This window comes from Paenibacillus chitinolyticus NBRC 15660, from assembly GCF_000739915.1.
Taxonomy (GTDB): Bacteria; Bacillota; Bacilli; order Paenibacillales; family NBRC-103111; genus Paenibacillus_F; species Paenibacillus_F chitinolyticus.
Genome location: NZ_BBJT01000001.1, coordinates 1 through 115,343, shown reverse-complemented (window position 1 = coordinate 115,343; position 115,343 = coordinate 1). Strand labels below are relative to the sequence as shown.

Sequence of the window (115,343 nt, the reverse complement as noted above, 5' to 3'; positions counted from 1 at the left end):
GATGAATACGGCATACGTGAAAAAAATCATCACCATAAACGCGCTGCTCAGAAAATAGGCAAAATAAGCCCGGCCGTTGCGTTTGACGTTGTTAAACGCGAATCGAGGAAAGTTCATTCGTATTCCCTCCCCAGAAAGACAGTGTGTCGATGATGTTCTGGAAAAACGTCTGCCTGTTGTCGCCCCGGTGAATTTCGGCGGCCAGCTTCCCGTCTTTGATAAAAACGATGCGCTGGCAGTAGCTCGCCGCGAGCGGATCATGCGTCACGAGCATAAGCGTTGTGCCTTCACGCTCGTTGATTTCCGCAAGAGACTCCATCACGACGCGCGAGGCGTTGGAGTCGAGAGAGCCCGTCGGTTCGTCTGCCAGGAGCAGAACCGGCGAAGTGATGACGGCTCTCGCGATGGCCGTCCGTTGGCGCTGCCCGCCGGATATCTCGTACACACGTTTGCCGAGAATATCCTTAATGCCCAGGCGCGTGGCAACTTCCTCCAGCTTGCGGTCCATCTCACTCAGCTTGCGGTTGTCCAGCGTCAGCGGAAGCACGATGTTCTCCGCTACCGTGAGTGTGTCCAGCAGGTTGAAATCTTGAAAGACGAAACCGAGCTGCCTGCGGCGGAACGCGGCTAGGTCTTTTTTCTTCATTAGGTACGGATTCTGCCCGTTGATGTTTACTTCACCCGAACTCGGCCGGTCAATGGTCGACACCATATTCAGCAGTGTCGTTTTACCGCTTCCCGAAGGGCCCATGATTCCGACAAACTCGCCTTTCCCGATCGTTAAATGTATATCCGTTAAAGCATGGGTCACGACTTTGCCCGGATACGTTTTATGAAGATCCTTCACTTGTAAAATATCCATGTTTCTCACTCCTGTCCCGGAATACTCTGTCCGGTTTCTGTTCGTGAATCAGCTAGCTTACCCCTACTGTACAAAATACCGGGCGGGCCGGCTATGGATTTACCTTAACGCATCCTTACAATCGCTGTAAGATTATGTTCGCCTTTCCGTTCGGAAGTATTCGCGGGCCGCCCCCACAGGCAAAAAAAAGAGCGCTGCAGCTTGCAGCGCCCTACTTGCACGGTGGCCTCCGGTCAGGTTCGTTGTCCCGGCTGGAAAAGGATCCGCACGGTCGTGCCGGTACCCGCCTCCGATTCCAGCTCCACGGCGTGTCCGAGTTTCCCGGCGATCTCTTTGACCAGGTACAGGCCCATTCCCGTCGACTCGTGGTACTGCCTGCCTCTCTGGCCCGTGTAATACGGGTTGAACACCCGTTTCAGGTCTTCGCGGGCAATCCCGATCCCCTGGTCCGTAATTTCGAGCACGGTGGCGTTTCCCTGCCTAAAAGCGGCAATGAAGACGCTGTCCCCTTTTCCGGCGGAATAGTTAACGGCATTGGTCAAAATCTGACCGAGCATAAAAAGCAGCCATTTCCGGTCGGTGTACACTTCCAGGCTCTCGCCGATGTGAAGCTTCGCGGCAATCCCTTTGCGGATGAAGAGCCGCCGGTTTTCCGCCACCGACTCGCCCACTACCCGCAGAAGGTTCGTCGTTTCCACGCGAAAATCTTCGCTGAACCGGTCGAGCCGCGAGGTGTAAAGCACCATCTCCAGCCCTTTCCGGATGCGATCGAGTTCTTCCTGAAGACTCCGCATCTGCTCGTCTTCCAGCTCCCGGATCGTGAGCTGCATGACCGACAGCGGGGTCTTCATTTGATGGACCCAGCGGTTCATAAACTCGATGTGCCGGTCCATTTTGCTCTGATACGCATGCAGCTGCTGCTCGTACGTCCGCTCTTTCGAGCGAAGCACTTCCCGGAACGCCTCCGCGAGCGCTGAATCCCCCGGAATCTCAAAACTGTCGTCCGCGGCGGACGAAGGATTGTCCAGACTGTTGTAGAGCGCACTTTGCTGCCAGTACCGGAAAAGGAGATACAACAGAAGCACGGCGAAGCTGATCGCCATCCCGTAAAGCACGATCCCGGGCGGACGGCCTTCCCCGCTCAGCCAGTAGAGGGCGGGCACCAGCAGCATCTGGGCCATATAAAACAGCAGCAGCGGCCTGTGGTCTTTCCAGAACAGGCTCATACTTGTCCGGGAGGCGCTGCGCCGAAGCGGTACCCGGCCCCTCTTACGGTATCCACGGCCTGCGGGCAGCCCAGTTCCTTGAGCTTTTTGCGGACCCGGGTGATATATACGTTCAGCGTGTTGTCGTCTATAAAATGCTGATCTTCCCACATCAGGTCGAGCAGCCGTTCCCGGCCGACGACGCGTCCCTGCTTCTCCATCAGCGCCTCCAGCAGCACCGATTCCTTCTGCGTCAGTTCGGCGGATCGTCCGTCCACGCTGACGACATATCGCTCCGGATACAGCACGAGTGAACCGCACTGCACGGTTCTTTCCTCCTGTGTCTGAGCATACGAGCCGTAAGCTCTCCGCAGGTGACTGCGGATTTTGGCCAGAACGATTTCCATATCGTAAGGTTTCGTTATATAATCATCCGCCCCATTCTCCAGCGCCATCACCTGGTCCATCTGGCTGTCCCGCGCGGAAATAAACAGAATCGGACAAACGGAATGGGCACGGATCTGGCGGCACCAATAAAATCCGTCATAGCTCGGCAGATTGACGTCCAGCAGGATCAGATGGGCCCCGGACGCCAAAAACGCGTCCAGAACGCGGCCGAAATCTTCCGCTTCGTCCACCTCGTATCCGTACTTGACGAGATACGAACGCAGAAGGCCGGCGATTTTCGGGTCATCTTCCACGATGAAAATTTTATACATGACAGCTTCACAACCTCTTCAGCAGTTAAATAGCGGACCAGCTTTTCTTTACCTTACCATGCCGCTAAAAGAGGTGCAAAGCGGGGAAACATCCATTGCGAATTATTGTGAGCCACGCAAAAAAACTGCCGATCCACGATGGTGATGGTATCAGCAGCCTTTGGAGTGCCTGAGCGTTAACTTCCCGTTCCCTGATAACGGTTCACACCGGCAAACCACAACTTAATCACGACCGAGAGAAAGATGGGTCCGAGTAGTGGGGTCAGGTAAACTAGAACTCCTTCCTGCTTCCCGAGCAAGAACAAGGAAGGATAATAATTTATAAAAGCCAGCGGAATGATCCAGGTCAAACAGATTTGAATAAATGGCGCATAGATCGACATAGGATAGGAGATGAATTCTTTCATTTTAAAATACAAACTGAACAAATATTGTGACTTCGTGAACAAAAAGCCCCAGCAGCTGACTAATATCAGTGCTCCCGCCTGAATCATGGCCCCGCCGATTAAGATACAGATCAGGTACAAGATTTTAAGAAACGTCCACTGCACGGGAAGCGCGGTTACGGACCATAATAGAATGGACAACGAAATCGTAATATGCGCGATATATCCGAAATTGAACATGCTCGCAATCAAATACATCAATGTATTCAATGGTTTGGTCAAATATTTGTCAAAGTCCCCTGTTCGGATCAGTTCTTCCATATTAGCCGTCGGAGTGTAGGTGAACGATGCGCCGATCGCATAGCTCAATATATTAAGGCTAACTAAAAACGCAAGTTCCGGCCAAGTCCACCCGTCTATCGTTGAAAAAGACTGTATCAACAGCCATAAAATCACGTAATCAGCGGCGTAGCCTAATATTTGGCCGAACACGCCGAGAAAGAAATCGGCTCGGTATTCCATGCGGCTTTTAAATATAATCCGAAGAAAGTGAAAAAACAAACGAACGGTCAACAGACTTCCCTCTCTTCTCTATCCACCTTGTACCTCAAGTCGATTTATAGCCTTCTTCCATAAGAAGCTCACGGCCAGTAACAGAAGAAGCGCCCACAACGCGCCTTTGCCCAGCGCCAAGTATGGTTCCGCTACTTTTCCCATATAGATGGCACTCGGAATAAAACCCAGATATTGAAACGGGAGGGCTTCCGCTATTTTGGCCCAGGCCGGCGTAAAAAACCATATCGGTAAAAATGAGCCGGAGAATATGAGCATGAGGGCGCGAAATGTCCATTCCAAAGCAAATGTCGTCAGAAACCAAAATGAGATCAGCGCCATTAAATATCCGAACAGGAATGAAATCAAAAGCGCAAGGAGAACACTGAATATGAAAGGAATAAGCTTGTCTAGTTCCGGCGGCTGGAAACCAAAGAGTAAAAAAGCTAAAGCGACGGACGGAATTGTTGTAAATAGCGTTTGAAACGCCGTGATGCCCAGCTGATAAAAAAACAAGTAGAACGGAAAAACGACCGGCTTCTGCAAATCCATACAGATATCGCCTGATTTCAACTTACTGTCAACCGACCGGAATACATGGGTCATCAGCAAGTTAGCCACCGCCGTAGTTACGATCGAATAGGCGATCATGTCCTCCAATGTGAATCCGTAGTGGGCGGCATGGCGAATAAGCGAAGACCATATGGATACCTGTATGTAGACGATTACAACATTACCTAAGATCCGCAGCCAAACCTCTGAACGGTAGCTTAAGCAGAGAAAAAAAGATTTCTGCATGTACGAAAAGTATTTTTTCATTGGCCATCTCACTTTTGATCTTTTTGACTGTAGTTTACAAAAGCGGCGCGCATGACTTCATCAATGCCGACATCCTCGATAGAAATATCCTTTATGTCGTTCACACAGGAAAGATTGTTGAGCACGGTCGTGATTGAAACGGGCTCACCGTTATCGGAAGGAATCAGCTCGAAATGCTTGCGAATCCCCTCATCCTTAAATAGGGTTGCATGTGGCAGTGTGATGGTGCCGGGATCGGCGTTGAATTCGAGAATGATTTTTTTGCTGCATTGTCCGAGGTGAAGCTTCTTGAGCTCTGCGGCTGTGCCGTCAAACACACAGCTTCCCTGATTGACGATAAGAATGCGGTTGCAAATCTCCTCAATGTCTTTTAGATCGTGTGTCGTCAAAAGAATCGTCACGTTCATTTCCACATTCACTTTGCGAAGAAACTGCCTGATGTTGTGCTTGGTCATCACATCCAGACCGATCGTCGGCTCGTCCAGAAACAAAATTTCAGGGGAATGCAGCAGCGCCAGTGCGATCTCCGCTTTCATCCGTTGTCCGAGACTGAGCTGGCGGACAGGTTTATGGAGAAATTCGGCCATATCAAACATGGAGGTGAATTGTTCAAGCCTATTTAAATAGTCCCTATCTGAAATTCCGTAAATATGTTTGTGAAGCTCAAAGGAATCTACAACCGGAAGATCCCACCACAATTGGCTTCTTTGTCCGAATACAACTCCGATTTTTTTCGAAATCTCCCTGCGGTGCTTATGCGGATTCAGTCCGAAAACCAGCAGGTTCCCCTCGGAAGGGACAAGAATACCGGTCATCATTTTGATCATCGTTGATTTACCGGCTCCGTTAGGTCCGAGATAACCGATCGACTCGCCTTTGGCGACTGTAAAGGTGATGTCATTGACAGCTTTGGTGCGTTCGTACTCTTTGGAAAATAGTGTCTTTAAAGCCCCGAACCGTCCGTGAAACCGTTTGTTCGTTTTGTATTCTTTTACAATGCGATCAACCTGGATGATGTTCATAGTCATCTCCGTTTGTACAATTATTTACAAATTATTATCATAGTTTTACACAGATTATAATTTGTTGTATATCTTTCTCATACATGATAAAACAACTATTTCTTGTAGAATTCAATGAATAAGAAGTATTTTAATATGTTTTAATGCAAAAAAAGCCGCCGGTTTCCCGGCAGCCTTCGCGTGTCTGCAAACTCTCGCTTCGTCAGAACGGCTTCATTCCCAGCGTATCCAGCTTCTCCCCGGATATATCGACGCCCATCCGGCTCGTAATATCCCGGTAATGGGCTGCACGGCGGGTTTCAGGCTGGTTTGCTTCCAGCCCGTTAAGCACCATCGTCGTAATGCCGAAACCGGCAGGCTTAAGCCCTTTCTCGGCCAGCTCTTTCGACGGTTTCCACCTGCCGATCATGACATCGTGCGCGGACGGCTTCGGCGCCTGAGGCGTCATCCAGAACAGAATCGCCGTCATGAAACCGATTTTGCCTTCGGCCGCCACGATCTCCGGATTTTTAAGCAAAATGTTCTTGTCTCCGTAAATGATCGAGCTGAACAGACCGTAGTTGAAGTTCCAGCTGAGCATGATCGGCCCGCGCCCGTAATAACGCTTTTCCCCGAAGCCCGGGTACAGTTTGGAACTGTCGGGATCGACGAAATTGGACATATTCTGTCCCGTTCGGCCAGCGATATTTTCATTCCAGAACAGTCCCCAGCGCAGCGGTCCGCCCGGAGCGGCATCCCATCCGCCGCCTGTCTCGTGGGAGAGATGGGCCAGTAGAGCGGCAAGCTCCCGCTTGCGGTTTTTCTTCGTGCCTTCTTTCAGGAAAGTGCCGTAATCCACGATTTCGGTTTCGATGATTTTGCCCCGGTTGGCTTCCGAATTGAAGTCGGCCGAACGGGAGACTAACGTTTCCGTCTTCCCTTCTTTGTCCAGCCGGAAAACCTCCTGCGAATTTTTGGACCCCTTCCGCGTACCGACCTTGTACTTGATGTTCGCCGCCTCGGTTACGGCTTGAATGAGGTTGTCGTAAGAGAAATAATCGGTCTGATTTTCCTTGTAGTACTCCTTCCCTTTGGCGGCTTCATGCCACTGGGCCGAGCCGAGCCGATACGGAAACAGTTCCTCGTAGTCCTTTCGCGGCAGTGCCGCTTTGACAGCCTCTACGGCCTTATCCGGCCCGTATTCCGGCTCGATGCCGTCCCATTCTTTACGGATTTCCTTGGAGTTGAGAACACGGCTTTCACCGACCTCCAGCTGGCTTCCCTGAGTTAGACGCTTATGCTTACCACCCTTTCTGTAAGCGTTATCATTTTCATCTTTATGAGAGGAATAAGAAGTTCCCGCCTCAACGGCATACGACGTTTCTGATGCTGCAAGCGCTTGCAAAGGTGACAACAAAATGGCGCTTCCCAAAGCAAGACAGAGGGCCCGGTACATAAACTTGGTAGAGAGCGGATATTTCCACTGAGACATAATCATTCTCCTTTAACTATAAATATTTGTTTGCATTACTAATCTATAGGAAAATGGATATTTATGTATATAGTCTTATAATCCTATCGAAATTAGGACCATTTAACTAAGTAACGCGTTGCATAAGCAGTCAATTACCGGGATAAAAGGAGCGGTATTGGCCGAAAAAAGGCTGTATTCGTATAAAAGCAGACAGCAGCCGTTGACGAACGCAAAAAAACGGCAGCGGGTGCGGCCGTTTTTCGTGTCGATCTACGGTTAGATGCGGTTGTCTCGGCGGTACTGTTCGGGCGTTTTGCCCTCGTCCTTCAAAAACGACCGGTAAAACTGGCTTGCGCTTGAGAAACCCAGTCCCGCACTAATCGCCGTGACGGTTTCGGATGTGCGGATCAAAAGCCGCCGGGCTTCCTGCATCCTCAACTTGAGAATGGTCTGGTGGGGAGTCAATCCCGTCGCCGCTTTAAAGGACCGGATAAAATGATACCGGCTTTGCAGGGCAATGGCCGATAGCGTCTCCACGGGGATCGCGGATTTGTAATGCGCCCGGATGTAGTCCCAGGCGTCCCGCAAATGGGGGTCCGCTATGGTACGGATGAGATACGTGTCCGCAGCGTGTCCGGGCGCCGGAGGCATCCCCGCTTCGAGCATCCGGCTCACCTCGTGCACGACACGGCTTTCGGCGGCCCGGAGGCTCTCGTCGTTCCGGGAATTAATCACCTCCGACGTCCAGACTCCGAATTTTTCAGCCGCTTCGGCCGGATTTACGTCGAACCGGTTTCCGCGGTTTTCCGGCACCGGCAAGAGACTCCCGTGCAGCTTGACAATCAGCACGCTCTCCCCCGGCCCCGTCCTGAAATGATGCTCCTCCTCGGGACGCTGGATCAGCGCTTCCCCTTCCGCCAGGCGGTACGTCATGCCGGACTGCGTAAACTCGCAGGCTCCGCGGACAGGGATCGTCATCTGGAACCAGTCGGGATGGCGGTGCGGTTCGTTCACGTACGATTCCTCGTATTTGTACAATTCGAGACGACCGGTGGTCATTTCCAGCTTCATGGGCCTGCACCTCCTCCGCAATAGCGAAAATTGCTTTTTTTAAGACATGGATCCGGCACAATCGGTATCGACAGCGGCCGCATCTCTCTTTATGATAAATAAAAAGCTTACGGGGCATCCCCGCAATTTTACGAAAATGGAGACGGATAGATATGGATACTGCAATCATCGAGCTTAAAGACGTTACCTGGAAAACAGGCAGCAAGGAACTGCTGAAGAGTGTCAGCTGGACGGTTCGGCCCCAAGAGCACTGGGCGCTTCTCGGGCTGAACGGGTCCGGCAAAACGACGCTGCTCAATCTCATTAACGGCTATATCTGGCCGACCCGCGGCAGCGTTACCGTGCTCGGGCACCGGTTCGGCGAAATCGATCTGAGGGAGCTGCGGCAGTCGATCGGCTGGGTAAGCTCTTCCCTGCAGGACAAGCTGTACGGGGCGGATAAAGCTCAAAGCGTCGTCATCAGCGGCAAGTACGCCACAATCGGCTTGTACGAACGTCTTACGGACGAAGATTTAAACAGAGCCGAAGTCCTTATGCGCACGATGGGCTGCCTGCATCTGTGGGACCGCGAGTTCCGGACCTGCTCCCAGGGAGAGAAGCAGAAAGTTCTCATCGCCAGAGCGCTGATGGCCGATCCGAAGCTGCTCATTCTGGATGAGCCGTGCAACGGGCTCGATCTGTTCTCGCGCGAGAAGCTGCTGGAGAGCATCCGCGAACTGACGCGGCAGGAAGAGACGCCGACCCTGATCTACGTGACCCACCACACCGAAGAAATTCTCCCGGTGTTTGGACACACGCTGCTGCTCAGGAAAGGCGAAGTCGTGCGCCAGGGCGCGACCGGCGAACTGATGAACACGGCGACGTTGAGCGAGTTTTTCGAAGCGCCGGTCCGGGTGGACAATCACGACGAGCGTTTTTACGTACGCGTGCCGTGAATTTGACCGCCCTGCCCGCAAATCAATCGGCCGCGGTTTCTCACTCTCGTTGACAAACGTCGTGCGGCACCTTGCGCTCGTCTCAGAGAAGCAGTCTCGCGCGCATGCGGGCGAACAGAGCCGGATGCCGGAGAGCATCCGCCATCGTGCGGTGAAGGACGCGGGTTAGCCGCGTCCTTCGTCCGTTCCGCGCGTGTACTGGCGTGTTCCCTCGTCCCGGACAACGACGCCGAGCCTCGCGATTTCGCGCCGCAGATCCGCCGCTTCTTCCTTCTCCTTCTTTTGCAGCGCCTGTTCGCGCGCTTTCAGGAGCGCATTGACGGGCGGGCTGACGCCGGGCATATCGGGCACCCACCTCGCGTACCGCTCTTTGTACGGGTCTCCTTCTCCCGACCAGGTATAGCCGAAGGGCTGCAAAGCGGCGGGCAGGCTCTCCGCGGGAGCTTCGTACGTTTCCCGGGCCAATTCCCGGCCGCCGTCTCCCAGAATCACCATTTGCTTGCCGTCCATAAATACGATCCGGACCGCCTCTTTGGGAATCGACTGCACACGGCCGTTTTTTTTCAACTGAATTTCTTGCTCCGAGAGGGTAACGAACACGATTTCCTTAAACGCCTCTCCCGTAAACCACAACCCCGCAGCCGCACCCACCAAAGCTGTAACAAGACTGACCCAGGGCCCGTGAAAAGAAGTAATAGCTTCAATGGGGCCCTGATAAGGAATCCAGGGAAGTTTAAGCGCCAGTCTGGCGAGGCTTGGGATAAAGTAGCCCAGAACACCTCCCAGAAGGACCGGACCGGCAAGCAGAATAATCCTCGACGCGTTGTCGAGACCGACCGTTACCTGCTGCGGTTGTGTATGGAAGCTTGTCATAAGACATCACCTGCTTTGCTTAAAATAAACACGAGCGGTACAATTGTTCATACAGCCGCGAGTTTTCAGGGACGGATCAAAACGCCCGCGACAGCTTCCGCCCATACTTCTCTCACATCCGGGTTAAAGCCCATCAGCATGAAGTTGCTTAAATTGTCGATGACGAGGGCAAGCACGTAAGCCTTCGCCGAAATTTTGTCCAGAGCGACGACGCCGAGTTCCACGCCTTTTTCCATTAAGGCCGTGAAGCCCAGCAGAAAGTCTTCCTCGATGTCGTACAGCCGCTGCCGATAGACGTCCTGACGGCTTACAGCCAGCAGGAATTCGTTCAAAACCCGCATGACGCTGTATTCTTCTTCTTCCTGCGGAAGCATTTTCAACCCGTTCTCGACAAGCAGCGTCTGAAAATTTTCCTTAGTAAATTCGTCGAGCTTGAAGTAATGGGAAAAAGTATAGTCCCGGAACGTTTCCTCGAAAATAAACGCGATCAGCGCCTCTTTCGAAGAAAAATGATAATAGATGGCGGGCTTTGTAATCCCGACTTCGGCCGCAATCATGGCGAGACTTGTTTTATCAATGCCGTGTTCCGCAAACAGTTTGAAGGCGGCTTCGAGAATTTGCTGGTGGGTCTGATTGTTGGACATGGATTTTCCCCCTCATCGCTAGCCTGTTCCTTTTGTTTTTTACTTACCGATAGGTAAAATTATAACACAACACTTTCCACACTGAAACCCTCTTTTTGTCATGCGGCATCCTATGCAAAAAAACCGCCGGATGACCGGCGGCTTTTCCTGTTCTAATCGAGGAAGCTTTCCTTTAACGCAGCAGATCCGACAGTTCGCGGAGATAGCCTACCGCTGTTTGTTCGCGTTCTTTAATGAGTTCCAACAGGGAAATCGCTTTGGCGGAAGCATCCGGTTCGTTAGGATCGCCGCCCTGCGGAAACGGGAACAGATCTTTGAGAACGGAGAAATGCTCCAGCGCTTCCTTGTATTCCTGAGCCGCTTTGTGCGCGAGGACAGGAACATCCGCAAAACACGCTGCAGTTTCTCCGGCTAGAGGCCACTGCTCCGCCGCTTCGTTCAGAAACCGGACGGCATGAGTCCGCGCGTCTCTTACGACCGCAATGTTGTAGGCATTTCCATTGGGTTCGATTTTTCCTCCCCGGAAAGCTGCGATCCAGGCATCATACGCCGCCAGGCCTTTTACCGAGCCGGTACAGTCGTCCGGTTCTCTGCCGTCGTAATGGTCTACGATCATGTTCATCGCCCGGCCAAGCCGCTGCTTGAAGGTCGTACCGGCGGAATCGGCGAGTGCCAGCACAAAAATCTCCTCTTTCACACTGCGCCCCAAATTGTCGTATTCCAGCGTATCCTTCTTACCGCATTCATACGCATGAAGTAAATGCCGCTCGTCGTCGTATCCGTAGATAAGCCCGAATTCGGGCAGGAACAAGTCCCAGGCCAGCACGGGTATTCCCCTGTCGAGGGAACGGTGGATCAAGTCGAGAGCTTCGGGCAGCGCCTGGTTGATGCCGCGTTTGGCCATCGCTTCTTTGCCCAAAAGTGACGGGTCAAGAAGATTCGCATTCGTTCCGAGCGTTCCGCTCATCCCGTCCACATAAGACGATTGATAGCCGATGTTCTCCAATCCCTTGGAAAGGACACCCGCAAAGCTGTAGGCGGTCGGGCCCGCAATATGAACGCTGGACGGCACGATGTTAAGCCGGAACGCATGCCCGGTAAGTCCCATAACCATCGGATGGGACAGCGTCTCGCCCGCAGCTTTCAGCATCGCGTACAGGGCATCCGCCGCCGTGGTCCAGCTCTGCACCTCCGTGAAACTTTCATGATCCGGAACAATAACCGTTTTCATATCTCCCCAATCCTTTCTCGTTTCCATATAGGAGCCAACCGTTATGCGGGTTCTTTCCTGCATCACTTTTTTCCGGGAACGGCTAATAATCTGGTACACATTCGCGGAGGAGAGTTCGAACAGACCGGCGATTTCCTGCGGAGAGAGCTGGTCAAAGAAATGCGACTCGAAAATACGCCGTTCCCGCGGTTTTAAGCAGCCGACGATTCCGGTCAGGATCTCCAGCGTCTCCTTCTGCATATACGCCTCTTCCGGGGTGAGCTGCGAATCCGCTTTACCTGCGGCCGTTCGGCCCAGCCGGTCCAGAATGCGGTCCAGGTCCCCCCATTCCTGCGATTCTTCGCCCGCATCCTTCCACATTGGGGCAAGCTGTGAGAAAGCGCGTTCCCGGGCCGACGTTTTTTTCAGCCGGGTGAACGCCTGATTGCGCACAATCCGGTGTACCCAGGGCAGGAACTTATCGGCCTCGACCAGAGTGCCCAGGTGCAGAAAAGCTTTCACCAGCGCATCCTGGACAATGTCCTCCGCCAGAAAAGATTCCCGGGTAATCGCCCGCGCATACCCGTACATGCGGGACCTGTGCCGCCGGACCAGTTCCCCGAACGCCTCCCGCTCCCCTTCCTGTGCCTGCTGCACCAGACTGTTGTCATCCATCTGTTCCCAGTTTTTTAAATCCGTCGTGTAGTGATTCAAGATAAGCACCTCGCAAAAAAGTTGACCTGTCATACAGACTCGGGGAAGGCGCTTTTTCTGACAAAAATGACGGAAGACCCGATTTTTTTATCCGGACAGAACCTCGTCAATCGATGGACAAGACCGATCTGGCTTCTTCTTCCTCTAAAAAAAGCAGCCCGGAACCTGAGTTCCCGGCTGCCTTTCTGGTAAGCACAGCTTAAAACTTCCGGTTCGTAAGACGGATAACCTCGGCAAGATCCGCGGGCTGCCCCGTCTGTTCCTGATAAAAACCGTTCCGGACGACACGGTCCACGAAAAGAATGCCGTTCAGGTGGTCCATCTCGTGCTGGATACAGCGCGCCAGGTAGCCTTCCCCTTCCAGCTCAATCGTGTTCCCGCTCCGGTCGAGCGTCGTGATCTTGACATATTCCGCTCTCTTCACGATTCCCGCATAGCCCGGATAAGACAAACACGCCTCAGGGCCGGTCTGTTCTCCGCTCATGTCCACGATCTCGGGGTTAATCAGCTCGATAAGGCCCTCCCCGCAGTCCATGACAATGACACGGCGCAGGATGCCCACCTGAGGAGCGGCCAATCCCGCCCTTCCTTCCTCGGCGTACAGCGTATCCGTCATATCATCCAGCAATTTGAGCACTCTCGCGTTAACTTCCGTAACGGGCTTCGCTTCTTTCCTTAGCATCGGATCTCCGAAAGGAAGGATCGTTTTCACGGCCATTGACTTCATCTCCTTCTGAATACTGCCGGCTTATGCGCCTTTTCTGCCGGACGGCTTATGAACCCACAAATCTCCCGGCGTGCAATCGAGCGCGGTACACAAGGCGTCAAGCGTGTCCGCTTTCATCTGTTTGGGCGATTCATTCAGAAGAGCAGAGATTGAAGGAGCCGACAAGTCGTAACCGGCCTTTTCTTTCAGAAGGCGCGCAAGCGCCGCACCGGTCCACAGCCCTCTTTCCGCCATGATTTTCCTTAACATCCAGATCAGCAGAACACTCACCCCTAGCACATATTAGGCGTCGCCTTAATTATTTAGGTATTACCTAATATATCATATGCAGGTTTTGCTGAGAAGATGACGTTTTCCCTCCCGGCTTTAAACTTCTACCGATCCAAAACCCGATTTCCGAACCAACCGAGCTGAGTAATCCTGTATAATGAAGTGCAAAAGGAGAAAGTATGGAATGAGAATCTATGACGTTTTTCACCTTTGTATAAAAGGAGTCCGCCATGAACATAACCGAGCATTTTCTGCGCTTCTATCCGCTGCTGGCCGGATCGGAAAAGTCCGAAGACGGGTCGTTTCCCGTTACCATCGAGCGGCTGGCAGACCTGCTGTGCTGTTCTTCCCGCAATGTGAAATTCATCCTCAGAAAGCTGGAGGACGAGCAGTACATACGCTGGCAGCCCGGGAGGGGACGCGGCAACTCTTCCCGCCTGACGCTGCTGAAAGAACCGGAAGACGCTGTATTTCCCCTATTCCGTGAGCTGATGAACAAAGGCAAGCTGAAAGAAGCGATCGACCTACTGTCGATGGACGCGTTGCCTGTTTCTCTGAAACACCGGCTGAGAACGATGCTGGATTCGCACCTCGGCTTTCAGGTCGAGGAAAGCGGCGGAGTTCTTCTCGATGTGCTCAGGGTTACGCATAACAAGCGGTTGGAGACCCACGATCCCGCTTATATTTTCACCACGTTCGAGTCCTATCTGATCAGCCAAGTATGCAGCCGACTGATCGCGTACGAACCCGCCGAAGGCCGGTTCGTTCCCGGCCTGGCCCATGCCTGGCAGAGCAGCGACGACTGCACACGCTGGACCTTTTTCCTGCGCAAGGGAGTCCGCTTTCATCACGGCCGCAGCCTGACGGTTCAGGACGTGCTGTTCACCGTGCGGAGGCTGAAACGGCTGCCCCATTCGGCATGGCTGTGCGAAGATATCGGCGAAATCGAAACGGACGGCGAGTATACGCTGACCTTTAAGCTGTGCCGCAGCAGCCTTTTTTTTCCCCATATCCTGAGCTCCGTTCAGTTTTCGATTCTACCCGCCGATCTCGATCCCGCCTCTCATAGGCTGACGGGGACGGGACCGTTCCGGATTGCCGAACAAACTGAACGGCTGCTTGTGCTGAATGCTTTCGACGCTTACTACGGGCACCGTCCTCTTCTGGACCGTGTGGAGCTGCTGCTGCTGCCGGAAGATACGTCCAACGAGCGGCGCTATCAGATCAGCGGGAACGAGAAAGACTCCGTCACCGCCATCGGCACGGAATCCGGGCAGACTGAGCTCAAGGTCAATTTAATCAATCCGGTAGCCGGGTCCCGCTACCTGCTGTTCAATTTCCGCAAGCCCGGCATCCATCATAACGCCGATTTCCGCAAAGCGATGAGGATCATTTTCGACCGGGTCGCGATGGTGGCGGAACTGAAGGGCAACCGGATCGCTCCGGCGGACAGTTTCCTCCAAAGCGAGAGCGAGGGAGCCTCCTTCGAGGCTGCGCCACTCCAAGAAGCCGTCCGGTTGCTTCGGAAGTCCGGCTACCGGGGCGAGCCACTCAAGCTCTTTTTTATGAGCAAAAAAGAGGAAGAGGAAGAAGCCCGCTGGCTCCTGGGCCGCTGCGCGCGGGCCGGGCTCCCGCTCATCCTGCAGCCGATGAAACATTTCGAGCGCAGCCGGGTAGCCGCCGAAGCGGACCTGCTTGCGGCGGAAGAAGTGCTGGAAGACGACCTGGAGTGGGGCTTGATCAGCTACTACAAGAACCGTTCCAACTACCTCCATCACTTGCTCACCGAGGAGCAGCTCGGCCTGCTGGACCGAATCCTGGACGGTTTCGCCGGATTTCCCGAACCATCCAGGATGAAGCTGCTCCGGGAAGCCGAGCGAACCTTGAAAGACAACGACTGGCTGCTCTTCGGCTGCCATGTGATCAAAAAAGTCCATTTGCATGACTCTTTGCAAGGCAAGCAGATGGATTCGTTCGGGCTTATCGACATCTCAAGGGTGTGGATTCAATCTCCTTCCTCGCAGAAAGCTGTCTGGCCGGTATAAGGGCCAACATTGGAACAAAAAAAGAAACCCGCTGTATCGCCGGACAGGGGGTTTCTTTTTGAGGTGCAAAAGGTTGAAATGCCATTCCATTTGACATGCCAATTGGCACATCTTTTTCTATTCAAAAACAACGATTAGTTCAAATTTCGGCTTCCTTTTTAACTAGGCTCTGTTAACGCTCCGTATTGAATTAAGCAAACGGGCAGTTTAGTTATTGTTTAATCCGTTCTCAGGACTTTCTTCACTTTTACTTCATTCGAAAACAAGTTAGTGAAGGTAATGATATATTTATGGTAAGGAGGGTTATGCGGTCCTTCGAAGGTCGTTACTTTCAAGGTCGTTTCCCAATAATATTGACCTTGCTTCAAACGTTTAACCTCAACGACATCATCGACCATGAATTGACGCTCATCATTATATTGTCGAAGAACGATTCCAATCGGTTTGAATAAAGACCACACGAATGCGTCCCGAAGCACCTCACACGAAGATTGTGGTTGATTGTTTAGACGGTGAGCTGGTTCAGATGCACCTGTATGTATTGGCGCAGATACAAACAGAGAAGCGGCAAGTACGACATTTGCCAAATTTGCCAATAATGTTAGCCTCAAGATAATAACCTCCTTTTATAGAGGTATTCTTTCCTCAATCAAACAAGGATATAAATCCATGTGTCAACATGTCAGTTTCAGTGTCAAAAGATTTGTCAATTAAGTGCTTTGCACCTCAAAAAGAAACCCACTGTCTCACGGGACAGGGGGTTTTCGGCATTCGGGTGAGTCCCTGCGGGCTCATCTTTTTTTACGGCTGGGTGCCGTTCTTGTCCTCTTTGCCGCGTCCCCGGTCGGCCCGGGCATCGATTTCTTTAATCAGCCCGCACAATTTGTTCAGCGAGCTGTCCAGCTTATCCAGCTTTTCGCCCATCGTCTGCAGAACGTAACGGAGCAAAACGAAGCAGAGCGTAACCGGAAAGCCGACATTGGTCGCCAGGGAAACCAGATTCTCGATATTCGGATCCATCCTTTTCTCCCTCCTTTCGGTCTCATTTTATAGGTAAAAAACGTGTCTTTTTTACAACAAATAAGGTATAATAAAGAGAGAAAAACAAGAACATATGTTCTAAATTCGGTTGTAAAAAACCGGCTGGAATTACCCTATTAGATAAAGACGAAGGGGTGATTTTTTATGTCTCGGCAGTCTACTTTGGTGGAGAAATACAGAAAGGAAGTGTACCGGATCGGCTGGCGTATCCAATATAAAGCCCGCGTCATCAGCAACCGCGAATATGCGGTTTCGGACAACGCCTACTCGTTTACGGCCGGGAGCTTTACCGAAAGCTCCGACAGCAGGCTGGACATGCTCGCCTTGATCCAATCTCTCCCTTCCCGGGCGGGCCGAATCGTCCTCCACGAGCTTTTCATTCAGGATAAGACGGAAGCGCAGGTCGCCAAGGACCTCAATATGACCCAACAGGCGGTGAATAAATGGAAAAGGAAAATGCTCCGCTTCCTATCTCAGACGAAGAATTCCTCCATCTCGTCAGGCTAAGCAAGGACGGAGATCCCGAAGCCATGCTCCGGCTGCTGCAAGTTTTCGAAGACGATATTCTGAAAATCAGCCGTTACATCCGGATGTCGCGCGAAGATGCCGTCCAAAGCATCGTGACGGACTTTATCGCGTTGGTCAAACAAAGCGATGACGTTCCTCCTTCTTGCGGCGCAGACTCGGACAAGACCTGACGAAAGCGTCACCCCGGCGAGCGGCTAAGTTTCAGAAAAATCTCCTTTCCGAAGGAGATTTTTTTAGTTCCGGTTGTTAAAACGGCCCCCCTTTTACCTACATAGATGAGAGGGAAAACGAGGCGGCGGAAAACGGAGGAGGAGTCCTTCCTTCCCGCTGCGGCTCCATCGGGTTCTCGTCTACATTCTATTTGGAGGCTGATCGTATGAGTTACCATATTATTGCTAATTTCTCTGCCAACCGCGACAACAAAGGAACCTTGAAAATGTACGACGGAAGCGGAGCGCTTGTCTTCGGTCCGGTCGAAGCGCTGGGACGCGGATCGAACGATCCCGCCAACAACAATAATCACGCCAACTGGAAGATGACGAATGCCGATACGCCTACCGGCGAGTATGCCGCTTCCGTCATCGGCGCCGGGACGCCTACGTCCTCGTACGGCCCGTACAGCCGGGTCAATCTTGATCCGACGAGCGGCAATGCGCTTATCGCCGAGAATAACGGCCGGTCCGGGTTTATGATCCACGGCGGCGATGCTTCCACGGACTCGTCCGCTTCGTGGTACCCGCTCAGACCGACTTACGGCTGTATCCGTCTTTCCAACAGCAACCAGAATGCGCTGATCAACAAAATCAAATCCGTCGGCGGCAGCGGCAAACTGACGGTCAACAACATCTGACGGCAAAAAAAGGCGGGGAGCATTCCCCGCCTTTTTGCCTTGTTCCCGTCATGCGCCGCTGCCGGCCGCATGATCCGCCCCGACCGCTTCGGACAGGCTGGCAAACCCGTCCTGCTTCAATAAATCGAGCAGCTCGCTGCTGCACTGCCGGTTGATCCTCGGTCCTTTATAAATAAAGGACGTGTAAATTTCAACGAGCGAGGCACCCGCACGGATTTTATCGTACACATCCCGGGCCGTGAAGATGCCGCCCGATCCGATGATTTTCAGCGTGCCGCCGCTCTGTTTATAAATACTGCGGATGATTTCCGTCGATTTCAAGTGCAGCGGTTTTCCGCTGAGCCCTCCGGTTTCCTCCCTGTGGGGATGAGTGAGCCCGCCCCGCGTCACGGTCGTATTGGCCGCTATGACGCCCGGTATTCCGTGCCTCATGATTTTGCCGATCATGTTTTCGAGCTCGCCGCCGTCCATATCCGGCGCTATTTTGACAAAAACGGGCTTGTCTCCCCGGTGACGGGCATTCAGCCGCTCGGTTTCCGCCACAATGCGGATCAGCAGTTCATCGAGCTCGCTCCCGTACTGAAGCTTCCGGAGGCTAGGCGTGTTGGGCGAACTCAGATTGATGATAAAAAAATCCGCGTATGGATACAAGGAACGGAGACACCTCGTATAGTCTTCATGCGCTTTCTCATTGGGCGTCCGTTTGTTTTTGCCGATGTTGATTCCCAAAGGGATTTTAAGAGCGTTACAGCTCTCCAGCCTCTCTTTCATAGCGTGAATGCCCCCGTTGTTAAACCCCATCCGGTTAATGAGGGCTTCATCGTCGGGCAGGCGGAACAGACGCGGACGGTCGTTGCCCGCTTGACCGATGGGCGTGACGCTGCCCACCTCCATAAACCCGAATCCCATCGAAGAAAGCGCGGGCACGGCCCGGGCGTCTTTGTCCAGACCCGCAGCAAGGCCGATAGGACTGGGAAAGCGGATTCCCAGCAGTTCGCTGGCCAGACCGGGCTCCTCCCTGACTCCGTACAGCTTCTCGATCAGATACAGAAGCCCGGGCTGCCGCTGGATTCTCTGCAAATTCCGCAGGACGAAATCGTGTGCTTCCTCAGGTTCCATTCTAAAGAGCATTGGCTTCACCAAGGCTTCATAAATCAACTGACTTCCTCCCCTTTTCAGACAAAACCCGGGAAGCCGGACTTGACCATGCAAGAGGGCTTCCCATAGTATGTTCAGGCGGTGCCGCGCAGCCGCAGGTAAGTTCCGATCCTCTCGAGAAGATCTTCCCTGCTCCCCTCTGTCCGCACGTAAGCCACAATATCCCAGATGCCCGTTGCGGTATAGATGTTGACACCGTATTGAAACGAATACGATTATTTTTACATTTTTTACTATATTTAAAGTACCATGCCGCCTTTTTCATTTTCAATAGAATTTATGAAATTTTTACCAAAATAAAAAGAAGATTACTTTTTTCGGCTTGAGGTTCGCATGATTGCTTTATATAGTGTACAATGCAAGAAACACCTGTTATCAAAAGTTTGGGTACCCTTAGGAGATGTTTACATGGCAGAAGAACAAGTGATTTTAACCCCCGAAGGACTGGCTCAGCTGGAGCAGGAGCTGGAAGAGCTCAAAACCGTGAAGCGCAAAGAGCTGGCAGAGCGCCTCAAAACCGCGATCAGCTACGGGGATTTAAAAGAAAACAGCGAATACCACTCCGCAAAAGACGATCAGGCCTTTATGGAAACGCGGATTATCACGATTGAGCGGATGCTGAAGAAAGCCCGTGTTTCCGACAATACCGATACGTCTACCGTTAAAGTAGGCTCTATTGTCGTGCTGAACGATATCGAATTTTCCGAAAAAGTGGAGTACCGGATCGTCGGCCCGGCCGAAGCGGACGTAGCCGACAACAAAATTTCTTACGAAAGCCCGCTGGGAGTCTCCCTGATGGGGAAATCGGTCGGCAGTATTATCAGCGTGGATGCTCCGGTCGGAGTCATCAAATACGAACTTCTCGAAATCAGAGCGAAATAATCGCCCATTGCCGGCAAAAAGGGGCTTCCCGCCGAGTCATCTCAAATGACTTGGCGGGAAGCCCCTTTTCATTATGTTCCGTCTCAGTCCGAATGCAGCCATTGCGATTGCTTCGGACGTTGCCTGACATGAATCGTGCCGGATTTCGATGAAGCGGACGGCGCCGGACCGCTGCGGTGGACGGTCACGCAAAATCCGCTACACTTGCCGGTCAGCAGGTTCGGGACGAAGCGCGAACCGGACGGCGCGGCTGATCAGCGGCGGCAGCACGGAGACGTGCCCCTCTCCCTCGAACTCCTTAAACTCGGTCACCATGCCGTATTCGCTTAACGCCGAAAGCCGCTCGCAAAGCTCGGCCGCATTCTCTCCGCCGCCGGTATGATGCGACTTTTCCAGTTCCCCGATGGCGAGGAACAGCTTTATATCCGCAGTCTCACCCGTCGACTCTCCAGCCGAGGCTGACAGCTTGGATGCGAAAGCCCGCTCTTCTTCGAGCAGCACTTGCTTGTTCCAGTGGATGGAGGGGCTGCCGGCTACATAGCATTGGAACGCTTCCGGCTTAGCGTACAGCATATGCAGCACAAAAAGTCCGCCCAGCGAATGGCCGAAGATCGTCTGCCTCCTGCGGTCGACAGGGTACGTCTCTTCGATCCGGGGCTTCAGCTCGTCTTCGATGAACGCCATGAAGGCTTCGGCTCCCCCATGCTCGGGCCGCTCCCCAGCCCTCAGCTTGAAGGGCAGATCCTCCAGACGAATTTCACGCGTGAAATCGTAATGCCGCGCGGGATGAAACGGTCCGTCCGTCGGATAGCCGATTCCGACTACGATAGCGGGAATAACGCCGGTTCTCTCCGGTGCCCGGGACTGGACGCGGACCGCTTCCACCATCGTGCCGAAGACGGAGTTGGCGTCCAGCACGTACACCACGGGAAATCCGGATGGGGGCGCTTCCCCTTCGGGGACGGCGATGAAAATCCGGTACTCCCGGTTTTCCGCGCGCGACCGCATCGTACGCTGCTCGGACCGCGGCATCGTCACACGCTCCAGGACTCCGGCAGCCGCCCCCCCGGGTTCTGCATACTCTCGGTTGATTGTACTCAATCTATCTCACTCCTTCGCCTACCGCTTCTTTTTGCGGTTCCGTGCTGCCTGCGGCCGAAGCCGCCTTGTTGCGCAAATAGCTTTCATACCCGTAGCAGACGGGCGCCCCGTTCTCGGGGTCCAGCATAATCCGGGCATCGATATGGAATACCTGATTCAGCACTTCCCTGGTGATGATTTCATGGGGATGCCCCGTGGCGATAATTTGCCCGCTCTTCATAGCGACGATCCGATGAGAAAACCGGGCCGCATGGTTGATGTCGTGAAGCACCATTACGATCGTCTGCTTCCGCTCCATATTCATTTTCTCCACGATCTGGAGAACTTCCAACTGGTGGGCCATGTCCAGGAAGGTCGTCGGCTCGTCGAGCAGCAGCACTTCCGTATCTTGGGCGAAAGCCATCGCCAGCCATACTTTCTGCCTCTGTCCGCCCGACAAGCTTCCGATCTCCCGATCCCGGAAGGGGGCCACATTCGTGACCGTGAGCGCCCACTCGATCACTTCCTTGTCCTGGGGAGACAGCCTGTTCAGGTTTTTGCGGTGCGGATAGCGTCCGTACGAAACGAGTTCCTCCACTTTAAGCTCCGGTGGGGCGACTGGATTCTGCGGCAGGAGGGCGATATGCTGGGCAATCTTCCGCGTCGGGATCGTATTCAAATTCTGTCCGCGGAAAAAAACGTTCCCGTTCTTCTGCTTCAGAATGCGTCCGATCGTTTTAAGCAGCGTCGATTTACCGCAGCCGTTCGGCCCGATGATGGTGGTGACCTCCCCTTCCCTCACCTCAAAATTGAGATCACGGAATACGCTGTTCTTTTCATAACACGTTTCCAGATTCTCCACACGTATGATACTCAAGGACGAACACTCCCTCTATGCTTTGGCCTTAAACAGCAGGTAAATAAAATACGGAACGCCTATGATCGAGATCATGACGCCTACAGGCAGCTCGACCGGCATAAATACCGTTTTGGCGATAAAATCCGATCCGATCACGAGCAGCATTCCGATAACCGCACTGACCGGCAGAACGCGGTTATGATGAACGCCGACCAGACGTTTGGCGATATGCGGCGACATCAGCCCGATAAAGCCGATCCCCCCGGACACGGAAACGCACGCGCTGACAAGCCCGATACTGCCCAGCAGAAGAATCCCCTTCTGCCTTTCCACGTTTACCCCCAGACTTTTCACGCTGCTCTCTTCGAGCTGGAAAAGATCCAGGGTGTACGCGCTCCTGCGTATAAGCGGGATCAGAATAATCAGCCACGGCAAAATGGAAACGACATATTTCCAGTTGGCGTTGTAAATGCTGCCCGACGTCCAGACGGCGGCCATTTCGAAATCTTTGGCATCCATCTTGAGCGTCAGGAACAAAGCCAGCGCGCTGAATCCGGCTCCGATTGCGATTCCCGTCAAAATCAGGCGCTGGGAATCGATCCGTCCGTTTTTCCAGGAAAAGAGGTAGATAAGAATGGCGGACGCGAGGCCGCCGACCAGTCCGAACAGAGGCATCGTCATAATGCCCCACCAGCCCGTACCGTGCAGCTTGCCCTGGAAGAAGAACATGAAGATAACGATGGCCGCCCCGGCACCGGCGTTGATGCCGAGAATGCCCGGGTCCGCCAGCCCGTTGCGGGTAATTCCCTGAATCACGGTTCCCGCAATGGCGAGTCCCATGCCGACCAGTCCCGCGATCACAATTCGCGGCAGCCGGAATTCTAGAATGACGAGATCGTTCTCGGGACTCGGATCGATCCGGAGGAGCGTATTCACCACGTCCCCGATCATGATATCGAATGAACCGTTGGTCAAGCTTGTATAAGCGGCGATCACGATAAGGCCTATGCCCGTAAGAAGGACCAGCATATAGCGGCTGAACGATTGTTTAGGCATGCTTTTCCCCGCCTCTCGTCCTCGCCAGATACAGGAAAAACGGCACGCCGATAATAGCGGTTACGACACCGATCGGCATTTCGTACGGATAATTCAGGAAGCGGCTGAGCACATCCGCCAAAGCCAGGAAAATGCCGCCCAGCACACCCGCGCACGGAATCACCCACTTGTAGTCGATGCCGATCAGGAAGCGGGTAATATGGGGAATAATCAGCCCCACAAATCCGATTTTGCCGGCCAGAGCTACCGAGATCCCCGTCAGAATAACGACCGCGCCCATCGCGACGATCTTGACCAGCAGCGTTCTCTGCCCCAGATTGATGGCGACTTCTTCTCCCAGCGAGAGAATCGTGATCGATTTCGCAATCCGGAAGGCGGCGATAAGACCGACGATCGCAAATGGAATGCACAGCAGAATCAGCTTGGGTTCCAGTTGATGAAGTCTCGCGTTGTACCAGAAGCTTATGTTCTGCGACTTCTGAAAATACATGGAAAGAGCCGCCGAAACGCTGCTGAGAAACGTGCCGATGACGGTGCCGACGATCGCCATCCGCACAGGCGTCAATCCGTTCGGAAGCAACGAGGCAAGCCCGAATACGATGCCGACCCCGAGCGCGGAGCCGATCAAGGAATAGAAGATCATATCCAATGAAGACGAATTGGGCAGAAAGATCATGCAAAGCGTAATGACAAACGCCGAGCCGTCGGTCACCCCCATGATGGAAGGGGATGCAAGGTAATTCCTTGTCATCCCCTGCATGAGTGCGCCCGATATGGCAAGGAACGCTCCGATTAGAAGCGCCCCCACTACTCTCGGCAAACGGGAGGTCCGGATGATCTGATGATCGACATTACCCGGATCGAAATGGAACAGGGCGTCCATGACCGTTTGCAGATGAATTTGTTTGGCCCCGTACAGAACGGAAAGCACAATGGTGAATACGATGATCACCGGTGAAACCCATAAAATCCATTGAGGCTTTGCCAGACTTCTTTTCATATCGGATTACTCGCTTTGTGTTTGAAATTTAGTTGGTAAGCTTCGGAAGAGCGGCCTCAAGGAACTTGATCTTACTGTACGACGTTCCTCCCTGCGCCAGCGGATCTACGACGTTGACGAACATTTTTTTGTTTTTCACAGCGTTGATACTTTGCCAGATCGGATTCTTCTCCAGGTCTTCCAGCGCTTTCGGCTGCTCTTTATTCTCGTCTTCCGAAAATTGGACGAACATATAGTCCGGATTGATTTCGGACAATTTCTCCAGCGAGATCAACTGCTGCGCCTTGGCCTCTTTTACTTCGTTCGGAACGGCGAGCCCCAGATCGGTGTACAGCGACGGATTGAAGAACACGCCGGCCGGATAAATGGCGATGCTGCCCGCACGCACCCGAATCGCCAGCACTTTTTTATCTTTCAGTGAAGTGCCGAGTTTTTCTTTCGCGGCAGCGGCTTCTTTTTTGTATTTCTCGATCGCTTCTTTAGCCTTATCCTGTTGACCGGTCAGTTCCGCCAGCACGTTCAGATTCGCTTCCCAATCGGTCGAAACGTGGGAGATCGGGAGCGTGACTTTAACCTTGTTCATCTTTTCCATCATTTCAGGCGGAAATTTGGTGGAACCGAGAATGACGTCCGGTTTCAGTTTCAGAATCGTCTCCAGATTCGGCTGTGTTTTCTCGCCCACGGATTCCGCCTTGTCCGTAATGCTTTTGAACATCTCGGGGAACTTGCCGCCGACCGAATTCGCGCCGATCGGTTTCACGCCGAGCACGAGTGCGTCTTCCATCGATTCGAAGGAGCCGGCCACTACGATGCGTTCCGCTTTGGACGGCACGGTATATTCCTTGCCGAGATATGTAATTTTGCGCGTTTCATTCGTACCCGCAGCTGTAGCCGCCGGGCTTTTCGTCGCTTCCGCGCCGCCTGTCTTGGCCGCCTCTTTTTGCGCTCCGCATGCGGAAGATAATAGTGTTACGGCAACCAGACCGGCCGCCACCCATGTTTTTTTCATTTTTCTCTAACCCCTCTCCGTATCCGGAAAAAATGTGTTTGTATCCATACCGAAAATCCATTTCAATGCTTCGGGAAACTGTTCCACGAACACGGGAACGAGGTGATGACCGCCTTCGCCGATAACGAGGCGCAGCTTGGCGCCGTTAAAACCGGAATCCGCAAGCAGCGCGTAAGCCTGCCGGGTTCTGGCCATCATGGCACTCTGAATCGTCTTCTTCCCGACGCCTTCCTGATCCCCCACATACATGTAAAACCTTTGGCCTTCGTCGGCAATCATATGCCCCCGCATATGCTCGGTGATGCCTTCATACCAGAAGGACCCCGAGATGCTGCCGATTCTTCAGAAAACCGCAGGATGCTCGAACGCCGCAAACATCGAGATCAGACCGCCGAGCGAAGCGCCGATCATCGCCGTGCCGGCAGGTCCCGCCAACGTCTCGTACCGGCCGTCGATATAAGGCTTGAGCTCATGAACGATGAGATCCAGGTATTTTTTGCCGAATCCGCCGAAATCTTTGACGGATTCCACCAGAGCCTTCGCAGGCCAAGGCGTATATTCATCCAGCCTCTCATCCGGCTCCAAACCGACGAGAATCAGTTCCGGCAGCTTCCTCTCCCGGAAAAGCTCTTCCATACGGACAACCGCCAGGTTGGTGACATTATCCATATAATCGGACGGATCGTTGACATATACGACCGGGTAACGCTTGTCCGCCAAGCCGTAGGACGGCGGTGTATAAACGGTAAGCGTCCTGCCTTGAAAGACTTGCTGCTCCAAACTTCCTCTTTCTCTACTGCTTTCCATGCCATTCCCCCGACGTTCTCTTTGTAAAACTGAGAATCATTATCACTTAATAACAAAAAAAAGAGGGAGGTTCTTTTTTGGATATTTGTATTGATAACAATTCTCAATTGAAATTATAACCCACGTTTCTTTGCCGGGACATGGACAATACCCGGAATTCAAACTGGACTATTTCCGCAAAAAGAGCTTTTCCACTTCACCCAGAATACGCTCGTGCCCGGAAGCCGAATATTCCCGCCAAGGATCGGAGGGGATTTCGTAAACCCGGTTCTGCCGCACCGCGTGGAGATCCCGCCAAAGAGCCGTCGCCTGCAGATCTTGCCAACGCCGGAGCGTCTCCGTTTCCTGGCAGACGTTGACGAGGATATGGTCCGCGTCCAGCTCCGCCAGCTGCTCCGGTAAAATCGGCACATTGATTTGGTCCCGGCTATAGTCAAAGGCCGGCTTCATACCCAGCTCGTGAAAAAACACGTCTCCCATGCTGCGGGTTCCGCATACCCGAATCTCCTGCTTATGTAAGCTGATCAGCAAAAATGTTTCTTCTCCCATCCGCTTACGCAGTCTGCCGCGGAGCGACTCCACGCGGCGGTCGTATTTACCGAGCCATGTCTCGGCTTCGTCCGACCGGTCCAGATGAGCGGCGATAAGCAGCAGCTGCTCCCGCCAATCCGCCCGGCGATCGGGAATATACAGCACTTTTCCCGCCTGCTCCAGGCGCTCTTTTTCTCCCGGATTAAGGGTATCCATCGAAAGGATAAGGTCCGGCTTCGTTTCCCGCAGCTTCTCGATGTTATGCTCCCAGTCTTCGCTGTACCGGTAGGCGCTGAGATGAACGGGAATATCGGAACGATAGTTCTCGTAATAGTGGCCGGTCCATTTGGGATGAAGGGGCGCCGCATACGGAAGATGATGAATGGCCAACAATTGGCCGATCAGATGCGAATGATGGACCGCGATTTTTTTGCGCCGGTTCTTCATATAAACCGTGGGCGAGACGCCCACTTCCTGTTTGAACTTGCGGCTGAAGTAAAATTCATCCTGATATCCCACTACGTGAGCGATGTCCTTCAGGCGGGATTGGGATAACGCCATCAACTGCTTGGCGCGGTTAACCCGCTGCTCGGTCAAATAGTCGATTACGCTGAGGCCGTACGTTTTTTTAAACAAATCCCCATAGTATTTCGGAGATACTTCGGCCATTCGTGCGAGCTCGTCAATCGTGATGTTGGTCTGGTAGTGATTTTCAATATAGTGCCGGGTGCGTTCCAACGCGCTTCGGGCATCCAAGGGAGATTCATCCCGCATATGGGCGGAAATCGAATGGATCAGTTCAAGAAATGCCGCCTGGGCTCTCAGCCGGTCGAAAGGATCGGCACTGTGCCAGTAGGTAGAAAGCGCCTCGCTCAGCACGGAAAAATGCGAAAGAGAATGCACGGGCAGCACCTGCGGCTCGTTCCACGTTCCCTTCCGGCATCCTTCACCCGTCCCGTCCTCATAAAAAAGGTCGAATCCGACCCATGTCAGCTCCAGACCGCCTGCCTCCGTCTTCATTCCGATTACTTCGCCGGGCAAGCAGACATGTATGTTCTCTGCTTCCAGGCGGCTAAGACTGCCGTCCCGTTTCAAAGCACCTTCGCCGGCCGTAACGACGATCAGCACATGCTGATCAATGAGCCGGTAATCCATTTCCCAGCCGTCCCCGGCCTTGATTGTTTCAACTTGACGTATTTTATAGGAAGCGTCCGCAACGGCTGCCGATAAACCCGGACGTATTTTTGCGTTGTCGGTTACAGAGTCGCTCAACCGTTTCTCCTCCCATTCTGTTGGAATGTCGTTCTGTTCCCGCGTCTGGCGGGTTTAATATACCGAGATGTAATTTTGTGATAATGATTCTCAATATCATTTAATTATAGCAGATGTTCCGTTCTTTGAGAACGGGGTTTCTTTGCGACTGAACATTACATTATCCCAATGAAAAAAGACCGCACATGTCGATAAGTTTGAATCCCTCCTGATAAGTAAGCAAAAACAAAAGTAACACTCACTCTCAACTTTTCACTCAAAAAAATATGATATAATGTGATTATGAAATACCATTCGTGAGGTGTTTATTATGCAATGGCAAGAGGTTCGGAGCATTTACCCTGATCAATATGTCCTGCTTGAAATTCTTGATTCTCATACTGAAGATAACATTCAATTCGTTGATGAAGTTGCTTTGGTTCGAGCGATCCAAGACCCTGACGAAGCAACTAAGGAACTGTTAAAGTGCAAAAACAACAACATCGTCTATCATACCGGACAAGAAAAAATATCCATAGAACTCAGAAAAAAACCTCTCTACAGGAGCCGGTAAATGCAGATCGATTTGATTGATGGTTTACTTCAAACGTCCATGACAATTTGTTACGAAGGGCAATCCTTAATAATCGATAACTTAGTGATTGATACTGGCGCGGCGCATTCACTCTTATCCTCTGACGTTGTTTCCGAAATAGGCATTAAGTTCGAAAATGGTGATAAACTTTTGCGGAGCTTCGGGATCGGTGGGGACGAATATTCTTTTCAAAAACGCGTTGATCAAATTCAATTAGGCAATTTCATCATCGAAGACTTCCCTATCGATTGTGGTGTTTTTCATGAAGATATTAATTACATTAACGGACTCATTGGACTAGATATCCTTAAGACCGGAAACATGATCATCGATCTTCATCAAATGCAATTGTATCCGGCAACCTCCAAATAGCATTAAAATGGGGACGCGAATTCGCGTCCCCATTTCGTCCCCAACTACACTATACGCCTACTCAAAACCCTTATATATCAAGGAACAAACACTCTCAATATGTGTCGTATGCGTGGGCATCCCGTCGCACGTGAGAGAACTCCATGACGGACGGTCTCAAAGCCTGCTTTACTTTACTACAGGCTAGTCTCGCCTGGTGAGATTAGGCAGCTTTTCTATCCAATGCGAATACCCAGAGTGCAAGCAATATGCCGATCAGCGACAAAACCGCTCCGGCCCAAGGAAGCGTCGATAACCCGGCTTGGTTAATGACCATTCCTCCGAGAAAAGCCCCTCCGGCATTGCCGAGATTCAAGGCCGAATGATTGGACGTTGAAGCAAGGGCGGGGGCGTCTTTGGCCAGTGTCATAATCTTGACCTGAAGACCGGGCAGCACACTGAAAGCGGCGACGCCCCAAATGAAAATCGTCACCACAGCCGCAGCGGGCAAATAAACCGTGTAGGCAAAGACCGCCAAAATAAGCGCCAGTACGGCGAAACTGCCGATCATCACCGGCATCAGCTTCCAGTCCGCCAGCTTTCCGCCCAGAATATTGCCGAAAGTAACGCCGAAGCCGAATAAGACGAGAATCCACGTCACACTGTGCTCCGCATAACCGGTCACCTGCTCCAAGAGCGGAGCGATATAAGTGAACACGGTGAACAGACTGCTGCAGCCAATAGCTCCCGTAAGAAGAACAAGCAGCAGTCTCGGCTGCGCCAGCGCCCGGATCTGCCGGACCAGGCTGGATGATTCTTCCCGGGGAATGACCGGAATCAGGGCCAGGATTCCGATGAGCGAAATAACGCCCATCACGGCCACTGCCCCGAACGATGCCCGCCAGCCCAGATTCTGGCCGATAAACGTGCCGAACGGAACGCCGATGATATTGGCGATTGTGAGGCCCGCCATCATAATGGAGACAGCCGCAGCCCTGCGGTGCGGCTTCACCAGATTGGCGGCGATAACCGAGCCGACGCCGAAGAAAGTGCCGTGCGCCAGCGCGGTCAACAGCCTCGCCCCCATCAGCAGGCCGTAATTCGGGGCGATGGCCGCTACCGTGTTGCCGAGGATGAACAGCACCATCAGCAGGCAGAGCAGCATTTTCTGCGGCAGGCGGTGCGTAGCGACCGCCAGCAGCGGGGCCCCGACCGCTACTCCGAGCGCATAGCCCGTAATCAGTTGACCCGCATGCGGGATGGAGACATTTAGATCCCCTGCCACATTGGGCAGCAGCCCCATAATGACAAATTCAGTCATTCCGATAGCAAAGGCGCCGCATGTTAAGGAAATGAGCGCGAGCGGGAACCGGTCCTTGGCCGATTCCGTTTTACCCGCAAGTTGTGCATGATTCATGATGTCCGGTTGATCCCCTTTCCGCTATTCGATAAGACAATGATTTATGTTAGCACGCTTATCGAGTAAACTCCACCCTTGCAGGCCCGACTGATAACGATTATTGATCAGCAATCGGCTGGCAGCATACCGCCGGAATCCGGTCCGCCAGCCACACTTCGTTCCCGGCGTAATAGAACCGGACGCCTTTCTGTGCGGCCAAGGCTGTATCCACCTCGAGAATGACGAGTTCTCCTCTCCTCTTTCCCGCTAAAGAAGCGAAATGCAGCCCTTCGGACAGGTGCACATATTGGCGGGACATGGGCAGGAGCCCGTCGGTCATAATCAGAGGAACGGCCTTCCGGTTCGTTCCGTGATAAAGGACAGAAGGCGGTTCAGCCGCCTCGTACGTAATACGTTCATGACTGTGCCCGTATCTGGCCCGGATAGAGTCTTCCACAATCTCGAACCGCTGTTTTTCACATTCGCGGACTACTCTTTGAATGTCTTCGGGACGAACATCTTTGAAACCGGACACACGATTCAAAACGGCCAAAAAGTCTTTCAGCCGGCAGAATCCTTCCTTATCGAGGATAAGCCCGAAATCTCCGGGAGTATGCCGTAACATTTTGCTCATCAGCTTGCTTAAGCGCGTATCTTTTTTTGAAGCCGGCATCTTTCTCAAACTCCTTTTATGACCGCCATCGGCTTGCACTTGGCAACGACGGACGCGAGGCCCGCGCCGACGACGCTTTCTATAATTTGATCCACATCTTTATAGGCCTGCGGCGATTCGTCGAGAATCGTTTCGAGGGAACGCTGGTTCACGACGACCTCGTCCTCCATACCCACTCGCATACTGGCGGAAAATTCATCTACGGTTACGAGCCTTTTCGTAGCGCTTCTGGACCGGATGCGCCCCGCTCCGTGGCAGATGGAATGATAATTGGCTTTTCCTCCGTCCGCACCCACCATAATATAAGAAGAAGTTCCCATCGAGCCCGGAATTAACGCGGGGTGGCCCGTCGAGGCGTAAGGCTCGGGATTATCCGGATGATTTGCGGGAAGCGCGCGCGTAGCCCCCTTGCGGTGGACGAATACCCGGCGGCCCTCATCTTCCGTATCTTCCTCCCAAGCGTAGTTATGCATCAGATCGTAGAGGGTGGCCAATTCGAATTTGGAACCGAACACGTCTTTACCCGCTTCGCGAACCGCATATGCGATAAGATGACGGTTTACGACCGCATAGTTCAGCGCCGAATACATCAGATCCGTATACTGTACGGCCAAAGGATGATCCAAGGAGGCGAACAGCAGATTGGGATCGGCTGTCCCCATGCCTTCGGCCCGCATCATTCGTTTGATGTCGCTGCCACACAGCTGGCTGACCGATCCGCCCCACGCACGCGATCCGGAATGGATCATGACGATCACCTGACCGTCAAACAATCCCCATGCTTCCGCCGTCGCCCGGTTTTCTTCCGCGATTTCCACCGACTGGATTTCGGCGAAATGATTGCCTCCCCCCAGCGTTCCGAGCTGGCGGTGAGAACGGTGCCAGACGTTTTCCGGCAGCCGGTTCAGCGAATTCTCGTCAAAACCGAAGCGGCTCGATTCCACGTGAGTAAGCGATTTGGCTTTACGCGGCGTATAACCGTCGGGGATGTACTTTTTCGGAAGGCCGTGAAGCCCTTTTTTCACCACCGTCTCCAAACGAATATCGGAAAAATGTCCGCGGGTATGGGCATCGACCGGCAAGTACTTCTCAATCGTGCGCACCAGCTTCTTCCGCAGCTTCAAATCCTTCAATTCGTGCTTGTGCAGATTTGTCAGATGAACCCTCATGCCGCAGCCGATATCGCTCCCCACGATGGAGGGGGATACATACCCGTCCTCGCTGTTCCAGACGGCCGTAGTGCCGATGCAGGTGCCGACTCCGACGTGAACGTCCGGTGTATAACTCATATAAACCCCGTTCGGAATTTGCAAATTGTTGTTCGCCATTTCGAATACTTTATAGTCCAGCGCCTCATATAAGGACGGTCCGGCGTACACGTGTACGGTCCCCGAGGGCAGTTTAACCTGACGGTAATAGTTTTCTTTCATAGATAGACTTCCTTTCTTGATTGAAAAACTTGATTGAAAAATAAATGCAAAAAAACCATGGACCTCGCGTCCATGGCTGTCTGCAGCACTGTTATTCAGGTTCGCAAGCGTTAAAGCACGCGCCTGACCAACTTTCACATGATCCCGTCGAGACCGGTGAAATGGACTTCTCTGTTCGATTGAGTGTGCGAAATGGTAACTGTCATTGTTCCCGGCCTCCTTTCGAATAATTGTACCCATCATACGGTCTACTGCGGCAAATTGTCAATCCGTATCACTGGGAAAAAATGATTATAATGGTTTCGGCATTTATTAATACGTTAATAAAATCGAATATTAATCTAGTTCATTTCCAAAATATAGGTTGAAAGTCCTATCTAACTATGAGACGATTACGAAAGATTTTCACATAGGAAAAGGGGACACTTATTTTGAACAGGAAAGTAAAATCCGCACTTCTAGTCACTCTGCTTGCAGCCTCTGTCGCAATGCCCGGCAGCGTATTTGCCCAAGAACCCGTAAAAGTTTTCATACAAAACGAGCGGGTGCATTTCGACGTCGAACCCGCGATTGAATCGGGGGTGACTCTCGTCCAATTTCGTCCTATTTTTGAAGAACTGGGCCTAACCGTAGAGTGGGACTCCAAAACCAACACCGTTACGGGCCGAAAAGACGGACTGTCCATCGTCTTGCAAATAAACAACAAAAATGCGGCCGTCAATGGTGAAACCAAGGTTTTGGAGGTAGCTCCGGCAAATGTGGACGGCAACATAGTCGTCCCGTTGAGATTTATCGGCGAAGCTACAGGCAATCAAGTAAATTGGAACGAATCCGCACGCCAAATCGTTATCCGCAGCGGCCCGGAACGCGGATCAGGCAACAGCGCTACGGTGAGTGATCCTTATTTCAATTGGACTTGGGGAATGAGCCCGGCCGAGGTCCAGGCTACACTGAATCAAAAACCGTATATCCAATACAACGGCGACAAAGGCGGTTACGATTTCGTGCTCTATCACAATCGGTTTGTAGAGGAAAACGACAGCCAATTGGCTTTCAAATTTAACTCCTCCGGACTAACGGAAGTCGCTTATCTTCCCGTGTTGTCTTCTACCTATGACGAGATCTACGATATGTACGGGGAAATCTCCGGGACACTGTCCGCCTTTTACCGGCAAGACGACGAAGACTACTTGATATGGTCGGATGATCTTGCGGAATCCTTTTATAAACAAATCTACGGAAAGGACCGCAGAGGGATGATCGAAATGGCCATGGGATCGGAAAACTTAACGATTTTCAACCAATTCGAGGCAGATACCTACAAAGCATCTTTGCTCTTTACCAATGAGGGCACGCTGACAGAGCCGGAATATAAAATGGGCCTGATCTACTCGCGTCCCAAATAACGAAGCGCTCCTCATTGTTTTGCTTAAAACGATCAAGAAATTTATAATGGCAGGAGGACGCTAACGCTAAGCTATATATAAGAAGGAGAATACACGATGAAGATTTATGCGGTTCTTTCGTTTAACGGTGAGAGTACGGAGAATGTGTGCGTGACGCCGGACGAAGAGAAGGCCATGGCGCTTAAACCGGAAGATTTCGAAGATTGCGACGCGCTGTTCCTGGAAATTTGGGAAGACGGCGAGAAAATAGACGATTACCGTCTCGTTTAAAAAATAAGAACCGGCCGGCCCTTCTTTCCGAAGAAAGAAAGTGCTCGGCCGGTTCTTTTTATAATTGCTCCGCTAGGCGGGCCCGGGCTCCTTAAAACAGGCCGGACTCCGTTACCGTTTTGTAGAATTGCGCGAATTCCTCAAAATTAAGCTGCTGCGCTGCGTCTGAAAGAGCGGTTGCCGGGTCCGGGTGAACTTCGACCATCACGCCGTCCGCGCCTGCGGCAAGCGCCGCTTTCGCACAGGGCGCCAAAATATCTTTGCGTCCCGTGGAGTGGGTGACGTCGACAAGCACCGGGAGATGGCTCTCCTGCTTGAGGATCGGCACGGCCGAAATGTCGAGCGTGTTGCGCGTCGCCTTCTCGTAGGTGCGGATCCCCCTCTCGATCAGCATCACTTGCGTGTTGCCCCGGGATACGATGTACTCCGCGGCGTTCAGGAACTCATCGAGCGTGGCCGCTAACCCCCGCTTCAACAGGACGGGAACGCGCACGTCGCCGGCCGCTTTAAGCAGCTCAAAGTTCTGCATATTGCGCGCGCCGATCTGAATCACATCAATGTAATCGCAGGCGATTTCGATATGCGCCGGGTCGACGATTTCACTGATCGTTTTGAGACCGAATTCGGAGGCCACTTCTTTAAGAATTTTCAGCCCTTCGATGCCAAGTCCCTGGAAATCGTATGGAGATGTGCGGGGCTTGAACGCCCCTCCGCGCATGACCGTTACACCGGCTTCTTTCAGAACGGCCGCGACTTGACGGACCTGTTCGTAGCTTTCGACGGAGCAAGGACCGGCGATCATGACGGGCTTGCCGTTTCCGATCGAAATTCCGTCACCCAGCGTGACGATCGTGTCCTCTCTCTTGTTTTTACGGCTTACGAGCAGATGTTTCTTCTGGCCTTCCTCCTGCAAGTTAAGCGACGCCTTGAAAATCTGCTTGAACAGATGCCGGACCGTCTCGTGGCTGAAGGGGCCTTTATTGAGCGCCACCAGTTCATCGAGCATTTTCTTTTCGCGGACGGGATCGAATTTTGGAACTCCTTGGCGTTCTTTCTCCAGACCGATCTCCTGAACGATTTCAGCCCGCTCCGAAAGCAGCTCCAGCAATTGGCCGTTAATCGTATCCAGCCGTTCACGCAGTGTATCTAAATTTCCTTGTGCCATCGTAATCTCTCCTTTTTATGTCCAGAAAATAAAAAAAGACTTCTCCTCCGCAAGGGACGAGAAGTCGTGGTACCACCCTTATTCGAGAGAACGGGCTGCATAAAAAAGCTCGGTCCTCTCACTTTCGGCCCTGTAACGAAGGGAATACGGGCAACCCTAGAGAAAGCCGCTTACGGCTGTTCCATCAGGCACCGGCTCCGGAGTGAACTTCGGCGGGGACATTTTCTCGGACGCTCTCAGTCGGTGGCGGCCCGTTCCTGTCATAAATGTCAATCCGCTTACTCTCTCCTTCTCAGCCTGTTCAACAAGTAATTTTACTCATTCTACTCCAATGGGAAAAATAAAAGCAAGCTATCGGTTTAATGCGAGATTGCATTACCGCGATGAAGTAACCACCCCACCCGCCGTTCAGCCGTAGCGGACGAGCACGTGCCAAAGCTGCTTCAAATATTGAAGCACCTCGTCCGGGGTCCCGAAGTCCGCCCACGATTCCGGCTGACGATGCAGGCTGGCCGCGGCTCTGCCGATCGCGGCCGCATCGAACGCGTCCGGGGACGCCCCCTCCGTCCCGTAGGACGAAACGACTCGCCGCGCAAGCGGAGGCATAACGGGTCCGCGGAAATCTTCCGGCACCGATCCGGCGGCAAGCCGGAAGCCGGGATGCCAATAGAGCGGAATGCCGTAAGCCTCGCTGAGCGCGTCAAGCTGCGCGCCGGTGGCGGTGCCTTGAAAGGACGGGTCCGCGACGAGCGCGGCCACGTCGGACTCCAGGCGGATCGCCCCGTGTATCTGCGCTTCGACGTAGGCGTCGAGGGCGCGGCCTATTCCGCCGGAGGCACCGGGACCGGGCAGCCCGTCTTTGCCGTCAGGCTCCGCTGCGCTCAGACAGCGGGCTGCAAACGCTCCCGCTCCCGGCACATCCGAAGCGAGCGCCGAGCCCGTGGTCCGCACCTCTTCGAGCAGGGCCGCCAGTACCGGCATAAACACCTTGCGGGTGCCCGCATGTTCCGGCTGCGCATGACTGTCCCCGCAGGTAAACGTGCACCGGTCCAGGACGCCGGCTTTCAGCCGGAAATGGCAGGACCCAAAGCGCGGGGACGCTCCGTCCGCGTAGCGCATCACGTTCAGCGCGCCGTATTTCGGCCTGTCGCACGGCTCTGCGCCCTCCGCCTGATATGCGCCCGCGAACAGGCTTCGCTCCCAGCGGTCGCGGTCCCCGCCCGGATAAGCGCTCAGGCCGCCGCTGGAGATGCGCGTTTCGAACTGGCTCCGGTATTCGCCGTCCCGCAGCAGCCCTTCCGCAACGGTAAGGCCGCCCGCGATGAGCCGGTCCGGGTGAAAATTCAGCGTGACGCGGGAGCGGGCCAAAACTGCTGCGCACAGATCGTCCGCGGACATAACGTCGTAAGCGGCCTCCCGCAAAATCCGGGCCGCCTTCTTCCTCGCATGCGGCTCCGCCGCGGCTGCTTTAGACTCTACGGACTTCAGTGCCCGCTCCTGGCAGCGTTTAAGCTCCATCATCGCGAATCCCCCTCCGCATTTTTCTTTGATGATACCTCATTTCCGGCAAACATCCTCATGCATCCGTGATTATGTCTGACTTATTACAGATTATAGGCCGGAAACACGACAAAGGCCAAAGGATAAATCCCCCGGCCTTTGCGGTCGTTTTATAGCTGCTGCAGAAACATAAATTGTTTATCGCCCATGCCCGGAAGTCCCTCGTGAGCAAAATCGGGGTAGATTTCCAGCTGTACCGGCGCCTTCAATTTGTTAAGCACCGCATACTGCGTGGACGGCGGGCATACGGTATCCATCAGGCCGATGCCGAACAAAATATCCGCCGTAATCCGGGAAGCCAGATGCTGAATGTCGATATAGCCCAGCTTGTAGAACACTTCGTCTTCCCGCTTGTGCTGGGGATCGAAGAAACGGAAGTACGTACGCAGCTCCGCGTAAGCGTCCTTGGCCAGATCCATTTCCCAGACGCGCTTGTAGTCGCTCAGAAACGGGAAGTTGGCCGCGACCTTGCGGATACGCGGCTCCAGTGCCGCGCAAGCGAGCGCCAGCGCACCGCCCTGCGATCCGCCCATCGTGGCGACGCGGCTGCCGTCCACTTCCTCGAAATCCATCACGATCCGCGCCAGACGGACCGTATCCAGGAAAACATGGCGGAACAGCAGCTCGTCAGGATGCTCATCCAGTCCGCGGATAATGTGACCATTATGCGTATTGCCCGCAATCCCGCCGATATCCTGCGACTTCCCGCCCTGACCGCGTACGTCCAGCGCCGCTACCGAATAGCCGAGCGCGGCGTACGGAAGCCGCTCCAGCCAGTCTCCGGCATGGCCGGTATAGCCGTGAAACTGAAGAACCGCCGGATGCGGTTTGCCGTCCGATTTCGGTTTCACGTATTTGGCGTGAATCCGGGCCCCTTTTACACCGGTAAAATACAGGTCGAAGCACTCGGCGTAAGGGACCTTAAAGTCCGACGGAACCAGCTCCACCTGAGGGTCTACGGAATCCAGTTCGGCCAGTGCGCGCGCCCAGTACTCGTCAAAGTCCGTCGGACGCGGATTTCTTCCCTGGTACTCTTTCAGCTTTTCCAATGGCAGATCAATTAACGGCATTTTGAACTTTCCTTCCTTCTTGTATATGTATAATTGGAGTTTTGTTCCTAATCTACCTTGATCATATCACCCGGTTGAAACAAAAAACAACCACAATTTTAGCCGTCTAAAGCAGCACGATGTAAATGACCGCCGCCAGCACGAGCCGGTATATCGCGAACGGAACGAGCTTGATCCGGTTGATCAGCTTCAGGAAGAAGCGGATGGAAATCAGGCCAAACAGAAAGGCGCTTACAAAGCCGACGGCGAAAAAAGGGATGGCCTCCGCCGGAATCGAGTCCCAGCTTTTGAGCAGCTTCAAAAAGCTTGCGCCCGCCATGATAGGAACGGCCATAATAAACGTAAAATCGGCCGCCGCCCTGTGGCTCAGCCCCAGAAGCACTCCCCCGGATATCGTGGAACCCGAACGGGAGAAGCCCGGCCACATGGCAAGGCACTGGAACAAGCCCATGCCCAGCGCTTGTTTATACGTCAGCCGGTCCACCGTATCGGTCTTGGGGACGACCGGCCGCCGCCATTCCGCAATCAGCATCAGAACGGCTCCGAGTACAAGCCCGATGACGACCGTACGTGTGGAAAACAGATACTCGTCGATATAATCTTCGAAGAGAACGCCCAGAACGCCGAAAGGAATAAGTCCCACGATGACTTGAAGAAGGTTGAGGCGCGGGCCTCCTTCGTCCTGGCCCGGCAGTTTTTTCAGGCCGAACAGGTTCATAAAACGGTCCCGCATGAGGACGACTACGGCCAGGATGGAACCGAGCTGAATGACGACCTTGAAGGTATTGGCCGCCTGTGGAGTAAACAAATCCTTGGTCTGAAACCAGGCATCATCCACGATAATCATATGGCCGGTGGAAGAAACCGGGGCAAACTCCGTAAGCCCTTCGACCAGTCCGAGTATAAACGCCGCAAAAGCTTCCCATAGATTCATAGCCGCATGCTCCTTTTATTGAATATCCGATTTGTTAAAATAAATAATCGTTGCCGCCAATCCGGCGATAGACGCAGCCAGAATGGCAAGGACAGAGTACAGAACCGGATATTCGGGCACATACGCTTTGTTGGCGACGACGTGAACCGCCGACCACGGAAACAGTGCGCTGTACTTCTTATCTACAAGAGCTACGTTCGTCATAGTGGCAATGGCCGTGAAAATAATCGTCGGCACATAATTTTTGAACCAGAACGTAACGAAAATCGAAGGGGTCGACAGCAGAAAGAGCAGGACCGCCCCGATCAGGTACCGGCCCAGCGAATACAGGATAACGTCGATCGTAAGCCCGTCGAATCCGCCGATCAGTCCAAATACGAACGTAAATCCCCAGGATATCAGCGTCAGCAGGGCGATCCAGATCAGCAGCATAAGCAGTTTGCTGAAAAGCAGGCTCGTGCGCGAAACGGGAATGGTCAGCAGATTTTTGAGCGTATCCTCCACGTATTCCCGGTTGAACAAGTAAGCGGTTATGACGCCGTACAGCAGAGTCCCGCTGAGCAGCAGCACATACATATTCGTGTTGTAGAAGGAGATTTCGTACGTGACGGATGTGTCCGGTTTTTCGCTTTTCATGTTGAGAAATCCGATAAACATAAGGACGGGCGCGGCAGCGGCTCCAATGACGCTGACCAGGAACATTTTCGCGCGTTTTAATTTCAGCAGTTCGGTATACAGCAGATTAACCAATCGTTCCGCCTCCTATCAGCTTGATGAAATAATCCTCAAGCCTGTCTTCACTGATCGTAAGGCGGGACACATCGATGCCGTTCTCCACGAACAACCGGTTCAGAGCCGCTTGACGGCCGATATGGGAATAGACGCGGATTTTGCCTTCACCCCGGACTTCGTAATCGTGAATGTCCAGCTCTTTTTCCAGCAGCATGGCCGCCTTGTTATCGTCCGACACTTGAAACTCCAAATGTTTGCGGTTGCGTTTCCGCAGTTCTTCGAAGGAAACTTCCTCCAGAAGTCGTCCCTGGTGAACAATTCCTATCTGATCGGCCAACTGCTCGATTTCGGGCAAAATGTGGCTGGAAATGAGAATCGTCATTTTCCTTTCCTCGGCGAGCGATTTGATCAGCCTCCGGATTTCTTTGATCCCGATGGGATCGAGACCGTTCGTCGGCTCGTCCAGAATGAGAAGCTCGGGATGATGCAGGACGGCTCTCGCTATGCCGAGACGCTGCTTCATGCCCATCGAATACTGTCCGACGAGTTTTTTCGGCTCCTGGTGGAGGCTGACGATTTCAAGCGCGTCCTGAATCGCCGTCTTCTTGTGGACCCCCATCAGCCTCGCGTTGATCAGGAGATTTTCCGCTCCGGTCAAATTTTCGTAAAAGCCTGAATGTTCGACGATCGAACCGATTCTTCTTAAAAGATTTCGTTTGTGTTTGAACAAATTTTCACCGAATAATTCGATCTGTCCTTCCGTGGGTTTAATCAATCCCAGCAGCATCCGGATGGTGGTCGTTTTCCCCGCCCCGTTGCGTCCCAGGAAGCCGTAAATCTGTCCCTGCCCCACGGTCAGATCCAAGCGGTCCACCGCTTTCTGGTCTCCGTAAGTTTTGGTCAAACCCGTTGTTCGGATAATGGCGCTCATGGTTCCCTCCTGCTCCGTATGGTTCTTTTCTCTGTCCGTATTCAGGATAAGCAGCCGAATTTAAATGCCTCTTAACAAGTTCTTAATTGTTTCTTAAAATGTCGGCCGCCGGCTGAAGCCCCTTGCCCGTTTCCGGCAGTGTCAGGTAAAAAGCGGTCCGTACGCCCGGCTCGCTGTCCGCCCCCAGCGTTCCTCCATGCTTCTCGGCAAGGGCTTTCGTAATTGCCAGCCCCAGACCGCTCCCGCCGCCGGCCCGGCTTCTCGACGCATCCGTCCTGTACATCCGATCAAAAACGAGGCTGAGCTCCTCTGCGGGAATACCCGCTCCGTTGTCCCAGACCGTCAGGCAGTACTTCCCCTGGGCGAAGGACAGTTCCAGGCCGAGCTTATTCCCGTCTCCTCCGTGTTTGACGGCGTTTTGAATCAGATTATTCAGCATCCGCAGAAGACTGACCCGGTCCGCGACAACGGGACAAGCTTCCTCGGGGAGCTGCAGAACCAGCTCCAGACCCGCTTGATGCAGTTCCGGCAGGAACTCGATTACGGCTTCGCGCACGGTTTCGGCGAGATCAAGCCTGGCGGGTTGAAGCCGGATCTCGTCCGCGTCCAGCTTGGCCAGCAGAAATACTTCATCGATCAGCTTCTTCAAGACCCCCGATTTACGGGCCAGCACATCCAAATACTGCCGCTTCTGTTCCTCGCTTCCCGCCACGCCGTCTCTCAAAGCGTCGATGTAGCCGATGATGGACGTCAGCGGAGTGCGGATATCGTGCGAAATATTCGAGAGGAACCTTTTGCGGCCCGTTTCGGTTTTGATCGTATAAACCTGGAGCTTATCGAGCTGTCCGATCAATTCATTGACCGAGAAAATGACTTCGTTTAGAGCCGGATCGTCGTTCGCCAAAACCCGGGTGTTCACGTTTCCTGCAAGCGCCCTCGCCAATTGACGGTTAACGTCCCGGAGTCTGGCGGTATAACGGAATCTGGAGATGAGCAGCCCCGCCGCGGACGCAAAAAGCGCGGCAAACAGCACCCCGTTCGTCAATGCGCTCGGAGTGCCGACTGCCGTAAGCCCGGCCAGGGCCGCCAGTAAAATCAAATGGATCGCGCCCAGCAGCTTAACGGGATCTCTTTTCATAGTCTCTCACCCGCGAATTTGTAGCCGATCCCCCAGACCGTTACGATTCTTTTCGGATCGGACGGATCTTCCTCGATTTTTTTCCGCAGCTTGCGGATATGGACCATGACGGTATTATCGTCTTCCAGATAATCGCTGTTCCAGACCTGGCGGAAAATCTGGGTTTTGGTGAAAACTTGTTCGGGATGTGTCATAAAAAATTTCAGCAGTTCAAATTCTTTAGCCGTTAACGCGATTTCTTCCCCGTCTTTGGACATCGTGAATGTCTTGAGGTCCAGTTTCAAGCCGCCGGACGTCAGAGCCTTTTCCGCTGCGGGACTATTCTCGCTATTCTCGCTGTTTTCGCTGCCCAGCACTTTGTACCTCCGTAAATGCGCCTTGATTCTCGCGATCACCTCGTGGATACTGAACGGCTTGGTGATGTAATCGTCGGCTCCGATGCTCAGTCCGACTAATTTATCCACTTCCTGGTCTTTGGCCGTCAGCATGAGGATCGGCACGTTCGACGTCTGTCGAAGTCTTCTGCACACCTCGATTCCGTCCACTTTCGGCATCATCAGATCCAGCACGATTAAACTATAGGTGCGTTCCTCCGCAAGCCGGAGCGCTTCTTCCCCGTTATGAGCCGTGTCCGCCACGTAAGTTTCTCTTTCCAGATACGTCTTCAGCAGCTCCCTGATTTCTTTCTCGTCGTCTGCAATAAGAATGTGAATTCCCGTCATCCGTGCACCTGCTCCGCAACAATTTTGCCTCTTCTTGTACACTCAGTTTACCGAAATCTCCTTTAAAAGCCAATAAACCGGCCCATATACAGATCCGCAAAAAGAAACGCAAAACCCCTTTTCTCCGAAACTCGGGAAGCGGACGGCAGCGCACATTCTCAAAAAACCTCTCATCCCGCCAGGGACGGGAAAAGAGGCTCGTGCGGAAATATTCGATTACGGCTGGGAATCCAGGGCATCGCGCAGTCCGTCCCCGACAAAGTTTATGCTCAGAACGACGAGCAGAATCATCGCACCCGGCGGAATCCAAAGCCAGGGCTGCTCCGTCAGCACCGTCAGGGACTGGGCGTCCGTGAGCATATTGCCCCAACTGGCGGTCGGCGGCTGGACGCCCATGCCCAGGAAACTGAGTCCCGCCTCGCTCATAATGGCGGAAGCAACACCGAACGTAGCTTGGACGATAACGGGGCCGGCCGCGTTCGGAAGGACATGCTGCAGCAGGATACGGGGTGTGCCGTAGCCTAAGGCTATGCCTGCCCTGACATAATCGAGCCGCTTGATCGTCAGGACGCTTCCCCTGACCAGACGTGCGACGCCCGGCCACGAGAATAAAGCCAGAACGAGAATGATCGTGCGCATGTCCGAGCCCAGTACGGCCACGACGACCAAGATGACCATAAGAAACGGGAACGCCATGAACATGTCCGTTATCCGCATGATCGCCATATCCAGCCAGCCTCCGAAGTAACCCGAAACCAGACCGACCAGTGTCCCGAAAGTCACATACAGAAATACCGAAGCGAAACCGACGATCAGTGAAACGCGGGTCGCATAAACCAATCGGCTGAATACATCGCGGCCGACCTGGTCCGTACCCAGCCAATGCTCCGCGGAAGGGGCAGCCGAGAAGACGCCCGTCACTTCCTTCGGATCATACGGGACGATAGCCGGAGCAAGCAGAGCCGCGGCGATCAGCAGCAGAGTCACGACTGATCCGGCTGCGGCCAGCTTATGCCGCCTGAACTTCCGTAAAGCTTGCCGCCACGGCCGCGGCGAATCGGGCTCGGCTTCACTCTCTGCCGTGTCGCTGCGGAAATTCGTTTCGCCCAGTTTCCATTCGGTCAACGCCACAGCTTCCACCTCCTATCCATTGTAACGAATGCGCGGATCCGCTGCGGAGTACAGAAGATCGGTCAACAAATTCGTTGCCAGAACGATACAAGCCGCCGCCAGATTCAGCCCCATGAGGGTGGGATAATCTCTGGAAAGGATCGATTGAATGGTCAACTGGCCGATCCCCGGCCACTGGAAAATTTGCTCGATCAGAATGCTCCCTCCGAGCAGAAGAGGAATTTCCATCGCGATGACGGTAATCATCGGGATCAGCGCGTTCCGGAGGGCATGCTTGTTCGTGACGATAAAAGGATGCAGCCCTTTGGCCCGGGCGGTCCGCAAATAATCCTGCTTCAGCACGTCAAGCATGCTCGCCCTCACGTACCGGACCTTCTTGCCCGCGATAAAAACGCCGAGCACAAAGACCGGAAGAATCATATGGCGGATCAGATCCCAGGCACCCCCGCCGGCTCCCAGCGTGTACATGCCTCCCGTCGGCAAAATTCTTAACTGGACGGCAAAAATATAAATCAGGCTGAGTCCGAAAAAAAACTGCGGGATCGAGGTCCCGATAAAGGACAGGCCCGTCATGAAATAATCAAATTTCGTATTTTGCCGGACCGCGCTAATAATGCCGACGGGAACGGCGATCAGCAGACCGAGAGCCAGCGATGCCGCCGCAAGCCCCAGCGTAGGCCCCAGTCTTTCGGCGATCAAAGTGCTTACGGGGGCGTAAGAGCTGAACGAATACCCCAGTTCTCCGCGCAGCAGGCCGCCGAGCCACTTGGCATACTGCATCCACAGTGGATCGTTAAGGCCCAGCAGTTCTTTGCGCGCGTCGAGCAGCTCCTTGGGCATCGTCGGATCGATAAGCATATCGACCGGATTGCCCGGAGCCATGTTGATCAGGAAGAAATTAATGACCGTGATGCCGAATAAAACGGGAACCGCAATCAGAATCCGCCGGATCGCATACGGAAGCATAAGCGGGATTTCCTCCTTTCTCTTTCCGCCGACTATTTATCAGCTTATTTCAGAACAGGGAGGCCAGACGGTTCATCCAGCGGAAAATGACAGGCGGCGGCGTGAGCTTCGGCGCCCAGCGGCGGCTCGGCCGTTCTGCACAAGTCCCGGACATACGGGCAGCGTGTATGAAACCGGCATCCGGACGGGGGATGTTCCGGACTCGGCACATCGCCGCGGATCAAGATCCGGCCCGCAGAACGCGCTTCCGGGTCCGGCGGCGGATAAGCATTCAGTAAAATCCGGGTATACGGATGCTTCGGATTCCGGAACAGTTCCTCTTTGTTTCCGATTTCAACGATTTTGCCCAGATACATGACCGCGATCCGGGTGCTGATGTACTTGACCGCCCCTATCCCGTGAGCGATGAACAAATAAGTCAGCTTCAATTCCCTCTGCAAATCGCCGAGCAGGTTCAGGATCTGGGCCTGGATCGACACGTCGAGCGCGGAAACCGGTTCATCGCACACGATCAGCTCCGGTTCGAACGAAATCGCTCTGGCGATGCCGATTCTCTGCCGCTGCCCTCCCGAGAACTCATGCGGGAACCGGTTGCCCGAACCACGGGGCAGCCCTACCAGTTCCAGGAGACGGCCGACACGCGCGGGAATGTCTTTTTTATCCGCAAGCTTGTGGGCGATAAACGGCTCGGACAGCAGCTCGCTTACTCTTTTGCGGGGATTCAGGGAGGAGTACGGATCTTGGAAAATAATTTGCAGCCGCGTCCTTACCGGCTTTAATTGCCTCCGGGTCTTGGTCGTAATATCCTCGTCCCGAAAAAGAATCCGCCCCGAAGTCGGGTTTTCCAGCCGCACGATAGAACGGCCGATCGTCGATTTGCCGCAGCCGGATTCTCCCACAAGGCCCAGCGTCTCCCCTTTGCGGATAGTCAGGCTTACATCGTCCACTGCCCGGATGAAACCTGTCGTTCGCGAGAAGATGCCGCTTTTGACGGGATAGTACGTTTTAAGATGCTCGACCTGAAGGAGAGGCGCATCGTCCGCCGCAGGAACTTCAGGACGGCCGCTCATAAAGCGGCCTCCTTGCGGCCCGGCTTTTCGGGCAGCCTGCCCTCCACCTGGGACACCCAGCACCGGACCCGGCGGCCTCCCTCCAGAGCGGTCAGTTCCGGCTGCTCTTGCGTGCACACGGCGGAAGCCCACGCGCACCGGGCATGAAACCGGCAGCCTTCCGGCATGCGGTTCAGGGAAGGCACCGTCCCCGGGATCGCCTCCAGTTGTCCGCCGTCTCCGCTAATTCTGGGCATGGAGCCAAGCAGTCCTCTTGTATACGGATGCAGCGGCTCGCGGAACAGCGTAAAAACATCCGCCTCCTCCACAATTTGGCCCGCATACATCACTACGACCCGGTCCGCCATCTCGGCGACGACACCCAGATCGTGCGTGATCAGCAGAATGGCGGCCCCGCTCTCTTCGCGAAGCTGCTTCATCAGCTCCAGAATTTGAGCCTGGATGGTCACATCCAGCGCCGTAGTCGGCTCGTCAGCGATGAGCAGCTTCGGCTTGCAGGCGAGCGCCATCGCAATCATCACCCTCTGGCGCATGCCGCCGGACAATGCGTGAGGGTACGATTTCATCAGGACTTCGGCGCGGGGAAGTCCTACTTTTCCGAGCATTTCTATGGCATAAGCCCGCGCTTCTTTACGGGAGAAATCCATGTGCCGGCGGATGACCTCCAGAAGCTGTTCTCCGATCGTAAAAACCGGATTAAGCGAACTCATCGGCTCCTGGAAAATCATCGACATGTCCCGTCCCCGAAGCTGTCTCAGCTCCAGATCCGACGACAGCGCCAAGTTGCTTCCCTGGAAGAGGATGTCCCCTTGCTTGATGCGTCCGCTTCTGCCCAGCAGTCTCATGACCGAAAGGGCCGTCACGCTTTTGCCGCTGCCGGACTCGCCGACAATCCCGACCGTTTCGCCGGGCAGAAGCTGAAAACTGACTTCATCTACGGCCGTTACTTCTTCTTGTCCCGTCTTGAAAACGGTCTGAAGACGATGGATTTCCAGCACGGGCAGCATACATTCACCTCTCCTCTATTAAAATGTTGCCGGTACCGCGGCAGGAACTTCCCGCGGTACCGGCTGCGCCGCAAAACGGCGGTCAATCGCATACGGCGGAACAGCCGCACCCGTACGTCTTGCGCAGCGCCTAGCGGGCCTAAACAAGCACCGGCGCTTGAACGTCACTTGGGATCCCAGGCACATACCTGCGGCCGTTCGTGGCGCGCAGGAACTCCGCCCTGGCCTCGGCAAGCAGTACCCCGCCGTCCGTCAGCAGCTCGTAGGCCGCAAGCGCCAGGAGCTTGGAGGCAAGGTGCATGCCTTTGAGGCCGATCGGCGAGCCGAAGGACGCCGTCGCCTGCCACGTATGCACCTGCACGCCAAACGGCGCGCACGTGGTAATGATCTGCCCGACCGGCGTAATCCACGAGACGTCGCCGACGTCCGTCGAGCCTCCGCCGTAGGTTTTGGGCGCGGGCTTCACGTTCACGAACCCGGCCGGCAACAGTTCCCCGGCGGGAAGCCCCAGCTCTTCCCCCCGCTTAAGCGCCGATTCCCGGATATCGGGAGGCAGCGTATCCGCAAGGGCGGCGGCCAGACGGATATCTTCGTCCGTGAACGAAAGCGGGCCCGCCTCGTCCCTCTGCCGGTAAAGCAGATCGTTGAGCGTATGGTTGACGTTCAGATCGTAGGCGCCCGCCTTAATCTCCCACGTCACCTCGGTTTCCGTCATCAGAGCGGCTCCGCGGGCGATATTCTGAAGACGCCGGAGCAGCTCGTCGACGTGATCCCGGCCGGAGCCCCGCAGGAAATACCAGACACTCGCGTCTTCCGGCACGATATTCGGAGCCTGTCCGCCGTTCGTGATCGTGTACTGAATCCGCGAACCGTCCACCACGTGCTCCCGCAAATAATTGGCGCCGACGTTCGTCAGCTCCACCGCATCCAGTGCGCTGCGGCCCAAATGCGGGAAGCTTCCCGCATGGGACGCCCGGCCTTTGAAAGAAAACTCGACGGACGTAAGTGCCGACGTCGGCACGTTCCACGGCATGTTGGTGCTGCCGGGATGCCACGTGAGCGCCGTGTCCAGGTCATCGAACACGCCTTCCCGGGCCATGAACGTCTTGCCCGAGATGACCTCTTCGGCCGGGCAGCCGTAATACCGGATCGTACCCGGGAGCTTCTCTTCGCGGATGCGGCGGCTCAAAGCAACGGCGGCGGCCACGCCGGCTGTGCCGAGCAAGTTATGTCCGCATCCGTGTCCGGGCCCGCCCGGAACGAGGGCTTCCCGTTCGGCGCTCACCTTCTGCGACAAGCCGGGCAGCGCGTCGTATTCCCCGAGGATGCCGATGACGGGTTTTCCGCTGCCGAACTCGGCAACGAATGCCGTGGCGGCGCCCCCGATACCGGAACGGAGCGTGAATCCCGCTTCCCGCAGCACGGCGGCTTGCAGTTTCGAGGCGTACGTCTCCGTATAAGCGACTTCAGGCTGTTCCCAGATCCTCAGCGCAAGCTCTTCGAATTTTTCCGCATGGCTGTCCAGCCACTCTACCAAGTCCCGCTTTCCCATCTCCCTCACGCCTTTCTATTTTTTCAAATCCCACTCGTTCGTATTGTTGTACATCCCGATATCTCGGGGTCTTCCGACGAGAACGTCTTTGGATACGGCAAGCAGACGCTTCTCCGAGTAAACCGCGAGCGTAGGCACATCCTCATGGATGACCGCCTGCAGCTCGTTGTAGATCTGCCGCCGCTTCGCCGGATCGGATTCCGTCTCCCCTTTCGTAATCAGCTCATCTACCTTCGGATTGTTGTAGCTGTAGTAATTGCTCGCGCTGTCGCTTTTGTACAAAGTGAAATACGAGCTCGGTTCGATATAAAAGTCCCGGTTGAAAATAGTAAGGTCAAACTCTTTTTTGCGCACCTTCTGGATCAGCGTGGCAAAGTCATACTTCTGAACCTCAACCTTCAAACCGACGGCCTGCAAATTCTGGGCAAGAATATCCGCCGCCTGCTCGCGCACTTTATTGCCCACCGGAATCAGGAATCGGATAGGCTTGTTGATGTCCCATTTCGCCTCCTGGAGCAGCTTTTTCGCCTTTTCCGGATCGTAGGGGTATGTCTGGATGTCTTTGTTGAAATTGGGGTGATAGCTCGGAATGCCGCCGTCAATCACTTCGCCTTGGCCTTTCAGAAGCTGATCGACAATAAGCTTGCGGTTGATCGCATAAGCGACGGCCTGGCGCACGCGGGCATCGCCGATATTAGCCGTGTTGAAGAAGAGTTCGGGCGGAATGGAAGGATTGCTCGTCGTAAGTTCCACGTTCGGCAGCGCCTTGACTTTCTCGTATTCCGTGATCGGTATAAGACCGACAGGCAGCGAATTCATATGAATTTCGCCCGTTTGAAGCTGCGCCACCAAATTGGCAGCCGGAAGCACTTTAATAAAGATTTTGTCGAGTTTGGCCGGCGGCAAATAATAGTTCGGGTTTTTGACCACTTCCGCATACTGGCCTTTTACGAAATTGGCGAATTTGAACGCCCCGATCGTGACTTCGGGTTTCTGAAAGTAAGGGTGAGTCGCGATCTGTTCGGGGGGAACGTCTTTCAGGATGTGCTTCGGCAGGAAAAATACTTTCGTTCCGAACCGTTCTTTGAAAAGAAGCGGATCGACCGGTGTCTTCGTCCGCACTTCGAATGTGCGATCGTCTATGATTTTGAGGCCGCTGATTTCCGTTTTCCCTTCCTCCAGCTTGCCCGCATTGTTCAGCCCTTCGATAAAATTCAGCTTAAAGTACGTCTCGACTTTCGGGTGCAGAGCGGTCTGGAGCGTAAAAGCGACATCGGCCGTCGTAAAAGGTTTACCGTCATTCCATTTCGCAGATGGATTCAGCTTCACGACAAAGGTTTGATTGTCTTTCGTCTCCACGGACTCCGCGAGCTTCGGAGTAAATTCGAATTTCTCGTTCAAATTCAGCAGCGAATCGTTGAGGAGCGCGATCACGTTGTCCGAGGCGGAGTCGCCTTGATCGTTAATCTGGCTGAGTGTAATCGGTGCGTTCACAATGCCGATGTACACGGTCTTTTCGCCGGTGTTAGCTCCTTTGCCGGGTTCTCCCCCCGGATTCGGCGACGATGCCGGAGAGGCGGCAGGCGCCCCGCAGGCCGATAAACCGGTCATGAATGCGGCCAGTACAATTAGCCAAGTAATCCGATGTCTTTTTTTCACCGTAACATGCCTCCACTTCAAATTTTCTTTAAATCTCCGGGAAAAGAATACGGCTCTGCTCCCGCCTCGCCGGACGAATGGGCGGAGTCTTCACCGTTCGTGCCGGACTCGCTCCGAAGGTTTTTGATCATGAAAACGAGTTTGTCGTCGGTCCCGAGATCCCTCTCGTAGAAGGGCTGGTAGCCTTTCCGCTCGTAAAAGGGAAGAAGCCACGGATGCTTACGGGACGTTGCGAGCGTCGAAGCGGGCGACAAAAGCGTATCCCGCACGATTTTTTCCTCCACGTATCGGAGAAGACGGCTGCCCACCCCTCGGGACTGCTCCGCCGGATGAACGGCTAACATAAACAAGAACGGATACACGGATACTTCTTCCATGTATTTCACCGAGAGGGTTGCGCTTATCCGTCGGTCTCGCTCCAGAACGTAGCACGCATTCTCCACGCTGTTCGTCCGAACGAAGTCGTAATCGGCCCGGGTCGCCCTGAAGTCGATGTTCAGGTCCCGGATAGACTGATAAGCCCCCTCGATAAGCGTTAAAAGCTGTCCGGTGTCGTTTTCTCCCGCCAGCCGGAAAATTTCTCCCATTGTCGTCACCTCGCCTTAAGAACCTCTAGTAGAAGACCGCTTTACAACGGATAATGGCAGGCTGCGGCATGTCCCGGGCCGACCTCGATCCATTCGGGCTGAACTTCCCGGCACAGCGCCGTTGCCGCCGGGCAGCGCGTGTGAAACCGGCAGCCGGACGGCGGATGGGCCGGGGAGGGAATTTCGCCCGCGAGCCGGATTCTCTCCCGGGAGCCGGAGCGGTCGCGCCTCGGGACGGACGCCAGCAGAGCGGCCGTGTAAGGATGGGCCGGATGGCGGAACAGCTCGTCGCTCGGGGCTGTTTCCACAAGCTTGCCGAGGTACATCACGCCGATGCGGTCGGACATATGCCGGACTGCCTGAAGGCCGTGCCCGATAAACAGATACGTGAGATTCTCCCTCTCCCGGAGTTCCTGCAGCAGATTCAGAATCTGGGCCTGCACCGACACGTCCAGCGCCGATACGGCCTCATCGGCCAGAATAAACCGGGGCTGCAGAGCCATCGCTCTGGCAATGCCGATCCTTTGACGCTGTCCTCCCGAAAATTCGTGAGGATACCTGTTGCCCGCCGAAGGGGGCAGCCCGACCGAAGCGAGCAGCTCCGCGACTTTATCGCTGCGTTCCTTCCCCCGGTGTGTCCCGTGTACGGCGAGCGGCTCGCCTATGCACTGCCCGACCGTCCATCGCGGATTGAGCGAACCGTACGGGTCCTGGAAAATGACCTGCATCTGCTTTCTTGCCTTCCGCAGCTCTAAGGGAGACATGGCGGAAAGCTCTTTGCCGGCAAAAAGAACTTCGCCTTCCGTAGGCGGCTCCAGATGAAGCAGCGTCCGGCCGAGAGTCGACTTGCCGCTGCCGGATTCACCGACCAACCCGAACGTCTCGCCCTCCCGGATCGTGAAGGTGACGTCGTCGACGGCATAGATCGACCCTTTGGGCCGGCGGAGAAACCCGCCCCCGAGCCGGTATGTTTTCCGCAGGCCGTGTACGGAAAACAGCGGCACCCCATCGCCGGAGACCTCCCCTGCGGTGTTTTCCTCGCGCGGAGCGGAAACGGCGGCGGACCGGATCACGGCAGTCGCGGACTCCGCACGCTCCCGGACGATGTCCGGCGAGGCTTCCGCTGCCTGCGCATCCTCCTCCTGCCGGAGTTCCCCGGCAAGCCAGCACGCCGCCTCGCGTCCCGCGATCTCCTCCAGAGGCGGTGCGGACTGTGCGCACCTCTGGATGGCATGCGGGCAGCGGGGGTGAAAGCGGCAGCCGGACGGCGGCTCGGCCAGCGGGGGAATGCTTCCTTCAATGGAAGGAAGCCGGGAGCCCCGGGGAGTCTCCAAACCTGTGACGGAGCCGATGAGCCCCTTCGTGTAAGGATGCACCGGCGTCCGGAACAACGTGTCGGCCCCGCCGACTTCGACGATTCCGCCGGCGTACAGAACGGCAATCCGGTCGGCAATCTCGGCCGCCACGCCCAGATCGTGCGTGACGAATAGGATCGACATGCCGTACTCCTTCTGGATCTCCTTCAGCAGGTTCAGGATTTGCGACTGGATCGTTACGTCCAGTGCCGTTGTCGGCTCGTCGGCGATGAGCAGGTCGGGACCGCAGGACAGCGCCATTGCAATCATCGCCCTTTGGAGCATTCCCCCGGACAGCTCTCCCGGATACTGCTTCATCCGCAGGCCCGGCTCCGGGATGCCGACTTTGCCGAGCAGCCGGGCCGCGTGCTCCAGCGCCTCCTTATAGGAACTGCGGTTATGCCGCAGATACGCCTCCGCGATTTGCTTCCCGACCGGAAAAAGCGGATCGAACGCCGCCATGGGCTCCTGGAAAACCATCGCCGCCTTCCTTCCTCGAATTGCGCCCATCCCCTTCTGCGGACGCCGGGTTACGTCTTCCTGTCCCAGCCGGATGGTGCCATGCGTGATGCGTCCTCCCTCATATTCCACGAGGCGGAGGATCGCTTTGGACAAAATCGTTTTGCCGCTGCCGGACTCCCCGACCAGACAGAGCGTCTCGCCGGGCCTGATATGCAGGCTGACTTCAGACAACGCCGTCAGGCTTTCGTTTTCTTTGGTAAACTCCACCTTCAACCGCTCGATTTCCAGAACCGGCTTTGCCAAGTTCGTCCCCTCCCCTCCGTGTGTTTCTCCCATTCACTTTGCATGCTGTTTGGGGTCCAGCGCGTCTCTCCAGCGGTCTCCCACCAGATTGACGGCCAGCACCAGGACCGTAATCGCGAGTCCCGGAAAAGTCGCGTTCCACCAGGCGACGGTCAAATATCCTCTGCCCTGCGAAAGAAGCGTTCCCCAGTCCGGAATTTCCTTAAGCACCCCCAGCCCCAGGAAACTAAGCGCTGAGCCGACCAGGATGGACGATCCGATTCCTATCGTTCCCATGACGAGCAGCGGAGAAAAAACGTGAGGAAGCACATGCTTCACGAAAATATGACCTCCGCCCGCACCGATCGACCGGGATGCGGCGATATAGGGACGGCTCTTAATGCCGATCACCTGACTGCGGACAACCCTGGCAAATTTGGGCACCAGCGATACGCTGACGGCCAGCACAATGTTGAGCAGACTCGGCCCCAAGGCGGCAGCAATGGCGAGTGACAGCAGCAAGCTCGGTATCGCCATGAGCACATCAATGATCCGCATGAGCATTCCGTCCACGAAGCCTCCGATGTAACCGGCCAGACTGCCGATCAGCATGCCTGCGGCCCCGCCGATGACGACGGAGCCCGCGCCGAACAGAAGTGAATCTCTAGCCCCGTATATGAGAAGGCTGAGCATATCCCTTCCGTAGTAATCCGTCCCCAACCAGTGGGCGGCGCCCGGCTTCTGGAGGAGGGCGTCCGCATTCATTTCCACCGGCGGATAAGGCGCCAGCCATTGCGGCACGACTGCGCTGAGCGCAATCGCCGACACGATTAAGAGCGCCGCATAATACGGAAGATCCCCTTGGCGCACAAAGCCCGGTATTTTCCGGTTTTGTTTCGGTTCCCGGCTCCGCTCCCGGGTGAGCTGTTCCGGCACGTAGTTAACTTCGGCTGCGGTTTTCATACCGTTCCCCCTTTTTCACGCGTCTCTCTAACGACCACCTGCATCAGACGGCCCTTCTCACTCTGGGATCAATGAAAGCATAGGACAAGTCCACCAACACATTGACAAGGACATACACGATTGCGGTAAAAAAAACGACGCCTTGTACGACGGGAAGATCTTTGGACAGGATGGCTCCCGCAAGCAGCCGACCGATTCCCTGTCTGGAAAAGACCGTTTCAATCACGACGGCCCCGGCCATAAGTTCCCCGATCTGGATGCCGATCATGGTAAGAGCCGGAATGAGGGCGCTGCGCAGCGCATGCCGGTACATGACGACTCTTTCGCTAAGTCCTTTGGAACGAAGGGTGGTAATAAAAGGTTCGTTCATCACCTCAAGCATGGAGCTCCGCACCATCCGCACGATAAAACCCGATCCCACGAGCCCGAGCGCAGCCGCAGGCAGGACAAGCGACTCCCACCCTTCCGAGCCTACGGCCGGAAACCAGTTCAGTCGGACGGAGAAAACGAGAATCAGAAGGATGCCCGACCAGAAGGTCGGCATGGAAATTCCGAACAGCGACACGATGCGGGCCAAAAAATCAATGAAGCTGTTGCGGTGAATCGCCGAAACCACGCCGAGCCAGATTCCCGTCACTACCGCCAGAAAGGTACCCGCTGCCGTAAGCAGCGCCGTTGCGGGAAACTGCTCCAAAATTTTGGGGAGCACCGGGTCGTCGTTCACGAGAGATTTCCCGAAATCCCCCCGCAACAAATTTTCCGCATAGACGAGAAATTGCCGGATCACGGGCTGATCCAAGCCAAGCTGATGCCGCAGATTCGCTGCCGTCTCCGCAGAGGCCGACGTACCGGCCAGCATTATCAGCACCGGATCTCCCGGCAGCAGGTACAGAATAAAGAAGACGAGAACCGAAGCGCCTCCTATGACAAGCAGCGAAGAGACCAGTCTTCTTGCGATGGCGTAAATCAACCCGGCTTCCCCCCCGTCACGATTTTTTCAGGCTTACATCGTAAAACAACGGATATCCCAGCGAATCGAATTTAAGTCCGTTCACGTTTTTCCCGGCTGCGACGGTATACGGAAATACGTACACGGGGAATCCGTAAGCATTTTGGATCAGATACGCTTGAACCTGCTTGTAAATCTCCGCCCGTTTCTTGGGGTCCTGCTCTTTAAGTCCTTCTTCCAGCCAAGCGTCTACCTGCGGATCGGATTTGTGGGTATGGTTGTGCCCCCACTTCCCGTCTTTCGGAATGGCATTCGTGTGAAAAAAACTCCGCAAAATGTCCGGGTCGCCCGAAACATTACTGACGCCGACCAGATCATTCGTCCCCTTAACCATCAGAGCCGGCGTCGTATCGGCCAAAATTTCCACTTCGACGGCGATTCCGGCTTTTTTCAGCTGCTGCTGGATCATCGCCGCAATGTCGTTGCGCTTCTCCCTGTTCGGCGACGCGTCGATATAACGGATCGTCAGTTTTTTGCCGTTTTTCTCACGGATTCCGTCCGCCCCCTTGATCCAGCCCAGTCCGTCAAGCAGGCGTCCCGCTTCGTCCGGATCGGGTTTCTGGACTCCTTCCAGGGAGGCATTATAGCCAAGCACGGACGGAGTCAGCGGAGACCAGGCCCGTGTATAAGCGCCTAGATACAAAGTCTTGACGATGGCATCGAAGTCGATCGACAGTTGGACGGCCTTCCGGGCCTCCAGCTCGTTCCAAGGCGCATGATCTTGATTGAGCATCAGCGTGTAGGGAATGCCCGAAGACTCCGCCTGGAAAAGCTGCACGTTCGGGTCCTTCTTCAAAGAGACGAAATTTTGCGGAGGTACCGTCTCTGCGGCCGAAACCTGCCCGCTCTGGACGCTGCCGATCCGGGTCGCCTCTTCAGGAATAATTTTGAATACGAGCTTGTCTATGTACGGTGCGCCTTTATTGGCGGCAAGTTCCGGCGCCCATTTGTAGTCGGGATTGCGCTGCAGCGTAACGGCCGAATTCTCGGTCCAGCTCACGAATTTGAAAGGGCCGGTGCCGACGGGGTTTTTGGTGAGCTGGTCCTTGTATTTCTCGGCGGCCGCCGGTGAAACGATTCCGAGAAAGGCCTGGCTGAGCGAACTCAGAAACGCGCTGTAAGGCGACTTCAGCCGCACCTTTACGGTGTATTCGTCAACCGCTTCGGACGATTCATAGGGGCCCAGCAGGGTAACGGCGAACCGGGACTTGGTCGCCGGATTCACGATCCGGTCGAAATTCGCTTTAACGGCAGCCGCATTAAACGGTGTTCCGTCATGGAACTTCACGTCCTTGCGCAGCTTGAACGTGTACTCTTTTCCGTCGGATGAAACCGTCCACTCCTCGGCGAGCCACGGTTTGATGGACTGGTCGGGCAGTTGGACGACAAGACTGTCGTAAATGGAGCGCATCACCCGGTAATCAAGTGCGGCGGGCACCACATTAGGATCGAGTCCGGACGGCGATCCGGCGAGCGCGTACGTAAACGTGCCGCCTTGAACGGCGGACGGCTGCCCGGCTGTTCCGTTTTCAGAGGCCGGAGAAATTGCGCTGCCGGTATTCCCCGCGTTTCCCCCGCAGCCGGACACGATCGCGAGAATAAGTGCAATCAGAACTGCCTTGTGAACATGACGTATGGATGAAATCATAAGTCCTCTCCATTTCATTAAGTTTAAGTCCGACTCAGCCGCCTCTCCCGGTCCCCGGCCTCCCCTGTCCCACAAAAAAAGGAGACACAGCTTTCCCCCGGGAAAGACCGTATCTCCAGTGACCTGGTCGATATCTGATTAAACCGATAATATTAGTATGTTATGATTATAGCTATCCCTCTTATTTCTGTCAATCCTTGGCAATCAGGACATGCAATAAAAAAATGGGACACTTCCTTTCGGAAGCATCCCGCTCAAATCGGCTGTTAACCCGCTACCTGCTCGGCTTCCTCCGCCGGCTTGAAGCGTTCTTTGCCGAAGAACACGTGAAAAAGAATGCAAATCACGGTATAAACGACGGCCGTAATGCTGAAAGCGTAGGCGTAGCCGTAGTAAGAACCGTACGTCGCCACTAGCCCCATGCTGACCGGAGAGGCCAGAAACCAGCCCAGATTGAACATCGCTTCCCCCGAGCTGGACGCAAGTCCCCGCATCGAGCGGTCGACATACTTCATTTTGATCGTGCTGTAAAAAGGATTCGCCGCATTCATAAGCGCCTGTCTGAACAAGTATCCTACGCTGGCGAGCGTAAAATTAGACGAGTATGCGGTAATTAGCAGAAAAGGAATCGAGCTCAATTGGAGCAGGACGACCGCTCTCGCTTCGCCGATTTTGCGCGCAATGGCGGGGCCGAGCAGAAAAGCAAGCGCGGTCGCCCCTTGTCCCAGCGATACAATGAAGCCGATCATCGTTTTGGAGGCATCGAACCTGTCCTCGAAATAGACGTTCAAATAAGGCACAATCATCCCGCCCGCCGTCGAGGACAACAGGCTGAGAAACGCAAACAGCGCGATAATCTGGAGCGAAGATTTATGCCTGGATGCCGTTTGCCGCCAGCCGGGTTTAGGACCGGCCCTTTCATCTTTCCTTTCGTCTTTTTCTCCGGCATCTTCCGATGTATACAAGAGCACGGGAATGAGTCCGAGCGCCATCGTCCCGACGCCGATCAACAAAGTCGTTCTCAAGCTGAGCACTTCCGAGAGGCCGAAGGCAAACTGGAACATATCCGTCAAAACGCCGCCCAGCATATTTCCCGCCACGCTTGCGAACATACTTAGCGCCATGTTGAAACTGAACAAGTGAACCCGCTGCCGGGGCGTTGAATTGTTGGCCATAAAAGGAATGATCGTAGCCGATACGACCGCCTGCGACATTCCCCCGAGAAACGAAGTAACGAGCAGGGCGTTTTTAAACTCGAAAAGAGAGCGGGCGGTGAGTGCCAGCAGCACAAAAAAGAGACCGGCGGATACGATCCGCTTGGGCCCGAATCTGTCGTTCATGATTCCCGCCGGGATTAATATGATTGCGGATGCTATGGCCGTCATCCCGACCAACTGTCCAACCATCGTCTGATCGTAGCCCAGAGCGCGGACGTACAAATTGTACACGAGCCCGAACATGCCGAGACCCGTATTCCACACGAAAATAAACACGAAAAAAAGACGAATGTTCCGGCTGTATTGGAGCAGTTGGGTTTTCCATTCGTTAAGAAAGTTCGTCATGCTCCTAGCATAACTCATTTTGCAAGTAAGCGGTATCTTTTTTCATCCGGCGGTGAATAAAAGGGTTCTTCCAAAAAGTAAGCTCCCCCGGTTCCTTTCTCCTTCTTTGGATGCTACAATTTCTCTTAAATGCCGGGCGTAAATCGTCCATGAAGCAAGGAGATCGTGAACCGTATGATCCAATACCAGAGCGAACAGGTAACAGTTTTTCAAAGCGCGATATACAAAACAACCTCGACCGTAATCGTGACAGATGATCTCGTCTTGATCGCAGATCCGAACTGGCTGCCCCGGGAGATCGAAGAAATCCGGCAGCATGTCGAAGCCGTGCGGGGCGACCGGCCGGTTTACGTGCTGTTTACCCACGGCGATTTCGACCATATCATCGGATATAAGGCATTCCCGGGGGCTGTCACGATCGGAAGCGAGGGACTGCGCAACCACCCGGACAAAGAAAAAAAGCTGGCCCTCATTACTTCGTTCGATGCCGGCCACTATATCGACAGAGGCTATCCCGTGGAGTTCCCGCATGTTGATATCGCAGCGGCCGGAAACGGCCAGGCGTTCCAGCTCGGAGAAACCCGCCTGACTTTCTATCTTGCACCCGGTCATACGGCTGACGGGCTGATGACCGTAGTCGAGCCGTTAGGCGTACTGATCGCGGGGGATTATTTGTCGGACTTCGAGCTTCCTTTCATTTATGACAGCGCCAAAGCGTATGAAGGGACATTGGACACTGTCCGGCACATTTACGGCACCCATAACCTGGAGCTGCTTGTCCCCGGCCACGGGGAGGCGACCGAGGACGTCCGCGAAATGGAACGCCGGCTGGAGCTCGCGGACCGGTACCTCGCAAGCCTGATCGCGGCCGTTCAGGCTGACGACGGCAACGCTCTGCTCGCGCTCCGGGACGCGCACGCTTACTGCTCCGCCTTTACGGACGGCTGCCATGACGAGAACGTCCGGATCGTCCGCAGCGAGTACGTCGGCGGATAGAGCGGGCGGCCTGACGCGGGCGGCCTGACGCGGGCGGCCTGACGCGGGCGGCCTGACGCGGGCGACCTGACGCGGGCGACAAAAAGACCTTTCATGCCGCTAAACGGCTGAAAGGTCTTTTTGTTTTCGCGCTCACGCGATCCCGCTCAAGACTGGATCTTCTCTTCCCGGCCGGCTTTGGCGAAGCCTTGGCTGCGCGAGACGATCCAGATCTGCCCGAGCAGCGCCGCCGCAATCAGCGCGCCCGCGACGATCGGCAGTTGGCCGGGTGCCAGCCCCGCCAGCAGAACCGCGCCGCCAAGGGCGGAGCCTACCGCGCTGCCGAGATAATTCGCGGAGCTGTTTAGCGCCACGGCGGCCGGCCCGTGTTCGGGCTGAAGGACGAGGAGCACATGCTGCTGCGGAGCCTGAGAAGCCCAGCCGGTCGCGCCCCACACAACGAATGCCGCGAAAGCGGCGAGCGCGTAATGAATCCCGACCGGAAGGACGAAAACCGCCAGCGCCATCAGCGCCAGAATCACGGTCATCAATAGCCTGGGACGTCCCGTACGGTCAATGAGCGTTCCGATGGAAAAACTGCCGATGACTCCGCCGATCCCCCATGCCCACAAGTACGGAGTAATGGACTCGATATCGGCCAGATCCTGGAGAACGGACGCGACGTACGTGTACAGCCCCAGACTGGCCACGCTTGTAATAAACGTGATGCCGACAGTCGCGGCAACGCGCCCGTTCGTCATCATGGCAAGACGCTGACGCAGGGACGGCGGAGCCGCCGCCGGAAAGTTCGGAAACCGGGCGGTAATGCCGATGATCGCGATGACGCCGAGCGCCGTTACGGCCCAGAGCGTTCCCCGCCAGCCGATCTGCTCGGCAATGAGCAGCCCTACGGGGACCCCGATGACTGTCCCCATGCTCATTCCGCCCAGCGTCATGCCAAGCGCTCTCCCCCGCTTCTCGCTGGAAACGAGGGCCGCCGCCGCCGCAGCAGCCAGCGGCGAATACAGGCCAGCTCCGATCCCGGCAATCGCGCGGGAGAGCAGCAGAAGCGTATAGGTCGGCGCAAGAGCCGTTCCCGCGTTGGCCAGCGTGAACACGACGAGCGCCAGCAGGAGTATGCGCCTTACCGGCTTGCCGGCCAGTATCGTGGCGAATATCGGCGCCGCCAGTGCGTAACAGAGCGTAAACACGCTTACGGCCTGACCGGACTGCGATGCGCTGATGTTAAAGTCCGATCCGATTGCGGGAAGCAGACCCGCCACCACATAGGCATCAAAGCCCAAAGCGAACATGCCGACGGTAAGCAGTAAAACTTTTTGCATGGAAATCTCCCTCGCTTATCTTGTTCGATGGTAGACCCGGAAGCTCAGCCGAGGCGTTCCCAGTTCGTTTCATCATTGAAGAACTCTCGTTCGGAGCCGACGACATACTGTACAGGGCCGATTGTCCTCGCGTCCGCGTCGATCGTATTGAGCAGCTTCTGGAGCTTCAGGGAACTTGGCAAATCCGCGAAAGGCTGAGAAGGCTCCGCCCCTGAAGCGGCAAACCCCGCAGCATCGCCGACGAGCCGGATTAACTTGCGGATCGTGTTCAGCTCCGGACGGCTTTCGTCGATTTCCGTCTTGAGATCCACGATGACGCGTTCTCCGATATTCGTTTTTTCCCAAATCCGTAAATAATCGATATCCCAGACCGGCGTGTCAAAAATCATCGTCGCGAAAATCAGCTTATTCGCCGGTGAGGCGAAAACGAGATCGACCTCCCGCTTGCGGAGAATGTTGACGAAGCTGCTGTAACCCGTGACGACGGCTCCGGCCAGATTAGCGGTTATCGCCGCACTGTCCAGCACGGCCGTTCCGGAAATGGAGAAATCCGAGCGGATGCCCTGCAGATCCTTCAACTCCAGCTCCGCATCTCCGCCGCTCACCCACTGCACGAGATCGAGCGGGTGAATTATTTCGCTGATCACCCCGCTAGTCGGCCTATGGTCGTTGATCCGGTCCTTTCCCCAGTAAAAATTGGCGCGTACGAGACGCAAATTATGATCCTTCACATACTGCTTCAACGTGATCGAGGCATCCGAGTACCGCTCCACAAGATCCAGAGCGAATCCCGAGGTGTGCTTCAAGCTTGCCTCCACCTCGTCGAGATCGTCCTGAGGGTGCACCAGAGGTTTTTCGCAAATAACGAATCCCCGGTAGCCCCGGAGCTGTTTGATCACGTCGATATGATATTCGTCGTTTACGCTTACGACAACTACGGCAGGCTCGAATTCTTTCACGGCCGTCTCTATGTCGGAAAAATACCGGTAGCCGTTCGATTTCGGACTGCGGTTCACATAAGCGATCTCAACGGGTTCATTTCCCGTCACCGCCGGGTCCAGATTGGAGAAGGCTTGCGAGAAGCGGGTTCCCGCATAGCCCAGTCCGATAATGAGTACGTTCATGCGCGTTCCCTCCGAGAATCATTAAAATTCTTTAATCAGGAGATCTTCCCCCGATTCCGTAAAGCCCAAATTCTCGTACAGCCGCTTGGCGGATGGAGTTGTCTGGAGCGTTACCTTTCCTACTTCATTGGCACGGAACCAGGATAAAACATAATTCATAATCCCTTCGCCCAGTCCGTGGCGCCGCTTGTCCGGATGAACGACCACAGTCTGAATCCAGCCGACTTTGCCGTTCAGGCAGCCTTTCATCGGCGCCCGGTCGTCGATAATGCCGATAGCGCAGGCGCAAATTCGTTCTTCATCGTCCATACTTGCCGCCGCCACGAGTATGCGGTCGTTTCCCTTCAGATTAGCTCGGAGCCAATCCCGGTACTCCGACTGCCAGGCGAGGTCTTCTTCGGCGGAGCGGGAAACATAATGCCCCTCGCCCCGGCTGAGCAAAATTTTACGGAGCTCCACAAGCTCTCCTATATCTTCCAACGAAGCCCTTCTTATCCGCAGGGCCAGACTCGTATTCATGCCGATTCACTCCCGTTTCTTCTGATGCAGGCTGATGGAACCGACCTTTCAACCGGAAGATCGGGTCAGGCTTTCAAAGCCAGTGTTTTGATATCGAAATACTCGAACACTTCGGTTAAGGCGTTTACCAGCTCGTAGATGTGCTCTTCCGTATGATTCGGGGTCACATTCACCCGGAAACGCTCCGTACCGACCGGCACTGTGGGCGAGTTGATCGGCTGCAGGTAAACATGATGCTTCTCCAGCAGTCTGCGCGCAGCCAGCTTGCATTTCTTCGCCTCCCCGACCAGAACGGGAAGAATATGCGTCTCGCTGGATTCCATCACCGGAATACCGGCCTCGGCCAGCGCATTGCGCAGCAGACCCGTCTTGGCGTGAAGTGCGCTGCGCTCCGCATCCGAACGCTTCAAATGTTCCACACTGGCGTAGCAGGCCGCTACTACGGCCGGAGGCAGCGACGTTGTGAAAATGAAGCCCGAGGCGAAGGAACGCACACTGTCGATCAGCGGTGCCGAACCCGTTATGTAGCCTCCGATAATCCCGATGCCCTTAGCCATCGTTCCCTGGATAAAATCGATGGAGTCCGCTACGCCGAGCTGGGCCGCGATTCCCGCGCCGCGCGGTCCGTACATCCCGATGGCATGTACCTCGTCAAGGAACGTGAGGGCTTTGTATTTTTTCGCTAAGCGTACGATTTCGCGGATCGGCGCGATGTCCCCATCCATCGAGTATACCGATTCGAACACGATGATTTTGGGCCGGTCGGCCGGCTGGGCGGCCAGCAATTCTTCCAGATGCTGCACGTCGTTGTGCCGGAAAACGGCTTTTTCCGTTTTGGAGCTGACAATTCCGTTAATGATGGAAGCATGATTCAAGGCGTCCGAGAAAATGATGCTGTCGGGAAAAACACGCGCCAGGCACTGAAGCGTGGCGTCGTTAGAACCGTAGCCCGTCGGGAATACGAGAGCCGCTTCTTTGCCGTGCCATTGCGCAAGCGAAGCTTCCAGCTCCGCGTAATAGTGGTGGGAGCCTCCGATATTCCGGGAACCGCCGGAGCCGGCTCCGTACAATTCTATTGCCTTGTGCATCGCTTCGATAACAACTGGATGTTGAGACATACCGAGATAATCATTGCTGCACCATACGACCACCGGGTGATCTCCCTGGTTATCGACAAGAGCCATAGGGTACTTTGTCCGCAGCCGGTTAATGGTGACAAACTCGCGATATTGGCCGCTTTCCTTCAATTGGTTCAATTTGCTTTCAGCAATTTCCGTGTACATCTTTCATCCCTCCAGTTTTATGATTTGTATGTTTTTGTATGATGCGGAACTCCTATCCAATTAATAGTATAGGTTAACTCGGATATAACAATCAAGAGGTTTTTTGTAAATTTGTACAATTCTGTCAATTATATTTTCAGGTCAACTGCTTAATCTGGAACAAACTACGGAGGCTATAATTATACAAAGGTCAATTCTCACTGCTTCTTCAATCTTAATGTGACAAGATTACGGGAGCTTTTTCAGGGAATAAACGTTTCGTTAATTTTCAAGATAAAGGTTCACTTATGGCAGAATCCGGTCCTCCTTCCGGTTCGGGGATCTTAACTAACGTCCACTCTTCAGGGACTTACACCCCTCGTGTAAACTTTCCGGAGGAATCAGAAAAACAAAAAAACACCGCACGTCGGTGTTTTTTGCTTTGGCGATTTATAAAAGGCAAGCCGGAATGAACAGAAGCGTCATCCCTTTTAGCGGGTGAACTCATGCAGCACAAAGTCGTAAAAGTTCTTTCCCGCTCGCTTTAACGGCAGATCAGCCGGTCTGCAAATCAGGCCGCACGTCATGTTAATTCCGCTGCCCTCCATGGGAAGCGCTATCGTGCCTTCCGGCAAAGGATCGAGCACCATCCGCGGAACAAGCGCTGCGCCAAGGCCTTCGGCGACATAATGTTTTAGCGCGGACATGCTGCCGATCTCCATCGTATCCGGCGGAAAGCTTCCCTCTTCCCGGAGCGCCGTCTCCAGCTTTCTGCGGTAAGGACACGACTGTGCCGTAATAAGCAGACGGGATTCGCGAAGCTGTCCCAGGGTCACCGATTCCGATTCCGCCCGGGCCAACGCGTGATCTTGAGGCACGAGCAGGAGAAACTCCTCCGTAAACAAAGGCTCGAAATGGAGCTGAGCCGCCGAGTCCGGGAACGAACCTAACCCGAAGTCCAGCTCGCCCTTCAGGATTTTGTCCGTCAAAACAGACGTTCCGGCTATCTCAACGGAAATTCGAATATTCGGATACATATCCGTAAAACGCCGGATCAGTCCGGGAAACTGGTGACTGGCCGTCGGCTCCGAAACGCCGACCCTTACCTGCCCCGCCTCACCCGACACAAGATCACCCAGCGTTTTTTGCAGCTGCTCCATGTTTTGCAGGATCGGAATGCTTTGTTCATAAAAGAGGCGGCCCGCTTCGGTTAACGCGATTTTTTTGCCGTGCTCGAACAACAGCACGCCCAGATCGCTTTCCAGCTTCTGAATCTGGGTAGTGACCGTAGACGGCGAATAAGCCAATTCTTCGGCCGCACGGGCGAAGTTTCCGTGTTCGACGATTTTTTGAAAGGACTTTAACGTTTTGAAATCCACCCGGCGTCCCTCCTTTCACTTCATTCGATTATTATGAACGTTCCATTCAAAACATTCAAGTATATGAAATCGCTCTTTTCCTTTAAACTGGAGACAGAAAGCCTGATTCCAATTCCTTGAAGGAGTGATCGTACATGTTCATGCAAAATAAAGTCGCCTGGGTAACAGGCGGGGGTACCGGCATCGGCAGGGCGACCAGTCTCGAACTGGCCAGACGGGGCGCCATCGTCGTCGTCAGCTACTCGCAATCCAGAGAGGATGCGGAATCCGCCGTGCGGATGATTGCCGAAGAAGGCGGGCGTGCCGCCGCTTTTAAAGCGGATGTGACCCGGGAAAGCGAAGTCAACGAGCTTGCGGAACGGATTGCCGCCCGGTACGGAAGCATCGACCTGCTTGTCAACAATGCCAGCGTCACCCGGCATATCCCGATGAGCGATTTGGATTCGGCCACGGAGGAAGTTTGGGATGAACTTTATGCGGTTAATGTCAAAGGCATGTTTACCTGCGCCAAAGCCGCCGCTCCCCGGATGAAAAAAAACAAGAGCGGCGCCATCGTCAATGTCGGCAGCATAGCCGGACTTACGGGTGTCGGTTCCTCCATCCCTTATGCCGTGTCGAAAGCAGCCGTCCACGGGCTGACCAAATCCCTGGCCCAAGCACTTGCGCCGGAGATCCGCGTGAACTGCGTCGCGCCGGGCGCGGTAGCGACACGCTGGTGGCAAGGCCGGGAAGAAACGATGAACGCTCTCATCGGCAAGCTTCCGCTCCAGCGGATTGCGACCCCGGAAGACATCGCCCAAATCATCTGCTCCCTTCTGGAACAGGAGGCGGTTACGGGGCAGATTTTGACGGCAGATGCCGGGCAGACCTTGTAGCTTTGTAGCTTAGTAGCTTTGTAACTCCAGCGCTTCTATATGGAAAGCCGACCCCGGCAGAGGAGAGTCTTGTGCCGCCGATGTGAGCGCTTAATAAAAAAGATCATGGCACCTGTGCCCATGATCTTTTTGTTTTGAAGCGCTTTTGGATTTTATAAGGCATTTTTCCCGGAGGACAGCTTTTCCATAATTTCCCAATCACTCTCACGCGATAAGATTAGACAGATAACAGAATCTATACTTTCTCGGTGGTTATTGCAGATTGATACGTGTAACGATCGCATTGATCGCGCTGATTACCGCTTGCGGCTTATTCAATTGAATATAATGGCCGGAATCAACGGTTGTGTGAACAACATCGTCGGATAGGGCTGCAATTTTGTTTTGCAGGGAAGCCCATTTGGTTTCGTCGATCAAGCTGCCCGGGTTTTGCTCGTCGCAGACACCGTGGCAGTTAGCGGAAAGAACCGTGATCGGTGTGTTACGAAGTGCATCTTGTGCACTCAGTTGACGAATTTGCTGATCGGTTGTCAACCAGTCGCTCCATGTAAATTCGCCGGAGTACTCAATGTCGCCCCGGATAAATTCTTCTCCGAATTCTTGGACTACATCTTCGTGAGTGGAATCGACAAAGATAATGCCGGCTACTTCGCTAGGATACAGAGCAGCGTAGGTACGAGCAAATACGCCGGAAATGGAATGGCTCACGAACAGGTAGGGGCCGGGAATATTCGCGTTTTGAAGCAAGGTGTGAAGTTGAGTTGCTTTTGTCACACCGTTCTTGGCAATGTTAGCGTCATCATCAGATTGACCGAGACCGGCACGGTCGTAGGAAACGGTCAATGTGCTTTGAGCGATTTGTTGTTGTACATAAGCTGTTTGCCATACCGTATGGTCATCACCGGAACCGGAATCGAATACCACGGTCGGTTTACCGGGGACAGATGTTCCTTGAACGTCGATAAGAAGTTCCAATCCGCTGCCGACATCAACCTTGGATGTTTGAGCGAACGCCGTTGTTGCGGACAATAAAAGAATAACCACCATGAATAGTGCCATTTTGGAAAAACGTTGCATGATTTCAATTCTCCTTATGTATTTATATTTTGGTTGGAGTACTACTGCAGTACAGTTACACTTCTCTCGCCCCCCTCCCGGATTACAGTCTATAAATTCCCGCAGTCTATTTCATGAAAGAAGTCTTAGCATCGCCTCATGTAGACTCCCGTACCACCAATTCAGTTGGAAACAGGGTGACCTCACGCTTCAACGGAAGTTCTTCCGTCAAGCAGGCAAGGAGCCTTGAAACGGCTTTCCGTCCCAACTGCTCCACCGGAATGTCGATGCTCGTAATGGTCGGCGTCGTTACCCTGCAGATCGGCTGATTGTCGTATCCGATGACGGCCAAGTCGCCGGGTACGCTGTAGCCGAGATTCACAGCCTGTTTGATCAACCCTGCCGCAACCTGGTCACTGCCCGAGAAAAGCGCGGCCGGTTTCTTTTCCGGCAGATCGTGGATCCGGTTCATAATACGGATGCCGTCCAGGATCGAGAAGGCTCCATCAAAAATCCACTCCTCACGATAAGGCAGGTTGTGGTCCGCCAGGGCGGCCAAATACCCCTTCTTCCGAATGTTCTGCGCTTCACTATTGGCCGTGTCGAAGCAAAAGCCGATGTCCCGGTACCCTCTTTCGATCAGGTGCCTCACCGCAGTATATCCTGATTCGAATTCGTTGTAGCACAGAATGGGGACTTGCGCGGTTTCGTGAAACTCGTTGCACATGAGAATGGGCCCACGCTTCAGGTAAGGAGCGATATCGTCCCACAGGTTTTCCAGTGCGCCAAGAATGATCCCGTCAACTTCCCTATTCTGGAGAAGCTTCATCAATTCAAGCTCGTTTTCTTTACAATAGAAGGTTTGAAATACGCACACCTTGTAATTGGATTCCAGCGCCTGCAGCGATATTCCCTTGATCAGTCCGGCAAAAAAGGGATGGTCCGCCTTAGGAACGGAGACGGCCAGTAATTTGGAGCTGTTGGTGCGCAGCCCTCTGGCCAAAAAGTGCGGCGTGTAGTTCATTTCTTCAATAACCCGTAAGACTTCCCTCCTGATCTTCTCGGATACATACGGGTGATTGTTCAAGACCCTCGACACCGTGGATGTCGATACTTTGCAGAGCTTCGCGATCTCTTGTATCGTAGGCATGGATTTTCCTCCAAAAAATGTCTTGACCTGTCATCGATTTCATAATTTACGATGAAGGCGGATAGGAATTATCAAAAAATTCTGGAAACGGAGGAAAAACCGTGCTGACCACTAAAAACAAATATTGGGGAACAAGCAAAGACTATCTTCATCTGTTGGATTGCAGCAAAACAGGCCGTGACGTAGAACCGGATTGCTTTGAAAACCATTTGGTGAACAGCAAGTTACTAGAAAAATTATACATTTCAAGGAAAGAAAATACAATTAATAGTTGGATTCGTTCCCTATTCCCCGCCCTCTCCGAATTTCCCGGAAAAGTCGACTTCCTGCCTCTGAACAGGCTGATCTCTGCAGAAGAGGTGGAAGCGATTCTGGCGGTGATGAAAGTGGTGCTCCCGACAGGGCAGTTTACCAGCGGGCCGTACGTGAACCGCTTTGAAGAGATCCTGTCAGGCTATCTGCGGAAAAAATATATCATCGCCACCTCCAGCGGAACGGACGCGGCGATGGTGGCACTGCTCGCCTTGGGTCTTCGCCCCGGCGATGAAGTTATTATGCCGGCCAACAGTTTTGCCGCAACCGAAAATGCCGTGCTTGCAGTAGGCGGTGTACCGGTCTTTGCGGATATCGATCCGCACACGTATACGCTGGACCCCGCAAGCGCGGAAGCGGCCATTACGCCCCGGACCCGATTTGTCCTCCCGGTGCATTTATACGGGAAGAAAGCGAACATGGCGGGACTCCGTGAGCTCGCGGACCGCTACCGCCTGAAGATTGTGGAGGACGCCTGCCAAGCGATTGGCGTAACGGAACTCGGACGTGAGGGAGATGCCCTGATTCTGAGCTTCAACCCGTACAAGAATGTGGGGGTATGCGGCAAAGGGGGCGCGATAGCTCTCGATGACGAAGAAGCGGCGCGGCGCTGCATGCAGTTCAGCTATCACGGATTTGAAGTCAACGTCAAGAACCGGAAAGTAAGGGACTTCGGATACAACAGCCGAATGGATAACCTGCAAGCCGCCATCGGGATCGAGCGGATGAAACATTTGTCCCTGAACAACTTCAAACGTACGATTCTGGCCGACCGGTACCGCCAAGGCCTGCAATCGCTGGCCGACAGCCAGAAAATCCGGCTGCCCGAAATGTCGGATGATCATGTCTGGCACCACTTCCCCATTCAAATCCTGAGTGCGGACAGGGATCTGGTTCGGCGCGAGCTGATGGACAAGTATTCGGCCGAAACCGATATCTACTACCCCGTGTTGTCCCACAGGCAGAATACCCCGTTCGTGGATGCCCGCTATAAGGATGCGCATCTTCCGCAAACGGAGCAGACGCACAGCCGGCTGTTGCACCTGCCTATGTATCCGCATTTGAGCTGGGAAGAGCAAGATCATCTGATGGAGGGACTGCGACGTGTTATCGGAGTATAAAGACGGTTTTATCCAACTGGAACATCCCGTGAAGCCAAAACACATTGTGTTCTGCGACTTTGACGAAACGTATTTCCCGCACGTCCTGCTCGAAGAGCACCGCAGGGAACTGGAGGAGCTTGAAGCGTTCATTGAACGGAAGAGCCGTGAGGGAGAGTTGATGATCGGCTGGGTGAGCGGCAGCAAACTCGAGGATATTTTGCGTAAAATGAGCGGAGGGAAATTCCGGATCTTCCCTCACTTTATTGCAAGCGACCTCGGGACGGAGCTGACCTATGTGACCCGGGAACGCTACGGCATGAGGGATGAGCATTGGGACCGCCGGCTTGAAAGCAGCGGTTTCTCCGAAGAAACGGTCAAATCGTTGATCGGGGAGTTATCTCAGGAGTACGGCGTGGACCTGACCCCTCAGACCCAGCTGGGCAACTCCCGTTTCAAGTGGAACTTTTACTATAGGCAAAGAGACCCCATGACGGACCTGCACACGATAAAGCACATCCGCGATTTAGCCGGCCGATACCGGGTAGACGTCAATATTAACCGATGCAATCCTCTGGCAGGCGATCCGGAAGACTGTTATGACGTGGACTTTATTCCGCTCGGGACCGGCAAGGCCGAGATCGTGCGCTTCATGTTGGAGCGGTACGGCGTTCAGCCCGAGCATGCATTTGCTTTTGGCGATAGCGGGAACGACCTTCATATGCTCCGGGCCGTCCGGCACGGCTACTTGGTTCACAACGCGACGGAGGAAGCCAAAGGCCTGCATCCCCTGGTCTCCGAAGGGGCTTATGTGAAAGGCATTCTTCATGTACTGAAAGAACACCTGCAAGCGGGAGCGTGACGATTCAAAGACCTTTTGTTTAATCAGAGAGAAAAACCACGGATAAGGGAGAGGAAATTAAGATGATCAAGATTGGTATTATCGGAGCCGGGAATATTGCCATGACGCATGCCAAAGCACTGTCGACAGTCAAAGAGGCCGTCCTGACAGGCGTACACGATATCCATCAACCCGCAGGCGAACGATTCGCGTCCACCTTCGGAGGACAAGCCTTCGAAAGGTATGAGGATCTCTTGGATTCCTCGGACGGCATTATTGTCGCCTCCCCTAACTTCAAGCATAAGGATCATGCGCTGCAGGCCTTGGCCGCCGGCAAGCATGTCCTGTGCGAGAAGCCGATGGCCATCACTCTCGAAGAAGCCCAGGTGATGCGGGACTACACGGATAAAGCCCATGCCATCGCCATGATGGGATTCAATTACCGGTATTTGTCATTCGTCCATATCTTGATGGAGTTCATCCGCAACGGCGGACACGGCGGCATCATTTCCTTCAATATCTCTTTTAAGAAAGACAGCGCTCTGAGAAAAAAAGCCTTCACCTGGAGGGACAGCGAAGCCAGCAAACAGACTAGCGGCGCCCTGGGCGATCTCGGCATACACCTGATCGACATGATCTGGTATCTGTTCCGCTCGGATTTCCGGCCCGAATCGATCCGTGTCAAAATGGCCACCCATGTGAAGGAAAAAGAAAACAGAGAAGTCCAGGTCGACGACTATTCGGAGATCCTGGGACAGCTCCATAATCAGGTGTTCATTCATATGGTTACCTCTAAGAGCACGGTCCCCGAGGAATGCGGGTTCGGCATCGAAGTCATCGGACACCGAAAAAATTTCCATTATCACACCCGCAATCCGCTGAGCTATACCGTCACGGAAGGAATCTCGTCCACAAGCTTCGATCTTCCTCCCGCCTTATTGACGGACCCGGCAGGCGAGTTTCACGGCTGGGCGGATTCATTCCGGATCGAGCAGATGGCATGGGTGGACGCCATTCTCCGGAAAAGCCGAATGGGTCTGCCGAGCTTTGCGGACGGGCACCGTTCTCAAGCTACGCTGAATCTGTTCTTCGAAACACACGCGAAGGATCTTTCAGGCGCGCTTGTGATGCAGGCCTAATCCCCTGATTGCCTTCCGCAGATAGGAGGCCGACGATGCGAATCGTCCTTTGGATGGGCTGCGCCTTTTATTTTCTGGTTGGCGTCGTTCATGTGTTCATCGGCAGTTTGTCACCTCATTTTTATGCACGCTACGACATTGGAGCTCAGGAAATTTCCGTGATCCTGTCTGTGCAGTTTATCGGGTTTCTCATTGGTGTACTCTTCTCCCCCGTCCTATCCAAGAAAGTCGGCCCGTTCGTCGTCATTACGATTGGACTGGGTATGGTCGGGGCCGCCTTGGCGGGTTATCTGTGGATCGACAGATGGGAATTGCTCTCTCTGACAGGGTTCCTGATCGGATACGGCGCGGGAACGCTGGAGACGACCGTAGGGGCTTTGATCATAGCACAGGGGGAAACCGGCAAGGCAGGGATGGCGAAGCTGGAAGTATTCTTCGGCTTCGGCGCCCTGCTTTTCCCGATCCTTATCCATCTGCTGGCCGGCGAAGACGTGATTCCTTTGGTTCTGTACTCCCTGCTCAGTACAATTGTCGTGCTGCTGGCGGCTTGGGTTTCCTTGATTTCAATCCTCCGGCCGAAGCAGCGGTTTCCAGAGCCCGAAGAAGCCGTAAGCGGGTCGGAGGAGATTTACCCGGGAGGCGGATTGATGAGGGGGGAAAAGCGAAGCTTGAGCCTGCTCATTCTGTTTGCCTTCGTTTATGCCGGGATCGAGACCAGCTATGCGAACTTTTTGCCTTCGCTGATGATTGTCGGCGGCTTTGAAAGCTATAGCCTGATCGGAGTTTCCGTATTCTGGGCTTCGATGGTTATCGGACGAACCGTGCTTGCCGTTAAAGGGAAGAAGATTCCGCCTCTGCCGATGCTGCAAATTTCCGCTGTGTGTCTGATTCTACTGTTAGGTGTGTTCCCCTTTCTTCATGATGCAATCCTGGTGCTGGGAGTCATTTCTCTAACGGGCATTGCGGCGTCTCCCCTGTTTCCGGTTGCGATTACATTTGCGGCCTCCGTGAGGCAGGGATATGTAGATGAGGTGACAAGCTACTTTATCGCTGCCGCAAGCTTGGGAGGATCGCTCATTTCGCTCCTAGTCGGCTGGAGCCTGGCTTTGGAAGAGCTTACGGTTACGCTGTTCCTGTTTGCCGGACTGGCGCTGCTGCTTTGGTTCATTTCTTTCCGGCTGAGGGACGCGGGGAATGGCATTTATAAGCCTGCACACAAGAGCATGGACCGTTAAGGTTCATGCTCTTGCCCATGCCGAAAAGCCGCTTAAAAAGCGGCTCATCCTTGCCGGTAGATACTGTTGCGTTCACACTCCAGCCAGACTTCTGTCCGGCTGCTTCATTTTGGGTGCCGTAAGGCTGCCCAAACTGTTCGCGTTGTTCGCACGGTCCGCGTCAGACGCCGAACTGCGCTTTGTGCAGACCGCTGTAAATGCCTCCGGCGGCGACAAGCTCCCTGTGGGAGCCTTCCTCGACCACTCCGCGTTCCGTTACGACGATGATGCGGTCGGCGTTCTTGATCGTGGCGAGCCTGTGTGCGATAACAAGAGTCGTCCGCCCTTTCGACAATTCGGTCAGCGATTGCTGAATCGCCAGCTCCGTGGCCGTATCCAGCGCCGAAGTCGCTTCGTCGAGAATAAGAATCGGCGGATTTTTCAGGAAGATTCTGGCGATTGCGAGACGCTGCTTCTGCCCGCCGGACAGCTTGACGCCCCTCTCGCCGATCATCGTTTCCATTCCGTCCGGCTGCTTCCGAATAAATTCTTCCAGTTGGGCCTGCCGTGCCGCTTCCCAAATTTCTTCCTCGCTCGCTCTCAGCTTGCCGTAAGCGATGTTTTGCCGGATGGTGCCTTCGAACAAATACACATCCTGCTGCACAATTCCGATCTGGTTACGCAAAGATTCCAGCGTCATATCCCGGACATCCATGCCGTCGATGCGGATAGCGCCGCTTTTGCAATCGTAGAACCGGGGAAGCAGACTGCAGATCGTCGTTTTTCCCGCACCGGACGGCCCTACAAAGGCAATCGTTTCCCCGGCCCGGATGTTCAGGTTCAGCTTGTCGAGAATGTTCTTCTGGTCGTCGTATCCGAATGTAACCGAATCGAAGACGATGTCCCCCTTAAGCTTATCCACGCTTACCGCGTCTTTGCCGTCCGCCACATCGGGCTCCGTATCGATGATTGAGATGTACTTTTTAAACCCGGCAATGCCTTTCGGATAGCTTTCAAGCACGGCGTTGATTTTCTCGATCGGACGGAAAAACACGTTGGACAGGAGCAGGAACGCGACAAACTGGCCGTACGACAATTCGCCCCGGATGACGAAATAAGTTCCGCACAGCATCACGAAAATCGAAACGAATCGCATCATCATGTAGCTGATCGACATGCTTTTCGCCATCAGCTTATAGGCAAGCAGTTTCGTCTGACGATACTGCTGGTTGGTTCCTTTGAACAAATTCTTTTCGTATTCTTCGTTCGCGAATGCCTGGACTACGCGGATTCCGCTGATATTGTTTTCGACCCGGCTGTTAAATTCGGCCACATTGCCGAACAGCCTTTCATACGTATGGGTCATTTTTTTGGTAAAATAGATGGCAAACCAGGCAAGCAAAGGAATGACAATAAACGTAAGCAGGGCCAGTTTAGTGTGGATCGAAAGCATAAGTAGGAAAGCTCCGACTAAGGTCATTATAGCGATGAAAACATCCTCCGGACCATGATGGGCAATCTCCCCGATTTCGTTCAAATCGTTCGTAATACGGGTCATAAGGTGACCGGTCTTATTGTTATCGAAGAACCGGAACGAGAGCTTCTGGATGTGATCGAACAGTTTCTTCCTCATATCCGTTTCGATGTTTACCCCAAGCATGTGGCCCCAGTACGTGACGACGTAATTGAGAACCATGTTCAGCAAGTAAATCGCCAGAAGAGCGATGCAAGCCCATGTAATCAGGGACCAGTCTTGGCCCGGAAGAAGTTTGTCCAGAAACAAGTTCACCGCAAGCGGAAAGCCAAGCTCGAGCAGCCCGGCGATCACGGCACAGCCGAAATCCAGAATAAACAGTCCCCGGTAAGGACGATAATAGGCAAAAAAACGTTTAAGCAACTCTATCCCTCTTTCTCTATCTTTTATCCGCGATGCACACGCCTACTCGTATTGTAGAACAAACCCGTCGAACAACAAAGATAAAATTCCCTTAAAGCCAAACATTCCCGCGTTACGAACCGTTAGCTATGAATAATTTTACTAAATCTACGAAAATAAGGGTTGTTAATATTTAGCATTGATAGTATGATACTGGTATAATATTTTCCGGATAAACGGCTCTGTCTTCTCATTCCCGGTGTTAACCCTCAATTTGTAAGCGCTTAAATCTATTTAAGCCACGCCTCGATAATTGCCTGATCAACCTGCTGTTGCCCCGGAATACCGGTCAACTCTGCTTGCTCCGTCTTCTACATCTCGCACGCAAACTTTTCCAAGTTCCCGGTTTCCGCCTATTCTCTATGTATATAAGCTCCCAGGAGTTTATATAAATCCACCTGCTTTAAGGAGGGATAGCCTAACGTTGCCCCGCGAAATTTTCCGTTCTGCACGTTGCGCAGGCACAGAAAGGAGATGATCCAGAACTTACACTGCCAGGATAATGACTTTTCAAGCCGTTCTCTTAGCATTCCCCATTAAAAGGAGGCCAATCATATGTCAACTGTTCGTATCTCCCGCTCCATCACAACCCGGATTCTGTTTGCCGCCGGATTGTCCCTGATCCTTGCGTTCTGCATGCTTTTACTCGCGCAAAAAGCGTCCGCCCACGGATATGTCGAGTCACCCGGCAGCCGGGCTTACCTCTGTAAGCAGGGAACCAACAAAGACTGCGGAGCAGTCGTTTATGAGCCTCAAAGCCTTGAATACCCGAAAGGCTTCCCGGCTGCGGGCCCTGCCGACGGTAAAATCGCGAGCGGGGGCGGAACTTTCCCGAAATTGGACGAGCAGTCCGCAACCCGCTGGAGCAAAGTGAACATCTCCTCCGGCACAAACACGTTCACTTGGAAGCTGACGGCCGCCCATGCGACGACAAGCTGGAAATATTACATCACCAAAGCCAACTGGGACCCGAATTCCGCACTCACCAGAAACTCTTTCGATCTGACGCCGTTCTGCTCCGTGAACTACGGCGGTAAACAGCCGCCGTTCTCTTACTCCGATACTTGTAACGTTCCGGCCAGAACAGGTTATCAAGTCATCCTGGCTGTCTGGGAAATCGCCGATACGGCGAATGCTTTCTACAACGTGATCGACGTTAATTTCGGCGGCAGCAATCCTTCCGACACAGTCGCTCCGACTGCACCGTCCGGCGCAGCCGCGTCCAACGTGACGACTACGGGCGCTACCCTGACTTGGGGAGCTTCGACGGATAACGTCGGTGTAACCGGGTATCAGGTTTATAACGGTTCCACGCTCGTTACGACTACAAGCGGATCCGCTACCTCCTACAATGTAACCGGTCTTACTCCGAATACGGCTTACACCTTTACGGTAAAAGCCATCGATGCGGCCGGCAATACTTCTCCGGCCAGCAATCCGGTTACGTTCACGACGGGATCCGCTCCTGTCGATAACCAGGCGCCGACGGCACCTGCCGGCCTGACTGCCGGAACGGCAACCTCCTCGTCGGTTGCTTTGAGCTGGAATGCGGCAACCGATAACGTAGGCGTGACAGGTTACCGCATCTACAAGGGCACGGCGCTTGCAGGCACGGTTTCGGGCTCGACGCTCACGTATACCGTGTCCGGCTTGACTCCAAGCACCGCTTATACGTTCACAGTGCGGGCGATTGACGCCGCCGGCAACGAATCCGCCAACAGCAATGCGGTGTCGGTAACGACAGCTTCCGGCCCGGCGGTTGCCGCTTGGGCGGTCAACACGGCTTACACTACAGGCACTCTCGTGACGTACAACGGCTCGACTTACGAGTGCCGTCAACCGCACACCTCGATCGCGGGCTGGGAGCCTTCCAACGTTCCGGCGCTGTGGCAGCTTAAGTAAGCGGCTCGACCCAAATAAACCGATTTCCGGATCTTTGCCGGAAATCGGTTTTTTGCTTGCCGGGGCGCGCGATCCGGCATCGCAGGCAGACGGCTGCTTGCCCTCCGTTATCTTCGGCGGAAAAGCCGTACCGGATCGTACTGCCGAATCATATGCGCCTGGCGGACGTGCGGGCGAATTTATGCACCCGCAAAGCGTCTGTCCGCTTAGCTTGCGTCCGCTTCCGAGCTAGATCTCGCATTCGCTCCCGGTTCTGCATCTGCGGGTTCTTACTCTCTCCCTGTCCCCTCACTCCGCAAAAAATCCAGAAACACCTTGAATGCTTCCGTTTTAAACAAATCCTTCCGGTAAATAAACACGACGTTGATTTCCCGGAATTCCTCCGGAATGGGATGCAGGTAAACCTCCCTGGCCTGAACGATTCTGCTGATCGACGAACGGGGAAGCAGCGAAACGCCAAGCCCAGCCGAGACACCTCCGATAATGGCCTCCAGGGTACCGAACTCGATCATGTGACGGGCTTCGACGCCTTCCTTAGCCAGCAGCCGCTCGACTCTGTCCCGGTGGGAGCAGCCCGAACCGAAAAATAGCAGAGGTTTCTTCAGCAGCCCGGCAAGATCCGTTTCTTTCGGCTCTGAAATCAACACCAGCTCTTCCTCGAACGCGGGTTGACATTCAAGCTCTTCCTGTGAAACGGGTCCGTACACGAAGGCTCCGTCCAGCTCGTAATCTTTGATTTTGCGGATAAGCCGGTGCGAATCGGAGGTGATCAGCGAAAGCTCGACCTCCGGATACAGACCGTGATACCGGGTCAGCAGCTGCGGCAGGTGGATGGCGGCCGTCGTTTCGAGAGAGCCCAGCCGGAGCGGACCTTTCGGAATATCCGTCGCTTGGGCGGATTTCACGGCTTCTTCCAGCAGAACCACAATTTTATCGGCGTACCCAAGCAAATTTTGACCGGCCGCCGTCAGCTTCATCCCTTTGCTGGACCGGTAGAACAGCTGCGTGCCCAGTTCCGTTTCAAGGAGCTGGATCCGGTTGGTCACATTGGACTGGACATAGTTGAGGATATGCGCCGCCTTGGTGATGCTTCCCTCCCGGGCCACCGTACGGAAAATTTTCAGATCACCGCTCTCCATCTGGACCTCCCTGACATTCCATTATTGAAATCGATACCCTTGTTCATTTCTAATGATTTTACTTGATGACCGGCCCTGTGTAAAATTCAACGTGTCAGAACTCGTTGATCCAACAAGATTTTAGACCGGAGGGATTTGTTATGAAAGCTATTCTGCATAGAGAAAAAAGCGGAGTCGACGGACTGGTTTATTCCGCAGCGGAAGACAAGCATCCCGGATACGGGGAAGTTAAAGTCAAGCTGATCGCTGCGGGTCTCAATCACCGCGATTTGTTCGTTATAAATGACCGGAATGCCGGAGACAGGCCGTTAATACCCGGCTCGGACGGAGCGGGGATTGTGACGGAAATCGGAGAAGGCGTCTCCCCCGACCTTCTGAACCTGGAGGTTGCGCTGAATCCGACTTTAAACTGGAAAAAAGCGGACTCCCTGCCGGAAGATCTTCAAATCATCGGAAGTCCCTCCGACGGGACTTTTGCCGATTTTATCATCGTACCCGCAGAAAATGCCGTCGCTAAACCCTTTCACCTCACCTGGGAGGAAGCCGCCGTTCTCGGTTTGTCCGCGCTGACCGCTTACCGCGCGTTATTTACCCGGGGCGGACTTAAGGCAGGCCAGCACGTCGTCATCCCCGGTATCGGGGGAGGCGTCGCGACGATCGCGCTCCAGATGGCCAAGGCTGCCGGGGCCCGGGTCAGTGTCTCGTCCCGAAGCGAACACAAGCTGGAGATGGCCCGGCGTCTCGGGGCCGATTTCTGTTTTGAAAGCGGCGGAAGCTGGAAAGCCCTCTTCGAAGAAACGAGGGCGGATTTGGTACTGGACAGCATAGGTCCCGCTACCTTCCCCAACTATTTCGACGTCCTTAAACCCGACGGGCGTATCGTCAGTTTCGGAGCCAGCTCGGGGGATTCCGTCGAACTGCCGCTGCGCGCCCTCTTTTTCCCCCAGCTCAGTGTGATCGGAACGTCCATGGGCAGCTCGGAGGAATTCCATGCGATGCTCCGATTTGTGGCGGAACACAACCTCAAACCCGTCGTACATAAAGTGTTTCCGATGCGCGACGCGGTACAGGCTTTCGCCTATATGAAGGAGGGCCGGCAGTTCGGCAATCTGACGCTGATGAATGACGACAAAGCGTAAGTTGAATTCAAAACATGACGAAGGGAGCCGCTGGACAAGTGGCTCTCTTTTTTGCGTTCGCCTCCTCTATCCGTCTATCTGCGAACTTGATATTTTCGAATGAACGTTATATTGTTAACCTGTATTTATCATATTAGGTTGACAATTAAAACGGAAGGATGCGGTTCGATTGCTTACAACCTACAATCAATTGGCCGAACTGAACAAAGCCCATCTTTGGCACCCTTTTACGCAGATGAAGGATTACTGTGCCGCCGATCCCGTCATTATCGAACGCGGAGATGGCGTCCGGCTTTTTGACACGGAGGGAAAAGCTTATTATGACGGCTTTTCCTCCGTCTGGCTCAACGTTCACGGCCACTGTGTTCCGGAACTGAACCAGGCGATTATCCGGCAGCTTGAACTCGTTGCACACTCCACCCTGCTCGGACTAAGCAATATTCCCGCCATCGAGCTGGCCGCGAAACTATCGGAAATCGCGCCTGACGGGCTCCGGAAAGTATTTTTCTCGGATTCGGGAGCAACCGGCGTGGAAATTGCCCTTAAAATGGCATATCAATACGCTCGCAACAAAGGCATGGAGAGCAAACGAACGTTTATCACGATGAAAGAAGCTTATCACGGGGATACGATCGGAGCGGTTAGTGTAGGAGCGATTCCGCTGTATCATGAAGTTTTCCGTCCGCTGCTTTTTGAGGCTCTTACGATCCCTTACCCGGATTCTTACCGGCACCCCGGCGGCGCATCCGGCGCGATGTCCGAAACGCTGGAAACGCTGCGGCTTCTGCTCGAAGCACGCGCAGATGAAATTGCCGGTCTCATCGTCGAGCCGGTTGTGCAAGGCGCCAGCGGCATCATCGTCATGCCCGAGGGCTGCCTTCGCGAGATCGCCCGGCTGTGCCGCAAGCACGGCGTACTGCTGATCGCCGACGAAGTGGCGACCGGATTCGGACGCACGGGCGCTATGTTTGCCTGCGATCTCGAAGACGTGGCACCGGATCTCATGGTGGTAGGCAAAGGCTTGACGGGAGGCTATCTTCCGGTGGCAGCTACTCTTGCGACCGACGAAGTGTACGAAGCCTTTTATGCGGACTACGAGGAGCAGAAAACGTTTTTCCACGGTCATTCCTATACGGGAAATCCGCTGGGCTGCGCGGTCGCTCTGGAAAATCTCCGGTTGATGGAAGAACGCCGTGTGGTGGAAAGCATTGCCGCCAAAGCCAAATTTGTAGCCGACAAGCTCTCTTCCCTGAAAACATGCCCCCACGTGGGCGATATCCGGCAGCAAGGTCTTCTCGTCGGAATCGAACTGGTCCGCGACAGAAGGACCAAGGAGCCCTACGCCTGGGAGGAACGGGTTGGCGTTCACGTATGTTCGAGAGCCCGGGAACTGGGGCTGCTGACGCGGCCGCTCGGCAATGTGATCGTCTTCATCCCTCCGCTGGCAAGCACAAGGGAAGAGCTGGGGGCCATGACGGACATCATCGCCGCTTCTATCCGTGACGTTACGGAACAGGGGTGGCGGCCATGAGCGGAATCCGGGGGATTTTCGTAACCGGGACGGATACCGGGACCGGCAAGACGGTCGTCACCGCCGCCCTGGCCGCCGCGCTGCGCTCGGAAGGCTGGAACGTGGGCGTCTGGAAGCCGGTTCAGTCCGGCGAACCTATCGGCAGCGGACTAAGCGACGCCGAAAAACTTGCGGCGGGAAGCGGCATTTCCGATCCGCCGGAAGAAGTGGCGTCCTTCACGTTCCGCGCTCCGCTTGCACCTTCCCTCGCCGCAAAGGCAGAAGGCGTTCGTCTGACGATGGACATGCTTTATGAAGCCGGGCAGCCCTTGTGTTCACGCTACGATGCGATGCTCGTCGAAGGAGCGGGCGGAGCGGCGGTCCCCTTGACGGAAGACGCCCTGCTTGCGGAATGGATCGCCTTCCTCCGCATGCCGGTGCTGATCGTAGCCCGCGCGGGACTCGGGACGGTCAACCACACCCTCCTGACGGTCTCATTCCTGAGGCAGCGCGGGATTGACATTCTGGGTGTCGTGCTTAACGAAGGCACCCGCGCTTCTGGGGTGGCTGGGGTTGCTGGGCCTCCAGGGGTTCCGGGGGTTCCGTATGCTGCGGACGTACAAAACGCGCCGGACGGGCCGGACCCGAGCGTCGCCGGAAATGCCGCCTTAATCGAAACATTCGGCGGCGTCAAGGTTTTGGGCCGTTTTCCTCCTATAGGGGACGGGCCGGGGCCGCGCCTGCTCGCGGAGACCGTACATACGGCACTGGATTTGGCTCCGGTCCGCTCCTTTTTGTCAAAGTGCCTGGAGCCGTCGCCCGAACTATCCAAAAAAGCTCCCGAGGTGCGGATATGAACACAATGAGCTGGATCGATAACGAACTGCGGGCGTTGGAGGACGAATCTCTGGAGCGCACGCTGGCGGATACGGGAGTATCCCGCTCTCTTCCCGGCCATTTGATGCGCGGAGGGCAGACTCTTCTTGATCTGACTTCCAATGATTATCTGGGCCTGAGCCGTCATCCGGACATCGCGGAAGCGATGCGCGGCGCGCTGCGGGCGAAATGCGGCTCGGGAGCGGCGGCTTCCCGGCTTCTCACGGGCAACCGGCCGCCTTACAGCGAGCTGGAAGCCGAGCTGGCCGCCTGGCAGAAGAAGGAAGCCTCGCTCGTCTTCGCTAACGGCTATATGGCCAACCTCGGTACGATACGCGCCTTGGTCGGCCGGGGGGACGCCGTTTTTTCCGATCGGCTCAATCACGCCAGCATAACGGACGGCATCATCCTGAGCCGGGCCGGACATGTCCGCTACCGGCACAACGATGTGGAGCATTTAGAACACCTGCTGAAAAAATCCGATAAGGCAAGGCGCAGGCTGATCGTAACGGATTCCATTTTCTCTATGGATGGAGATTCGGCGCCCCTACACAAGCTTGTGGAGCTGAAACATAATTACGGCGCGATGCTCATGGTGGACGAGGCTCACGCCGAAGGGGTTTACGGACCCAGCGGCGAAGGGCTCTGCCACGCCATGGATGTGCACCGGGAAGCCGACGTCATCATGGGAACGTTCAGCAAAGCTTTCGGCGTGTACGGAGCGCATATTACCGGCAGCCGGACTCTGATCCGCTGGCTGGTCAACAAAGCTCGCCCACTCGTTTATTCGACCGCTCTGCCGCCGTCCGTTGCTGCCGGGATATTCCGGGCGCTTGGGATTGTGCAGACCGCGCACGACCGGCGGAATCATCTCCAGGAAATTTCCGGCCGGTTCCGCCAAAAGCTTGCGCAAGCCGGTTTGAGCGTGATGCCGGGAGACTCGCCTATCGTTCCCGTGATTGCCGGAAGCAGCCGCGATTCGCTTCGTTTGTGCGAGGCGCTTGAACGGCACGGTATCGCCGCCCCCGCCATACGCCCTCCGACTGTTCCGGCCGGCAGCGCCCGGGTCCGCTTCTCTCTTTCGGCGGCACATAGCGATGCCGTCTTGGACAAGGCTGCCGAAAGTATCGTGAGCGCGGCAGAGGAAGCGGGGATTCTCGCATGAAGCGTGCCCCTTATCAAATGCCCGGCGGAGGCGTTCACCCGGTGATGGAACGAGGCGCAGAGCACGGCGAAAAACTTAGCGAGGAGTGCAGCACAAATAGCGCAGCTCGCGGTTTGGGGCATAACACAACGCACGGAGATAGACATGTTGCCGAGCAAAGCGCAGAACAGCGCGCAAAGCACTCCACACCAATCGACACGGAGTTTGGCCTCCAACCGGGTAAATATACTGAACGTCCCGGGGCTTACTCGGAAAAAAGCGGCTCGATCCTGTGGCTCAGCGGCTGGAGTATGCCCCCTGCCATCTTCCTTGATGTCCGTCGGGAGCTTCCGGAATTCCGCCATTTCTATGCGGATTACGGCTTGGCGGAATCCCCCGAGGCTATCGCGGAGTCGGTCCGGCGCCTCGCTCTGTCTCTCCGGGCCGGCGAACCGCATGGCGAACCGTGCAGCGAGCCTCATGAGAGAGCGGCTCCGGCTCCTCTGCTGATCGCGGGCTGGTCACTCGGGGGGCTGCTCGCCCTGCGGCTCGCTTCCGAAGGATTAGCGGCAGGACTCGTGCTGTTCGGGGCTACCGCGTGTTTTGTACGCCAGCCCGCCGAGCAGCAGTCAGGCTGGGCTCCCGCTTCCGTGCAGGCCATGATTCCGGCGCTCCGCCAAGATGCGGACCGGGTGCTGCAGCAGTTCCGCAGGCAGATGTTCACGAAAGAGGAGCGGCGGGACGGACTTGGCGCCAATCTTCCCGAAGCGAGCGGTTGGAGCGTGCCGGGGCTTATCGCCGGCCTTGAGCTTCTCGCCGCCGAGGATGTGCGGGACGTGATGCCGGACATTCGCTGCCCGGCCCTGTTGATTCACGGTACGCACGATAAGATATGCCCTTACGCCGCGGCACTGGAAATACTAGCGGGCGTTCCGCAGGCCGTGCTCGTGGAAGCCGCCGGATGCGGCCATGTTCCCTTTCTGCAGAAAGAACGGCAAACCGCCGAAACGATAAGGAGCTGGTGGAATGACTCATCTGAGCGGCAGAATCCGGCGCCAGTTTGACCGGAGCGCAGCCGGGCTTTACGACCAAAATGCCGCGGTTCAGCGGTATATGACCGTGCAGCTTGTCCAGTTAATCCGAGACGAGCTGCAGCCCCCGCCGCACAGCCGGCTTGCCCGTATTCCGGCAAACCATCAGCCTGTGCTGGAAATCGGCTGCGGCACGGGCCTGCTCACGGAGCGGCTGGCAGCTTTGCTGCCGCCCGGCGGCGAAATGACCGCGGCCGATCTCTCGCCCGCCATGCTGGAAGCGGCGAAAAACCGGCTGGACGCCCGCAGCGGGCGAAGTGATCGCGGGTCCGCCGCTCCCCGGGAATCTTCGGCGACGGCGTCTGCTTCGCCCGAATTCCCGGACACCCGGCCCGACTCAGTCCGGTTCCTCCAGGCGGATATCGAGAAATGGGCCGCCGATGCGCCCGCTTCTTCTTACGGGCTGATCGCTTCCAGCGCCTGCTTCCAGTGGTTCACCCGCCCTGTGCAGACGCTGTTTCACCTGCGCAGGCTCCTGAAGCCCGGCGGCAAGTTGATGTTCGCCACCTTCGGCCCCGCTACGTTTACCGAGCTGCACCGTTCTTTCGACAAAGCTTACCGGTCTATGGAAGTCCCGCCGCAGCGGCACGGTTTGTCTTTTCATGGCGGGGACCAGTGGACGGATATGCTTCGTCAAGCAGGCTTCGGCGAGATTCGGACGACGCGCCTCGTGCGGACCGAGTATTTTCCCAATGTCGCCCTCTTCTTAAAAAGCGTGAAAGCTCTCGGCGCAAGCACGACTAACGCCTTACAGGTGCCGGGCCTGAGCCCCAGACGGCTTTTCGGCGGCATGTTTGAACACTACGAAAAGGATTTCGGCACACAGGGACGTATCCCGGTTACTTACGAGCTGCTGTTGATCCGCGCGACTTGAAGCGATTTATGCCTTCGTTCGCCCCTTTTCTTTTTCCCTCGATTATTTAGAAATAAATGATTGAGACGTCATGGTAAATGATGTATATTTTAGTTATAAAAGGATCATCCGTTTCCATGGAGCTTACTTTGTAAGTCTCCTCCCCGTTTTATGTAAGCGTTTTAAAATCCTGCATTCGAACCCGGTATAAGCTCTTACGAGAGTTTATATAACACCCCTACCGAAAGGAGGCAGACCGGCAGCCTTGTGAACGCAATCGTCCGAAAAATCCGGTTTTACCGAAAGGAGGTTATTGACGAATTTAGTAGCGTTTGTGCGCAGCGTCCCTTCGTTCCGATTCGAACCCCAATCCATTCAAGGAGGCTCTATTATGACCCCAATCTCGCTCCGCAACCCCGTCCTGGCCAAGTGTCTGATCGCAAGCGGACTGGCACTTGCTTTGGCGTTCTGCCTGCTTCTTTTTACCGAAAAAGCGTCGGCGCACGGATACATCGAATCACCGGGAAGCCGCGGTTACCTGTGCGCTGCCGGCAAAAATAAAAACTGCGGTGCGATCATTTACGAGCCGCAAAGTCTCGAAGCCTACAAGGGATTCCCGGCAGCCGGCCCGGCGGACGGCAAAATTGCCAGCGCAAGCGGCCTGTTTCCGGAACTGGATCAGCAATCGGCCACACGCTGGACCAAAGTGAACATGTCTTCGGGAACGAATACGTTCAAATGGACCATTGAAGCCAATCATGCGACTACAAGCTGGAAATATTACATCACCAAGCAGAACTGGGATCCGAACGCGCCTTTGAGCCGCGCTTCCTTCGATCTGCAGCCTTTCTGCTCCGTTAACTTCAAAGGAAAGCAACCGGGATTCACGTACACGGACACCTGTAATGTGCCAAGCAGAACGGGTTACCAGGTCATTCTGGCCGTTTGGGAAATCGCGGATACGGAGAATGCCTTCTACAACGTAATCGATGCCAATTTCGGCGGCGGCGGCCCGGCTGATACAACGGCACCGACAGCCCCGTCAAACGCGGCTGCTTCCAACATTACGGCGATCGGCGCGACGATTAGCTGGAGCGCGTCAACGGATAACGTCGGAGTGACGGCCTACAAGATTTATAACGGTTCCACTCTCGTCGGTACGACTGCGAACGGAACGACGCTAAGCTACAACGCGGCCGGTTTGACGGCGAACACGTCCTATACGTTCACGGTCCGCGCCACGGACGCGGCCGGCAATGACTCGGCTGCCAGTAACGCCGTGACGTTCAAAACAACGGCGGCCGCAGCCGATACGACAGCGCCTACCGCTCCGTCCGGGCTGCAAGTCGTCGGTTCGCCGACTTCTTCGTCCGTTTCGCTTAAATGGGGCGCTTCCACCGACAATGTCGGTGTAACCGGCTACCGTGTCTATCAAGGCGCCACGCTCGTAAAATCCGTCTCCGGCACAACGCTGGAAACCGTGATTAGCGGATTGAGCGCCAGTACCGCTTACACGTACACGGTGCGCGCTTTCGATGCGGCCGGCAACGAATCGGCTGACAGCAATGCCGTCAGCGCTACGACCTCCGCTCCTCCGGCAACCGCTCCGTGGGCCCCGAACACCGTTTATACGGCGGGCACGCTCGTAACGTATAACGGCAGCACATACGAGTGCAGGCAGTCGCATACTTCCCTGGTCGGCTGGGAGCCTGCCAATGTTCCGACCTTGTGGCTGAAAAAATAAACTCCGGTGCGAGCGCTCCTGCTCGCCGCCCCTTTTGAACGAAGAAGAGCGGCCCTCCCGTTAACCGACGGAAGGCGCCGCTCTTATTTTGTGACGCTAAACCGTTTCAAGTGATGCACCCGTCGTATCGTACGCAGAGCCGCCAGACTGCATGTAATCGCGCGAGGAATCCCGGGCAGGAAGCCCCGTCATTCTTACCGTTCAACCCGTTCGAACCGTATGTCCCGTAAACCCCGTGCGTCCCCTTCGGACCGTTCCGTCAGTTCCTTCAATCCCTTCCACCCGGTCAGGTAAAATTTTGCGTCAGTTTGTTCCAATACGTAGATGGATGCAGGGCGGGATATTTGAAAAAGGTTTCCGGCCCGGAGATTTTCTCCGATACGCTCAAATCATAGTCGATCATTTTTTTCACTTGGTCCGCAAACGATCTGCCTTTGACCAACACCCCCAGCTCGAAATCGTGGCAGGCGCTTCGCTCATTAATATTGTAGGAACCGTGAAACACGCAGCCGGACCGTTTGTCATAGGTGATTTTCCAATGAGAAAATCGCTCCGTATGGCTGTAGTCATAGAAAGCCACGCCTTTGAGAAAAGGCTCGTACATGTTGCTGCGCACCGCCGAACCGTTGGTCGGATGGTCGTTTACACGCAGGGGATTGCATAACGCGATGCACCCCGACCTCTGCTCATCCAGGCTTTTCAGCTCGTCCCAGAAGGCTTGGTCGATCAGGTACGGATTGACGATCACCGTTTCGTCACCGGCATACGTGAGCAGGGACAAATAATACTGCTGGATCACGTTCACCGGATTCCCGGGAAAGCTCGCGTACAGCGTGCATTCTTCATCACCGAAGCGCATATCCGTCTCCGGCTTGTAGAAAGAATCTTCGGGATCGAAAACGTCGCCGCCAAGCACCGTCCATTGAAAGGAGAAGATCCGGTTCAGCGTTAACGCTGCGGCTCCCCGGATTCGGAAACATCCGTCGTGCCACTCTTCTTCCCGGGCCGGTACGCCAAGCCTCGGCTCCCTGTCCCCTTCCGCATAAATTGGTTCGGCATCGTTCAAAACCGGCGTATCGAACAAATATTGATCCCCTACGTTCACGGAGCCGACAACGGAGCTGATTCCGTCGACAATCATAAACTTGCGGTGATTCACCACGTTGACTCCCATCGTCATCTGCTCCTGAACGTAATCCTGGAGAAACAGGCTGCTTTCGGGCACTCCCCGGGAAGCCAGCTCCGCTCTCTTGGCGGGCCATTCTTCTTTGCCGTAGCACGTTTTAAACGTATTGATGACCTGTCCTCCGGCTTCTTCGAGCTTTTTGATCACTTCCTCCAGATTCCCCACGTCGAGGTTCTTGTCGTACCCCAAGGCGGTAATTCCGAAATCGGCCATCAGCCGGACTTTGACGCCCCGCTTCAGCGCATCCAGCAGCGCTCCGGCGATTTTTTTCCCGGATTGGTCGTTAAAAAACAGCATCACGGAAAAATGGATATACCGCTCCGCTTTCCCGATCTCGTCCAGCAGGATACGCAGGCAGTCCGGACCGTTCACGTAGGCTTCGACCCTGTTACCGGACGTTGTCTGCGGCAGCAGGGCGTTCAGCTTGGCCAGATCCAGGCCCCTCACATATGAACCCAGTTCTTCGATTACCTCCCGCCCGACGCCGGGGATAGACAGAAGCTGCTCATAACTCGTAAAAATGCCCCCGATTTCCTGCCGGTAACGGGCAGCCGCCTCGAACGGAATGTTAGCGGAGGCGAAATCCACGGCCTGCCGAGCCCCGTCGATCACCTTATCCACCGGACCCCGGGAAAGCAGGTAATTAATCAAATTTTTAATTCCCTCCCGCACCGCTGCCGCGTCCTCACAGGAAGTTTGTTCCGTATCTTTCGGCTTTTCCATCGTCAACCCTTCTCTCTCTTAGCTGAGGCCATGTCTACTATACCTTTAAACAAAAAAAAGAGCGGTCACCCGCTCTTTTTCATCCAAAATCAGGAGATGCTCTCCATGTATTGATTTGATGCCGTTTCTTCAGCGCGTTTCCCTGTGCAGCGTGTGGCGCTTAAGGCGCGGACAGTATTTGCGCAGTTCCAGCCGGTTCGGCTGAGTTTTCTTGTTTTTCGTCGTCGTATAGTTGCGATCGCCCGTTTCCGTGCACGCCAGCGTAACCGTCACTCTCATGCCCATTCACCTCCTCCTTATACTCTTCCTGTTTCGTTTAAATAGAGGCCTCGTTCAGCTCACCGACCAGATTAGGCAGTTCATCCGCAAACCGGCTCCAGTCGCTCCGCATTTCTTCCTCGGTCAGCAGACAGGCGTCCAGGGAACGGACAATTTCCTCTTGATCCAGATCAAGCCCGATAAACACCACTTTGTTGAGGCGATCACCGTAAACGGGGTCCCAGTGCGGTATGGAATCTCCTTCTTCGGCAAGGATTGCCTGTTTCTCCGTTTCGGGGAGCGCGGCCACCCAGTAGCCCGCCGGTCCGAACCGGATCGAAAGCCCCGCCTGGCTGAGATTCTGGGCGAACTTGTTCCGGGTAGCGAGCCACATGATTCCTTTGGCTCTCACGATTTCGGCCGGCCAGTCCTCCATCCAGCTTTTGAGACGCCGGGGCTCGAAGGGCAGGGCGCGCTCGTACACGAAAGAAGAAATTCCGTACTCGTCGGTTTCAGGCGTATGCTCCTCCTTCTCCATTTCCCTTATCCAGCCCGCGGAAGTGCTGGCCTCCTCGAAATTGAACAAATTCGTGTTCAAAATCTCGGCCGGTGCCACCTCGCCCATAACGGACCGGATGAATTTCGCTTTCGGCTGGAGGGAACGGAGAACGCGTTCCAGCTCCAGAAGCTCGTCCGGATCGATCCTGTCGCATTTGTTAAGCACAAGCACGTCGCAAAATTCGATCTGGTCGATGAGCAGATCGACCACGTCCCGATTGTCGTCGTCGCTGACGGCCTGATTGCGGTCCAGCAGCGTTTCTCCCGAAGCGTAGTCATGCCAGAACCGGAAAGCGTCCACGACCGTAACCATCGTGTCCAGACGGCAGTACCGGGTCAGATCGATGTCCTGCTCCTCATCGATATAAGTAAACGTCTGAGCTACAGGCAGCGGTTCTCCCACCCCGGTCGATTCGATCAGAATGTAATCGAACCGGTTTTCTTTCGCCAGCCGCTCCACTTCTTTCAGCAGATCGTCACGCAGGGTGCAGCAGATGCAGCCGTTGGACATCTCGACGAGGCTTTCGTTCGTCCGTGAAATCCCCCCGCCGTCTCGGATCAGATCCGCATCCACGTTGACTTCGCTCAAATCATTGACGATAACGGCCACCTTTAAGCCGTCCCGGTTATTCAGCACATGATTCAACAGCGTTGTTTTTCCGGCACCCAGGTAGCCGCTTAAGACCGTCACGGGTATTTTGTTATCCATTTCTTCGCACTCCTTTATTGATACTTATTAGCATGTCACGATACCGAATTCCGCCTCGTTAAAGCGGCGATCAGCATTTTCGTCTCCTTTTCAACCCCGCTATGTAAGAGCAAACGACTTTCTCGCCCCTCTTTAATAGTAATCGTTACGATTACGTATAACGGAAAATATACCGCCTTTCGCCACTCCTGTCAATATTGAATTTTTTCCGCGCAACAGTGGAGCGTGCAATCCGGGTTTCCGTCCGATGTCGGCGGATGGGGGTTGAAACCTGCGCGGACCTGGTATATACTTAGCAAAATCATTGATATCGGTATCACGCCCGTGAAGAGAATCCAACTCGGAGGCGTTTTCGCCAAGGAGAAGCACGGCGCTTCCCCTAAGTTAACCGGGTCCGCCCGTTACCGCGGAACTAAAGTGGATCGGGCGCCGCAAACGTCCGGTCAATTTGGGTGGCACCGCGAGAACATAAAAGCGCTCCTCGTCCCATGAAGACGACGGGCGCTTTTTGTATACCCAAAAAAAAGGAGTGCGGTGCCATGTTAGACGTAAAATGGATACGGGCCCATCAAGCGGAAGTCGAGTACGCAGCCCGGCACAAAGGAATCGAAGTTTCCATCCCGGAGCTTCTGGAACTGGATGAGGCGCGGCGGAGCCGACTGGCCGAGATCGAGGGGCTGCGGCAGTCGCGCAATGCACTTACCGAAGAAATCGGCATGCTTCTTAAGCAGGGCAATCAGCCCGAGGCCGCACGCAAGAAGCAAGCGGTGAAGGACATTCATCTGCGTCTGAACGATTTGGAGGCGGCGTACCGGTTAACCGATCAGGCGTACACGGCGGCAATGCTGCGCGTGCCGAATCCCGTGTCGCCCGATACGCCGGCCGGACAGTCCGACAAAGACAATATCGAGCTGTACCGGGCAGGCACTCTCCCCGACTTCGCGTTCGAGCCGAAGGATCACGTAGCGCTGGGAAACCTTCATCGCATGATCGACATCCCTCGCGGCGTGAAAACAGCCGGCCCCCGTCAGTATTATTTGACGGGCGCGGGAGTTCTGCTGCACCGGGCGGTTCAGCAGCTTGCTCTGGACCTGCTCACGGAGAAAGGCTTTATGCCCGTGGACGTGCCGCTGATGGCGCGCGGGGATGCCCTTCTGAACACGGGCTACTTTCCCCTCGGGGAAGATCAGACTTTCAAGCTGGCCGAAGAAGACAAATGGCTGGTCGGCACCTCGGAGGTCCCGCTTGTCTCCTACTATAGCAATGAAATCGTGGATCTTGCCGAGCCTGTAAAGATGGCGGCCGTCTCCCTCTGCTTCCGGAGTGAAGTCGGATCGGCCGGAAGAGACGTCCACGGACTGTATCGCGTCCATCAATTCGCCAAGGTGGAGCAAGTCGTCATTTGCGAGAACAGTCTGGAGAAATCGGATGAGCTGCTGCGGGAGATTACTGAAAACGCGGAAGAGTTGATGCGGCTGCTCGAGCTGCCGTACCGGGTCGTGGCGGTTTGCTGCGGAGATATGGGGCAAAAAACGTATAAACAGGTCGACATCGAAACCTGGATGCCGAGCCGGAATGCCTACGGGGAAACGCATTCGTCGTCCAACCTGCTTGACTTCCAGGCACGGCGTTCGAACATCCGCTACCGCAATGCGGAAGGACGGCTGACGTACGCCTATACGCTGAACAACACCGCGGTCGCTTCGCCGCGTATTCTGATTCCGCTGCTTGAGAATCATCAGCGGGAGGACGGCTCGATCCGTATTCCCGAGGCACTGAGAAAATACATGAACGGCATCGAGGAGATCCGGGCCGTACAGGAATAAAAAAACTGCCGGAGAATGTCCGGCAGCCGGAGCCGAAGAGGCTGCCCCAAAAGTCACGAAAGTGACTAAGGGACAGCCTCTTTTTAACGGCACGCATTAACGGTACGTACGCAAACGGTGCGCAAAGGTTTAAGGAGCCGCCGTAATGACGAAAGCTTCCCAGGCTCCGCCGACGGAGTCCCGGTTCGCGATCAGCACGGCTCCCTGATTCAGATCGGCGCTAACCACTTTGTCGTTCGCCAGCGCTTTCAGCCCCACGCTTCCGTCAGGCAGCGCGATTTGCCGGAACTTCTCCCACTGCTGGATGTCCGTTATTTCGGGTTATCCTTCCATGTACCGTTTAGCGCGGTATTCCTGCGGGGTGATGCCTTCTTTTTCCTTGAAGACCCGGGTAAACAGCTTCGTATTCTCAAAGCCGACCTGTTCGGCGATTTCATACACTTTGTTATGACTGCTTTCCAGCAGCTCTTTGGCCCGGGAAATGCGGATTTTTTTAAGATAGCCGACGAAGTTGTCCCCGGTGTATTCCTTAAAAATTTTGCTGAAATACGTATAGTTCAGCGATACATAGTTGGATACCATCGCCATGTTGAGATCCCGGGCATAATTTTCTTCCATGTATTTGACCGCCCGCTTGATTTCGATATGATCGACGTGCACTTGTTTCATCCGGCCGACGTATTCGTCCAGCAGCTCGACCAGACGTTCCGCGCAATCCGCATATTCGTGGTAATGTTCGAAATTGTCAATCGTGCCCGCTTTTTTGTATATTCTCAAAATCTCCACGGATTGCTCCCCGTACGTATGAAAAACCTGATCGAACACATCCTTGTTCAGCAGGCTGGAGACCGCTTCCACGTAGGCGATGCCTTCTTCGCGAGCTGTACGCGCGTCCAGAGCATGCGCAAGCAGCGCTTTGATTTCCCCGAGCCGTCCCGTTCCGAGCTTATTGGAAATTTGCCGGATGTGCTCGCGCGGGATTTCTCCGCGATCCCGCTTCTCCTCCAGCTCCTCCACAAGCTGCACGCTGCCCCCGGCCGAAGCGATAAAGGTGCTGCGGAGGGCCCTCAGCGCCTCGCGGTAGGCTTCCTTGAACAGCGCCGCATCGCTCTTCTCCCGGCTGACGCCCGCGCGCAGCAAAGGCCGGCCCCCGGCCGGGACTGCCGCCCGCAGCAGACGCGGCACGCCGTCGCCCGGCGCCAGCAGGACAAGGCTGCGGTCCTTGTCCATGAACACGAACGTGCTCGCGCTGTTCAGCAGCGGCTGCAGATTCGGCGGAATCAGCCGTTCCAGGCGTGTGAGCCCTTCGTCCAGCTCACGGGGGCGCAGATCCGGCGGAAAGCGCAGCAGCCCGAGCCTCCAGACGCTACCGTTGTCCGTGAATCCAACGGTAGCGAGCCGCAGCCTGATTTCGGCTGCATCCATCTCCGGATGCATCAGAATATAATTCAGCTGGCTCGAATGGAACGATTCCAGCTCGCCGGATCCGGTGGAGAACTTACCCGGCTGCGCCTCCTGCCGGGCTTGCTGCCGATCCAGTTCCTTCTCGGCCTGCCGCAAGGCTTCGTAGAGCTCTTCGCGCATGATCGGCTTCAGCAGGTAGCCTTTGACGCCGTTGCGGATCGCTTCCTTGGCGTAAGCGAAGTCGTCATGCCCGCTCAGAATAAATACGAGCGGCTTGACGGGCAATGTTTGCAGCTCGCGAAGGAGCGCTATACCGTCCATTCCGGGCATGCGGATGTCCGTAATGACGATATGGACGCCCTCATCACGCACAATCCGCAGCGCCTCCTCTCCGTCCGAGGCGAGTTCAATCTCGTAAGTCCCGGCAAATTCCCTCCGGATCATGGAGGAAACCCCGAGCCGGATGTTCTTTTCATCGTCTACAATCAACAATTTGCGCATAAGCCGTTATCCCCCTCCGGTTAATGAAAGCAGCGGCAGGCTCAGGACGACTTCCGTCCATGCCCCTTCCCTGCTCGTTACCTGCAGCCCGTACTCCCTGCCGTAGTACAGCCGGACGCGCTGGTTCACATTTCTCAGGCCGATTCCGCTGCCCTCCCGTTCGCGAAGTTCTTCGGCGGAATGCCTGTGCCGGAACGCTTCGTCCTCCATGTTCATCGTAAGCCTAAGCTGCTCAAGCTGATGCAGCGACATCCCTCTGCCGTCATCGTGAACGCTGATGGACATACGGCCGTTCAGCTCCCGCGCCTTCACGGTAATCACCAGCACATCCTCGCCGCCCGACGAGCGGATTCCGTGTTTGACGGAATTTTCCACAATCGGCTGGAGAGACATCTTGGGCAGCTTCTGGTCCCAAAATTCAGGAGGAATCTCAAGCTGCAGCCGCAGTTTATCGTCATAACGGATGTTCATAACGGCGATGTAATTGCCAATATGCTGAATCTCGTCTGCCAGCCGCACATAATCGCTGGTCCACTTCAGGTTGTACCGCATCATGCCGCCGAGCGAGGTCAGGGCGTCTGACAGCGCATACTGTTCCCTGATTTCAGCCATCATTTTCAAATTTTCCAGCGTGTTGTACATAAAATGGGAGTCGATCTGGTTTTTCAGCGAGTTCAGCTCGGCTTCTTTCGTCGCCGCCTGCTTATTGACCGCCTCCACGATCAGCTCGTTGATTTTGCGCAGCATAAGACGAAAATGATGAGCCAGTTCCCCCACTTCGCCTCCCCCTTGAATGTCGATGTCGAAATGAAAATTGCCCTGGCGCACCCTTTTCATCGAATTTTGAAGCACATGCAGCTTTTTCAGAATGAGCGACAGCAGAAAATACGTCGTCACCGCCAACAGCGCGATTAGGCCGGTCATAGCCAAAATCAGGTTATTGCGCGTCTTCGCGATATCCGAAAACGGCTCCTCCAGGGAGACGATGTTCAGCATAAAAGCGCCGAGCCGGTCGAGCTTCGCGTACACGCACAAATACCGTGTTCCTTTGCTTGTAAATTCAAAGCTGCCGCCGGGGGAAGCGTCCCGGTTCAACCGGTCGAGAAACCCGGACGGCGCCAATTTGCGGAAGAAAGCGGTATCATAAAGCGTGTGAACGGTTCCATTTCCGTCGACGATCATCATCTGCGACTGCCCGTCCTGCACCCGGCTGAACGTTTTCGGAAAGAACAGATCGAAGAACATATCAACCTGCACGATCGCCTCATGCTGACCTTTAACGAAACTGACTTCCCGCAGCAGCGATACTTTCCCCCGCTCATCCATCGAGGGGATAGACGTATCCCGTGTGAGATCGGGGTCCGAATGCCCGAAGATCCACTGGACAGTGCCCGGGCTTTCTTTTACTTGTTTGTACCAAGGCTGGCCGGTAATCCGGGATTCGCTGAAAAAAACCGGCCATATTTCCTTCACGTTCGCATTGCTCGTGAACAACCGGATATGAGCGAGATTCGGGTTGTTGAACTGAAGACGCAGCAGGTTGTCGTAAGCGTTCCGGCGGTATTCGAGCAGCTCGTTCACTTCTAGATTGCGGTTGCTTTGCAAATATTCCGCGACGGCCGTATCGGAAACGATCAGCTGGGCGGTTCTCTCCATCGTTTCCATATGATTGTAAATATTCGTTTTCTCCACTTCCAGCATCGACTCGTTCGATTTCACAATTTCCCGGATCGTGCTCTCATAGAAAGAATTAAACAAGTACATCGAAAGCAGCACAACCGGAATCAGCATGATAAAAATATACGAGACGATCAAGCGGGTCTGCAGCGGAACGGCGCCTGCCGCCTGGATCGTCCGGGCTTTCCAGCCGGATAGCCGGCTTGTCATATCCACCGCATCACATCCTAATCGAGTATCGGAAAAAAGAAAGCCCCACCGCGCAGTGCAAAAGCAAAATTATGGGAATCGGACTAATTCCAGTATATCGCCAAAACTCCAAAAAACCCAGAAGTCTGGGTTCTTTGAAAACTTATTTCAAAACTGCTTAAGCTTCTTTAGATTGTCCTCGTACACTTTCTGCCGGTAAGCTTCCACCTTGGCGATGCCCGCGTTTTCGCGATCCTTAAGAAACTTGGCGAAAATCTGGTCGAATTCCCCGTCGCTCTTGGCGAGCAGCAGCTTCGGCAGCGTCTTGCCCCACAGCGCCGAAATTTTGCCTGCGATAATCCCTTCCTCGGAAGTTCCCGTCGGATTCACCTGATCGAATTGTGAGAAGCTTTTCGTCTTCCCTTTCGTCCAATCTTCCAGTTGCTTGAACGGTTCCACGGCGGGCGGCGCCCATTTCAAGTTCATCGTCGTATCCATCAGCATCCAGAATGTATAGGCGGACCCGTACCGTTTGTCGTACGCCGTACGGTCCTTGTTGAGCAGAGCGAGCGCCTCCGGTTTGAACTGATCTTTGCCGTCAATCGTATCGTAGGAAACGCCTTTCTCGCCGAGATAGAAATCCTTCTGACCTTCTTCGCTCAGCATATACGTCAGAAAACGAATGGCCCTGGCTTTATCCTTCACGTCTTTCGAAATCAGCGTGACCGTCCAGCCGGAAATTGTGCCCCCGCTTAAGACGGGCGGGTCCTGTTTCGCATTGCCGGGACCGTCTACGGCGATATACACGGAGTTCGGGTCCTTGGCGTACAGCACATTCTGCTGAGCGGCGAAGTCCGTGCGCTGATACATCATCGCGAAGTAGCGCCCTTGGGCGATCTTCTCTTCCATCTGCGGCCGCTTGTCGATAAAAATGTCTTTGACCAGCAGCCCCTCCTCATTGGCTTTGCGGAACGTTTTCAGCCATTTGACGTACTCGGGGTCCGTGGTGCGGTCGTACAGCTTGCCGTCTTTTTCCATCGGAACGGCAAGGAAGTTCTGCAGAATGGAAGAGCGCTGGTTATAATCTTCCAGCGAATAATTGCCGGTGTCCCCGAATTCGTGCAGTCCGAGCGGAATGAGCGGCTGTCCCCCCACTTCGGGAAACTTTTCTTTCGCGGCCTTCAACGCGCCAAGGAACCCTTCCGGGGTCCGCATATCGGGCTTGCCGAGCGCCTCGTACATATCTTTGCGGACCAGGAAGGTCTGGTTCGACGTCTGTTTGTCCCCCGAAGTCTCGTAATCCTTAGGAGAAGCCGCGGCGTTGGGGTAGCCGTATACGTTACCGTCCGGCTGCGTATACCACGACACCTTGGCGGGGTCCGCCACCTTGACGAAATACGGATCGTACTGGTCGGCAAGCTTGTTCAGAGGAAGCACCATCCCGCCTTCGATCATTTTCTTGACCCCGTCCTCATACCAGCCGAGCGTGATAAAATCCGGCAGCTTGCCCGACGCGATCATCGTATTGAGCTTCTCGTTCTCGTTGCCCGCGGGTACGATCAAATTAAGATTCACGCCGGTTTTCTTCGTGATATACTGCGAGGTCGGATCGGCTCCCCACTTGCTCCCGAACCAGGAGAAATTCAAATACCAGTCGAACGTGACGGGCGACGTGTCGCCCTTCCACCCCGGCGCGTTCGGGTCGATCTTGACTTCCGCCGCCGTGGAATCCGGCTTGGCCGTTTCGCCTCCCGGGCCGCTTTGCGTGCATGCCGCGGCCGTTAAAGCGAGGACGCCGCTGAGAACCAGAGGAATCAGCCTGCTCGTTTTGCGCATAAGATCGGTCTCCTTTTATACGAATCATGTGTGCTTCAATCTAACCTTTGATGGAACCAATCATAAACCCTTTCACAAAATACTTTTGCAGAAACGGATACGCCAGAACAATCGGGAGCGTGGTGACCACCATCGTCGCCAGCTTGATCGACTGGGAAGTGACGTTCTTGGCCATCCCGCCGGGAGCCGCTGCCAGCATCTGGTTCGAGCTGGATTGGGCCACCACCCTGTAAAGGAAGGTCTGGATCGGCTGAAGATCGGAATTGTTGATATAGATCATGCCCGTAAAATAATCGTTCCACTGATATACCCCGTGAAACAAGGCAATCGTAGCCACTACCGGCATGGACACTGGCAGCACGACTCTGCAAAAAATCGTAAAGTCGCCGGCTCCGTCGATTTTCGCCGCTTCTTCGAGCCCCGCCGGAATTTCCCGGAAGAAGGCGAGAAAAATAATCAGGTCGAAGAAGTTAAACATCGCCGGAAGGATATACACCCAGAAGCTGTCCAACAGTCCCAGGTCACGGATGAGCAAATAGGTCGGGATCAGCCCCCCGCTGAAAAAAAGCGTCACCGTGCCCAGCATCATATACGCCCGTCGTCCGACCAGCTCCCTGCGGGAGAACGCGTACGCGACCATGGAGGTGAAAAACACATGTGCCGCGGTGCCGATTACCGTTTTTGCCACCGTAATGCCCATGGCTTTCATAATCCCCGTATTTTCAAAAACGGCCCGGTAATTGTCCAGGCTCGGCACTCTCGGCCACCAGTAAATCCCGCCCTGCATCGCATCGGTTCCATTGTTGAACGAATGAACCAGCACGTACCAGATCGGATAGAGCGTCACAAAACAGACAAGCAGCATCACGAGCCCGTTTAAACCGTCAAAAATCGCTTCCCCCGCTGTTTTCCGTTTAAACAAAATCAAATCCAAGCCTCTTTTCTTCAGAAAAGTGATGTCTGATTAAATCTTTTGGTCACGTAATTGGCTCCCAGCAGAAGACCCAGGGCAATGACGGATTTGATGAGCCCGACCGCGGTCGCGTAAGAAAACCGGCTGTTTGCGATACCCATCTGGTACACATAAACATCCACCACATTGCTAGCGCTTTCATTCAAGGAATTCCGAAGCACCAGAATCTGGTCGAAGTTGGAATTGAGCACTCCGCTGATGGCGAGAATAAACAGAATCGTGATCGTTCCCTTAATCGACGGCAGCGTGATGGCCCACATTTTCTGAAAACGTCCCGCCCCGTCCATCGTGGCCGCTTCGTAAAGTTCCGGGGAAACCCCGGCCATCGCCGCCAAATAAATGATCGCCGACCAGCCCAGCTCCTTCCAGATGTCGGTCGAAACGACTATGCCCCAGAAATAAGCCGGTTCGGCCAGATATGCGACGGGTTCACGAAGAATACCGAGTCCTTCCAAGAGCTTGTTGATCAATCCCGTATCCGCCAGCCAGGTAGACAAGATTCCCCCCAGAATGACCCAGGACAAAAAGTGCGGTAAATACGAGATCGTCTGAACCGTTTTTTTGAAGCGCACCGATCTCAATTCATTCAGAAAAAGAGCGAACAGGATCGGAAGAGGGAATCCGATGACCAGCTTGAGCAGACTCATTCCGAGTGTATTCCGGATGACGGAGAGCAAGTTCTCGTCCTCCAGGAAAGCCCGGAAGTGTTCAAACCCTACCCAGGGCGCCTCGGAGACGGGCTTAATGATGCTGAAATTTTTGAAGGCGATCAAAATCCCATACATGGGTATGTAGTTGAAAATAAGAATCCAGGCAACCCCGAGAAGGGCCATCGTCTGCAGCTGGCGCTGTCTGTAAAACAAGCGTATCCAGCCTGCCGCTCCACGTTTGCTCTGAAATGCCGCCGGCGTCCGGGAGCTATTGCTGCTTGGCAAGTATCCGCACCTCCTGTCGGTTAAAGTGGAAATCCCGGTTCCTTTATTGTACAGCGGGCGGATAACGGTCATAAGGGCTCTTTTTTTTCATTGGGGATTAAAATTTCAGGTAGCCGGACCCGCAAGACCGCAAAAAAAGACATAAAAAAAAGCGCCCTCCGGCACCGTTTCGGATCAAACTCCGAACAAACAGACACGTAAATAGGGACCCCGGTTATCCGTGATAATCGGCAGGCCCCTATGCTTGATTGAACGTATTCAATTGTCCGTTTACACTCCATTCTGCTTCATTCGTTTCCTGGGTTCCCACATGCCTCCGCTTCGATTATTAAGGGCATGCTTCGCTAACTGGGTACAACGGATTCATCTCCCTTCCTGTAGTCTGGACTTCTCGTGGTTATGGTCCTATAGGGATCACCCCTGGTTGTCAAGTTGAAGTGGTTATGTCCTTATACCCATTTAAAATTTGTGTTCCTCCTTGGATTTATCTTACCTCAAATATTAAACTATTGTAAATATTCAGAAAATATCGAAAATAGGCGAAAGAACCGTTTTACCGGTTTCATTCACCCTTTTTCTCGTATTTTCTTATCTTTTCTATGATTTTGTAAGCGTTTCATTATTTCTTGCTTTGGCCGGAGTCAGACGCTCGAAAAACGAATTACGCAAAGGATTATGGGCGATTTGTACACCCAGCACATTCTCCAGATCCTTGAAATGAATATACGCTTTGCGCGATTTTAACAGAAGGGGATGTTTAAGCGGAATTTGTTTTCCCGCCGTTTCAATCGTTCCCGATTCCGGGTCCAGCTTATAAGGTTTGCCATGAAGGTAGAACGAAATCGTACGGTCCTTGTTCATGGTCATCGTGCCGCCGAGATCTTTCAGCGTGTCCCGCAGGGGCACGTAATTATAATCCTGGTTGAAGTCCATCACATTGCGCTGGATAGTCCGGTTCAAAACCTGGGGCGTGATATCCGGACTTCCGGCCGTAATGCGCGAAATCTGCATAGGATCGTCGGCTCTTGTCGTCATTTCGCTGAGAACCGTGAATCCGTACTTATACCCGACACTCTGAAGAAGCGAGGTAGCCCGGGCATCATAATAGCCGTAGGGATACGCGTAGGAATCGACTTCCTCTTCTCCCGCTTTTTTCAGTTTCTTCTTGCAGTCGAGGGCGTCGTTAACTACCCGCTTCTTATACTGCTCCTCCGTCTCCTGCTTGCCGTCCACCACAATGTTCGTCGTCAGCAGAGGTTTGCCGTTCTGTTTGTCGTGCATGCTGTCGGAATGACACTGGCAGGAAATATTGGCGTCGCGATCCGTTGCGATCGTTCTCAGCTGCTGCTCGTCGAGAAAATGGAGCTTGCGCGCACGAGGGTCCGCCAGCGTTCCCGTGATCTCGAAATTAACGGCCGGAACCTGAAGCTCCTTCAGCACCGGATAAGCCTGGTCGTATAGACTTTCGTACCCGTCGTCGAACGTAACCAGCACGGCATTCTCCGGCACATTCCCGCCCGCCATGAAGCTTTTGAACTGTTGGAGCGTGATAAAGTGATAATTTTCTTTCTTCAGAAAAGTGAGCTGGCTGCGGAACAACGCCGGTGTAATCGTGACGTTGCTCGTGTCCGTATCGCTGATGTGGTGATAAAGCAGGACGGCAACCTGGTCTTTGTACGTAAAACGCGGGGCGCTCTGGCGCACCAGGTAAATCGATCCTGCAACGAGGAGAAGAGAAAGAAAAATTTTGAGTGCTTTCTTCATACTGCTTATAACCCCTTTTTCAAAATAAAGAAGACTTTATAAGGTTCCATCTGTACCCGTCTTCTTCCTTCCGCAGTCGGCTTCGTAAAACATTAATTTTTTGTAACTTATTTATCCATTTTATTCCATTTTAAAAAATGCGTTTTTTCCCTGCCCTCTTCCATTCAGGCGTTTCCCCTTACGGGTCAAACGCACAATCGCACCCCCTCCCTTCGTCATATGTTGTAGGGTAGTATCAATCAAATTAAGAGGAGTTGGATCGATATGGGATACGTTGGAGGAGTAGGAACAGGAGCAGGCTGCGGCGTTGGTGGCGGACTTTTCACTAGCACGGCGGTAATTCTGGTTCTCTTCATTCTGCTGGTTATCGTCAGCCGCACTTTCCTGTACTAAGTTAAAGAACGCACTTTAAACCGGCCCGTATCAGCAGACGACCGTTCGAACAGGTGCCTCCAGCAGGTGCCTGTTTGTTTTTTTTGCGCCTCCCCCAACCGCGCATCTATCCGGGATTTTTTTACATACACTGATAAGAACGATTGGAAATGAAAAAAGTTACCGGTTTCCGTCGTTTATTCGATGAAACCCGATTTTGTAAAAAGGGGGTGTAATCCGATGCATGTTATGCGGGAGGTTGCTCATGCTATCCAAAGCCTTTCCGAATGGCTGCTGGGAAAACAGGAAGAAGACGGAACGTGGAAATTTTGCTTCGACAACGGAATTTCAACAAGCGCCTACCTGATTATTCTGCTCCGCACGCTGGAAACGGAAAATTCGGACGACGAAGCGCTGATCCGGCGGCTGCACGACAGCATCATCCGCACCCAGCAGCCCGACGGCTCCTGGAAGCTGTATGCCGACGAGTCGGACGGCAATTTGGCCGCAAGCGTGGAAGCCTACTACGCCCTGCTTTTCTCCGGCTATTCGGACGACAGCAGCCCGACCTTGGTTAACGCCCGGGCTTTTATCCGCTCCCGGGGAGGGATCACCGGCGTTACGAATGTCCTGACACGCGTCATGCTGGCCGCAACGGGGCAGATTCCGTGGCCTGCGGCGTACTCGGTCCCCCTGGAGCTCCTGCTCCTGCCGGCGTCGGCTCCCTTGAGCTTCTTTGATTTATCCGCCTACGCGCGGGTTCATCTGGCGCCCGTTCTGCTGATGGCGGACCGGAACTTCTCCGTCCGTACGAGCCGGACACCGGACTTGTCCGCGCTGGATGCGCGCCGGGACGAGGACGGGAAGAACGGTGTCTCTTCCGAGTCGGCGCCCGGCTCTTCCGCACAGCCGGATCGCGGCCCGGGCGAGCTGCTGGCGGCCATCCAGGCGGGGATCTCGCAGCTCGCCGCACTTCCCGGCCAGCTTCACGAGAGCGCGGTGAAGAAAGCCGAGCGGTTTATGCTCGAGCGGATCGAGCCCGACGGGACGCTTTACAGCTACGCCAGCAGCACGTGCCTGCTCGTCTTCGCGCTGCTCTCGCTCGGCTATGAGCGCCGCCATCCGACTATCGTGCAGGCGGTAAAGGGCCTGAAGGCCATGCTGTGCGTGTCCGAAGGCAGGCTGCTTATGCAGAACGCCCCGCCCACCGTATGGGATACGGCGCTCATCGCCCATGCGCTGCAGGAAGCGGGCGTCCGGCCGGAAGCTCCCGAAATCCGGAAGGCCGCTTCCTACCTGCTCGCGAAACAGCAGCGGAAGATCGGCGACTGGGGCCGGAAGGTTTCCCATCCGGTACCCGGAGGCTGGGGGTTCTCCCCCTCCAATACGCGCAATCCGGATGTGGACGATACGACAGCCGCTCTCCGCGCGGTTAAATTTCTGCGCGCCGAAGGGGCTGCCGGCCGGGAAGCATGGAACAGGGGCCTGTACTGGATCATGTCCATGCAGAACCATGACGGCGGCTGGGCCGCTTTCGAGAAGGACACGGACGACAAGCTGCTCACGCTCCTGCCCATGGAAGGCGCGAAGCATGCGGCAATCGATCCTTCTACGGCCGACTTGACAGGCCGGACGCTGGAATTTCTCGGCAGCGCAGCGGGTCTGGACGTTAAGCATGACTGGATTCGGAGAGGGGCGGACTGGCTGACGGCTAACCAGGAAAAGGACGGTTCCTGGTACGGGCGCTGGGGGGTCTGCTACCTGTACGGAACGTGGGCGGCGCTGACGGGGCTGGCGGCAGTCGGCTTGAAACCGTCGCATCCCGCCGTCGCGAAAGGAATGAGCTGGCTCCTGAGCGTTCAGAATCCCGACGGGGGCTGGGGAGAATCGTGCCGCAGCGACATTTCGGGCCGCTACAAAAGTCTCGGGGCCAGCACCCCGTCCCAAACCGCATGGGCCCTCGACGCGCTGATCGCGGTTCATCCCACGCCGCCAGTGGCAATCGACCGGGGCATACAGAGACTTCTCGCCGCTCTCGGTGAGCGGGATTGGACTTCCTTCTACCCGACAGGGGCGGGACTGCCGGGCAGCTTCTACAACACCTACGAGAGCTACCGGTACATCTGGCCGCTCCTTGCCCTCAGCCATTACCGCAACAAATACGGAGAGAAGGCCGTCAAACCCGAATAACCCGCCTGATCCATCAGGCGGGTGCTTCTCTGTCTTTCAAGACTGATCTTTGGAGGAATCCGGTCCTTTTGCCTCCAATAAGTGCGTATACCGGTCGTACCGGCCGTCAAGCTCTTCGGCCATTTCGCGATATTTCCGGGTTTCCTCGACCACGGGATCAGTCGTGGCCTGTATGCGGATTTCCGTCTTGGCCATGAGCCGTTTTCTCGCGGATTCCTCTCTGTCTTCTTCCTTCATCTCGCCTTCCGTCAGTTTGCGGACAAGCTGTTCTTCCATTTCTTTGGCATCCATCCCGGTACGCTCCTTTCCTAAATCGTCCCCGTTCATGACGGTAACCTCTTCTTTTATAGTACCCGGTTAAAAGAGAGCCTACACCACGACGTCCCGGCTGCGCAGCAGGGGCAGGCAAAAAACTCTTTTTACGCAAAAAGAGTCTTCGCCTGCCGTTAGTTAATTAATTCCGTTCGCATACTGCTGGAAGACGGCTTTAACCCTTGAGGTGATATAACCGCTCCCTCCTCTTCCTTTTACATCCTCGATCATCATCGACACGAGAAGCTGCGGATCGGCCGCATCGAAGCCGACGAACCAGCCGTTCTCCTGGCCTTCTTCCCCTTTGGCCTTTTTAAGCTCGGCCGTGCCCGTTTTGCCTGCGATAAGCTTGCCCGGCACAGCCGCTCCATGTCCTACGCCGCGCGGATCTTTGACCGCTTCGACAAGATCTTTTTTCAAAAGTTCAGCCGTTTCCGGCTTCATCGCCGAGGGCTTCCAGTACTTCTCCTTGCCTTTGTCTTCCTTCAAAAGCGACGGATAAATGATATTGCCCTGATTCACAAGCGCCGAGTAAGTCAAAGCCGTGTGCAGGGAAGTCATGGTCACTTCACCTTGTCCGTAACCGGAATCGGCCAGTTGAATATCGTTTGCGATCTGCTTGTTATATAACTGCGAAGTATCGAACGCATACGGCAGCGGAAGCTTCTCGTTGATGCCGAATTTGGCGGAAGCTTCGACAAACTTGTCTTTCCCCAGCTCCAAAGCGGCCTGGGCGAAATAAATGTTGTCCGAGTTCGTCAGCGCACTCTGCAGATTGACCGGACTCGAATCATGCACCCGGGTTACGTAGTAGCTGCCCCAGGAAGCGTCCTTCGTCCAGCGAAGCCCTTTAATCGTCTTCTGCTCATCGGGATTCAATACCCCTCCGTCGATCGACACCGCTGCCGTAAGCATTTTGAAAGCCGATCCGGGCGAGAAGGTTTTCGTAAAGCGGTTCAGGAACGGCTTCTTGGGGTCCTCGTTCAGCTGCTTATACTGCGTGCCGGATATGCCCTTCACAAAAACGTTCGGATTGTACGACGGACTGCTCACGAGAGCGAGTACTTCACCGGTAAGCGGCTGGATTGCGGCAGCCGATCCGGCATCTTTTTTCATCTGTTCGTAGACCAGCTTCTGGAGATTCGCGTCGATGCTGAGCGTCACGGTCTGACCCGGAACCATTACTTTCTCGGCCAGCGTTTCTTTCTCGGTTCCGTCCGCCCCCGTAATGAAGATTTTATAACCGGGCTGGCCCTTGAGCCGCTTCTCGTAGATCTGCTCCAGCCCCGCCTTGCCGATCACGTCGCCCGTACGGTAGCCTTCGCTCTGAAGCTTTTTAAGCTCCTCCGCGCTGATCTGTCCGATATATCCGGTCAAGTGAGCCGCCGCTTCGTCAAACGGATAGGTCCGGATTTCTTTGCTGCTGAACGTGACACCGGGGAGCTTCGTGTAAGCCTCCGTTTCGCCGTCCTGTATGTATGCGAGCGGAACGAACGATTCCGGCTTCACCCAGGATGCCGACAGCTTCTGGTTGATTTCCTCCACCTTCATCCCGAGCTTATTTGCCAGCTTCGCTTTGGTCTGCTCCGCCGCATCGCCCAGCTTGCCGGGTACGACCCCGATTTGCTTGGCCGGGCCGTTGTAAGCCAGCTTATTGCCCCGCCTGTCCACGATTTCGCCCCTCACCGCTTCGGTGCTCTGGACTCTTACTTTATCCCCGTCCTTCAATTGGGGGAACAGGTAGGAAGGCGACCAATCGATCTGCCAGACGGTGTCTTTCTCTTTCTTGCCCTTCACAAGACGGGCGGTCTGATCGAATTTTACCGGACCGGCGAGCGTGTTCAGCTCCACATGAAACGGGACGGAAACCTCGTCCTTATTCTTGACCGGTTTTTGCAGTTCTTCCGGAAAAGCCGGTTTTACGGTCAAATCCGTCATTTCAATCCCTTTATAGACGCTTTCGTATTTTTTGACGAAATCGTCCTTGCTGATTTTAGTCTGTGACGCCGGTGACAACTTGTCGTACATCGCCTCGTAATTGAGTGCTTGCCAGCCGCTCACATAGGCCTCGAAAGCGTGCTGCGGTGTTTCTTCCTGACTGCAAGCCGGCAAAAGCAGCAGAAGGAGGATACCTCCGATTCCCGCCAGCGCCTTTCCGTTTCTTATCATGAGATCGCCCCCATAGAATGTTCGAATGCTTCGTTTGCTCCGGGTCTCTTCCCGTTTTTTTGATTCGTGCTTGCGTATTCGCCTCGGTCAATTCCAGAGCCGCATGCCGTGCAGGACTTCTCCCGCGATTTTGCGGGCCGCGCTTCCGTTTGCCTCCATATCCGCCTCTACATTAAGGGCAAACACATACTCCTGCCCGTCCTTTTCAAGATGTCCCACGAACCAGCCCAGCACATCGTTGCGGGGTTCCTCCGACACGCAGACTCTCTGACTCCTTCACGTTCCGTATCCTTCTATCATACCGCACCCTAACAAAAAAATCAGGTCCTCCCGCTTTGCGGAAGCACCTGATGCCTGATTCTGCGAGCCGCCTTTCGGGTGAAACCGGCTCGTTATCTTCGTTTATTCTACCCGCATCCGTAGAGTGGACTCGCCGAGGGCGACTTCCTCCATACCTTCCGCATTCTCGTAACGGATCGCGCTGACCAACACGTTATCGCGGAGTACCTGTTCGTACCGCAGTAAGGCCTCTTTAAGCTGCGGGTCCGCGTCCAGCACAAGAGTGATGCGCCGGTCAATCGGCAGGTCCAGCTTTTTGCGGTAGTCCTGAACGGCGCGGACGACCTCGCGGACAGCCCCTTCCTGCTTGAGCGCTTCGGTCACTTCCGTATTCAGGGCGACGGTAAGGCCGTAGCCGGATGCGGAAGCGAATCCTTGCTTTGCCGTTTTTTCCACGAGCAGCTCATCCAGTGTCAAGTGCACGCTTTCCCCCTGTACTTCCGTATCCAAAACTCCCCGGCTGACCGCTTCCTTCGTTTCTTCCGGTGAAAGATTCTTCAAATAAGCTTGCAGAGGACCGACCAGTTTGCCGTATTTTTTGCCGGCCGCTTTCAGGTTCAGCTTCAACGCAAACTGGACGAAACCGGCATCGCTGTGCTCCAGACGAACCTGCTTTACGTTGATCTCTTCCTGGATGATCGCTTCAAAACGGTCCAGCGCGAACTCGCGGTCAAGCGAAATCAGAAGCTCCGATAACGGCTGGCGGGTCTTAATCGCCGTTTCGTTACGGACGCTGCGGGCCAGTTCGACGATCTGCCGTGCCGTCTCCATTTCGCTTTCCAGCGCAGTGTCGACGGCGGCTTCGTCCGCTTTCGGATAGTCGGCCAGATGCACGCTGCCTTTCCCTCCAAGATTGCCGTACACGTCTTCGGCGATCAGCGGAGCGTACGGCGCGATCATGCGTGCCAGTGTGAGCAGAACTTCGTGCAGCGTCTGATATGCCTCCACTTTGTCTTCCGACATGCCGCTTCCCCAGAAACGGTCCCGCGAACGCCGGATATACCAGTTGCTCAGCTCATCCACGAACACCTCGATCTGCTTCGCCGGATTGAGGAAGTCGTTCGCGTCCAGCCCTTTGACGACACTACCCAGCGTGCTGTTCAGCCGCGACAAAATCCAGCGGTCCAGCTCATTGCGCAGCGGTTTCCGCTCGAACGAACCCGGATCAAAGCCGTCGATATCCGCATACAAAACAAAGAACGCATGCGTATTGTGAATCGTATCGACGATCTTCGATTTTGCTTCCGCGACGATCTGCTTAGAGAAACGTTTGCTGTTCCAGGGGGCACTGTCCGACAGAAGCGCCCAGCGGAACGCATCCGTCCCGAACTCTTCGATAATGTTCCACGGATCGAGGACATTCCCTTTGCTCTTGGACATTTTCAGCCCGTTCTCATCCAGCACGTGCCCCGTTGAAATAACCGCCTTGTACGGAGCCCGGCCGTTATACAGGGTCGAAACCGCAAGCAAGCTGAAAAACCATCCCCGCGTCTGGTCGATGCCTTCGCAGATCATATCCGCGGGATACTGCTCGTTGAACGTTTTCTCGTCTCCAAACGGGTGGTGATACTGGGCGAACGGCATGGAGCCGCTGTCGAACCAGACGTCGATCACTTCCGGCGTTCTCTCCATCACCCCGCCGCACGAACAGCGGAGCTTGACGTCATCCACGTAAGGCTTATGAAGCTCAAGACTCTCATCCACGGGATCGACGGCACGATCACGCAGCTCTTGGTGGCTTCCCGGAGCAAATTCCTCTCCGCAATCCCCGCATACCCATACGTTAAGGGGAGTTCCCCAGTACCGGTTGCGGCTGATATTCCAGTCCACCAGCTCCTCCAAGAATTTCCCGAAACGCCCTTCGCGGAGATGGCCGGGATACCAGCTTACTTCGTTGTTGTTCGCGATAAGCTGGTCCTTGACAGCCGTCGTCCGGATAAACCAGCTTTCCATCGCGTAATAAAGCAGCGGCGACTTGCAGCGCCAGCAGAACGGATAGCTGTGCTCGTAACGTTCTTTGGAGAAAAGCAGTCCTCGTTCAGACAGCTTTTTCACGATATCCACGTCGCAATCTTTCACAAAACGGCCCGCGAAATCGGTAATTTCCGCAGCATAGGTGCCGTCCTGCTTCACGACATGGACGAAGTCGATCCCATGCTGGCGTGTCGTGCGGTAATCGTCTTCCCCGTGCGCGGGCGCGATATGCACGATCCCGGTACCGCTCGCATCGCTGACATAGTCCGCGTCTACGACCAGATGGCCTTTGGTCAGCTCCAGATAGCCGAAGGGCGGCTCATACGCGGTTCCGACGAACTCGGCCCCTTTATGCACGGAGAGGACTTCTGCTTCGTCTCCGAAAACTTTTTCGGCGAGGTTCTGTGCCGTCACGTACACTTCCCCGTTATGCTTCACTTTGACATAGTCGAGATCCTTGTTTACCGCGAGCGCCACGTTGGCCGGAAGCGTCCAGGGAGTCGTCGTCCATGCGAGGAAATACTCGTCCGCCGCTTTGCTCTTGAACTTGACCGTGGCACTCAGATCTTTCACATCCTCGTAGCCCTGCGCCACTTCGTGTGAGCTCAGCGTCGTCTGGCAATCGGGGCAGTACGGGCTGACACGGTGGCCCTTGTACAGAAGCCCTTTCTTGTGGATGGTCGACAGTACATGCCAGACGCTCTCGATGTAATCGTTCGTCAGCGTCACGTACGGATGCTCCATATCCGTCCAGTAAGCGATGGCCTCGGTCAGCTCGCGCCACTGTTTTTCATATTCGAACACGCTGTTCTTGCACGTTTCCACAAACTTGGCCACGCCGTATTCCTCGATCTCCTGCTTGCCCGAAATACCCAGCTGCTTCTCGACGCCCAGTTCGACCGGCAGCCCGTGCGTATCCCAGCCGGCTTTACGGACGACGCGGTAGCCCGACATCGTTTTGTAGCGTCCGATAAAATCTTTGATGACGCGGCCGAGCACATGCCCGATATGCGGCTTGCCGTTCGCCGTTGGCGGACCTTCGTAAAAGACGAAGTTCGGCTTGCCTTCCCGGTTCTCCATCGACCTGCGGAACGTATCGTCCTCCCTCCATTGGTTCAGGACGCGCAGCTCCCGGGTTCTTGCTTTTTCTTTGACATCCACTTTGTTCATGTTCCGTCATCCTTTCCGGCTTCGTTCTGAAGACAACAAAAAAATCCCGCCCCGTAAGGGACGAGATTGGATCTCGCGCTACCACCCTTGTTCCGCCATAGCCTTCTCGTTCAAGCTCTGCGGCACCTCATCTGCGTACGATCATACGCGTCCCTTGTAACGGCGGGATCCCGGGTCAGCTTACTGGCCTGCTTCAGCTTTCCTTCTCGGAGAGGATTTTCTGCTCATTCTTGTACATTGGCTTTCAGCGCGCGGCCAACTCTCTGGGGAACAAGGGATCAGCGTACTCGTTCTCGTCAATGAATTTCTCGGGTTTATTTTCAGATATTCCATTTTTACAGCATTTTCGGCAAAATGTCAACCTGCGGTTGTCTTTCGGCGCTTAGGCGTCGGTAATTTTATTACCCCCGCCTTTTTTACCTAGTTTTCCCATCCGGCACTTGTATGACTTTCCATAAGGAGGTAGTCTGGAATAGAAAAATCAATCGGACTTCTATTTGATGAGGTGGTGCTTGCATGAATGTCGAGGCTTATCTGAAAAGAATGGACACGAACCGTCCGGCTAAGCCGGATTTGGCTGCCCTGACGGAGCTTCAACTCCGACATATGCTTCACGTGCCTTTTGAAAATCTGGACGTAATCCGTCAAGTGCCGATCACGCTGGACGTCGCTTCCTTTTACGAAAAGGTGATCGGGCGCCGCCGCGGAGGCTTCTGCTACGAACTCAACGGGCTTTTCAGCACACTCCTCAAGGAGCTTGGTTTCTCAGTGCGCCTCATTGCGGCTACCGTCGCCAAGCCGGACGGAACGTGGGGGATGCCGGAAAGCCATGCGACCATCCTGGCCGAACTGGACCGGTCCTATCTGGTCGACGTCGGCTTCGGCGACTCCGCCCGCTCGCCTGTTCCGCTGGACGGGACACCGGTGGAGGATGTAAGCGGCGTTTACCGGGCCGCGAAAGTGCCGGAAGCGGACGGTCTGTACGATCTCCAGAGGGCCGGCGAGGACGGGGACTGGAACGCGCTGTACCGCTTCTCGGCGGCGCCCCGCTCCCTCGGGAGCTTTGCCGAAGCGTGCACGTTCAACCAAACGTCGCCCGAGTCCCATTTTACGCAGAAGCTGCTTGCGACGAAAGCGACCGCGACGGGACGGGTGACGATTTCGGGCGACCAGTTGATCGAGACGGACGGAGACGTCAAAAGCAGACAGCCCCTGGCCCCGGAGGAGCTGGAAAAGACGCTTAACAGCCGTTTGGGCCTGTTCGTCTGAAAGACGTAAAGCCGGTACGCGCGCGTAGGGCTGACCGGCTTCCGGCGCTGCTTACGGCAGCGGCACGATACTCCGGCCTAACAAGTTTACTGCGGCGTTTCAATACTGAAGATGCCGGGTGTCCGCATAAAGCGGACACCGTTTTTCCGGCGTTTGCCGCAGCCGCGATTTCTTTCGATCGGCAGCAGCGCCCGGAACACGAAAAACCGGTATGCCCGCAACAGAGCATATCGGTTTTTCGTGCCGCATCCAGCTTCGGCGCTTTTCCGGACCGGCTTCCTGCCTGCGTTCCCCGGACTGCGCCTTGCTGGCGTACCGCTTCTTAGTTAAGCGCCGCAAGCTTGTTTCTGAGCCGCTCCGCCGCAAACATTCCTTCCGCGTCCTGCAGGACATCGCCGGGTTTATTCCCCTTGCCTAGGATGTAGCCCTCGAAACGGATGCCCATAAAGTCGAAAATATACTGAAACTGCTGGATCATCGGCAGACCCTTGATTTCCGGCAGATCGCCTCCGACGGCGATGACGTAGGCCTTTTTGGCGGCCATCGTTTTTTTGAAATCCGGGTAGTCCCCGTCCCTCATCATCTGCGACCAGCGGTCCACGAAGTTTTTCATGATTCCCGACATGCTGTACCAGTACACCGGTGTCGCAAAAATAAGAACGTCCGCGGCAAGTACCCGGTCGATCACTTCTTTGTAATCGTCGTTCATCTCCGGAAATCCCTCTTCCGCATGACGTCCGTCGATAATCGCCCGGATTGTGTACGTGTTGAGATGAATCCGGTCGACTGTCAGACCTTTGACGGCTTCCTCCGTCAGCTGCTCCGTATTTCCATCGGGACGCGTTCCCCCGTAAATGACTGCGATTGACATGGTTGCGTTCACTCCTCGGTTCGATAGTCGGCAGGCTCGTGCCCGTCCGCAGTGCGAGCGCGGGATGCCTCTTTTCTTCATTTAGCGATTTGTTCCGGTGTTTCAACTCTTGCCGGACATTACCCTCTCATTTTACAATAAAGAGAACGATCACCAAAGACGATTATTTCGATGTCATCAATCATTTTTTTCGATGAAAGAGTGAAGCAGCGATGGAAACCAAACAACTTCTGACGTTTAAAACCGCCGCCGAAAACCTGAATTTTACCCAGACGGCCCGGATGCTTAATTTTGCCCAATCCAGTGTGACCGCTCAAATCAAAGCGCTGGAATCCGAGCTTGGAGCCCCCTTGTTCGAACGGCTCGGCAAACGGCTCGTTTTAACGGAAGCGGGGCGCCAATTTAAATTGTACGCCGACAAAATCATTACCCTGACGGAAGAGGCCAAACAGGTCGTCCGCGGGGACGAAGAACAGACCGGAACGCTTGTGATAGGCGCCCAGGAAAGCCAGTGCACGTACCGTCTTCCCGCTTTGCTCAAAGAATTTAAAGCCCGGTTTCCGAATGTGAAGCTCGTGTTCCGGCCCTCGAATTCGGATGCTCATGCCAGGGAGCAGCTGCTGGAAGGCGTTCTTGATATCGCCTTTATCATGGACAGCTGCAAGCCGCGTGATGCACTGCATATCGAAACGCTGATCCGGGAGGAGCTCAAAATCGTCGCCTCGCCCGATCATCCGCTCGCGGACGCGAAGAATCTGTCGCCGAAGGATCTGGAACACGAAACGTTCCTGTTGACGGAAGCCGGATGTTCCTACCGGACAATCCTAGAGCGGACCTTCGCCTCCGTTTCCGTCTATCCGCTAAACAAATTCGAGTTTGCAAGCATCGAAGCCATCAAGCAGTGTGTTATGTCCGGCCTCGGAATCGCCTTTCTGCCCGGCATGGTTGTAGCCGCCGACCTGCGTGAAGGGAAGCTGGCCGAGCTGGCTTGGGAAGCGCCCGAGGACGCGTTGTTCACCCAAATCGCCTGGCACAAAGATAAATGGATGACGCCGCCCCTGCTGGCTTTTATCGAACTGACACGGAAAGTATTCCATGCCGGTGAGACGGCTCCCGAGCACAATCCCGACGCGAAGCCGGAAGAAGAACCGCTCACTTCCTGACGGCGAAAATGCGCATAACCTGCGCGGCCGTCTGTTCCAGCAGCTCCGGAGTGCGGCGCATCGCCTCTTCGAGGGACATCGGTCCGTTTACGATGCTGAACACGGCCGTGACTCCCTGCCCGTAAAGTTCCTCGATCCCATCGCCGACGGACCCGGCCAGCACCACGGCCGGCACGCCGTGCCTCGCGGCCAGTCCGGCTACTCCGGCCGGCGTCTTGCCCCCTGCCGTCTGGGCATCTGTGCGGCCTTCTCCGGTAAGGACTAGGTCGGCTCCCTTGATCGCCGCCTCCAGTCCCGTAACCGCGGAGACGATCGAGAAGCCCGGTTCCAGCTTGGCATTCAAGAAAGCGAGAATGCCGCCGGCCAAACCGCCCGCCGCTCCCGTTCCGGGTAGCCTGTGCAGGGCGGTGCCCGTACAATCCCGGATCACATCAGCAAAGCGGGCAAGGTTGCTCTCCAGCCGGTCGACCATGTCCGGCGCCGCTCCCTTCTGGGGCCCGAAAACGGCGGATGCGCCGCGAGGACCCGTGAAGGGGTTGGTCACGTCGCACGCCAGCGTAAAGGTGCAGTCGGCCAGCCGCCTGTCGAGGCCGTTCGCCGTAATACCGGCGACCTCGCCCAGCGCCCCTCCGCCTGCCCCGGCCGGGAGAGGTCTGCCTCCGCTGTCGCGCAGCTCCACACCCAAGGCCTGGAGCATCCCCGCTCCCCCGTCGTTCGTGGCGCTTCCGCCCAAGCCGAGTATAAAATGGCGGCACCCTTCATCCAGCGCAGCCGCTATCAACTGCCCGAATCCGTAAGTGGACGTCAGCAGCGGGTTCCGTTCGGATTCTTCCAGCAAATACAGTCCCGACGACTTGGCCATCTCGATGATCCCGGTCCTGCCGTCACCGAGAATGCCGAAGACGGCAGATATGTCCCTGCCCAGCGGGTCCTTCACGACGGCGCGAACCATCCGGCCTTTAGTAGATTCCATGAGACATTCCAGGGTCCCTTCGCCGCCGTCCGCCATCGGAATAACCGAGGTCGTGAAGTTCCCGATGCCTGCCCCGAGAACGCCTCTCTCGATGGCAAGCCCCGCTTCCTTGGCGGATAGGCTGCCTTTATAGGAATCCGGCGCAATGACGATTTTCAAGGGCATTCGCTCCTTTTTCTTGTAGTGGCTGTTACACTTTCTTGCCGATATCGGTCAAAAAACAAGATGGTTGGCGGACCAACCGTTATTCGTTCCGGGCGGGTGGGCGGATCGTGGTTGGCCGCTGCCCTTGATTCCGTCCGGTATGGCCCGGTAGTATGTTCGTTTGTCGAATGCGGCGCTTTTGACCACTTCCATCCCGCTTATCTTCTTTTCCACTGTTCGTTATGTTCTTCCGACAGCTTGCCCCGCCGCTTCAGGTTTACTTCCTTATCCATCTCCGAACGGGCCGCGGCAGAATCTCCTACCGAAAATTGTTGCACGTCCGGTCCTGCTCCGTCAATTAGCCCCGCCGCGTCCTTGCGTAAAAGGATATGTCGGCGAACTCCGAACAGATTTATGAAGGTAAGTGTACGGACTAGAGTGAACTCTAAGTCCAAGCGCAGAACGCAAAGCAGGCCGCAAATAAAAAAGCAGCCCGGCCCCGAGGCCGGACTGCTGCTTTCGTTACGGGAGCATCTTCACATACTCGCCGTAAACGTAAGCGATGCTTCCTTTATAGGATACTTTCACCCAGCCGTAGCTGGTGCCGAGCACTTCCAGAATCGTCCCTTTCGGTACGGCGGTAATAATTTTCGCGGTCGCGGAAGCTTTTGTCCGCACATTCAGGAAGTAGGACGTCACTTGCGCCTGCTTCTTAACAGCCGGTTGCGGTTTTGGTTCCGGTTTTGGTTCTGGTTTTGGTTCTGGTTTTGGTTCTGGCTTTGGTTCCGGCTTTGGTTCTGGCTTCGGTTCTGGTTTTGGTTTCGGCTCAGGTGCGGTCGGTTCTCCGCTGCCGTTTCCGGCCGCTTTAACCGCCGCGTTCAGCTTGCGGTAAAATTCGCCTTTGGTTTGAACGCCGTCGAACAGGCTTACGTCCACCTTGGCTTTTCCGGCAAGAGCGGCGACTTCTTCTTTCGTGACGGCGTCCAGGATATTGATGGACTCGACGTTTGTGTACTTGCCGTCTTCCGTCTTCGGTACCGGCAGGATGCCCGAATTGATCAGCTCGACCACGTCGGCCCGCTCGGGGGAAGTCGTGTCCACGCCGAGAATTTTCCAGTTGTTCTGGACTTGCGGCTCGTAAACCCCGTTCTTCACTTCTTTCAGGTAAGCGATCGCGCGGCTGCGGATCGTTCCGCCCATCTCACCGAAGGCGGTCGCGTCTTTCGACGACCAGAGCTGCTCGAAGCTGCGGCCTTCCAGAGCGCCGCCCTTCGCTTTCAGCGCGTCCATCCGGTAAGCGTTCATGCCCAGCTTCAAGCTGTCTTCCGGCCGGATGGCAGTGCCGTCCATTTTACGCAGATTCGTAATGCGGCTGCCGTAAGGCTTCGTCAAATCAATGTCATACTTGACCCCGCCGAAGAAATCGTTCGTACTGTATTTGGACGCGCGCCGTTTTTTGTCAAAGCTGACGGTCACGTCGCCCGGACGAGTGGAATTGAAATACCCTACCGCCCATTCCATATAATCCTTTACATCTTTGCCCGTTACTTTATAGACTGTAATTTCGCCGAGGGCGAACTGGTAGTTGTACGCGATATCTTTCTTCTTGATCGGCCCGATATCCAGACGCGCCTTGTCGTTGTCGATCTGGTGCGCGACTACGTCGGCCTTGCTGTAATGAAGCATCACTTCACTGAAAAAGTCCGATAAAGGTGTCTCCTGGATTTGTACGCTCGGAATGCCTTCAATCTCGTTCTTCGGAACGAGGTTCATACCTTTCAATTGGGCCACTTCGATATTGGCGTCCGCCCGCGCAAAGTCGTGAAACGGTTTCAGCGTTTTTTCCAGCTCGGGATCAGAAACGGCTGTAACTCCGCTTGCGTCTTTGACAGGGAGAGCGGCCGCTTTCTTGTCCTTAAGGACCATTTTCCCGTCCTTCTCCGTGAAGGTCAGGTCGATCCGGGAAACATGTGTACCGTACTTGTCCGGTTCGGCGATAAGAACGCCGTTAATGGTCTCCGATTTGACCAGCTTGTGCATATGTCCCGCGAAAATCGCGGCCAGCTCCGGATTCGCATTGGCGACGTCCGCGACACCGGTTCCCGGCACGCCGTTCTCGTTCTCGATCCCCATGTGCATGAGGCCGATCATCACGTCGACTTTGCCTTCCAGCTCTTTTACGGCTTTTTTCGTCTCATCCACCGGATTTTTGAACTGAATTCCGTCCAGGTGGTCGGTTCCCTTCTCAAACTCGGCTGTCATAGGGGTGTCCATTCCGATAATACCGATTTTCACGCCCGCTTTTTCGATAATGGTATACGCAGGAAGGAATCTATCCCCGTTGTCTTTGTAAATATTGCCGCCGAGCATCTGCCCTTTGTATTGCGAAGTAATCTTTTTGAAAACGTCCAGCCCGAAATTAAATTCATGGTTGCCCATGACCCAGGCATCGTAATTCATTTCGTTCATCGCGACCATCATAGGAGACTTCGGCTGGTCGTTGAACAGCTCCGCGGAGTTGTCCTGAATCATGTCCCCGGCATCCACGAGAACCGTGTTCGGATTCTCCTGCCGCACTTTTTTGATCATGGTGAAAAGCTGGGTCAGACTTCCGTTCGTGTTAGGCCCGTCCAGCGCATAATCCCACGGCATAAAACGTCCGTGAATGTCCGAGGTTCCCAGAATGGAAATCTCCGTGTCGGCTTTGGCCGGTTTAGCCGGTTCAGCCGTTTCCGCCGCAGCCCGCCCGCTTGTGAAAACGGTTCCGAATAACAGCATAGCGGATACAGTCAGACTCACTGCTTTCTTTGCCTTCATGATGACTCTCCCCTTTGGTGGTGGTAAAGTTGGCGGCCGCTTCCGATTTAGAAACAGCCTCTGCTTCCCGCAAAAGGCTATGCCAAAATTTGCTGCCTTTTTGAAACATAATTCCGATTTTACAACAGAAGCGGTGATTTGAATATGATTTTATTTACGAAACCTTTACAATTGTTTTCATAGTGCCGCAGGAGTCCGGAATTTTCGGCAAAAAAACCACAGAGCCCGGC

103 protein-coding genes, 1 pseudogene and 1 other annotated feature (1 of these 105 running past the window's edge) are annotated in these 115,343 nt (G+C 54.8%); of the genes and pseudogenes, 29 read left to right on the top strand and 75 right to left on the bottom strand.

Features of this window, described 5'->3' with window-relative positions:
- From PCH01S_RS00495 to PCH01S_RS00455, 9 genes are all read right to left on the bottom strand, one after another.
- Nucleotides 1–117 carry the beginning of an FtsX-like permease family protein gene (locus PCH01S_RS00495; protein WP_042225791.1) on the bottom strand. Its footprint begins 1,827 nt before the window's first position, so 117 of the gene's 1,944 nt are visible here — the first part of the coding sequence; the start codon lies at nt 115–117; the stop codon falls past the left edge of the window.
- Nucleotides 92–862 (bottom strand): ABC transporter ATP-binding protein, encoded by a 771-nt coding sequence (locus PCH01S_RS00490; RefSeq protein WP_042225790.1) that lies wholly within the window; start codon nt 860–862, stop codon nt 92–94. Before PCH01S_RS00490 ends, PCH01S_RS00495 begins: the two co-directional genes overlap by 26 nt.
- A 233-nt stretch (nt 863–1,095) precedes the next feature.
- The gene (locus PCH01S_RS00485; RefSeq protein WP_042225789.1) at nt 1,096–2,088 is read right to left on the bottom strand and encodes a sensor histidine kinase; all 993 of its coding nucleotides are present in this window, start codon (nt 2,086–2,088) and stop codon (nt 1,096–1,098) included.
- Nucleotides 2,085–2,786 carry a response regulator transcription factor gene (locus PCH01S_RS00480; RefSeq protein ID WP_042225788.1) on the bottom strand — a complete coding sequence of 234 codons (702 nt, stop codon included), beginning with the start codon at nt 2,784–2,786 and terminating at the stop codon, nt 2,085–2,087. The genes PCH01S_RS00485 and PCH01S_RS00480 overlap by 4 nt, the downstream gene beginning before the upstream one ends.
- A 176-nt stretch (nt 2,787–2,962) precedes the next feature.
- Nucleotides 2,963–3,694 (bottom strand): ABC transporter permease, encoded by a 732-nt coding sequence (locus tag PCH01S_RS00475; protein WP_156972768.1) that lies wholly within the window; start codon nt 3,692–3,694, stop codon nt 2,963–2,965.
- A gap of 69 nt (nt 3,695–3,763) precedes the next feature.
- Nucleotides 3,764–4,543, bottom strand: a complete 780-nt coding sequence (locus PCH01S_RS00470; RefSeq protein ID WP_042225784.1) for an ABC transporter permease — start codon at nt 4,541–4,543, stop codon at nt 3,764–3,766.
- A gap of 8 nt (nt 4,544–4,551) precedes the next feature.
- Nucleotides 4,552–5,565 carry an ABC transporter ATP-binding protein gene (locus tag PCH01S_RS00465; protein WP_206735003.1) on the bottom strand — a complete coding sequence of 338 codons (1,014 nt, stop codon included), beginning with the start codon at nt 5,563–5,565 and terminating at the stop codon, nt 4,552–4,554.
- 202 nt (nt 5,566–5,767) lie between these two features.
- Nucleotides 5,768–7,036 (bottom strand): chitinase, encoded by a 1,269-nt coding sequence (locus tag PCH01S_RS00460; RefSeq protein ID WP_042225780.1) that lies wholly within the window; start codon nt 7,034–7,036, stop codon nt 5,768–5,770.
- 258 nt (nt 7,037–7,294) lie between these two features.
- Nucleotides 7,295–8,089 (bottom strand): AraC family transcriptional regulator, encoded by a 795-nt coding sequence (locus PCH01S_RS00455; RefSeq protein ID WP_042225778.1) that lies wholly within the window; start codon nt 8,087–8,089, stop codon nt 7,295–7,297.
- A gap of 152 nt (nt 8,090–8,241) precedes the next feature.
- Between PCH01S_RS00455 and PCH01S_RS00450 the strand changes: the two genes are divergently transcribed.
- A complete protein-coding gene (locus PCH01S_RS00450) occupies nt 8,242–9,024 on the top strand; it encodes an ABC transporter ATP-binding protein (protein ID WP_042225777.1) in 783 nt (260 codons plus the stop codon).
- Nucleotides 9,025–9,189: 165 nt separating this feature from the next.
- Here PCH01S_RS00450 and PCH01S_RS00445 read toward each other — a convergent pair whose 3' ends face one another.
- The 5 genes from PCH01S_RS00445 to PCH01S_RS00425 form a co-directional block, all read right to left on the bottom strand.
- The gene (locus PCH01S_RS00445; protein WP_042225776.1) at nt 9,190–9,897 is read right to left on the bottom strand and encodes a YqeB family protein; all 708 of its coding nucleotides are present in this window, start codon (nt 9,895–9,897) and stop codon (nt 9,190–9,192) included.
- 65 nt (nt 9,898–9,962) lie between these two features.
- Nucleotides 9,963–10,541 carry a TetR/AcrR family transcriptional regulator gene (locus PCH01S_RS00440; RefSeq protein ID WP_042225775.1) on the bottom strand — a complete coding sequence of 193 codons (579 nt, stop codon included), beginning with the start codon at nt 10,539–10,541 and terminating at the stop codon, nt 9,963–9,965.
- A 172-nt stretch (nt 10,542–10,713) separates the two neighbouring features.
- Entirely contained in the window at nt 10,714–12,498 is a 1,785-nt protein-coding gene (locus PCH01S_RS00435) for an RNA polymerase sigma factor (protein WP_042225773.1), read from the bottom strand.
- Nucleotides 12,499–12,664: 166 nt separating this feature from the next.
- Nucleotides 12,665–13,183: a peptide deformylase gene (gene def, locus PCH01S_RS00430; protein ID WP_042225771.1), complete on the bottom strand. Its 519-nt coding sequence runs from the start codon at nt 13,181–13,183 to the stop codon at nt 12,665–12,667.
- A 30-nt stretch (nt 13,184–13,213) separates the two neighbouring features.
- A complete protein-coding gene (locus tag PCH01S_RS00425; protein WP_042226250.1) occupies nt 13,214–13,453 on the bottom strand; it encodes a helix-turn-helix domain-containing protein in 240 nt (79 codons plus the stop codon).
- A gap of 239 nt (nt 13,454–13,692) precedes the next feature.
- Between PCH01S_RS00425 and PCH01S_RS00420 the strand changes: the two genes are divergently transcribed.
- On the top strand, nt 13,693–15,507 hold the full coding sequence (locus tag PCH01S_RS00420; protein WP_042225769.1) for an ABC transporter substrate-binding protein: 1,815 nt from the start codon (nt 13,693–13,695) through the stop codon (nt 15,505–15,507).
- Nucleotides 15,508–15,725: 218 nt separating this feature from the next.
- Here the strand turns inward: PCH01S_RS00420 and PCH01S_RS00415 are convergent, their stop codons facing one another.
- Complete coding sequence (locus tag PCH01S_RS00415; RefSeq protein WP_042225767.1) at nt 15,726–16,118, bottom strand: DUF3888 domain-containing protein; 393 nt, start codon at nt 16,116–16,118, stop codon at nt 15,726–15,728.
- Between the two features lie 190 nt (nt 16,119–16,308).
- Nucleotides 16,309–16,527, bottom strand: coding sequence for a hypothetical protein (locus PCH01S_RS00410; RefSeq protein WP_042225766.1), 219 nt, complete (start codon nt 16,525–16,527; stop codon nt 16,309–16,311).
- 165 nt (nt 16,528–16,692) lie between these two features.
- Between PCH01S_RS00410 and PCH01S_RS00405 the strand changes: the two genes are divergently transcribed.
- The 3 genes from PCH01S_RS00405 to PCH01S_RS00400 all read left to right on the top strand — a co-directional run bounded on the left by PCH01S_RS00405 (nt 16,693) and on the right by PCH01S_RS00400 (nt 17,926).
- Nucleotides 16,693–17,055: a sigma-70 RNA polymerase sigma factor region 4 domain-containing protein gene (locus PCH01S_RS00405; protein WP_042225764.1), complete on the top strand. Its 363-nt coding sequence runs from the start codon at nt 16,693–16,695 to the stop codon at nt 17,053–17,055.
- A complete protein-coding gene (locus tag PCH01S_RS30090) occupies nt 16,992–17,246 on the top strand; it encodes a helix-turn-helix domain-containing protein (protein ID WP_129112497.1) in 255 nt (84 codons plus the stop codon). Before PCH01S_RS00405 ends, PCH01S_RS30090 begins: the two co-directional genes overlap by 64 nt.
- 206 nt (nt 17,247–17,452) lie before the next feature.
- Nucleotides 17,453–17,926, top strand: coding sequence for a L,D-transpeptidase family protein (locus PCH01S_RS00400; protein ID WP_009673902.1), 474 nt, complete (start codon nt 17,453–17,455; stop codon nt 17,924–17,926).
- Nucleotides 17,927–17,974: 48 nt separating this feature from the next.
- Here the strand turns inward: PCH01S_RS00400 and PCH01S_RS00395 are convergent, their stop codons facing one another.
- The gene (locus PCH01S_RS00395) at nt 17,975–19,084 is read right to left on the bottom strand and encodes a quinone-dependent dihydroorotate dehydrogenase (RefSeq protein ID WP_042225763.1); all 1,110 of its coding nucleotides are present in this window, start codon (nt 19,082–19,084) and stop codon (nt 17,975–17,977) included.
- 408 nt (nt 19,085–19,492) lie between these two features.
- Here PCH01S_RS00395 and greA point away from each other — a divergent pair, with 408 nt between their 5' ends.
- Nucleotides 19,493–19,966 (top strand): transcription elongation factor GreA, encoded by a 474-nt coding sequence (greA, locus tag PCH01S_RS00390; protein WP_042225761.1) that lies wholly within the window; start codon nt 19,493–19,495, stop codon nt 19,964–19,966.
- A gap of 198 nt (nt 19,967–20,164) precedes the next feature.
- Here the strand turns inward: greA and PCH01S_RS00385 are convergent, their stop codons facing one another.
- The 8 genes from PCH01S_RS00385 to PCH01S_RS00355 all read right to left on the bottom strand — a co-directional run bounded on the left by PCH01S_RS00385 (nt 20,165) and on the right by PCH01S_RS00355 (nt 27,580).
- Complete coding sequence (locus tag PCH01S_RS00385; protein ID WP_042225759.1) at nt 20,165–21,067, bottom strand: alpha/beta hydrolase; 903 nt, start codon at nt 21,065–21,067, stop codon at nt 20,165–20,167.
- Between the two features lies 1 nt (nt 21,068).
- Nucleotides 21,069–21,923: an ABC transporter ATP-binding protein gene (locus PCH01S_RS00380; RefSeq protein ID WP_042225757.1), complete on the bottom strand. Its 855-nt coding sequence runs from the start codon at nt 21,921–21,923 to the stop codon at nt 21,069–21,071.
- A gap of 15 nt (nt 21,924–21,938) precedes the next feature.
- Nucleotides 21,939–22,961: a FecCD family ABC transporter permease gene (locus tag PCH01S_RS00375; RefSeq protein WP_042225756.1), complete on the bottom strand. Its 1,023-nt coding sequence runs from the start codon at nt 22,959–22,961 to the stop codon at nt 21,939–21,941.
- On the bottom strand, nt 22,954–23,961 hold the full coding sequence (locus PCH01S_RS00370) for a FecCD family ABC transporter permease (protein ID WP_042225754.1): 1,008 nt from the start codon (nt 23,959–23,961) through the stop codon (nt 22,954–22,956). The genes PCH01S_RS00375 and PCH01S_RS00370 overlap by 8 nt, the downstream gene beginning before the upstream one ends.
- A gap of 28 nt (nt 23,962–23,989) precedes the next feature.
- A complete protein-coding gene (locus PCH01S_RS00365) occupies nt 23,990–24,970 on the bottom strand; it encodes an ABC transporter substrate-binding protein (protein ID WP_042225752.1) in 981 nt (326 codons plus the stop codon).
- A 6-nt stretch (nt 24,971–24,976) separates the two neighbouring features.
- Nucleotides 24,977–25,249: a hypothetical protein gene (locus tag PCH01S_RS31140; RefSeq protein WP_241688665.1), complete on the bottom strand. Its 273-nt coding sequence runs from the start codon at nt 25,247–25,249 to the stop codon at nt 24,977–24,979.
- A gap of 63 nt (nt 25,250–25,312) precedes the next feature.
- A complete protein-coding gene (locus tag PCH01S_RS31135; RefSeq protein WP_241688664.1) occupies nt 25,313–25,777 on the bottom strand; it encodes an alpha/beta hydrolase in 465 nt (154 codons plus the stop codon).
- A 168-nt stretch (nt 25,778–25,945) separates the two neighbouring features.
- A complete protein-coding gene (locus tag PCH01S_RS00355) occupies nt 25,946–27,580 on the bottom strand; it encodes an ABC transporter substrate-binding protein (RefSeq protein WP_042225750.1) in 1,635 nt (544 codons plus the stop codon).
- 310 nt (nt 27,581–27,890) lie between these two features.
- Between PCH01S_RS00355 and PCH01S_RS00350 the strand changes: the two genes are divergently transcribed.
- Together PCH01S_RS00350 and PCH01S_RS00345 are read left to right on the top strand one after the other, a co-directional pair.
- Nucleotides 27,891–28,133 (top strand): hypothetical protein, encoded by a 243-nt coding sequence (locus tag PCH01S_RS00350; protein ID WP_042225748.1) that lies wholly within the window; start codon nt 27,891–27,893, stop codon nt 28,131–28,133.
- On the top strand, nt 28,134–28,526 hold the full coding sequence (locus PCH01S_RS00345; protein WP_042225747.1) for a retropepsin-like aspartic protease: 393 nt from the start codon (nt 28,134–28,136) through the stop codon (nt 28,524–28,526).
- Between the two features lie 202 nt (nt 28,527–28,728).
- Here the strand turns inward: PCH01S_RS00345 and PCH01S_RS00340 are convergent, their stop codons facing one another.
- The 3 genes from PCH01S_RS00340 to PCH01S_RS00330 form a co-directional block, all read right to left on the bottom strand.
- Nucleotides 28,729–29,922, bottom strand: coding sequence for an MFS transporter (locus PCH01S_RS00340; protein WP_042225746.1), 1,194 nt, complete (start codon nt 29,920–29,922; stop codon nt 28,729–28,731).
- A gap of 100 nt (nt 29,923–30,022) precedes the next feature.
- Entirely contained in the window at nt 30,023–30,577 is a 555-nt protein-coding gene (locus PCH01S_RS00335; RefSeq protein WP_042225744.1) for an RNA 2'-phosphotransferase, read from the bottom strand.
- 5 nt (nt 30,578–30,582) lie between these two features.
- Nucleotides 30,583–32,007: an RtcB family protein gene (locus tag PCH01S_RS00330; protein WP_042225742.1), complete on the bottom strand. Its 1,425-nt coding sequence runs from the start codon at nt 32,005–32,007 to the stop codon at nt 30,583–30,585.
- A gap of 431 nt (nt 32,008–32,438) precedes the next feature.
- Here PCH01S_RS00330 and PCH01S_RS29125 point away from each other — a divergent pair, with 431 nt between their 5' ends.
- On the top strand, nt 32,439–33,413 hold the full coding sequence (locus PCH01S_RS29125; protein WP_053228600.1) for a copper amine oxidase N-terminal domain-containing protein: 975 nt from the start codon (nt 32,439–32,441) through the stop codon (nt 33,411–33,413).
- Nucleotides 33,414–33,509: 96 nt separating this feature from the next.
- Entirely contained in the window at nt 33,510–33,683 is a 174-nt protein-coding gene (locus PCH01S_RS30750) for a hypothetical protein (protein ID WP_164977131.1), read from the top strand.
- Between the two features lie 91 nt (nt 33,684–33,774).
- On the opposite strand, the gene PCH01S_RS00320 is transcribed toward PCH01S_RS30750, so the two are convergent.
- From PCH01S_RS00320 to PCH01S_RS00225, 20 genes are all read right to left on the bottom strand, one after another.
- Nucleotides 33,775–34,848 carry a bifunctional 3-deoxy-7-phosphoheptulonate synthase/chorismate mutase gene (locus tag PCH01S_RS00320; RefSeq protein WP_042225740.1) on the bottom strand — a complete coding sequence of 358 codons (1,074 nt, stop codon included), beginning with the start codon at nt 34,846–34,848 and terminating at the stop codon, nt 33,775–33,777.
- A gap of 408 nt (nt 34,849–35,256) precedes the next feature.
- Nucleotides 35,257–36,369: a DUF3626 domain-containing protein gene (locus tag PCH01S_RS00315; RefSeq protein WP_042225738.1), complete on the bottom strand. Its 1,113-nt coding sequence runs from the start codon at nt 36,367–36,369 to the stop codon at nt 35,257–35,259.
- Between the two features lie 149 nt (nt 36,370–36,518).
- Complete coding sequence (locus PCH01S_RS00310) at nt 36,519–37,478, bottom strand: alpha/beta fold hydrolase (RefSeq protein ID WP_042225736.1); 960 nt, start codon at nt 37,476–37,478, stop codon at nt 36,519–36,521.
- A gap of 106 nt (nt 37,479–37,584) precedes the next feature.
- Nucleotides 37,585–38,412, bottom strand: coding sequence for an undecaprenyl-diphosphate phosphatase (locus tag PCH01S_RS00305; RefSeq protein ID WP_042225734.1), 828 nt, complete (start codon nt 38,410–38,412; stop codon nt 37,585–37,587).
- Nucleotides 38,413–38,427: 15 nt separating this feature from the next.
- On the bottom strand, nt 38,428–39,162 hold the full coding sequence (locus tag PCH01S_RS00300; protein WP_042225732.1) for an ABC transporter permease: 735 nt from the start codon (nt 39,160–39,162) through the stop codon (nt 38,428–38,430).
- The gene (locus tag PCH01S_RS00295; protein ID WP_042225731.1) at nt 39,155–40,075 is read right to left on the bottom strand and encodes an ABC transporter ATP-binding protein; all 921 of its coding nucleotides are present in this window, start codon (nt 40,073–40,075) and stop codon (nt 39,155–39,157) included. Before PCH01S_RS00295 ends, PCH01S_RS00300 begins: the two co-directional genes overlap by 8 nt.
- Nucleotides 40,076–40,157: 82 nt before the next feature.
- Nucleotides 40,158–41,213: a sensor histidine kinase gene (locus PCH01S_RS00290; protein ID WP_042225729.1), complete on the bottom strand. Its 1,056-nt coding sequence runs from the start codon at nt 41,211–41,213 to the stop codon at nt 40,158–40,160.
- Complete coding sequence (locus tag PCH01S_RS00285; protein WP_042225727.1) at nt 41,210–41,935, bottom strand: response regulator transcription factor; 726 nt, start codon at nt 41,933–41,935, stop codon at nt 41,210–41,212. Before PCH01S_RS00285 ends, PCH01S_RS00290 begins: the two co-directional genes overlap by 4 nt.
- Nucleotides 41,936–42,151: 216 nt before the next feature.
- Nucleotides 42,152–43,066: an oligopeptide ABC transporter permease gene (gene opp4C, locus PCH01S_RS00280; RefSeq protein WP_042225725.1), complete on the bottom strand. Its 915-nt coding sequence runs from the start codon at nt 43,064–43,066 to the stop codon at nt 42,152–42,154.
- Between the two features lie 12 nt (nt 43,067–43,078).
- Nucleotides 43,079–44,032 (bottom strand): ABC transporter permease, encoded by a 954-nt coding sequence (locus PCH01S_RS00275; RefSeq protein WP_042225724.1) that lies wholly within the window; start codon nt 44,030–44,032, stop codon nt 43,079–43,081.
- Between the two features lie 44 nt (nt 44,033–44,076).
- The gene (locus tag PCH01S_RS00270) at nt 44,077–45,102 is read right to left on the bottom strand and encodes an ABC transporter ATP-binding protein (protein ID WP_042225721.1); all 1,026 of its coding nucleotides are present in this window, start codon (nt 45,100–45,102) and stop codon (nt 44,077–44,079) included.
- Nucleotides 45,099–46,109 carry an ABC transporter ATP-binding protein gene (locus PCH01S_RS00265; protein ID WP_042225720.1) on the bottom strand — a complete coding sequence of 337 codons (1,011 nt, stop codon included), beginning with the start codon at nt 46,107–46,109 and terminating at the stop codon, nt 45,099–45,101. Before PCH01S_RS00265 ends, PCH01S_RS00270 begins: the two co-directional genes overlap by 4 nt.
- A gap of 139 nt (nt 46,110–46,248) precedes the next feature.
- Complete coding sequence (locus PCH01S_RS00260) at nt 46,249–47,661, bottom strand: amidohydrolase (protein WP_042225719.1); 1,413 nt, start codon at nt 47,659–47,661, stop codon at nt 46,249–46,251.
- A 15-nt stretch (nt 47,662–47,676) separates the two neighbouring features.
- Complete coding sequence (locus PCH01S_RS00255) at nt 47,677–49,320, bottom strand: ABC transporter substrate-binding protein (RefSeq protein ID WP_042225717.1); 1,644 nt, start codon at nt 49,318–49,320, stop codon at nt 47,677–47,679.
- Nucleotides 49,321–49,337: 17 nt separating this feature from the next.
- Nucleotides 49,338–49,907: a GNAT family N-acetyltransferase gene (locus tag PCH01S_RS00250; protein WP_042225715.1), complete on the bottom strand. Its 570-nt coding sequence runs from the start codon at nt 49,905–49,907 to the stop codon at nt 49,338–49,340.
- A 41-nt stretch (nt 49,908–49,948) separates the two neighbouring features.
- The gene (locus PCH01S_RS00245; protein WP_042226247.1) at nt 49,949–52,027 is read right to left on the bottom strand and encodes a dipeptide ABC transporter ATP-binding protein; all 2,079 of its coding nucleotides are present in this window, start codon (nt 52,025–52,027) and stop codon (nt 49,949–49,951) included.
- A gap of 33 nt (nt 52,028–52,060) precedes the next feature.
- Nucleotides 52,061–52,969: an ABC transporter permease gene (locus PCH01S_RS00240; protein WP_042225714.1), complete on the bottom strand. Its 909-nt coding sequence runs from the start codon at nt 52,967–52,969 to the stop codon at nt 52,061–52,063.
- Between the two features lie 43 nt (nt 52,970–53,012).
- Complete coding sequence (locus PCH01S_RS00235; protein ID WP_042225713.1) at nt 53,013–53,939, bottom strand: ABC transporter permease; 927 nt, start codon at nt 53,937–53,939, stop codon at nt 53,013–53,015.
- Between the two features lie 16 nt (nt 53,940–53,955).
- Nucleotides 53,956–55,626 carry an ABC transporter substrate-binding protein gene (locus PCH01S_RS00230; protein ID WP_042225712.1) on the bottom strand — a complete coding sequence of 557 codons (1,671 nt, stop codon included), beginning with the start codon at nt 55,624–55,626 and terminating at the stop codon, nt 53,956–53,958.
- Between the two features lie 266 nt (nt 55,627–55,892).
- Nucleotides 55,893–57,188, bottom strand: a complete 1,296-nt coding sequence (locus tag PCH01S_RS00225; RefSeq protein ID WP_042225710.1) for an MFS transporter — start codon at nt 57,186–57,188, stop codon at nt 55,893–55,895.
- Between the two features lie 174 nt (nt 57,189–57,362).
- Between PCH01S_RS00225 and PCH01S_RS00220 the strand changes: the two genes are divergently transcribed.
- Nucleotides 57,363–58,184, top strand: coding sequence for an MBL fold metallo-hydrolase (locus PCH01S_RS00220; RefSeq protein ID WP_042225707.1), 822 nt, complete (start codon nt 57,363–57,365; stop codon nt 58,182–58,184).
- A 146-nt stretch (nt 58,185–58,330) separates the two neighbouring features.
- Here PCH01S_RS00220 and PCH01S_RS00215 read toward each other — a convergent pair whose 3' ends face one another.
- From PCH01S_RS00215 to PCH01S_RS00195, 5 genes and pseudogenes are all read right to left on the bottom strand, one after another.
- Complete coding sequence (locus PCH01S_RS00215; protein WP_042225706.1) at nt 58,331–59,506, bottom strand: MFS transporter; 1,176 nt, start codon at nt 59,504–59,506, stop codon at nt 58,331–58,333.
- Nucleotides 59,507–60,318: 812 nt separating this feature from the next.
- Nucleotides 60,319–60,630, bottom strand: a pseudogene (locus PCH01S_RS31665) (Gfo/Idh/MocA family oxidoreductase); the annotation flags it as partial.
- 21 nt (nt 60,631–60,651) lie between these two features.
- Nucleotides 60,652–61,149, bottom strand: a complete 498-nt coding sequence (locus PCH01S_RS00205) for a GNAT family N-acetyltransferase (RefSeq protein ID WP_042225703.1) — start codon at nt 61,147–61,149, stop codon at nt 60,652–60,654.
- Nucleotides 61,150–61,214: 65 nt separating this feature from the next.
- Complete coding sequence (gene hemA, locus PCH01S_RS00200) at nt 61,215–62,432, bottom strand: 5-aminolevulinate synthase (RefSeq protein WP_042225701.1); 1,218 nt, start codon at nt 62,430–62,432, stop codon at nt 61,215–61,217.
- Nucleotides 62,433–62,902: 470 nt separating this feature from the next.
- Entirely contained in the window at nt 62,903–63,790 is an 888-nt protein-coding gene (locus PCH01S_RS00195) for a LysR family transcriptional regulator (protein ID WP_042225700.1), read from the bottom strand.
- A 134-nt stretch (nt 63,791–63,924) separates the two neighbouring features.
- On the opposite strand from PCH01S_RS00195, the gene PCH01S_RS00190 reads away from it, so the two are divergent.
- Nucleotides 63,925–64,665 (top strand): SDR family NAD(P)-dependent oxidoreductase, encoded by a 741-nt coding sequence (locus PCH01S_RS00190; RefSeq protein ID WP_042225698.1) that lies wholly within the window; start codon nt 63,925–63,927, stop codon nt 64,663–64,665.
- Nucleotides 64,666–64,917: 252 nt separating this feature from the next.
- Here PCH01S_RS00190 and PCH01S_RS00185 read toward each other — a convergent pair whose 3' ends face one another.
- Both PCH01S_RS00185 and PCH01S_RS00180 read right to left on the bottom strand, forming a co-directional pair.
- On the bottom strand, nt 64,918–65,742 hold the full coding sequence (locus tag PCH01S_RS00185; protein WP_042225696.1) for an alpha/beta fold hydrolase: 825 nt from the start codon (nt 65,740–65,742) through the stop codon (nt 64,918–64,920).
- Between the two features lie 136 nt (nt 65,743–65,878).
- Nucleotides 65,879–66,871: a LacI family DNA-binding transcriptional regulator gene (locus PCH01S_RS00180; RefSeq protein ID WP_042225694.1), complete on the bottom strand. Its 993-nt coding sequence runs from the start codon at nt 66,869–66,871 to the stop codon at nt 65,879–65,881.
- A 104-nt stretch (nt 66,872–66,975) separates the two neighbouring features.
- Between PCH01S_RS00180 and PCH01S_RS00175 the strand changes: the two genes are divergently transcribed.
- The 4 genes from PCH01S_RS00175 to PCH01S_RS00160 all read left to right on the top strand — a co-directional run bounded on the left by PCH01S_RS00175 (nt 66,976) and on the right by PCH01S_RS00160 (nt 71,498).
- Nucleotides 66,976–68,304, top strand: coding sequence for a DegT/DnrJ/EryC1/StrS family aminotransferase (locus tag PCH01S_RS00175; RefSeq protein WP_272509742.1), 1,329 nt, complete (start codon nt 66,976–66,978; stop codon nt 68,302–68,304).
- Nucleotides 68,288–69,145, top strand: coding sequence for an HAD-IIB family hydrolase (locus PCH01S_RS00170; protein WP_042225690.1), 858 nt, complete (start codon nt 68,288–68,290; stop codon nt 69,143–69,145). Before PCH01S_RS00175 ends, PCH01S_RS00170 begins: the two co-directional genes overlap by 17 nt.
- 62 nt (nt 69,146–69,207) lie before the next feature.
- The gene (locus PCH01S_RS00165; protein ID WP_042225689.1) at nt 69,208–70,263 is read left to right on the top strand and encodes a Gfo/Idh/MocA family protein; all 1,056 of its coding nucleotides are present in this window, start codon (nt 69,208–69,210) and stop codon (nt 70,261–70,263) included.
- Nucleotides 70,264–70,298: 35 nt separating this feature from the next.
- Nucleotides 70,299–71,498, top strand: a complete 1,200-nt coding sequence (locus PCH01S_RS00160; RefSeq protein ID WP_042225688.1) for an MFS transporter — start codon at nt 70,299–70,301, stop codon at nt 71,496–71,498.
- Between the two features lie 160 nt (nt 71,499–71,658).
- Here the strand turns inward: PCH01S_RS00160 and PCH01S_RS00155 are convergent, their stop codons facing one another.
- On the bottom strand, nt 71,659–73,374 hold the full coding sequence (locus tag PCH01S_RS00155) for an ABC transporter ATP-binding protein (protein WP_042225687.1): 1,716 nt from the start codon (nt 73,372–73,374) through the stop codon (nt 71,659–71,661).
- A gap of 594 nt (nt 73,375–73,968) precedes the next feature.
- On the opposite strand from PCH01S_RS00155, the gene PCH01S_RS00150 reads away from it, so the two are divergent.
- Nucleotides 73,969–75,315 (top strand): lytic polysaccharide monooxygenase, encoded by a 1,347-nt coding sequence (locus PCH01S_RS00150; protein WP_042225685.1) that lies wholly within the window; start codon nt 73,969–73,971, stop codon nt 75,313–75,315.
- 269 nt (nt 75,316–75,584) lie between these two features.
- Here the strand turns inward: PCH01S_RS00150 and PCH01S_RS00140 are convergent, their stop codons facing one another.
- Entirely contained in the window at nt 75,585–76,454 is an 870-nt protein-coding gene (locus tag PCH01S_RS00140; RefSeq protein ID WP_042225681.1) for a LysR family transcriptional regulator, read from the bottom strand.
- 140 nt (nt 76,455–76,594) lie between these two features.
- On the opposite strand from PCH01S_RS00140, the gene PCH01S_RS00135 reads away from it, so the two are divergent.
- The 7 genes from PCH01S_RS00135 (at nt 76,595) to PCH01S_RS00105 (ending at nt 84,811) form a co-directional block, all read left to right on the top strand.
- Nucleotides 76,595–77,593 (top strand): quinone oxidoreductase family protein, encoded by a 999-nt coding sequence (locus PCH01S_RS00135; protein ID WP_042225678.1) that lies wholly within the window; start codon nt 76,595–76,597, stop codon nt 77,591–77,593.
- Nucleotides 77,594–77,762: 169 nt separating this feature from the next.
- Entirely contained in the window at nt 77,763–79,124 is a 1,362-nt protein-coding gene (gene bioA, locus PCH01S_RS00130) for an adenosylmethionine--8-amino-7-oxononanoate transaminase (RefSeq protein ID WP_042225676.1), read from the top strand.
- Nucleotides 79,121–79,960, top strand: a complete 840-nt coding sequence (bioD, locus tag PCH01S_RS00125; protein ID WP_042225675.1) for a dethiobiotin synthase — start codon at nt 79,121–79,123, stop codon at nt 79,958–79,960. The genes bioA and bioD overlap by 4 nt, the downstream gene beginning before the upstream one ends.
- Nucleotides 79,957–81,144, top strand: a complete 1,188-nt coding sequence (gene bioF / locus PCH01S_RS00120; RefSeq protein WP_042225674.1) for an 8-amino-7-oxononanoate synthase — start codon at nt 79,957–79,959, stop codon at nt 81,142–81,144. The genes bioD and bioF overlap by 4 nt, the downstream gene beginning before the upstream one ends.
- Complete coding sequence (locus PCH01S_RS00115; RefSeq protein WP_042225673.1) at nt 81,141–82,187, top strand: alpha/beta hydrolase; 1,047 nt, start codon at nt 81,141–81,143, stop codon at nt 82,185–82,187. The genes bioF and PCH01S_RS00115 overlap by 4 nt, the downstream gene beginning before the upstream one ends.
- Entirely contained in the window at nt 82,150–83,088 is a 939-nt protein-coding gene (locus PCH01S_RS00110; protein WP_042225672.1) for a methyltransferase, read from the top strand. The genes PCH01S_RS00115 and PCH01S_RS00110 overlap by 38 nt, the downstream gene beginning before the upstream one ends.
- A 370-nt stretch (nt 83,089–83,458) precedes the next feature.
- Nucleotides 83,459–84,811: a lytic polysaccharide monooxygenase gene (locus PCH01S_RS00105; protein ID WP_042225671.1), complete on the top strand. Its 1,353-nt coding sequence runs from the start codon at nt 83,459–83,461 to the stop codon at nt 84,809–84,811.
- Nucleotides 84,812–85,097: 286 nt separating this feature from the next.
- On the opposite strand, the gene PCH01S_RS00100 is transcribed toward PCH01S_RS00105, so the two are convergent.
- The 3 genes from PCH01S_RS00100 to PCH01S_RS00090 form a co-directional block, all read right to left on the bottom strand.
- Nucleotides 85,098–86,720, bottom strand: a complete 1,623-nt coding sequence (locus tag PCH01S_RS00100) for a phospholipase D-like domain-containing protein (RefSeq protein ID WP_042225669.1) — start codon at nt 86,718–86,720, stop codon at nt 85,098–85,100.
- A gap of 129 nt (nt 86,721–86,849) precedes the next feature.
- Nucleotides 86,850–86,999: a 50S ribosomal protein L33 gene (rpmG, locus tag PCH01S_RS00095; protein WP_009673609.1), complete on the bottom strand. Its 150-nt coding sequence runs from the start codon at nt 86,997–86,999 to the stop codon at nt 86,850–86,852.
- Between the two features lie 37 nt (nt 87,000–87,036).
- On the bottom strand, nt 87,037–88,245 hold the full coding sequence (locus PCH01S_RS00090; protein WP_042225668.1) for a GTP-binding protein: 1,209 nt from the start codon (nt 88,243–88,245) through the stop codon (nt 87,037–87,039).
- A gap of 539 nt (nt 88,246–88,784) precedes the next feature.
- On the opposite strand from PCH01S_RS00090, the gene serS reads away from it, so the two are divergent.
- A complete protein-coding gene (gene serS, locus PCH01S_RS00080) occupies nt 88,785–90,071 on the top strand; it encodes a serine--tRNA ligase (protein ID WP_042225665.1) in 1,287 nt (428 codons plus the stop codon).
- 129 nt (nt 90,072–90,200) lie between these two features.
- Here serS and PCH01S_RS31130 read toward each other — a convergent pair whose 3' ends face one another.
- The 7 genes from PCH01S_RS31130 to PCH01S_RS00050 all read right to left on the bottom strand — a co-directional run bounded on the left by PCH01S_RS31130 (nt 90,201) and on the right by PCH01S_RS00050 (nt 99,350).
- Nucleotides 90,201–90,329, bottom strand: coding sequence for a hypothetical protein (locus tag PCH01S_RS31130; protein WP_255246816.1), 129 nt, complete (start codon nt 90,327–90,329; stop codon nt 90,201–90,203).
- 63 nt (nt 90,330–90,392) lie between these two features.
- Nucleotides 90,393–91,976 (bottom strand): response regulator, encoded by a 1,584-nt coding sequence (locus PCH01S_RS00075; RefSeq protein WP_042225664.1) that lies wholly within the window; start codon nt 91,974–91,976, stop codon nt 90,393–90,395.
- A gap of 6 nt (nt 91,977–91,982) precedes the next feature.
- Nucleotides 91,983–93,863, bottom strand: coding sequence for a cache domain-containing sensor histidine kinase (locus PCH01S_RS00070; protein ID WP_241688899.1), 1,881 nt, complete (start codon nt 93,861–93,863; stop codon nt 91,983–91,985).
- A gap of 147 nt (nt 93,864–94,010) precedes the next feature.
- Nucleotides 94,011–95,678, bottom strand: coding sequence for an extracellular solute-binding protein (locus PCH01S_RS00065; RefSeq protein WP_042225662.1), 1,668 nt, complete (start codon nt 95,676–95,678; stop codon nt 94,011–94,013).
- A gap of 40 nt (nt 95,679–95,718) precedes the next feature.
- Nucleotides 95,719–96,543 (bottom strand): carbohydrate ABC transporter permease, encoded by an 825-nt coding sequence (locus PCH01S_RS00060; RefSeq protein ID WP_372011863.1) that lies wholly within the window; start codon nt 96,541–96,543, stop codon nt 95,719–95,721.
- 80 nt (nt 96,544–96,623) lie between these two features.
- Complete coding sequence (locus tag PCH01S_RS00055; protein ID WP_042225658.1) at nt 96,624–97,586, bottom strand: ABC transporter permease; 963 nt, start codon at nt 97,584–97,586, stop codon at nt 96,624–96,626.
- Nucleotides 97,587–98,183: 597 nt separating this feature from the next.
- The gene (locus PCH01S_RS00050; RefSeq protein ID WP_042225656.1) at nt 98,184–99,350 is read right to left on the bottom strand and encodes a polysaccharide deacetylase family protein; all 1,167 of its coding nucleotides are present in this window, start codon (nt 99,348–99,350) and stop codon (nt 98,184–98,186) included.
- Between the two features lie 264 nt (nt 99,351–99,614).
- Between PCH01S_RS00050 and PCH01S_RS31065 the strand changes: the two genes are divergently transcribed.
- Together PCH01S_RS31065 and PCH01S_RS00045 are read left to right on the top strand one after the other, a co-directional pair.
- Nucleotides 99,615–99,743, top strand: a complete 129-nt coding sequence (locus tag PCH01S_RS31065) for a YjcZ family sporulation protein (RefSeq protein ID WP_206735002.1) — start codon at nt 99,615–99,617, stop codon at nt 99,741–99,743.
- A gap of 219 nt (nt 99,744–99,962) precedes the next feature.
- Nucleotides 99,963–101,912, top strand: coding sequence for a terpene cyclase/mutase family protein (locus PCH01S_RS00045; RefSeq protein WP_042225655.1), 1,950 nt, complete (start codon nt 99,963–99,965; stop codon nt 101,910–101,912).
- A gap of 36 nt (nt 101,913–101,948) precedes the next feature.
- Here the strand turns inward: PCH01S_RS00045 and PCH01S_RS00040 are convergent, their stop codons facing one another.
- The 4 genes from PCH01S_RS00040 to ileS form a co-directional block, all read right to left on the bottom strand.
- Entirely contained in the window at nt 101,949–102,239 is a 291-nt protein-coding gene (locus PCH01S_RS00040; RefSeq protein WP_377647156.1) for a hypothetical protein, read from the bottom strand.
- Nucleotides 102,240–102,362: 123 nt separating this feature from the next.
- Nucleotides 102,363–104,393: a penicillin-binding transpeptidase domain-containing protein gene (locus PCH01S_RS00035; RefSeq protein WP_042225653.1), complete on the bottom strand. Its 2,031-nt coding sequence runs from the start codon at nt 104,391–104,393 to the stop codon at nt 102,363–102,365.
- A gap of 87 nt (nt 104,394–104,480) precedes the next feature.
- Complete coding sequence (locus tag PCH01S_RS30085) at nt 104,481–104,651, bottom strand: penicillin-binding transpeptidase domain-containing protein (RefSeq protein ID WP_156972767.1); 171 nt, start codon at nt 104,649–104,651, stop codon at nt 104,481–104,483.
- A 144-nt stretch (nt 104,652–104,795) separates the two neighbouring features.
- On the bottom strand, nt 104,796–107,876 hold the full coding sequence (gene ileS / locus PCH01S_RS00030) for an isoleucine--tRNA ligase (RefSeq protein ID WP_042225652.1): 3,081 nt from the start codon (nt 107,874–107,876) through the stop codon (nt 104,796–104,798).
- 53 nt (nt 107,877–107,929) lie between these two features.
- Nucleotides 107,930–108,185 (bottom strand) — a binding site (T-box leader).
- A gap of 207 nt (nt 108,186–108,392) precedes the next feature.
- On the opposite strand from ileS, the gene PCH01S_RS00025 reads away from it, so the two are divergent.
- Nucleotides 108,393–109,145, top strand: coding sequence for an arylamine N-acetyltransferase family protein (locus PCH01S_RS00025; RefSeq protein ID WP_042225651.1), 753 nt, complete (start codon nt 108,393–108,395; stop codon nt 109,143–109,145).
- 322 nt (nt 109,146–109,467) lie between these two features.
- Here PCH01S_RS00025 and PCH01S_RS00020 read toward each other — a convergent pair whose 3' ends face one another.
- A complete protein-coding gene (locus PCH01S_RS00020; RefSeq protein ID WP_042225650.1) occupies nt 109,468–110,016 on the bottom strand; it encodes a flavodoxin family protein in 549 nt (182 codons plus the stop codon).
- Nucleotides 110,017–110,228: 212 nt separating this feature from the next.
- Between PCH01S_RS00020 and PCH01S_RS00015 the strand changes: the two genes are divergently transcribed.
- Complete coding sequence (locus PCH01S_RS00015) at nt 110,229–111,179, top strand: LysR family transcriptional regulator (protein WP_042225648.1); 951 nt, start codon at nt 110,229–110,231, stop codon at nt 111,177–111,179.
- Here the strand turns inward: PCH01S_RS00015 and PCH01S_RS00010 are convergent.
- From PCH01S_RS00010 to PCH01S_RS00005, 3 genes are all read right to left on the bottom strand, one after another.
- Nucleotides 111,169–112,311, bottom strand: a complete 1,143-nt coding sequence (locus tag PCH01S_RS00010) for a glycerate kinase (protein ID WP_042225647.1) — start codon at nt 112,309–112,311, stop codon at nt 111,169–111,171. The genes PCH01S_RS00015 and PCH01S_RS00010 overlap by 11 nt on opposite strands.
- A gap of 54 nt (nt 112,312–112,365) precedes the next feature.
- Nucleotides 112,366–112,509, bottom strand: a complete 144-nt coding sequence (locus PCH01S_RS30080; RefSeq protein WP_164977130.1) for a hypothetical protein — start codon at nt 112,507–112,509, stop codon at nt 112,366–112,368.
- Nucleotides 112,510–112,818: 309 nt separating this feature from the next.
- Nucleotides 112,819–115,074 carry a 5'-nucleotidase C-terminal domain-containing protein gene (locus tag PCH01S_RS00005; protein WP_407670218.1) on the bottom strand — a complete coding sequence of 752 codons (2,256 nt, stop codon included), beginning with the start codon at nt 115,072–115,074 and terminating at the stop codon, nt 112,819–112,821.
- Nucleotides 115,075–115,343: the final 269 nt, after the last annotated feature.

Coding starts and splice junctions, on each gene's coding strand:
- PCH01S_RS00490 (WP_042225790.1), bottom strand. CDS start 862: ATGGATATTTTACAAGTGAAGGATCTTCATAAAACGTATCCGGGCAAA.
- PCH01S_RS00485 (WP_042225789.1), bottom strand. CDS start 2,088: ATGAGCCTGTTCTGGAAAGACCACAGGCCGCTGCTGCTGTTTTATATG.
- PCH01S_RS00480 (WP_042225788.1), bottom strand. CDS start 2,786: ATGTATAAAATTTTCATCGTGGAAGATGACCCGAAAATCGCCGGCCTT.
- PCH01S_RS00475 (WP_156972768.1), bottom strand. CDS start 3,694: ATGGAATACCGAGCCGATTTCTTTCTCGGCGTGTTCGGCCAAATATTA.
- PCH01S_RS00470 (WP_042225784.1), bottom strand. CDS start 4,543: ATGAAAAAATACTTTTCGTACATGCAGAAATCTTTTTTTCTCTGCTTA.
- PCH01S_RS00465 (WP_206735003.1), bottom strand. CDS start 5,565: ATGAACATCATCCAGGTTGATCGCATTGTAAAAGAATACAAAACGAAC.
- PCH01S_RS00460 (WP_042225780.1), bottom strand. CDS start 7,036: ATGTCTCAGTGGAAATATCCGCTCTCTACCAAGTTTATGTACCGGGCC.
- PCH01S_RS00455 (WP_042225778.1), bottom strand. CDS start 8,089: ATGAAGCTGGAAATGACCACCGGTCGTCTCGAATTGTACAAATACGAG.
- PCH01S_RS00450 (WP_042225777.1), top strand. CDS start 8,242: ATGGATACTGCAATCATCGAGCTTAAAGACGTTACCTGGAAAACAGGC.
- PCH01S_RS00445 (WP_042225776.1), bottom strand. CDS start 9,897: ATGACAAGCTTCCATACACAACCGCAGCAGGTAACGGTCGGTCTCGAC.
- PCH01S_RS00440 (WP_042225775.1), bottom strand. CDS start 10,541: ATGTCCAACAATCAGACCCACCAGCAAATTCTCGAAGCCGCCTTCAAA.
- PCH01S_RS00435 (WP_042225773.1), bottom strand. CDS start 12,498: ATGACAGGTCAACTTTTTTGCGAGGTGCTTATCTTGAATCACTACACG.
- def (WP_042225771.1), bottom strand. CDS start 13,183: ATGGCCGTGAAAACGATCCTTCCTTTCGGAGATCCGATGCTAAGGAAA.
- PCH01S_RS00420 (WP_042225769.1), top strand. CDS start 13,693: ATGAACATAACCGAGCATTTTCTGCGCTTCTATCCGCTGCTGGCCGGA.
- PCH01S_RS00410 (WP_042225766.1), bottom strand. CDS start 16,527: ATGGATCCGAATATCGAGAATCTGGTTTCCCTGGCGACCAATGTCGGC.
- PCH01S_RS00405 (WP_042225764.1), top strand. CDS start 16,693: ATGTCTCGGCAGTCTACTTTGGTGGAGAAATACAGAAAGGAAGTGTAC.
- PCH01S_RS30090 (WP_129112497.1), top strand. CDS start 16,992: ATGGAAAAGGAAAATGCTCCGCTTCCTATCTCAGACGAAGAATTCCTC.
- PCH01S_RS00400 (WP_009673902.1), top strand. CDS start 17,453: ATGAGTTACCATATTATTGCTAATTTCTCTGCCAACCGCGACAACAAA.
- greA (WP_042225761.1), top strand. CDS start 19,493: ATGGCAGAAGAACAAGTGATTTTAACCCCCGAAGGACTGGCTCAGCTG.
- PCH01S_RS00375 (WP_042225756.1), bottom strand. CDS start 22,961: ATGCCTAAACAATCGTTCAGCCGCTATATGCTGGTCCTTCTTACGGGC.
- PCH01S_RS00370 (WP_042225754.1), bottom strand. CDS start 23,961: ATGAAAAGAAGTCTGGCAAAGCCTCAATGGATTTTATGGGTTTCACCG.
- PCH01S_RS00365 (WP_042225752.1), bottom strand. CDS start 24,970: ATGAAAAAAACATGGGTGGCGGCCGGTCTGGTTGCCGTAACACTATTA.
- PCH01S_RS31140 (WP_241688665.1), bottom strand. CDS start 25,249: ATGATTGCCGACGAAGGCCAAAGGTTTTACATGTATGTGGGGGATCAG.
- PCH01S_RS31135 (WP_241688664.1), bottom strand. CDS start 25,777: ATGGAAAGCAGTAGAGAAAGAGGAAGTTTGGAGCAGCAAGTCTTTCAA.
- PCH01S_RS00350 (WP_042225748.1), top strand. CDS start 27,891: ATGCAATGGCAAGAGGTTCGGAGCATTTACCCTGATCAATATGTCCTG.
- PCH01S_RS00345 (WP_042225747.1), top strand. CDS start 28,134: ATGCAGATCGATTTGATTGATGGTTTACTTCAAACGTCCATGACAATT.
- PCH01S_RS00340 (WP_042225746.1), bottom strand. CDS start 29,922: ATGAATCATGCACAACTTGCGGGTAAAACGGAATCGGCCAAGGACCGG.
- PCH01S_RS00335 (WP_042225744.1), bottom strand. CDS start 30,577: ATGCCGGCTTCAAAAAAAGATACGCGCTTAAGCAAGCTGATGAGCAAA.
- PCH01S_RS00330 (WP_042225742.1), bottom strand. CDS start 32,007: ATGAAAGAAAACTATTACCGTCAGGTTAAACTGCCCTCGGGGACCGTA.
- PCH01S_RS30750 (WP_164977131.1), top strand. CDS start 33,510: ATGAAGATTTATGCGGTTCTTTCGTTTAACGGTGAGAGTACGGAGAAT.
- PCH01S_RS00320 (WP_042225740.1), bottom strand. CDS start 34,848: ATGGCACAAGGAAATTTAGATACACTGCGTGAACGGCTGGATACGATT.
- PCH01S_RS00315 (WP_042225738.1), bottom strand. CDS start 36,369: ATGATGGAGCTTAAACGCTGCCAGGAGCGGGCACTGAAGTCCGTAGAG.
- PCH01S_RS00310 (WP_042225736.1), bottom strand. CDS start 37,478: ATGCCGTTAATTGATCTGCCATTGGAAAAGCTGAAAGAGTACCAGGGA.
- PCH01S_RS00305 (WP_042225734.1), bottom strand. CDS start 38,412: ATGAATCTATGGGAAGCTTTTGCGGCGTTTATACTCGGACTGGTCGAA.
- PCH01S_RS00295 (WP_042225731.1), bottom strand. CDS start 40,075: ATGAGCGCCATTATCCGAACAACGGGTTTGACCAAAACTTACGGAGAC.
- PCH01S_RS00290 (WP_042225729.1), bottom strand. CDS start 41,213: ATGAAAAGAGATCCCGTTAAGCTGCTGGGCGCGATCCATTTGATTTTA.
- PCH01S_RS00285 (WP_042225727.1), bottom strand. CDS start 41,935: ATGACGGGAATTCACATTCTTATTGCAGACGACGAGAAAGAAATCAGG.
- PCH01S_RS00275 (WP_042225724.1), bottom strand. CDS start 44,032: ATGCTTCCGTATGCGATCCGGCGGATTCTGATTGCGGTTCCCGTTTTA.
- PCH01S_RS00270 (WP_042225721.1), bottom strand. CDS start 45,102: ATGAGCGGCCGTCCTGAAGTTCCTGCGGCGGACGATGCGCCTCTCCTT.
- PCH01S_RS00265 (WP_042225720.1), bottom strand. CDS start 46,109: ATGCTGCCCGTGCTGGAAATCCATCGTCTTCAGACCGTTTTCAAGACG.
- PCH01S_RS00260 (WP_042225719.1), bottom strand. CDS start 47,661: ATGGGAAAGCGGGACTTGGTAGAGTGGCTGGACAGCCATGCGGAAAAA.
- PCH01S_RS00250 (WP_042225715.1), bottom strand. CDS start 49,907: ATGGGAGAAATTTTCCGGCTGGCGGGAGAAAACGACACCGGACAGCTT.
- PCH01S_RS00240 (WP_042225714.1), bottom strand. CDS start 52,969: ATGAAAACCGCAGCCGAAGTTAACTACGTGCCGGAACAGCTCACCCGG.
- PCH01S_RS00230 (WP_042225712.1), bottom strand. CDS start 55,626: ATGATTTCATCCATACGTCATGTTCACAAGGCAGTTCTGATTGCACTT.
- PCH01S_RS00225 (WP_042225710.1), bottom strand. CDS start 57,188: ATGACGAACTTTCTTAACGAATGGAAAACCCAACTGCTCCAATACAGC.
- PCH01S_RS00220 (WP_042225707.1), top strand. CDS start 57,363: ATGATCCAATACCAGAGCGAACAGGTAACAGTTTTTCAAAGCGCGATA.
- PCH01S_RS00215 (WP_042225706.1), bottom strand. CDS start 59,506: ATGCAAAAAGTTTTACTGCTTACCGTCGGCATGTTCGCTTTGGGCTTT.
- PCH01S_RS00205 (WP_042225703.1), bottom strand. CDS start 61,149: ATGAATACGAGTCTGGCCCTGCGGATAAGAAGGGCTTCGTTGGAAGAT.
- hemA (WP_042225701.1), bottom strand. CDS start 62,432: ATGTACACGGAAATTGCTGAAAGCAAATTGAACCAATTGAAGGAAAGC.
- PCH01S_RS00190 (WP_042225698.1), top strand. CDS start 63,925: ATGTTCATGCAAAATAAAGTCGCCTGGGTAACAGGCGGGGGTACCGGC.
- PCH01S_RS00185 (WP_042225696.1), bottom strand. CDS start 65,742: ATGCAACGTTTTTCCAAAATGGCACTATTCATGGTGGTTATTCTTTTA.
- PCH01S_RS00180 (WP_042225694.1), bottom strand. CDS start 66,871: ATGCCTACGATACAAGAGATCGCGAAGCTCTGCAAAGTATCGACATCC.
- PCH01S_RS00165 (WP_042225689.1), top strand. CDS start 69,208: ATGATCAAGATTGGTATTATCGGAGCCGGGAATATTGCCATGACGCAT.
- PCH01S_RS00160 (WP_042225688.1), top strand. CDS start 70,299: ATGCGAATCGTCCTTTGGATGGGCTGCGCCTTTTATTTTCTGGTTGGC.
- PCH01S_RS00150 (WP_042225685.1), top strand. CDS start 73,969: ATGTCAACTGTTCGTATCTCCCGCTCCATCACAACCCGGATTCTGTTT.
- PCH01S_RS00140 (WP_042225681.1), bottom strand. CDS start 76,454: ATGGAGAGCGGTGATCTGAAAATTTTCCGTACGGTGGCCCGGGAGGGA.
- PCH01S_RS00135 (WP_042225678.1), top strand. CDS start 76,595: ATGAAAGCTATTCTGCATAGAGAAAAAAGCGGAGTCGACGGACTGGTT.
- bioD (WP_042225675.1), top strand. CDS start 79,121: ATGAGCGGAATCCGGGGGATTTTCGTAACCGGGACGGATACCGGGACC.
- bioF (WP_042225674.1), top strand. CDS start 79,957: ATGAACACAATGAGCTGGATCGATAACGAACTGCGGGCGTTGGAGGAC.
- PCH01S_RS00115 (WP_042225673.1), top strand. CDS start 81,141: ATGAAGCGTGCCCCTTATCAAATGCCCGGCGGAGGCGTTCACCCGGTG.
- PCH01S_RS00110 (WP_042225672.1), top strand. CDS start 82,150: ATGACTCATCTGAGCGGCAGAATCCGGCGCCAGTTTGACCGGAGCGCA.
- PCH01S_RS00105 (WP_042225671.1), top strand. CDS start 83,459: ATGACCCCAATCTCGCTCCGCAACCCCGTCCTGGCCAAGTGTCTGATC.
- PCH01S_RS00100 (WP_042225669.1), bottom strand. CDS start 86,720: ATGGAAAAGCCGAAAGATACGGAACAAACTTCCTGTGAGGACGCGGCA.
- rpmG (WP_009673609.1), bottom strand. CDS start 86,999: ATGAGAGTGACGGTTACGCTGGCGTGCACGGAAACGGGCGATCGCAAC.
- PCH01S_RS00090 (WP_042225668.1), bottom strand. CDS start 88,245: ATGGATAACAAAATACCCGTGACGGTCTTAAGCGGCTACCTGGGTGCC.
- serS (WP_042225665.1), top strand. CDS start 88,785: ATGTTAGACGTAAAATGGATACGGGCCCATCAAGCGGAAGTCGAGTAC.
- PCH01S_RS00075 (WP_042225664.1), bottom strand. CDS start 91,976: ATGCGCAAATTGTTGATTGTAGACGATGAAAAGAACATCCGGCTCGGG.
- PCH01S_RS00070 (WP_241688899.1), bottom strand. CDS start 93,863: ATGACAAGCCGGCTATCCGGCTGGAAAGCCCGGACGATCCAGGCGGCA.
- PCH01S_RS00065 (WP_042225662.1), bottom strand. CDS start 95,678: ATGCGCAAAACGAGCAGGCTGATTCCTCTGGTTCTCAGCGGCGTCCTC.
- PCH01S_RS00060 (WP_372011863.1), bottom strand. CDS start 96,543: ATGCTGCTTGTCTGTTTTGTGACGCTCTATCCGATCTGGTACGTGCTG.
- PCH01S_RS00050 (WP_042225656.1), bottom strand. CDS start 99,350: ATGAAGAAAGCACTCAAAATTTTTCTTTCTCTTCTCCTCGTTGCAGGA.
- PCH01S_RS31065 (WP_206735002.1), top strand. CDS start 99,615: ATGGGATACGTTGGAGGAGTAGGAACAGGAGCAGGCTGCGGCGTTGGT.
- PCH01S_RS00045 (WP_042225655.1), top strand. CDS start 99,963: ATGCATGTTATGCGGGAGGTTGCTCATGCTATCCAAAGCCTTTCCGAA.
- PCH01S_RS00040 (WP_377647156.1), bottom strand. CDS start 102,239: ATGAACGGGGACGATTTAGGAAAGGAGCGTACCGGGATGGATGCCAAA.
- PCH01S_RS00035 (WP_042225653.1), bottom strand. CDS start 104,393: ATGATAAGAAACGGAAAGGCGCTGGCGGGAATCGGAGGTATCCTCCTT.
- ileS (WP_042225652.1), bottom strand. CDS start 107,876: ATGAACAAAGTGGATGTCAAAGAAAAAGCAAGAACCCGGGAGCTGCGC.
- PCH01S_RS00025 (WP_042225651.1), top strand. CDS start 108,393: ATGAATGTCGAGGCTTATCTGAAAAGAATGGACACGAACCGTCCGGCT.
- PCH01S_RS00020 (WP_042225650.1), bottom strand. CDS start 110,016: ATGTCAATCGCAGTCATTTACGGGGGAACGCGTCCCGATGGAAATACG.
- PCH01S_RS00015 (WP_042225648.1), top strand. CDS start 110,229: ATGGAAACCAAACAACTTCTGACGTTTAAAACCGCCGCCGAAAACCTG.
- PCH01S_RS30080 (WP_164977130.1), bottom strand. CDS start 112,509: ATGGAAGTGGTCAAAAGCGCCGCATTCGACAAACGAACATACTACCGG.
- PCH01S_RS00005 (WP_407670218.1), bottom strand. CDS start 115,074: ATGCTGTTATTCGGAACCGTTTTCACAAGCGGGCGGGCTGCGGCGGAA.